The organism is Anabaena sp. FACHB-595, assembly GCF_048568275.1.
In the GTDB taxonomy this organism is placed as follows: Bacteria; Cyanobacteriota; Cyanobacteriia; order Cyanobacteriales; family Nostocaceae; genus Trichormus.
This window is the reverse complement of the sequence record NZ_CP183473.1, coordinates 115,343-230,685: the sequence shown is the minus strand read 5'-3', so window position 1 is coordinate 230,685 and position 115,343 is coordinate 115,343. Positions and strand designations below refer to the sequence as shown.

General features: G+C 41.7%; 101 protein-coding genes, 3 tRNA genes and 3 pseudogenes (2 of these 107 running past the window's edge). 63 read left to right on the top strand and 44 right to left on the bottom strand.

The window, feature by feature from the left end:
- Together crtE and folD are read right to left on the bottom strand one after the other, a co-directional pair.
- On the bottom strand, positions 1–902 hold the 5' portion of the coding sequence (gene crtE, locus ACN222_RS01070; protein ID WP_010994390.1) for a geranylgeranyl diphosphate synthase CrtE. 28 nt of this gene lie to the left of the window's left edge; 902 of the gene's 930 nt are visible here — the first part of the coding sequence; its start codon is at positions 900–902; its stop codon lies beyond the left edge, outside the window.
- 148 nt (positions 903–1,050) lie between these two features.
- Positions 1,051–1,950, bottom strand: a complete 900-nt coding sequence (gene folD, locus ACN222_RS01065) for a bifunctional methylenetetrahydrofolate dehydrogenase/methenyltetrahydrofolate cyclohydrolase FolD (protein WP_010994389.1) — start codon at positions 1,948–1,950, stop codon at positions 1,051–1,053.
- Positions 1,951–2,172: 222 nt separating this feature from the next.
- Here folD and ACN222_RS01060 point away from each other — a divergent pair, with 222 nt between their 5' ends.
- The 3 genes from ACN222_RS01060 to ACN222_RS01050 all read left to right on the top strand — a co-directional run bounded on the left by ACN222_RS01060 (position 2,173) and on the right by ACN222_RS01050 (position 4,222).
- Positions 2,173–2,553: a hypothetical protein gene (locus ACN222_RS01060; RefSeq protein ID WP_096637224.1), complete on the top strand. Its 381-nt coding sequence runs from the start codon at positions 2,173–2,175 to the stop codon at positions 2,551–2,553.
- 31 nt (positions 2,554–2,584) lie between these two features.
- On the top strand, positions 2,585–3,025 hold the full coding sequence (locus ACN222_RS01055) for an NUDIX hydrolase (protein WP_010994387.1): 441 nt from the start codon (positions 2,585–2,587) through the stop codon (positions 3,023–3,025).
- 75 nt (positions 3,026–3,100) lie between these two features.
- A complete protein-coding gene (locus ACN222_RS01050; protein WP_010994386.1) occupies positions 3,101–4,222 on the top strand; it encodes an AI-2E family transporter in 1,122 nt (373 codons plus the stop codon).
- A gap of 61 nt (positions 4,223–4,283) precedes the next feature.
- Here ACN222_RS01050 and ACN222_RS01045 read toward each other — a convergent pair whose 3' ends face one another.
- The gene (locus tag ACN222_RS01045; protein WP_010994385.1) at positions 4,284–4,835 is read right to left on the bottom strand and encodes a PEP-CTERM sorting domain-containing protein; all 552 of its coding nucleotides are present in this window, start codon (positions 4,833–4,835) and stop codon (positions 4,284–4,286) included.
- A gap of 349 nt (positions 4,836–5,184) precedes the next feature.
- On the opposite strand from ACN222_RS01045, the gene ACN222_RS01040 reads away from it, so the two are divergent.
- Entirely contained in the window at positions 5,185–6,783 is a 1,599-nt protein-coding gene (locus ACN222_RS01040) for an alkaline phosphatase D family protein (RefSeq protein WP_010994384.1), read from the top strand.
- A 9-nt stretch (positions 6,784–6,792) separates the two neighbouring features.
- Here ACN222_RS01040 and ACN222_RS01035 read toward each other — a convergent pair whose 3' ends face one another.
- Positions 6,793–6,957 (bottom strand): hypothetical protein, encoded by a 165-nt coding sequence (locus ACN222_RS01035; protein WP_158303707.1) that lies wholly within the window; start codon positions 6,955–6,957, stop codon positions 6,793–6,795.
- A 322-nt stretch (positions 6,958–7,279) separates the two neighbouring features.
- Between ACN222_RS01035 and ACN222_RS01030 the strand changes: the two genes are divergently transcribed.
- A complete protein-coding gene (locus tag ACN222_RS01030) occupies positions 7,280–7,462 on the top strand; it encodes a hypothetical protein (protein WP_010994383.1) in 183 nt (60 codons plus the stop codon).
- 33 nt (positions 7,463–7,495) lie between these two features.
- Here ACN222_RS01030 and recQ read toward each other — a convergent pair whose 3' ends face one another.
- Positions 7,496–9,652 (bottom strand): DNA helicase RecQ, encoded by a 2,157-nt coding sequence (gene recQ / locus ACN222_RS01025; RefSeq protein WP_010994382.1) that lies wholly within the window; start codon positions 9,650–9,652, stop codon positions 7,496–7,498.
- Between the two features lie 69 nt (positions 9,653–9,721).
- On the opposite strand from recQ, the gene ACN222_RS01020 reads away from it, so the two are divergent.
- Positions 9,722–9,904 (top strand): hypothetical protein, encoded by a 183-nt coding sequence (locus ACN222_RS01020; RefSeq protein WP_010994381.1) that lies wholly within the window; start codon positions 9,722–9,724, stop codon positions 9,902–9,904.
- Between the two features lie 121 nt (positions 9,905–10,025).
- Here the strand turns inward: ACN222_RS01020 and ACN222_RS01015 are convergent, their stop codons facing one another.
- The 3 genes from ACN222_RS01015 to ACN222_RS01005 all read right to left on the bottom strand — a co-directional run bounded on the left by ACN222_RS01015 (position 10,026) and on the right by ACN222_RS01005 (position 13,020).
- Positions 10,026–10,505 carry a PD-(D/E)XK nuclease superfamily protein gene (locus tag ACN222_RS01015; RefSeq protein WP_044520524.1) on the bottom strand — a complete coding sequence of 160 codons (480 nt, stop codon included), beginning with the start codon at positions 10,503–10,505 and terminating at the stop codon, positions 10,026–10,028.
- A 268-nt stretch (positions 10,506–10,773) separates the two neighbouring features.
- On the bottom strand, positions 10,774–11,988 hold the full coding sequence (locus ACN222_RS01010; RefSeq protein WP_010994379.1) for a HetZ-related protein: 1,215 nt from the start codon (positions 11,986–11,988) through the stop codon (positions 10,774–10,776).
- A gap of 372 nt (positions 11,989–12,360) precedes the next feature.
- Positions 12,361–13,020 (bottom strand): L-threonylcarbamoyladenylate synthase, encoded by a 660-nt coding sequence (locus tag ACN222_RS01005; RefSeq protein WP_010994378.1) that lies wholly within the window; start codon positions 13,018–13,020, stop codon positions 12,361–12,363.
- A gap of 261 nt (positions 13,021–13,281) precedes the next feature.
- On the opposite strand from ACN222_RS01005, the gene larC reads away from it, so the two are divergent.
- Positions 13,282–14,562 carry a nickel pincer cofactor biosynthesis protein LarC gene (gene larC, locus ACN222_RS01000; protein WP_010994377.1) on the top strand — a complete coding sequence of 427 codons (1,281 nt, stop codon included), beginning with the start codon at positions 13,282–13,284 and terminating at the stop codon, positions 14,560–14,562.
- Between the two features lie 149 nt (positions 14,563–14,711).
- Here larC and ACN222_RS00995 read toward each other — a convergent pair whose 3' ends face one another.
- Both ACN222_RS00995 and ACN222_RS00990 read right to left on the bottom strand, forming a co-directional pair.
- Entirely contained in the window at positions 14,712–15,245 is a 534-nt protein-coding gene (locus ACN222_RS00995; RefSeq protein ID WP_010994376.1) for a hypothetical protein, read from the bottom strand.
- A gap of 56 nt (positions 15,246–15,301) precedes the next feature.
- The gene (locus ACN222_RS00990; protein WP_010994375.1) at positions 15,302–15,868 is read right to left on the bottom strand and encodes a DUF6658 family protein; all 567 of its coding nucleotides are present in this window, start codon (positions 15,866–15,868) and stop codon (positions 15,302–15,304) included.
- Between the two features lie 506 nt (positions 15,869–16,374).
- Here ACN222_RS00990 and ACN222_RS00985 point away from each other — a divergent pair.
- Entirely contained in the window at positions 16,375–17,301 is a 927-nt protein-coding gene (locus ACN222_RS00985; RefSeq protein WP_044520521.1) for a lysylphosphatidylglycerol synthase transmembrane domain-containing protein, read from the top strand.
- A 155-nt stretch (positions 17,302–17,456) separates the two neighbouring features.
- On the opposite strand, the gene ACN222_RS00980 is transcribed toward ACN222_RS00985, so the two are convergent.
- Entirely contained in the window at positions 17,457–18,788 is a 1,332-nt protein-coding gene (locus ACN222_RS00980; protein ID WP_010994373.1) for a hypothetical protein, read from the bottom strand.
- Positions 18,789–19,079: 291 nt separating this feature from the next.
- On the opposite strand from ACN222_RS00980, the gene ACN222_RS00975 reads away from it, so the two are divergent.
- Positions 19,080–19,433 (top strand): Spx/MgsR family RNA polymerase-binding regulatory protein, encoded by a 354-nt coding sequence (locus tag ACN222_RS00975; protein WP_010994372.1) that lies wholly within the window; start codon positions 19,080–19,082, stop codon positions 19,431–19,433.
- 87 nt (positions 19,434–19,520) lie between these two features.
- Here the strand turns inward: ACN222_RS00975 and ACN222_RS00970 are convergent, their stop codons facing one another.
- Positions 19,521–20,102, bottom strand: a complete 582-nt coding sequence (locus tag ACN222_RS00970) for a hypothetical protein (RefSeq protein WP_010994371.1) — start codon at positions 20,100–20,102, stop codon at positions 19,521–19,523.
- 414 nt (positions 20,103–20,516) lie between these two features.
- Here ACN222_RS00970 and ACN222_RS00965 point away from each other — a divergent pair, with 414 nt between their 5' ends.
- A complete protein-coding gene (locus ACN222_RS00965) occupies positions 20,517–21,371 on the top strand; it encodes an alpha/beta fold hydrolase (protein WP_044520520.1) in 855 nt (284 codons plus the stop codon).
- 102 nt (positions 21,372–21,473) lie between these two features.
- Positions 21,474–23,135: a serine/threonine-protein kinase gene (locus ACN222_RS00960; RefSeq protein WP_010994369.1), complete on the top strand. Its 1,662-nt coding sequence runs from the start codon at positions 21,474–21,476 to the stop codon at positions 23,133–23,135.
- 126 nt (positions 23,136–23,261) lie between these two features.
- On the opposite strand, the gene ACN222_RS00955 is transcribed toward ACN222_RS00960, so the two are convergent.
- From ACN222_RS00955 to ACN222_RS00940, 4 genes are all read right to left on the bottom strand, one after another.
- Positions 23,262–24,050: an ABC transporter permease gene (locus ACN222_RS00955; protein WP_010994368.1), complete on the bottom strand. Its 789-nt coding sequence runs from the start codon at positions 24,048–24,050 to the stop codon at positions 23,262–23,264.
- A 15-nt stretch (positions 24,051–24,065) separates the two neighbouring features.
- Positions 24,066–25,046 carry an ABC transporter ATP-binding protein gene (locus tag ACN222_RS00950; RefSeq protein WP_044520518.1) on the bottom strand — a complete coding sequence of 327 codons (981 nt, stop codon included), beginning with the start codon at positions 25,044–25,046 and terminating at the stop codon, positions 24,066–24,068.
- A 222-nt stretch (positions 25,047–25,268) separates the two neighbouring features.
- Entirely contained in the window at positions 25,269–26,912 is a 1,644-nt protein-coding gene (locus ACN222_RS00945) for an ABC1 kinase family protein (protein ID WP_010994366.1), read from the bottom strand.
- A gap of 185 nt (positions 26,913–27,097) precedes the next feature.
- Positions 27,098–28,162, bottom strand: a complete 1,065-nt coding sequence (locus ACN222_RS00940) for a mannose-1-phosphate guanylyltransferase (RefSeq protein WP_044520517.1) — start codon at positions 28,160–28,162, stop codon at positions 27,098–27,100.
- 116 nt (positions 28,163–28,278) lie between these two features.
- Here ACN222_RS00940 and ACN222_RS00935 point away from each other — a divergent pair, with 116 nt between their 5' ends.
- The 4 genes and pseudogenes from ACN222_RS00935 (at position 28,279) to ACN222_RS00920 (ending at position 34,344) form a co-directional block, all read left to right on the top strand.
- Positions 28,279–29,790, top strand: coding sequence for an LCP family protein (locus ACN222_RS00935; RefSeq protein WP_010994364.1), 1,512 nt, complete (start codon positions 28,279–28,281; stop codon positions 29,788–29,790).
- 76 nt (positions 29,791–29,866) lie between these two features.
- Positions 29,867–30,373, top strand: a complete 507-nt coding sequence (locus ACN222_RS00930; protein ID WP_010994363.1) for a pentapeptide repeat-containing protein — start codon at positions 29,867–29,869, stop codon at positions 30,371–30,373.
- An 88-nt stretch (positions 30,374–30,461) separates the two neighbouring features.
- On the top strand, positions 30,462–32,066 hold the full coding sequence (murJ, locus tag ACN222_RS00925) for a murein biosynthesis integral membrane protein MurJ (protein ID WP_044520516.1): 1,605 nt from the start codon (positions 30,462–30,464) through the stop codon (positions 32,064–32,066).
- A 993-nt stretch (positions 32,067–33,059) separates the two neighbouring features.
- Positions 33,060–34,344, top strand: a pseudogene (locus tag ACN222_RS00920) (DHH family phosphoesterase).
- A 508-nt stretch (positions 34,345–34,852) separates the two neighbouring features.
- On the opposite strand, the gene ACN222_RS00915 reads toward ACN222_RS00920, so the two are convergent.
- On the bottom strand, positions 34,853–35,035 hold the full coding sequence (locus ACN222_RS00915; RefSeq protein ID WP_044520514.1) for a hypothetical protein: 183 nt from the start codon (positions 35,033–35,035) through the stop codon (positions 34,853–34,855).
- A 128-nt stretch (positions 35,036–35,163) separates the two neighbouring features.
- Between ACN222_RS00915 and ACN222_RS00910 the strand changes: the two genes are divergently transcribed.
- Complete coding sequence (locus ACN222_RS00910; protein ID WP_010994359.1) at positions 35,164–37,311, top strand: hybrid sensor histidine kinase/response regulator; 2,148 nt, start codon at positions 35,164–35,166, stop codon at positions 37,309–37,311.
- Here ACN222_RS00910 and ACN222_RS00905 read toward each other — a convergent pair.
- The 3 genes and pseudogenes from ACN222_RS00905 to ACN222_RS00895 all read right to left on the bottom strand — a co-directional run.
- Positions 37,291–38,721, bottom strand: coding sequence for an MlaD family protein (locus ACN222_RS00905; protein WP_010994358.1), 1,431 nt, complete (start codon positions 38,719–38,721; stop codon positions 37,291–37,293). The two genes, ACN222_RS00910 and ACN222_RS00905, sit on opposite strands and share 21 nt — an antisense overlap.
- Positions 38,722–38,794: 73 nt before the next feature.
- Positions 38,795–39,577, bottom strand: a complete 783-nt coding sequence (locus tag ACN222_RS00900) for an ABC transporter ATP-binding protein (RefSeq protein WP_010994357.1) — start codon at positions 39,575–39,577, stop codon at positions 38,795–38,797.
- 84 nt (positions 39,578–39,661) lie between these two features.
- Positions 39,662–39,901, bottom strand: a pseudogene (locus ACN222_RS00895) (Uma2 family endonuclease); the annotation flags it as partial.
- A gap of 468 nt (positions 39,902–40,369) precedes the next feature.
- Between ACN222_RS00895 and ACN222_RS00890 the strand changes: the two are divergent.
- The 3 genes from ACN222_RS00890 to ACN222_RS00880 all read left to right on the top strand — a co-directional run bounded on the left by ACN222_RS00890 (position 40,370) and on the right by ACN222_RS00880 (position 44,635).
- Positions 40,370–42,109, top strand: coding sequence for a diflavin flavoprotein (locus tag ACN222_RS00890; RefSeq protein ID WP_010994355.1), 1,740 nt, complete (start codon positions 40,370–40,372; stop codon positions 42,107–42,109).
- Positions 42,110–42,389: 280 nt separating this feature from the next.
- Entirely contained in the window at positions 42,390–44,102 is a 1,713-nt protein-coding gene (locus ACN222_RS00885) for a diflavin flavoprotein (protein ID WP_010994354.1), read from the top strand.
- 269 nt (positions 44,103–44,371) lie between these two features.
- Entirely contained in the window at positions 44,372–44,635 is a 264-nt protein-coding gene (locus tag ACN222_RS00880; RefSeq protein WP_010994353.1) for a hypothetical protein, read from the top strand.
- Between the two features lie 33 nt (positions 44,636–44,668).
- Here ACN222_RS00880 and ACN222_RS00875 read toward each other — a convergent pair whose 3' ends face one another.
- Positions 44,669–45,451, bottom strand: a complete 783-nt coding sequence (locus ACN222_RS00875) for a TrmH family RNA methyltransferase (protein ID WP_044520512.1) — start codon at positions 45,449–45,451, stop codon at positions 44,669–44,671.
- 54 nt (positions 45,452–45,505) lie between these two features.
- Positions 45,506–45,587, bottom strand: a tRNA-Leu gene (locus ACN222_RS00870).
- 455 nt (positions 45,588–46,042) lie between these two features.
- On the opposite strand from ACN222_RS00870, the gene murA reads away from it, so the two are divergent.
- The 7 genes from murA to ACN222_RS00835 all read left to right on the top strand — a co-directional run bounded on the left by murA (position 46,043) and on the right by ACN222_RS00835 (position 51,097).
- Positions 46,043–47,386, top strand: a complete 1,344-nt coding sequence (murA, locus tag ACN222_RS00865; RefSeq protein WP_010994351.1) for a UDP-N-acetylglucosamine 1-carboxyvinyltransferase — start codon at positions 46,043–46,045, stop codon at positions 47,384–47,386.
- Positions 47,387–47,569: 183 nt separating this feature from the next.
- Positions 47,570–48,445: a M48 family metallopeptidase gene (locus ACN222_RS00860; protein ID WP_010994350.1), complete on the top strand. Its 876-nt coding sequence runs from the start codon at positions 47,570–47,572 to the stop codon at positions 48,443–48,445.
- A gap of 251 nt (positions 48,446–48,696) precedes the next feature.
- A complete protein-coding gene (locus ACN222_RS00855; protein ID WP_010994349.1) occupies positions 48,697–49,104 on the top strand; it encodes a type II toxin-antitoxin system Phd/YefM family antitoxin in 408 nt (135 codons plus the stop codon).
- Positions 49,091–49,336: a Txe/YoeB family addiction module toxin gene (locus tag ACN222_RS00850; RefSeq protein WP_010994348.1), complete on the top strand. Its 246-nt coding sequence runs from the start codon at positions 49,091–49,093 to the stop codon at positions 49,334–49,336. Before ACN222_RS00855 ends, ACN222_RS00850 begins: the two co-directional genes overlap by 14 nt.
- Positions 49,337–49,563: 227 nt before the next feature.
- Positions 49,564–50,661: an alpha-hydroxy acid oxidase gene (locus ACN222_RS00845; protein ID WP_010994347.1), complete on the top strand. Its 1,098-nt coding sequence runs from the start codon at positions 49,564–49,566 to the stop codon at positions 50,659–50,661.
- A 76-nt stretch (positions 50,662–50,737) separates the two neighbouring features.
- Positions 50,738–50,821, top strand: a tRNA-Leu gene (locus tag ACN222_RS00840).
- 21 nt (positions 50,822–50,842) lie between these two features.
- A complete protein-coding gene (locus tag ACN222_RS00835; RefSeq protein WP_044522651.1) occupies positions 50,843–51,097 on the top strand; it encodes a hypothetical protein in 255 nt (84 codons plus the stop codon).
- Here the strand turns inward: ACN222_RS00835 and ACN222_RS00830 are convergent.
- Positions 51,057–52,985: an alpha-amylase family glycosyl hydrolase gene (locus tag ACN222_RS00830; RefSeq protein WP_010994346.1), complete on the bottom strand. Its 1,929-nt coding sequence runs from the start codon at positions 52,983–52,985 to the stop codon at positions 51,057–51,059. The genes ACN222_RS00835 and ACN222_RS00830 overlap by 41 nt on opposite strands.
- Positions 52,986–53,361: 376 nt before the next feature.
- On the opposite strand from ACN222_RS00830, the gene treZ reads away from it, so the two are divergent.
- The 3 genes from treZ (at position 53,362) to ACN222_RS00815 (ending at position 59,592) form a co-directional block, all read left to right on the top strand.
- The gene (treZ, locus tag ACN222_RS00825) at positions 53,362–55,182 is read left to right on the top strand and encodes a malto-oligosyltrehalose trehalohydrolase (RefSeq protein ID WP_096637222.1); all 1,821 of its coding nucleotides are present in this window, start codon (positions 53,362–53,364) and stop codon (positions 55,180–55,182) included.
- A gap of 77 nt (positions 55,183–55,259) precedes the next feature.
- Entirely contained in the window at positions 55,260–58,028 is a 2,769-nt protein-coding gene (gene treY, locus ACN222_RS00820; RefSeq protein ID WP_010994344.1) for a malto-oligosyltrehalose synthase, read from the top strand.
- A 76-nt stretch (positions 58,029–58,104) separates the two neighbouring features.
- The gene (locus tag ACN222_RS00815) at positions 58,105–59,592 is read left to right on the top strand and encodes a trehalase family glycosidase (RefSeq protein WP_010994343.1); all 1,488 of its coding nucleotides are present in this window, start codon (positions 58,105–58,107) and stop codon (positions 59,590–59,592) included.
- Here the strand turns inward: ACN222_RS00815 and ACN222_RS00810 are convergent.
- Positions 59,587–62,053 (bottom strand): annotated as a pseudogene (locus tag ACN222_RS00810) (ATP-dependent helicase). The gene ACN222_RS00815 and the pseudogene ACN222_RS00810 sit on opposite strands and share 6 nt — an antisense overlap.
- Positions 62,054–62,337: 284 nt before the next feature.
- Between ACN222_RS00810 and ACN222_RS00805 the strand changes: the two are divergent.
- Together ACN222_RS00805 and ACN222_RS00800 are read left to right on the top strand one after the other, a co-directional pair.
- Entirely contained in the window at positions 62,338–62,751 is a 414-nt protein-coding gene (locus ACN222_RS00805; RefSeq protein WP_010994341.1) for a phage holin family protein, read from the top strand.
- A 159-nt stretch (positions 62,752–62,910) separates the two neighbouring features.
- On the top strand, positions 62,911–63,087 hold the full coding sequence (locus tag ACN222_RS00800; protein WP_010994340.1) for a YqaE/Pmp3 family membrane protein: 177 nt from the start codon (positions 62,911–62,913) through the stop codon (positions 63,085–63,087).
- A gap of 264 nt (positions 63,088–63,351) precedes the next feature.
- Here ACN222_RS00800 and ACN222_RS00795 read toward each other — a convergent pair whose 3' ends face one another.
- On the bottom strand, positions 63,352–64,152 hold the full coding sequence (locus ACN222_RS00795; protein ID WP_010994339.1) for a hypothetical protein: 801 nt from the start codon (positions 64,150–64,152) through the stop codon (positions 63,352–63,354).
- 328 nt (positions 64,153–64,480) lie between these two features.
- Between ACN222_RS00795 and petJ the strand changes: the two genes are divergently transcribed.
- Together petJ and ACN222_RS00785 are read left to right on the top strand one after the other, a co-directional pair.
- A complete protein-coding gene (gene petJ, locus ACN222_RS00790) occupies positions 64,481–64,816 on the top strand; it encodes a cytochrome c6 PetJ (protein WP_010994338.1) in 336 nt (111 codons plus the stop codon).
- A 158-nt stretch (positions 64,817–64,974) separates the two neighbouring features.
- Positions 64,975–66,129, top strand: coding sequence for a glycosyltransferase (locus tag ACN222_RS00785; RefSeq protein ID WP_010994337.1), 1,155 nt, complete (start codon positions 64,975–64,977; stop codon positions 66,127–66,129).
- Here ACN222_RS00785 and ACN222_RS00780 read toward each other — a convergent pair.
- Positions 66,112–67,305, bottom strand: a complete 1,194-nt coding sequence (locus ACN222_RS00780; RefSeq protein WP_010994336.1) for a glycosyltransferase family 4 protein — start codon at positions 67,303–67,305, stop codon at positions 66,112–66,114. The genes ACN222_RS00785 and ACN222_RS00780 overlap by 18 nt on opposite strands.
- Positions 67,306–67,432: 127 nt before the next feature.
- Between ACN222_RS00780 and ACN222_RS00775 the strand changes: the two genes are divergently transcribed.
- The 5 genes from ACN222_RS00775 (at position 67,433) to ACN222_RS00755 (ending at position 72,098) form a co-directional block, all read left to right on the top strand.
- The gene (locus tag ACN222_RS00775) at positions 67,433–68,335 is read left to right on the top strand and encodes a hypothetical protein (RefSeq protein WP_044520504.1); all 903 of its coding nucleotides are present in this window, start codon (positions 67,433–67,435) and stop codon (positions 68,333–68,335) included.
- A 2-nt stretch (positions 68,336–68,337) separates the two neighbouring features.
- Positions 68,338–69,006, top strand: coding sequence for a hypothetical protein (locus ACN222_RS00770; protein WP_010994334.1), 669 nt, complete (start codon positions 68,338–68,340; stop codon positions 69,004–69,006).
- Positions 69,007–69,009: 3 nt separating this feature from the next.
- Positions 69,010–69,627 carry an FHA domain-containing protein gene (locus tag ACN222_RS00765; protein ID WP_044520502.1) on the top strand — a complete coding sequence of 206 codons (618 nt, stop codon included), beginning with the start codon at positions 69,010–69,012 and terminating at the stop codon, positions 69,625–69,627.
- A 67-nt stretch (positions 69,628–69,694) separates the two neighbouring features.
- Positions 69,695–70,708 (top strand): glycosyltransferase, encoded by a 1,014-nt coding sequence (locus ACN222_RS00760; RefSeq protein WP_084789065.1) that lies wholly within the window; start codon positions 69,695–69,697, stop codon positions 70,706–70,708.
- A 199-nt stretch (positions 70,709–70,907) separates the two neighbouring features.
- Positions 70,908–72,098: an FtsW/RodA/SpoVE family cell cycle protein gene (locus tag ACN222_RS00755; RefSeq protein WP_010994331.1), complete on the top strand. Its 1,191-nt coding sequence runs from the start codon at positions 70,908–70,910 to the stop codon at positions 72,096–72,098.
- Between the two features lie 400 nt (positions 72,099–72,498).
- Here the strand turns inward: ACN222_RS00755 and ACN222_RS00750 are convergent, their stop codons facing one another.
- Positions 72,499–74,112: a serine hydrolase domain-containing protein gene (locus ACN222_RS00750; protein WP_010994330.1), complete on the bottom strand. Its 1,614-nt coding sequence runs from the start codon at positions 74,110–74,112 to the stop codon at positions 72,499–72,501.
- A gap of 315 nt (positions 74,113–74,427) precedes the next feature.
- On the opposite strand from ACN222_RS00750, the gene bchI reads away from it, so the two are divergent.
- Positions 74,428–75,552, top strand: coding sequence for a magnesium chelatase ATPase subunit I (gene bchI / locus ACN222_RS00745; RefSeq protein WP_010994329.1), 1,125 nt, complete (start codon positions 74,428–74,430; stop codon positions 75,550–75,552).
- 94 nt (positions 75,553–75,646) lie between these two features.
- The gene (locus tag ACN222_RS00740; RefSeq protein WP_010994328.1) at positions 75,647–75,943 is read left to right on the top strand and encodes a hypothetical protein; all 297 of its coding nucleotides are present in this window, start codon (positions 75,647–75,649) and stop codon (positions 75,941–75,943) included.
- Between the two features lie 104 nt (positions 75,944–76,047).
- Here the strand turns inward: ACN222_RS00740 and ACN222_RS00735 are convergent, their stop codons facing one another.
- From ACN222_RS00735 to ACN222_RS00725, 3 genes are read right to left on the bottom strand one after another with little or no spacing between them, the layout of a single operon-like run.
- Positions 76,048–77,136 carry a DNA polymerase beta superfamily protein gene (locus ACN222_RS00735; RefSeq protein ID WP_010994327.1) on the bottom strand — a complete coding sequence of 363 codons (1,089 nt, stop codon included), beginning with the start codon at positions 77,134–77,136 and terminating at the stop codon, positions 76,048–76,050.
- Between the two features lie 53 nt (positions 77,137–77,189).
- A complete protein-coding gene (locus tag ACN222_RS00730; RefSeq protein ID WP_010994326.1) occupies positions 77,190–77,576 on the bottom strand; it encodes a type II toxin-antitoxin system VapC family toxin in 387 nt (128 codons plus the stop codon).
- A complete protein-coding gene (locus ACN222_RS00725; protein WP_010994325.1) occupies positions 77,573–77,818 on the bottom strand; it encodes a DUF2281 domain-containing protein in 246 nt (81 codons plus the stop codon). Before ACN222_RS00725 ends, ACN222_RS00730 begins: the two co-directional genes overlap by 4 nt.
- A gap of 434 nt (positions 77,819–78,252) precedes the next feature.
- On the opposite strand from ACN222_RS00725, the gene rplU reads away from it, so the two are divergent.
- Positions 78,253–78,645, top strand: a complete 393-nt coding sequence (rplU, locus tag ACN222_RS00720) for a 50S ribosomal protein L21 (protein WP_010994324.1) — start codon at positions 78,253–78,255, stop codon at positions 78,643–78,645.
- A gap of 27 nt (positions 78,646–78,672) precedes the next feature.
- Positions 78,673–78,951, top strand: coding sequence for a 50S ribosomal protein L27 (gene rpmA, locus ACN222_RS00715; RefSeq protein ID WP_010994323.1), 279 nt, complete (start codon positions 78,673–78,675; stop codon positions 78,949–78,951).
- A gap of 76 nt (positions 78,952–79,027) precedes the next feature.
- Here the strand turns inward: rpmA and ACN222_RS00710 are convergent, their stop codons facing one another.
- Positions 79,028–79,477 (bottom strand): hypothetical protein, encoded by a 450-nt coding sequence (locus tag ACN222_RS00710; RefSeq protein WP_010994322.1) that lies wholly within the window; start codon positions 79,475–79,477, stop codon positions 79,028–79,030.
- 433 nt (positions 79,478–79,910) lie between these two features.
- On the opposite strand from ACN222_RS00710, the gene cruF reads away from it, so the two are divergent.
- Together cruF and cruG are read left to right on the top strand one after the other, a co-directional pair.
- Positions 79,911–80,816, top strand: a complete 906-nt coding sequence (gene cruF, locus ACN222_RS00705) for a gamma-carotene 1'-hydroxylase CruF (RefSeq protein WP_010994321.1) — start codon at positions 79,911–79,913, stop codon at positions 80,814–80,816.
- 177 nt (positions 80,817–80,993) lie between these two features.
- Complete coding sequence (cruG, locus tag ACN222_RS00700; RefSeq protein WP_044520496.1) at positions 80,994–82,184, top strand: 2'-O-glycosyltransferase CruG; 1,191 nt, start codon at positions 80,994–80,996, stop codon at positions 82,182–82,184.
- 62 nt (positions 82,185–82,246) lie between these two features.
- Here the strand turns inward: cruG and rnhA are convergent, their stop codons facing one another.
- The 3 genes from rnhA to ACN222_RS00685 form a co-directional block, all read right to left on the bottom strand.
- Positions 82,247–83,155, bottom strand: a complete 909-nt coding sequence (rnhA, locus tag ACN222_RS00695) for a ribonuclease HI (protein ID WP_010994319.1) — start codon at positions 83,153–83,155, stop codon at positions 82,247–82,249.
- An 83-nt stretch (positions 83,156–83,238) separates the two neighbouring features.
- Positions 83,239–84,264: an ABC transporter permease gene (locus ACN222_RS00690; RefSeq protein WP_010994318.1), complete on the bottom strand. Its 1,026-nt coding sequence runs from the start codon at positions 84,262–84,264 to the stop codon at positions 83,239–83,241.
- Positions 84,265–84,399: 135 nt separating this feature from the next.
- Positions 84,400–86,019, bottom strand: coding sequence for an ABC transporter substrate-binding protein (locus tag ACN222_RS00685; protein WP_419756881.1), 1,620 nt, complete (start codon positions 86,017–86,019; stop codon positions 84,400–84,402).
- A gap of 640 nt (positions 86,020–86,659) precedes the next feature.
- Between ACN222_RS00685 and ACN222_RS00680 the strand changes: the two genes are divergently transcribed.
- The 7 genes from ACN222_RS00680 to ACN222_RS00650 all read left to right on the top strand — a co-directional run bounded on the left by ACN222_RS00680 (position 86,660) and on the right by ACN222_RS00650 (position 92,651).
- Entirely contained in the window at positions 86,660–86,983 is a 324-nt protein-coding gene (locus ACN222_RS00680; protein WP_010994316.1) for a hypothetical protein, read from the top strand.
- Positions 86,984–87,406: 423 nt separating this feature from the next.
- Positions 87,407–88,936 carry a photosystem II chlorophyll-binding protein CP47 gene (psbB, locus tag ACN222_RS00675; protein ID WP_010994315.1) on the top strand — a complete coding sequence of 510 codons (1,530 nt, stop codon included), beginning with the start codon at positions 87,407–87,409 and terminating at the stop codon, positions 88,934–88,936.
- A 97-nt stretch (positions 88,937–89,033) separates the two neighbouring features.
- Positions 89,034–89,141 (top strand): photosystem II reaction center protein T, encoded by a 108-nt coding sequence (locus ACN222_RS00670; protein ID WP_010994314.1) that lies wholly within the window; start codon positions 89,034–89,036, stop codon positions 89,139–89,141.
- Positions 89,142–89,467: 326 nt separating this feature from the next.
- A complete protein-coding gene (locus ACN222_RS00665; RefSeq protein WP_010994313.1) occupies positions 89,468–90,499 on the top strand; it encodes a 30S ribosomal protein S1 in 1,032 nt (343 codons plus the stop codon).
- Between the two features lie 101 nt (positions 90,500–90,600).
- Entirely contained in the window at positions 90,601–91,335 is a 735-nt protein-coding gene (locus ACN222_RS00660; protein WP_010994312.1) for an HAD family hydrolase, read from the top strand.
- An 80-nt stretch (positions 91,336–91,415) separates the two neighbouring features.
- Positions 91,416–91,997, top strand: a complete 582-nt coding sequence (locus tag ACN222_RS00655; protein WP_010994311.1) for a Uma2 family endonuclease — start codon at positions 91,416–91,418, stop codon at positions 91,995–91,997.
- Between the two features lie 66 nt (positions 91,998–92,063).
- Entirely contained in the window at positions 92,064–92,651 is a 588-nt protein-coding gene (locus ACN222_RS00650) for a Uma2 family endonuclease (protein ID WP_010994310.1), read from the top strand.
- Between the two features lie 78 nt (positions 92,652–92,729).
- Here ACN222_RS00650 and ACN222_RS00645 read toward each other — a convergent pair whose 3' ends face one another.
- Entirely contained in the window at positions 92,730–94,064 is a 1,335-nt protein-coding gene (locus tag ACN222_RS00645; RefSeq protein ID WP_010994309.1) for a PhoX family protein, read from the bottom strand.
- Positions 94,065–94,782: 718 nt separating this feature from the next.
- On the opposite strand from ACN222_RS00645, the gene ACN222_RS00640 reads away from it, so the two are divergent.
- Positions 94,783–95,403 carry a PEP-CTERM sorting domain-containing protein gene (locus ACN222_RS00640; RefSeq protein ID WP_010994308.1) on the top strand — a complete coding sequence of 207 codons (621 nt, stop codon included), beginning with the start codon at positions 94,783–94,785 and terminating at the stop codon, positions 95,401–95,403.
- A 288-nt stretch (positions 95,404–95,691) separates the two neighbouring features.
- On the opposite strand, the gene ACN222_RS00635 is transcribed toward ACN222_RS00640, so the two are convergent.
- Positions 95,692–96,753: a YheT family hydrolase gene (locus ACN222_RS00635; protein WP_010994307.1), complete on the bottom strand. Its 1,062-nt coding sequence runs from the start codon at positions 96,751–96,753 to the stop codon at positions 95,692–95,694.
- 156 nt (positions 96,754–96,909) lie between these two features.
- Here ACN222_RS00635 and ACN222_RS00630 point away from each other — a divergent pair, with 156 nt between their 5' ends.
- The gene (locus ACN222_RS00630; protein ID WP_010994306.1) at positions 96,910–97,653 is read left to right on the top strand and encodes a response regulator transcription factor; all 744 of its coding nucleotides are present in this window, start codon (positions 96,910–96,912) and stop codon (positions 97,651–97,653) included.
- 323 nt (positions 97,654–97,976) lie between these two features.
- Here the strand turns inward: ACN222_RS00630 and chlP are convergent, their stop codons facing one another.
- A complete protein-coding gene (gene chlP / locus ACN222_RS00625; RefSeq protein ID WP_010994305.1) occupies positions 97,977–99,197 on the bottom strand; it encodes a geranylgeranyl reductase in 1,221 nt (406 codons plus the stop codon).
- 266 nt (positions 99,198–99,463) lie between these two features.
- Here chlP and yidD point away from each other — a divergent pair, with 266 nt between their 5' ends.
- The 3 genes from yidD (at position 99,464) to ACN222_RS00610 (ending at position 101,647) form a co-directional block, all read left to right on the top strand.
- Positions 99,464–99,976, top strand: coding sequence for a membrane protein insertion efficiency factor YidD (gene yidD / locus ACN222_RS00620; protein ID WP_010994304.1), 513 nt, complete (start codon positions 99,464–99,466; stop codon positions 99,974–99,976).
- A gap of 104 nt (positions 99,977–100,080) precedes the next feature.
- Positions 100,081–101,097, top strand: coding sequence for a sulfate/molybdate ABC transporter ATP-binding protein (locus ACN222_RS00615; protein ID WP_010994303.1), 1,017 nt, complete (start codon positions 100,081–100,083; stop codon positions 101,095–101,097).
- A 259-nt stretch (positions 101,098–101,356) separates the two neighbouring features.
- A complete protein-coding gene (locus ACN222_RS00610) occupies positions 101,357–101,647 on the top strand; it encodes a helix-turn-helix domain-containing protein (RefSeq protein WP_010994302.1) in 291 nt (96 codons plus the stop codon).
- Positions 101,648–101,651: 4 nt separating this feature from the next.
- On the opposite strand, the gene ACN222_RS00605 is transcribed toward ACN222_RS00610, so the two are convergent.
- The gene (locus ACN222_RS00605) at positions 101,652–105,011 is read right to left on the bottom strand and encodes a leucine-rich repeat domain-containing protein (RefSeq protein ID WP_010994301.1); all 3,360 of its coding nucleotides are present in this window, start codon (positions 105,009–105,011) and stop codon (positions 101,652–101,654) included.
- Positions 105,012–105,074: 63 nt separating this feature from the next.
- Here ACN222_RS00605 and ACN222_RS00600 point away from each other — a divergent pair, with 63 nt between their 5' ends.
- From ACN222_RS00600 to ACN222_RS00570, 7 genes are all read left to right on the top strand, one after another.
- Positions 105,075–105,197, top strand: coding sequence for a hypothetical protein (locus tag ACN222_RS00600; RefSeq protein WP_269083586.1), 123 nt, complete (start codon positions 105,075–105,077; stop codon positions 105,195–105,197).
- A gap of 25 nt (positions 105,198–105,222) precedes the next feature.
- Positions 105,223–105,849, top strand: coding sequence for a Uma2 family endonuclease (locus tag ACN222_RS00595; protein ID WP_010994300.1), 627 nt, complete (start codon positions 105,223–105,225; stop codon positions 105,847–105,849).
- Positions 105,850–105,961: 112 nt separating this feature from the next.
- On the top strand, positions 105,962–106,945 hold the full coding sequence (locus ACN222_RS00590) for an alpha-ketoacid dehydrogenase subunit beta (RefSeq protein WP_010994299.1): 984 nt from the start codon (positions 105,962–105,964) through the stop codon (positions 106,943–106,945).
- A gap of 166 nt (positions 106,946–107,111) precedes the next feature.
- Positions 107,112–108,536 carry a protein translocase subunit SecD gene (secD, locus tag ACN222_RS00585; RefSeq protein WP_010994298.1) on the top strand — a complete coding sequence of 475 codons (1,425 nt, stop codon included), beginning with the start codon at positions 107,112–107,114 and terminating at the stop codon, positions 108,534–108,536.
- Positions 108,533–109,510, top strand: a complete 978-nt coding sequence (secF, locus tag ACN222_RS00580) for a protein translocase subunit SecF (protein WP_010994297.1) — start codon at positions 108,533–108,535, stop codon at positions 109,508–109,510. The genes secD and secF overlap by 4 nt, the downstream gene beginning before the upstream one ends.
- A 38-nt stretch (positions 109,511–109,548) precedes the next feature.
- A complete protein-coding gene (locus ACN222_RS00575) occupies positions 109,549–109,962 on the top strand; it encodes a hypothetical protein (RefSeq protein ID WP_010994296.1) in 414 nt (137 codons plus the stop codon).
- Between the two features lie 105 nt (positions 109,963–110,067).
- Positions 110,068–110,538, top strand: a complete 471-nt coding sequence (locus ACN222_RS00570) for a GNAT family N-acetyltransferase (protein WP_010994295.1) — start codon at positions 110,068–110,070, stop codon at positions 110,536–110,538.
- On the opposite strand, the gene ACN222_RS00565 is transcribed toward ACN222_RS00570, so the two are convergent.
- The 6 genes from ACN222_RS00565 to ACN222_RS00540 form a co-directional block, all read right to left on the bottom strand.
- A complete protein-coding gene (locus tag ACN222_RS00565) occupies positions 110,501–111,418 on the bottom strand; it encodes a sensor histidine kinase (protein WP_010994294.1) in 918 nt (305 codons plus the stop codon). The genes ACN222_RS00570 and ACN222_RS00565 overlap by 38 nt on opposite strands.
- 269 nt (positions 111,419–111,687) lie before the next feature.
- Positions 111,688–112,272: an L-threonylcarbamoyladenylate synthase gene (locus ACN222_RS00560; protein WP_010994293.1), complete on the bottom strand. Its 585-nt coding sequence runs from the start codon at positions 112,270–112,272 to the stop codon at positions 111,688–111,690.
- Between the two features lie 72 nt (positions 112,273–112,344).
- Complete coding sequence (gene prmC, locus ACN222_RS00555) at positions 112,345–113,259, bottom strand: peptide chain release factor N(5)-glutamine methyltransferase (RefSeq protein ID WP_010994292.1); 915 nt, start codon at positions 113,257–113,259, stop codon at positions 112,345–112,347.
- A 14-nt stretch (positions 113,260–113,273) separates the two neighbouring features.
- The gene (gene tic22, locus ACN222_RS00550) at positions 113,274–114,098 is read right to left on the bottom strand and encodes an outer membrane biogenesis proteinTic22 (RefSeq protein WP_010994291.1); all 825 of its coding nucleotides are present in this window, start codon (positions 114,096–114,098) and stop codon (positions 113,274–113,276) included.
- 650 nt (positions 114,099–114,748) lie between these two features.
- Positions 114,749–114,822: transfer RNA gene (locus tag ACN222_RS00545), tRNA-Pro, on the bottom strand.
- A gap of 78 nt (positions 114,823–114,900) precedes the next feature.
- Positions 114,901–115,343 carry the 3' portion of a GNAT family N-acetyltransferase gene (locus tag ACN222_RS00540; protein ID WP_010994290.1) on the bottom strand. The gene runs 109 nt beyond the window's last position, so 443 of the gene's 552 nt are visible here — the last part of the coding sequence; its start codon lies beyond the right edge, outside the window — the gene reads right to left on this strand; it ends in the stop codon at positions 114,901–114,903.

The window sequence follows — 115,343 nt, the reverse complement described above, 5'->3', positions numbered from 1 at the left end:
GCGATCGCTTTCAGGGGCTGTGCATCTTCTCCAAATGGTTCTAGTTCTGTACAAGCTGCCTCAATTAGCTGTTGGGCTTTGACGCGCGATTGTTCAATTCCCCACAGGCTAGGATAGGTAACTTTCTTCGCTAAAAGGTCTTTACCCGCAGTCTTGCCTAATTGCTCTTGAGTAGAAGTGATATCAAGAATATCATCAATGATTTGAAATGCTAGCCCAATATTTTGAGAATATCGTGAGAGTCTTTGTACATTTTCTGATGATGCCCCAGCTAAAATGCCGCCACAGACTACACAAGCTTCTAAAAGAGCTGCTGTTTTGTGATTATGAATAAAATTGAGTGTTTCTAAGGAAGTATCTGATTTTCCTTCTGAGTCTAAGTCAACCACTTGACCCCCAACCAAGCCAGCAGCTCCCAATGCTCGTCCTAAACGGGCTACTACCTGCAATACTCGGTCTCTAGGTACGCTTTCAGGAGTACGGATAGCTACGAACTCAAAAGCGTAGGCTAATAAGCCATCTCCCGCCAAAATCGCAATATCTTCACCATATACCTTGTGATTCGTCAGCATACCGCGACGATAATCGTCGTTATCCATTGCTGGCAAGTCGTCGTGAATCAAAGACATGGTGTGGATCATTTCTACAGCACAAGCTGTTGGCATAGCTATTTCGATTGTCCCACCCATCATTTCCGAGGTAGCCAGACAAAGAATCGGACGCAGGCGCTTACCTCCAGCTAATAGAGAGTAGCGCATTGATTCATAAATTTTTTCTGGATAAATAATAGGTATGGCTGCATCCAAAGCAGCTTCACAAAGTTTTTGCCGCTCTTTAAGATAAGCTACTAGATTAAATTTGGCTTCCTCTGACATCTTCCGGAGGTTATCAGCTGCTACCATTCTTGGATTTCCTTAAATTTTTTGTTTTTGGCTGTTTGTCATACACGTCACAATTTTAAGATGCTCTGGAGCTGAAAGATTAACTCATACTTCAGTAATCATCAAAGATGGATGATAAATGATGATTTATGTTACGATTTGTAATTTTTCATTTAACATCCAAGGCTCCGCTTTCTTTTGCTGTTTGTAAATAGCTGGTGACTGTATTTTGTAATAACAAAGCCACAGTCATAGGGCCAATACCACCGGGAACCGGGGTGATATATTCTGCCACACCAGCAATTGATGCAAAATTAATATCGCCTACTAAGCGACTTTTGCCATGAGCATCACTCACGCGATTTATCCCCACATCTACCACAACAGCGCCTGGTTTCACCATGTCAGCAGTAATTAATCCTGGCAACCCGGCAGCAGCAATGAGAATGTCGGCATTTTGAGTGATGGATTTTAGGTCTTGCGATCGCGAGTGGGCAATAGTCACGGTGGCATCAGCTTCTAGGAGCATCAAAGCCATTGGCTTCCCTACCAAAATACTCCGTCCCACCACCACAGCTTGCTTTCCTCGCAAAGAAATTTCATATTCTGCCAATAGGCGCATGACTCCAGCAGGGGTGCAACTGCGTAAACCCTTTTCCCCACGCACCAACCGCCCTAAATTAACTGGGTGGAGTCCATCAGCATCTTTATCCGGTTCTATTTGATGCAGCAGTTTCACCGCATCTAAATGTTCAGGTAAGGGCAATTGTACGAGAATGCCATCTACCTGTTCGTCTTGGTTGAGTGCAGCAATCACATCCTCTAATTCTGTTTGGGTGGTTTCTTGGGGAAAATGCTTGCCAAAAGAAGCAATACCCACTTTGGCGCAGGATTTTTCCTTGTTACGCACATAGGCTGCTGAGGCTGGGTTATCTCCAACCATCAATACTGCTAACCCAGGAGGACGACCAATTTTAGCTTGTGCGTCTATGATTTGAGCAGTCAGTTCTTTTTGAATTTTCTCAGCTAAAGTTTTACCATCAAGAATTTTGGCAGTTTTTGTTTCCATGAGAATTCCCAGACGATGCGCTTAGGTGCAAATTTTATTTGTCAGCAGTAATTATGATGGTTGGCGTTACCATCTGATGCCGTAGCGTCTTTTTTACCACTAGACTATATTGTTTATTTTCTCATATCAGGGAGTGGGAAGAGGTAGGGGTTTAGGGGTGTAAGGGTGTAGGGGAAAAATAATGACAACTGACAACTGACTAATGACTAATTAGTAAATTTTATGCGGCAAACGAAAAAAATTCACAGTCTGGGATTGATGTTTCCATTGCTAATAGGGGTATTTAGTTGCGCGTCGGTGAATGTATCGGAATGGAAGGACGGTAACATTAGCTTTGGTCGCAATATCACCCCAATTCGCAATATAAAATCAACACAAGATCAACAAGCGAAAGTTTACATCCAAGGTCAGGTGGAAAAACAGGTTCCCTTATTGCAACGATGGGTGTATAAAATTAATGATTCTACTGGCACAATCTGGGTATTGACTAAGCAGAATAATCTCAAACCTGGAGAGTCGGTAGTATTTAAAGGTAAAGTACAGTACAAAAGCATTCCCATAGCTGGCGAAGAGTTTGGGGAACTTTATCTGGTGGAAGAGTAATACTGGTAACAGAAACTTCCAAGATAATTTTATGAGTAAGCAACCTATACACGTAGCGATCGCCATCCTCTACCAAGATAATAAATTTCTTATGCAGTTACGGGATGATGTACCTAATATTCCCTACCCTGCTCACTGGGCGCTGTTTGGCGGTCATATTGAACCCGGTGAAACACCAGATATAGCAGTACAGCGAGAAGTTTTAGAAGAAATCGGCTACATTCTCCCACCTTTTTTTGAATTCGGTTGTTATGCTGACGATGCAGTAGTGCGTCATGTCTTCCATGCGCCGTTATTATTAGAATTTAATCAACTGGTGTTAAATGAAGGTTGGGATATGGGCTTATTGACACCAGAAGATATTCGTAAAGGTAAATTTTATTCGGCAAACGCAGGTGGAGAGAAACCGCTAGGAGCAATACCGCAGCAGATTTTATTAGAATTCATGGAAAAGGATCTAGTTATTAGTTAATTGTCAGTTGTCAGTTGTTATTAGTTCTTTCCCAATCCCCAATCCCCAGTCCCCCGTTCCCTGGAGTCTTCGCTCATGCAGTCAGTAAATAAATTTCCCCGATGGTTAACTATTGGTTTGGCGTTTCCTGTCGCCATTCTCAACGGTTGGCTGTTGCTTCAGGTTGTGCAGTATTTTCAACCTTTGGTGAATGTTTTTGCAGCTGCTGTTTTGCTGGCTTTTGTTTTGAACTACCCAATCCAATTTTTCCAAGAACGGGGTGTAAAACGCAACTTGGCTATTGGCAGTGTATTGCTGTTAGCTGTAGTGATTTTAGTCGGTTTAGGCGTGACTTTAGTCCCCCTCATCATAGAACAGATCAATGAACTGGTGAATATTCTGCCCTATTGGATTGATTCTGGGGGTCAACAGATTGACGCATTCCAAAAATGGGCAGCTACCCAACAGTTACCTGTAAATTTAAGTGGTTTAGTGACGCAGCTTTTAGAGAAGGTGTCCAGCCAATTACAGTCTGTGACGGGGAAAATCCTGAGTTTTGCTTTTGATACGATTGGTGTTGTGGTCAATGTGCTGCTGACGGTGGTATTGACTATCTATATGGTATTAAATGGCGATCGCCTTTGGGATGGTCTTTATCAATGGTTTCCTACCCATATTGGTTCTAAGGTGCGGCAAATATTGCGTGAGGACTTTCACAATTACTTTATTGGACAAGCTACCTTAGGGGCTATACTGGGGCTGACTATTACGTTGGCATTTGTAACGCTGCGAGTACCGTTGGCTTTACTTTTTGGTTTGGCAATTGGTTTATTTTCTCTTTTCCCCTTTGGTACAGGTATCGGTATCTCTATAGTTAGTCTATTGGTGGCGCTACAAAACTTTTGGTTAGGAGTGGAAGTTTTAGGTGTAGCTGTTGCCATTGACCAAGTAAATTCTAATTTTATTGCACCAAGAATTCTGGGTAATTTAACTGGTTTAAATCCTGTTTGGGTAGTTATTTCTTTGCTGCTAGGTGCTAAATTAGGCGGTGTCTTAGGTTTATTAATTGCCATTCCTACAGCTAGTTTCATTAAGGATATCGCTGACAGTTGGCGTTCGGGAGAATTAAACGCGATAAATGCCCTGGATGTAGAACCTAGAAAAGTAGAAATTGATGTTAACGTTTCTTCAATAGAATTATTCACAAAAAAAGAATGATATTTGGTAATAGGAAAAATAATCAAATATTGATTAGTATCCATTACCAAATATATATTAGTTACAGGTGAGATTTTTTCATGAGTTTTGACTTTCTTTTCCCTAAAACAACAAACCCAAAAGTCAACAGAGTCCCACCTAAAGTTGCAGGCTCAGGTATTTGTGAATAAGTTACAGTGCCAAAGCCAATTTCTGTGTTGCTGGAAGTGCCGGAAAGGATTGTAAAGTTATTATCAACGATTTCGTAAACTATTGGTTCAGCCGGATTAGTTTTATCATAAAATGAATAGCTTAACCCGATAGTTGGCTTTCCTGTTAAGTATTTAGTTGAGAGTACTACGGGAAAGAATGGGTAAGCGATCGCATCTTTTTCGGTGTAAATGGTAGAGTCACCATCAAATTGGAAAGAGAGTGACTGTACTAGAGCTTCAGGAATGCTGTCATTACTGAAAGTTGAATCATCAAAACTAAAAAAGCCCTTGCCTTTATTGGCGGGACTATCAATGGTAAAAGCGTAATTAACAATTGCCGCAGATGCAATTTGTGTGCCTATAGTAGCAATACCTATTGTCAGGCTAGCAGCCGTAAGGGCTAATTTTGGCAATAATTTCATATCTGGGTTCCTCCTGATAAATATATGTCAGCAATGCAGATTCCAAAGTTGATTAATCAGCTAAATTAGACTGCATTACTTTCTTGAATATTGTTTCGATGCTGATGCTTTACGATGAATCAAAGAAACAATTTACTAATTGATAGATATGTAGATATTTTTGAATTTTAAGGTTAAGTAAACTTTAATTTAAGGTGAAAAACAACACCTAATTATCTTTAATTAATATATAAAAGGAGTGAGGAAAATATATTAACCCAGAGATAACTCTGTCTTTACTTTTAGTCATAACTAGCTGTGGTAAACACTGATGCTATAAAACCTTTGCTTCAGCTTGCCATTAATTAATATGGAATCAAATCATCAATTAAAGCTAAATCGTCGCCAGTTTTTTCTCCGTTCGGCGATGACAGCAGGCGGTATTATCACCACAAATTTAGTAGCAAAATCACAAGTTTTTGCCCAAGCGCCTGGAATTATCACCTCTGATACAATGCGCCCTGCCATACCTTACGGCGTGGCTACTGGTGATATCACAAATAATAGTGTGGTCATTTGGAGTAAGAGCGATCGCCCAGCCAAAATGATCGTAGAATATTCCACTAGTGAAACCTTTAGTAATGTGCAACGCATTTTAGGGCCTAACGCCTTAGAAAATAGCGACTTTACAGCCAGAATTAATCTGAGAAACCTACCCCCAAATCAACAAATTTTTTATCGGGTGCTTTTCCAGGATTTAGATAATCAAAACACCCGCAGCGCCCCTGTGAATGGGACTTTCCGCACTCCCCCTACCTTCGGACGAGACATATTATTTGTTTGGGGTGGGGATACTGCTGGTCAAGGGTGGGGTATTAATCCCGATTTTGGTGGGATGAAAATTTATGAAACCATGCGCCAATTAAACCCCGATTTTTTCATTCATTCTGGCGATAATATTTACGCTGACGGCCCAATTCAATCACAAGTATCCTTGGGTGATGGGAATATATGGCGCAATATTACTACAGAAGAAAAATCCAAAGTAGCGGAAACCCTCAAAGAATTTCGTGGTAACTATATCTACAACTTACTAGATGAAAATGTACGACGGTTTAACGCTGAAGTCCCCATGTTGGCACAATGGGACGACCACGAAGTTACAAATAATTGGTATCCTGGCGAAATTCTCAACGATAGTCGCTATACAGTCAAGGATGTTAATCTGCTGGCCCAAAGGGGAAGACAAGCCTTTTTGGAATATATGCCTATCGAATATGCAACCAATAACACAGACCAAGCTAGGATTTATCGCTCCTTTAATTATGGCCCAGCACTAGACATTTTCATGCTGGATGAGCGCACCTACCGGGGTCGCAACACTCCCAACCGTCAGCCAACAGCCAGCAAAGATACGCAAATGTTAGGTGTTACACAAGTGCAATGGCTGAAAAGGCAACTGCTAACATCAAAATCTACATGGAAAGTGATTGCTAGTGATATGCCTTTGGGGCTGATAGTTCGAGATGGTAGCACTGATTTTGAGGCTTGGGCTAATGGAGATGGCCCTGCATTAGGTAGAGAATTAGAACTGGCAGACTTACTCCGATTTATCAAAAACAGAAATATCAAAAATGTTGTGTGGCTAACTGCTGATGTACATTATGCAGCCGCCCACTATTACGACCCGAACAAAGCCCAGTTTCAAGACTTCAAGCCTTTCTGGGAGTTTGTCGCCGGGCCTCTCAATGCGGGTACATTCGGCCCCAACCAATTAGAAAATACCTTTGGGCCACAATTGGTATTCCAAAGCCTTCCTCCAGGTACAAGAGCAAATCGACCTCCCAGTGAAGGCTTACAATTCTTTGGCGCAGTCAAAATTAATGCTTTATCGAAGGTGATGACTGTCTCACTACGTAACTTAGCAGGAGACATCGTTTACAGTGTAGATTTGCCACCAGAAGCATAAACATAGGACTCATACTTGATTTTTGAAATACACGTAGGGGAGCCACTGCGTTGGTGAAGCAGTACGGTCTTGGGGTTTCCCCAAGTGGAGTAACTGCTGAAAGGGTTTCCCGGCTTGGAGCAAGTGGCGTTGGGCATTGCCCACCGGCTCATGGTTTTGGTGAGCAATGCCCACCCTACAGATACTGAGAATTTTATGCGTAAGCGCAGGCTACGCCAACAGAAATCAAATCGGATTCCTATATAAGTTCGTAGTAAGTACTTTAGTCCTGATTTTTTCATTACTGAAGTGCTTACTAAAAACCCGAATCATAACTACTTCTCAAGAAGGATGTTTAGATTATGGATGTCGAAAAACTTTGCTTAATAAAAATATATATACATTAACCTTATAGACTTCAGAAGAAATTTCAATTGTTGCCTCTAATCAATCATCTCAATTATGTTTCACACTAGATAAAAGATAATAAAAAACTTTTGGAATAGGCAGCTATATTATGAGTCTGATTGACGGCATCCTCTTAACTTTAGTAAATGCTATTGTCTGTCTTGCACTGCCAAGGCTTTTATCTGTAATTTTGGCAAGCAAAAAACCTCAAAATAATTTACCCAAACAATCTCCTATAGAGTTAGAAGATTCTCATTCCAATATTTCCAGCTACGTAGATGTGACTCCTTAGTCAATATGGGGAGTAGTGGGAGAGGATAATAGCTTACTTTTTGTTTTGTCGCCGCCATTTTTCTCTGACTAAGCGAATTTCTTCAAAAGTATAGCTTTCACCTAACTGTTCTTTAATGGGTGTTAAAGCTATATCGCCAAGCACTTCTAGCACTTGCCAAATTTTCTGTTGATGTTCTAAAGGAACGAGTTGGTTTAAATCGACTGGCTGATTTTTCTCAATCAGTTTACCTAAATGGGTGGAAATTGTTGCTGGGCTGAGTTTGCGTTTGCGGGCTATTTCGGCAATACTCAAGCCTTGTTGATGTAATTGTAATGTCTGTATTTCGCTATCGGAAACTACACTGGCTGTAGGTGCAAGATTAACTGGTTTCTCTTGAGGATTTTTTTCTTGACGGTAGGCGCGAATTTCGGCAATGAATTTCTCACCATATTGGGCTAATTTGTGACTACCAACGCCAGAGAGTTTAGAGAATTCGAGTAAGTTTTGGGGTTGCACCTGTACCATTAATTTTAATGTGGAATCGTGGAAGACGACGTAAGGCGGTACAGACTGTTCATCAGCAAGTTGTTTACGTAGCGATCGCAATCTGTGTAATAATGCTTCTGCTTCTTCAAATTTGGGACTCTCCTGTATCAAACTCAGCTTTTGCGCCACAGGAACAGAAAGGAACACTTGGCGTTGTCGCTTCATCACTTCCCAACTGAGGGCGTTTAATTTTAAAACTGAGTAACCGTCGCTAGTTTGTTCCAGTAAACCTTGATGTAAAAGTGATCTTCCTAAAGTCCGCCACTCATCCACCGTTCTATCTTTGCCAATCCCATAGGTGGAAAGTTTATCGTGTTCATATTGAATAATTTTGTCTTTTTTTGCCCCTCGCAACACATCAATTATGTGTAGCATCCCAAACCTTTCTTTACAACGCGCTACGCAAGATAGGAACTTCATCGCTTCAATTGTCCAATCTTGCATCGGTTTGGGATAACGGCAATTATCACAGTTACCACAATTACCCGGAAACCTTTCACCAAAATAACCTAGTTGAATTGTCCGCCGACAGTCTGTCCCCTCAGCGTAATCTATCATCTGCCGCAGTTGTTGTTTGGCAATTAACTGTTCTTGAGGGTCTGTTTTTTGCTCAATACTCCATTCAATGGTTTTAATATCACCAAAACTAAAAAATATTGTACAGCGTGATGCTTCCCCATCTCTGCCAGCCCTACCTGATTCTTGATAGTAACTCTCTAAATTTCGCGGAATATCAAAATGTACAACCAACCGCACATCTGGCTTATTAATACCCATGCCAAAGGCGATTGTTGCCACCATTACCCGCACATCATCCCGAATAAACCGCGTTTGGTTTTTGCTACGCTCATCATCAGGTAATCCGGCATGATAAGACAAAGCCGAAATCTTATCTTTTTGCAGTTTAAATGTTAGTTCCTCAACCTTTTTTCGAGTTAAACAATAAATAATAGTTGAACCTTCATTATCTCGAATTAATTCTAATAATTCAGCGTAAGCTTGTTTACTTTTGGGGCGGACTTCATAATAAAGATTTTGGCGATTAAAACTGGCAAGGTGAATACTTGGTTGCTTTAATCCCAGTTGTTGGATGATATCAGCACGCACGCGGTCTGTGGCTGTGGCGGTAAGGGCAAGGACGGGAACATTGGGGTAACGCTTGCGTAGGGATTTTAACTGGCGATATTCTGGACGGAAATCATGCCCCCACTCAGACACACAATGGGCTTCATCAATTGCAAAGATAGATATCCCCACTTTTTCTTTGACCAAATCGAGAAATGGCAGAAATCTTTCACTGAGGAGACGTTCTGGGGCGACGTAAAGTAATCTTACCTTACCATTGAGAATTGCTTCCTCACGCGATCGCACCTGATACGCATTCAAACTACTATTGAGGAAGGTGGCAGAGATATTATTATTACGTAGTGCTTCCACTTGGTCTTGCATCAAAGCAATCAACGGTGATACCACCACAGTTAAACCCTGCTTCATTAGTGCAGGTAACTGAAAGCACAACGACTTTCCTCCACCCGTAGGCATCACTACCATTAAATCTCGATTTTGCAGCGCATCTTCAATTATTTGCCGTTGTCCGGGACGAAAGTTATCGTAACCGAAGTGATATTTTAGCGCCTGTTCGAGATTGGGATACTGAAGCATAGCGATCGCTTTTTTGATTGCGTTCTGCGTGGGTGTTTACTGAGGATAACAAGATTTTAACAATGGCGAATGAATCAATTCAAAATTAAAAATAGCCTACGGCAAAGCTACGCCAACAAAATTCGCGCATTAAAGACAGCCCAAGGGGGAGCCTGGCGAACCCGTAAGGGAGGTTTTAAATTAGTGGTGAGTACCCTGCGGGAAGGCTACGCCAACAATCTGACACTAACTGTCTTTAATTTTGAATTTTGAATTTTGAATTTTGAATTGGAGCGTAAAGCCTGCGGCATAGCTTCTCCTGTCGGAGAGGCTGCGCCAACGCTCAACGCATAGCGTCTCGTAGAGAAGCGACTTGACTTCGTGCATTTTTGTATTATGCAACGCCAACAGTTTTATTAGCCCAGGCAATAAATCTATCTAGGGTATGTACTGCTAGGAGATTATGGTTAAAATTTACTTGTTGCCGTAACCATTTAATCGCCCCTTCCCTCATACCTTCACCACCAATCACCACAATTGTCGGTGCTGGATAATATTGTTGAATATTCAAATTTAAATAAGGAAATTTTTCATCAACGGAGCCACCACTTTCTTGCCATTTACACTCAATAATTAATTCTGATGGATTGAGAGGCAAGCCCACAACATAGAAATCAACTTTTAGTGATGTTTGATATACTCCATTACCAATATAAACTTGTTTAGCGTAGCGTTTTTTTAATAAACTAGCGTTGAGTAAATATTCTTTTGTGACATGAGTGCCGATTTGAAAGTACTCATAGGCAGTTAGTATTGCTTCTACATTAGTTTCTAAAATCCTGCCTGACTGATTCGCTTTTGCACCCGGAGTCATGTTTATCACCCATCATTTTGCATCAACCATGCTCATTTCAGGATTTCATGGAACCAGTCGCAAATGATCGATTACTTAATATGAATTTTCAATTGATATTTGATGAAGTTAATTTTTAGTGCAATTGTACTAAATAAATCATAGGATGATGTGATCAAAAATTAAGACTAAGAGCTAAAGAGAGAAGAATTGTAATGTTAGTTATGCAGTAGGATTTGCAGAAAATCTTGGTAATAACTTGTCTAACCAACCGATAAAATCTAATGATTTAGCCTGCTTGGACTTCAGTATTACCGTTGCGGATAGCCCACGCGGTATCTAGCAATTCAGTCCAGCGTTTTTGTAATTGCTTGGGGGTACATTTGAGGGTTTTAGCGATCGCCTGATCACTATGTCTAGCCAACTTTAATTGCAGAAGTTGTTGTTGTGGTAACGAGAGTGTACCCATTAAAGTGTTCCATTGCTGGGCAGATAAACCCAATTTCTGTTCTAAACCTGCGCCTAACCATTGGTGGACTAATTGCCATTGGTGTTGTTTAGCAAACTTCTGCACATGATATTTAAAACGCTGTTGTAGATAATCGCGTTGACGGCTGGTCAGTCCGAGAATTTGGTCAATTTCTGGTGCTGAGAGGTCTTGCAGCTTGAGTGTGAGGTAATCGATGCAGTCGGATTGACCTTGGGATTCTAGGTATTTAATTAATTCAGCAATGATGCGATCGCGTTCTGATTCTTCTGAAGGGTCAAAATTAGTTTGGGCAATCATCTGGGAGCGGATTTGTTGCACCGCCGAGTTACGCTGGTAAGATTCAGCTTCCTCACTTCTAGCAGATTCCACCGCCATTTCAATATCTACTGTTGTCTCTTGGGGCTGACGACGAGCAAAACCTTGGGCGCGTAAAATAACTAATTGTTGATTATTGCCACCGGGTAAATTAATTCGGCGCTTGGCATACTGTTCGGTAAACGCCATATATTCTGCTAGTTGCAGTTGAGTGCGTGGCGTGTAATCTTCAGCCAGTTCATTTTCCCGACGAAAAGCTTTGATCGCTTCAATGTAAAATGCTTGGAGAAAATCTTCAATTAAACTGTAACGTCCATCAAACCCTAAATCTGAACCGGCGATCGTCACATGACGGTAAACCATAGCGCCTAGACTACTATGTAATTCTACCCGTCCTCGTTGAGAACCTAATTGATAGTAATGTAGGCATTTTTGCAAACGATGACGAGCCAGAGTTAATTGCCAAGAGTGAACTTCACCAGATGTTTGAATGCGAGAGCTTTTATCGCATATCCGGTTTACTTCCTTGGCCATACGTTGAACTACGGCTTGTACACACTTTGAGGATGCTTTGACTTGAGCCTGCATTTCTTGGGATAAAAACTGCATCAAAGCATCTGTAGCCGGTAATTCCTCAGTGACGATGTTGCCAACAAAAGCAGATGTAGAGATTGGTAGATTTGCAAGGTTTACTTTCATGTATTTTCCTGGGTTTGGTCTTGCACCTTAAGTAGAATGCACAAACAGTACCTGAAAACAGGCTTTACTGGAGAATCTTTGACCATTCATCCATCAAGACCTAATACAAGCACCGCTCATATATTAAGACTGTACGCAATTGAAAAAAGTTACAGAGAAGGTCGTGTGTCGCTTTTTTCACTCGCAACCAGATCGAGGTTAACACACCCATATTCGCTTTGCCTGCCAAATTGCTAAAAACCTTAATGTATCTAGAAATACTTCTATTTCATCAGATCCACTAGCAGAACTCTAAGTTATGACGCTCACGAAACTGGAGGCATTTTGCTGGGCTATTCCGCAACTGACAAGAAAGGCGGTGAAGTTCTTTGTTTATACCCACGCTGTTACCGCTTCCCAGCCTAATCCTTGTCTCGTAATCATTGGCTCATCTCCCGTCAAATCAACAATTGTAGACACATCGTAAGTTGGTTCCTGTCCAGTGTCTACAATCACATCAACTAATTTATCCACGCGGTCAAATAGCTCTACCATTGAGGTAATCGATTCTGAAATTATCCCGACTTTCCCGTTACCTGCCTCATCTGGCGGGATGTGTGCTGAAGTGGAAATAATCGGATTCCCCAAGGCTTCAAGTAAGGCTAAACATACAGTATGATTTGGTACGCGAATTCCAGTAGTTTTACGCTTGGGACTTTGGACTAATCTTGGTACTAACTTAGTTGCAGGTAACAAAAATGTGTAAGTTCCTGGTATTAGTCGCTTCATAATTCGATAAGCTGTATCACTGACAAAGGCATAAGTAGCTACATTAGACAGTGAAGGACATAGAAATGTCAGTGGTTTATCGTTTGCTAATTGCTTGATTTGCCGCACTCTTTCCACCGCAGACTTGACATTTAAATCACAACCGATCGCATAAACCGTATCAGTTGGATAAAGCATCACCGCGCCACTGGAAAGCGCTGACCTTATTTCCTCTATTCTGCGACTCTGGGGATTATCAGGATGGACAGCGATAATTTTTGCCATAAAAGTTTGGGTTACTGAATGTTGAAGATTGGGGACTAGGGACTTAGGGGAGGAATCTTTCAGTAAGTTTTCCGCCTGTTTCTGATCTATCGACATTTATGTAAAATTAAGCGTTGCACATATTTACATAAAGAAGCAATTGCTTAAACTGTAGATACATATTTTTACGGGCAAATCACGAGAGTTCGTACTTAACAATGCGTAATACTTAGTTATCAGTGTTAATTACGAATTAGAAATTAAAAATTACGAATTATCTTTATGAACAAAATTGCTTACCTTCAATGTCCGACAGGCATTTCTGGTGATATGTGCCTGGGAACCTTAGTTAGCCTGGGTGTTCCGGTTGCATATCTAACAGAAAAACTCAATAACTTGGGTATTGCTGAGGAATATAAGTTAAGGGCGGAAAAGGTGCAACGGAATGGTCAGGAGGCAACCAAGGTTCATGTAGATTTACTTGATCATCATCACCATGACCACGAACATCATCACCACGGACGACACTTGCCAGAAATTGAGCAAATGATTTTGCAAGCAGGTTTACCACCAAGGGCTGAGGCTTGGAGTTTGGCTGTATTTCGGCAATTAGCGGTAGCTGAAGGGTCTGTGCATGGGATTGCTCCGGAAAAGGTTCATTTTCATGAAGTAGGTGCGGTGGATGCGATTGTAGACATCGTTGGTACTTGCTTGGGTTTAGATTGGTTGGGTATTGCTAGTGATAACGCAGGATTCCCACTGCTTTATTGTTCAGCCTTTCCCACTGGTGGGGGAACTGTACGCGCGGCCCACGGACAAATGGCAGTACCAGTACCAGCAGTTTTGAAGTTATGGGAAATGCGGGGTTGTCCAGTTTATAGCAACGGTATTGACCGGGAATTGGTGACACCAACAGGAGCAGCGATCGCCACGACCCTAGTCAAAGAATTTGGAGCGCCGCCACCCATGACCATCAAACAGGTAGGATTGGGAGCAGGCACGATTAATCTACCTATACCTAATATACTACGGCTCTGGCTGGGCGAAAGTGCTAATTTACAGGCAAATATCACGGATTCTGCTGCTAATAGCCCAACCCTAGAGACAATCTCTGTACTGGAAACTCAAATTGATGATTTAAATCCACAAGCGATCGGTTATGTCTTTGAACAATTGTTCGCCGTTGGTGCGCTTGATGTCTTCACTCAACCGATAGGCATGAAAAAATCCCGTCCAGGGATTCTACTAACTGTGATTTGTCATCCAGAAACTCTAAATGATTGTGAAGCAGTGCTATTTTGCGAAACTACCACTTTGGGAATCCGCCGGACTACCCAGCAACGCGCCGTCTTACAACGGGAATTTAAACCAATACAAACGAAATATGGCACAGTGCGAATTAAAATAGCATGGCACGGACAATCACCGGAAAAAGTGATCACCAACGTCCAGCCAGAATATGAAGACTGTGCAGAATTAGCCCGCAAACACAAAATTCCCTGGCGGGAAATTCAGCAACTGGCGTTACAGGGTTGGTATGAATCAATTCAAAATTCAAAATAAAAACTCCATCCCTTTGTGGGTGGAGTTTTGTCAGTAGTCAGTGGTCAGTAGTTAGTGGCAAAGATATGTAAAAACCACTCCACTTGCTGGTTGAGGTATTAGACCAGATTCTCTCAACAACTGACAACTGACACGCAAAGCAAAATGAATTAATCGTTTCCAGTGGTTTGCTTTCCTTTTTTGACCAAATCCTCACCAGCATTCTGGGTATTATCTTTGATATTTTCTAGACCGCGCTGAGTCCCTTTAACAACGCCTTCCCGTACTTCTTCAGCAGAACTACCGATGTCCTCGCCCAAGTTCTTCACTCTTTCTCCAAAAGGTGTGCCTTGGCGATAATTGCGAGCATATTGCTCTGTGCTGTCAATGCCTTTTTCATCAACGTTTCTCTTAGCATTGTCTCGCAGAGCTTTAGCTTTAGTTTCGGCTGTTTTTTCCCCAAATTCGCCTCTGGGATCTACGTCGCTAAAGTTATTCATTCCGCCCTTGGGAGCGTTGAGCGGATATTCTTTTGTGGGGTCGTATCTTTCGATATAAGCTGATTCAGCCTTTTGCTGTGGTGGCTGTGTGGCAATTCCTTTAGAGGAACAAGATTGGGTAAACAATAGGAAAAATCCTAATACAAAAACTGTGGCAATTTTCAGAGGACGAATATTCTTCAGCCAATTAATGACTTTTTTCATAATGCGACTCCTTGTTTTTTGTGACTCAATTAAACTTTGAATGGCGGAAAAAATTCCTATCTACCAACAGCAGGATTTTTTTGTAATTCAGGTCTAGAACTGGCTTCATCTGCCTTATCTTGGATAAATTTAGAAGCCTCTTGTACTGATTCTTTAACAGTTTCCAGTCGCTCTTGAATGCGAGTTCCTACATTTGGCTCATTCTGAATCAAGCCACCTGGTTCAGGGTGCTGGAAGTCTTCTTCTCGAATGATTGGCAGTTCCGCCTCTTTTTTGACTCTACCTGCTGGTGTTTCAGCACCAGGGTAAAGTAGTTCTGATTCTCTATTAGCAGCAATCAGTAGTTGTGAACTAATTGGTAAATTAGCTTGATCACGTCTTTTTTTAGTTTCTGGGTTAGTGATATTAGGATCCGTGGAGAATCTAGAATTGACGTATTTATCTCCACCATTTTTATAAGGATTATTCGCACCACCAGCTTGTACAGCAGGGTTCTGAGGATTTGCCCCTTGAGGATTACCTTGGCTACAAGCAGTACTAATTATTAACAATATACCAGCCAAAAATACAGTTAAAATCTGGCGTAGTCGCAGCCTTTCCCATACATTCATTAAACTGTTCACTAGTTCCTCCTTTGATCAATCACGAAATTTATCGCTTAACATTTTTTGCAGCAAGCGAAAATTTTGTTGTTTTTCGAGTTGACTAATCATTTAACCAACAGTTATCAATGTTAGAGATTTAAAAACATATTTCCATCTAGCGTAAGTCACATTAATTTGAGCGATAATGTGTCATATTTATCTAACTACAGAGAGATAGGGCTTAACATATCGCAATATTATTGCTCCTATTGAAATTTCTGTAACTTGATTAGTCAATTAAATATTCTAGATATTTATTTCAATCTTAAGTAAGATATTAAATTCTAGTTTTTATTATGTTTAATCATTAGCTAATCCATAAAAATATACTTAATTAAACTAATCTAGAATAATAAATATCTGATATGAATACTCATAAAAAAACCATATTTTACTTTGGGAGGAAATTTGCCATAATAATGATGGCTTGTAGCTGATTTAGCATAAAATCTGAAATATTCAGATTTGGGTGTTTTCGCTGTCCAATGAAGATAAAATTGAAGCAAATTTTACGTTGGGTAATTTTAGGCGCAACGCTGATTTTTTTAGCCAAAGCCCTCAAGGATAACTGGTTAGAAGTGACAGCTATCCGCATTAATGAAGTTGGTTGGGCAATTTTAGCGATCGCCACAGGTATCACTTTACTAGCCCATACTTGGGGTGGTTGGATCTGGACTTGGATTTTGCAAGACTTAAATCAATCAGTACCAACTACTGAGTTGATACAGGTGTATCTCAAAACCAATATTGCCAAGTATTTACCAGGTAATGTTTGGCATCATTATCGGCGAATTATGGCGTTGAAAAACGCCAACGTTACCACTGGTGCAGCTACTCTAAGTGTGTTGTTGGAACCTTTACTCATGGCTGCTGCGGCTTTAATAATTGTAGTCATGTTTGGCAGCCGATTCGCAGTTAGTAGTAATAGCTTAATACTACGGATTTTACAGTTATTGAGTTTAATAATAATACTAGCTGGGGTACATCCCCGATTTTTGAATCCAGTTATCAGCTTGTTGTACAAATTGAAAGCCAAAAAATCAGATACCCAACCAACTGCGGCTTTTAGTATTGAACGCTATCCCTTACGACCATTATTAGGTGAGTTGGGATTTTTGGTGATACGCGGGATAGGATTTATCCTGACCCTGTTTGCTTTGATGCCCTTGAATATGAGTCAAATTCCCCTTTTATTGGGTGCTTTTAGTTTTGCTTGGTTGTTAGGGTTTGTCGTTCCGGGTGCGCCTGGGGGTTTGGGTGTATTTGAAGCAACAGCGATCGCCCTTTTGCAAAACCGCTTTCCCTCGGCGGCGGTGATTAGTGCGATCGCTTTATATCGTCTGATTAGTATTATTGCGGAAACTGCTGGTGCTGTTTTGGCTTCCCTGGATGAAAATCTTGCTAAGTCCTAAATTTTACCAATAGAAATTAGCAAATATAATTTATGGGACTTACCCATGAAAACGAAAAATCAAGGGTTTGGAGAAGGTGTCGGGGTATAAATGTTGAAAACCCTTACACCCCTATATCCAGCCTCAACAAACAATCCGAGTAGGTAAGTCCTAATTTAATCAGGTATATTTGCGTCTGCTTTCACTTGGGAAAATACACGATAAGTATCCAAATTTGTGTGCGAATTACCAGACGCTTCATCTTCTACCATCTTCAGCAAGTTATACTCTACGTTTTCTGCATAAATTGCGAAGGTAATATTATAAAACTCAATGAACTGAATTAGCCATTTACATTCCTCCTCTGATTTATCTTTATAAAAATTAATTAAATCTGCAATCCGGCTCTCTAAATGGCTACGGGTGCTTTTACAAATACAGATAATCTTCAGGAGAATAACTACTAAAGTTAAAGGATGTCCATGAGAAAGTAATAAAGTAAATAACTCCGAAGGCTCCTGGCGATTTTCTGTAGTCAGAAAATCAATTAATCGATTACAAACCCTTAACAATAAATCTTTACTTAAAGTTACCTCATCTTTCTCTACCTTCCATAGGGACAGTTTTTCTGTCAAAATTTGACTGATAATTTCTGCGATCGCTTGATTGCCCACAGAAAAAAACAAATATTTATGGATACTTTGTTTAAACTGCTTCAGCGTTTGATTTTCAGTTTGCTTGAGGAATATATGGGCAATGTTCTCATAGCTGAATTTTCCTTTTTTCACTACAATCATTTTGATGAGACGCAAAACCTCATCCCCAAAAATGCTAGGGTTATGATAGCGTGTTGGACTAGAAGCAGTAGACTGAGAACGAGCAATATACATTGCTAGCTCAAACTTATACTTGTCCTTCATTTGCCTGGAGAGTTTGCTTGCTGCCTCTTGTTGTTCCTGAGGTTTATCAGGATCTACTGATTGGGCAACTAAGAGATAATTAGCATAGCGATCGCTCCAGTGCGTTTGACTTTTACTAGTATTTGTATAATTAAACTTTTTGAGTTCTTGATAATCTTGACTATGAGCAAAGTTCTCCAGCCATAGCTGATATGTAATTAGTTCTGGGCAACTATATATTAGTAAGTTATTTACTGGTAATTCAGTAAATAAACTAATTAATTCATGAATATACTTATGTTTCCTTTTAGCCGCCCAATTATTAATTAAAATGTAGCAAGAGCGTTTGAGCGTGTAACGAAACTCTTCTTCATTATCAAACATAATCATCTTCTGGATAACTGGCACAGCAGAAAAATTACCAGACTCCAAACAATGAATGAATAACTGTTTAAATTCCTTTAAAGCCTCCTCTGGGGGATATATATTTACAAGTTGTATTAAGAAGTTATAAAGACTTTCTTGTAAAGCTTGTAAACTCGGCTCTAGAGAATTTGGCTTAACAGTATGTTGATTTCCTAAAATACTAGGCAAACTATTGGTGGTCATGGAATTTATCAAGACCAAATATTTTTTCAACTTTATTATTAATAGCTTACCCTTGATACCCCCTAGTATCAATCAAGCTATCTTAATTTTTTTACAGAGTTTTAGTAAATTTACGGTGTAGCTTATCAACTGTTCAATTTTCCTCGGTCAATACCTAGTGGTAATCACTGTTAATAAATAATACTTAAAATTGCTGTTGTATGAATTATCACATTCAAAGTAGAGGCTGTTAGAAGTTGCACCATCTATGTATATATTTAGATATCATGAAGTTGTCGAGAAACTTGTATTATGTCTATTCAAGTCTACGGAATACCAAATTGTGGCACTTGTAAGAAAACTTTTAACTGGCTTCAAGCCCATAAGGTTGACTATGAATTTATTAATACCAAAGAAAATCCACCAACGCGTGAGCATATCCAAAACTGGGTAAAATCTTTAAGTTCTACACCAATGCGTAATACTTCCGGTCAATCCTACCGCGCTTTGGGTGAAGAAAAAAAGAACTGGACTGATGAACAATGGATTGAAGAATTTGCTAAAGATGCCATGCTACTTAAACGTCCTCTGTTCGTTAAGGATGGGATAGCCGTAGCGGTAGGTTTTAGGGATGAGAAAATAATTCGGGAAAAATTAGGATTTTAATAAAGTAAGCCATTTATTTTTAATTTTTATTCTCATATCATCACTTCATATCATGTCAAATTAAATAACTGTTTTTATATATAATATCTATCGGCAGATTGTTGGTTGAAATTGTGGTCTATTTCGTAATAGTATCTGTGGGTTACTGTTAAATATAGTGAATACTATTCCCAAAGTTGACAACGAGACTATAGTAATTCCCGTTAGCCATCTTATTTGATTGCGTAAAGCCTTCACCTCAAGACTGTAATTATCTAATGGCAATGCCTGATGCTGTTGAATTGCCGAGACTTCAAGCGCTATTTGTTGAGGTGTATTTACCACATACTCAAAGGCTACTTGGGAGTGCAACCAATTAGCAATTAATTGAGGGCAGTTTTTCTTAAACCAATGCCAACCATAGACTCTAAATATAGGTTTAGACAGCCGAGCAATTAATTTAACTACTCGGTTAAAAGGTCGATAGCGAAACCTTTGATTAATCAAGTTGACTGAACCGATATCATAGAGGCAATCTAAAATCAGCTTAATCGTTGCTTCTTCACTTTCAGATAAGTTTTGCAGCAAAAGCTGAACGTCTTGCATTCTCTGCGCTTCAATATTTTTGTGATCTAATAATTCGGAGGAATCTAATGGATTATCTGAAAAATTTTGCTTAATTATTGCCATATCAGTAGAATACCAAATATTAGGGCTTCAATATAAGTACCTAGAGAGGGAAGTATAGAATAGCTAAAAAACAATTAATTTATTTTTGATTTATTGGTAATCCATCAAAAGATATAACTAAGAAAATCTTTTGGAATAAGTATTTGCTAATGGTATTAGGTAATACTGAAAGTTGCTCTTGTATTATGATTCCCCATAGACAGGCATAGATAACACTTCTTTTGAGAAATGAGGACACAGTGTAGGGGTGTAGGGTAGGACTTACGCACTAACCCTACGCCCTTGTTCAGCTAGCATCGCCACTGCTTGCATTTCTGGTATTGATTTTCGTAAAGTACCCGTAACAGCGCTTGTTTATCAGTTATTAAGCACTGTTTACTGCTGAATATTGTGAATTGTGAATTACTGAAGACGATGCCTGTACGCCAAACCTTATCAAAATCTGATATCCAACTGTCTTACTTGGAGTGGAATCAAGGTAAAGAACCCTTGCTGCTGTTACATGGTTTAGGCGACCATGCTTTAGTCTGGTCTAGCTTAGGGGATGATTTAGCGGCAAGATATCACATAGTAGCGCCAGATATGCGGGGTCATGGCGAAAGTAGCAAGCCAGATAAAGATTATAGCTTTGAGAGTGCGATCGCTGATTTAGAAGCTTTGATGAATCATCTAGGCTGGTCATCAGCTCATATTGTCAGCCATTCATGGACAGGTAAATTAGCAGTCATTTGGGCAAGACAAAACCCGCAACGTCTACGGAGTATGGTGCTAGTTGACCCCATTTTTATTTGGAAAATGCCCGACCTCTTCCGCCTTACCTTTCCTCTGCTTTACCGCTTTTTATCCTTTCTCAAAGCGATGGGGCCTTTCACCAGCTACGAACAAGCCGAACAAGAAGCGCAGCAATTAAACCAGTTCCAAGGTTGGAGTCCTTTACAACAGCAAGTCTTTCAAGGGGGACTCGAACAAAAACCCGATGGTAGTTGGGGGAGTAAATTTACAATAGCCGCCCGTGACGGCATTTTTGACGCAGTATTGAGCGTACCTGGTTTCACCATCCCCTTAGACACTCCCGCCCTGTTTGTCCAGTCAGAACAGGGACTTAACCGCCTCGAATGGCAAATCAAACCTTACAAAACTTACCTCAAAAATTTCCGTCTGTGCCAAATTCCCGGCAATCATTGGCCTTTTTTAACCGCATCACAAGCTTTTAATCAGACAATAGCAGCATTCTTAGCAGAATGTCAGGAAAATAAGTCTCATGATTGATAGATAGGAACAGAAGGATAAAATAAGCCGTGCTAGCAACGCCACAGTCATCGCCAAGGCTCATTTTACTCTTTTGACTATCGACTACTGACTTTCTTAATCATGAGCCTTTGTATCAATCCAGTTTGCCCCAACTCTAACCACCCCCATAATGACAAAAATCGCTTTTGTCAAAGTTGTGGTTCACAGTTGGAATTGCTAGGGCGTTATCGGGTAAAGAAATTATTAAGTGATACAACCGGCTTCGCCACAGTTTATGAAGCCTATGAAGAAAACACAGGTAAAATCCTCAAGATACTCAAACCCAATCTCTCCAGCGACCATAAAGCAGTAGAGTTATTTCGCCAAGAAGCAGTCGTCTTAGGACAGCTAAATCATTCGGGAATTCCTAAAGTTGATAGCTATTTTCAGCATCAAACCAGAAATGGTGGAATTCTGCACTGCATTGTCATGGAGAAAATTACGGGGACAAACTTGGAGGAGTGGTTACAACAGCAACAAAATCAGCCGATTTCCCAAGCACAAGCCATAACTTGGTTGATACAGTTGGCAGAAATTTTAGATTTAGTGCATGGTAAACTCTACCTGCACCTAGATATTAAGCCATCAAATATCCTGCTCCGACCTGATGGAAAATTAGTTTTAATTCATTTTGGTACAGCTAAGACTTATCCCAATGGAACCGCCACACCCACTTTATTATCTGGTTACAGCGCGCCAGAACAAATGAGTGGACAAGCTACACCACAATCAGATTTCTTCAGCTTGGGGCGCACCTTCGTCTTTTTATTAACAGGGAAACACCCGTTAGATATGTATGATGTCCATCAAAATTTATTGCAATGGCGTAACCATACCAAACAAATTTCACCATCTTTATTGAATTTCATCGATTGGTTAATAGCACCAGAATCAAAAAATCGTCCAACCAATACCCAGGGAATTTTGCAGCGTCTTAGAGATATTAAACAACAAGTTAATCGGGACGAAATTCCCTATAGCGAACAGCAAACTCAACTAAAATCTCATCTGCCTTTACAATCACCCACAAAAAGCTTTAATAAAGTACCTTTAATCGCATTTTGTGCAGCCCTCATAGTTTCAGTTGGATTACTGAGTTTAGTTGCCTTTATGATAGGTTATCCAAGATTTACTTTATTACCACCACCAGGCCAGTCACCACAGAGAAAAGGCAAGATTGCCTACTTCCCTTATGAAACAGGTAAAGATAGTCAAGGAAGAGTAGCAAAATTTAATATCGCTGTTTTATCAATAGAATATAAATGGCTTTCAGGTAGCAATTTTCAGATTACAAATAATGACAGAGTAATTAGTCTAGATGTTTTAAAATTGCGTTTAGAACAAGAAGGTATCCAGGAAATTATGGAAAATCCTGAAGAGATTATCTCTGTAGGTACTGCTTCCTGTGAAGGTAGTTTATCATTAGCACAACGTAAAGCTTTTGAACGCTCCCAACAGCTACAAAATTTAGTTAAAAGAATATTTCAAAATAGCCCAAGTGTTAAAAACTATCGATTATTAAACTTAGGAAAATTTCAAGGCAGTAGTTGTCAAAGTAATCGGGATTTAACTGCATACCAAAGAAGTGTAATTATTATAGGCTTAAAAAGACAATCTAAAGCCGTAGTTATAGATGAAGCTTTGCGAGATAGGTTAGAAAGCAAGCCTTTTGGAGATTTTCAATTAAATGATTATTCCTTAGGTTCTGTAGAGAAATTTAAGACAATACCTAGTAAATTATAATGTAGTTTAAGTTTAGGCGATCGCCTCTATTCATCTAATACTAATAAAGCAAATATTACCACCAATCTTTAATTAATCTCACTCATAAAATAGACAAAAAAAACACAGCAATTTTGGATAGTAAATTTACGCTCCCATTCCTGAATATTTTTTCAATCCTGCACGCCACAACAAACGATTTGCCACCCAAAATATGAATATCCAAGCTACTAGTGACAAAAATCCTCGTGCTATATCTACAGGTAGCCCTACCAACAAACTAGCGGGAAAATTGATTAAATAGGGAAAAGGTGTAAATAATACTATTGCTTTGACTGGTTCAGGAAACACATCTAAAGGTGCAATTAATCCTGATAAAAATAAATAAAATAAAAACCAAAAATTTTCTATAGCATTAGCCCTTTCCGTCCAAAAGGCAAACATGGCAAAGGTATATTGAATTACAAACCGCAGTACAAAAGCCAACGTTACAGCTACTGTAAATAACAATAATTGACTGACAGTTGGAAACCACAGCGCCTGAGGATACAGAAGAAAAAATAATCCTATCAGTAGTATTGCAAAAGGTATGCGAGCAACCCTTTCTGAAAGATGGGATGCAACGTGATGCCATACTGGATCTAATGGCTGTAATAATTTAGGCGATAATTTACCTTCTACTACTTCTTTTTCAAACTCCCAAATTACCCAGACAATAGATATTTGTCTCACCACAAACACAGTGAGAAAGTAACGGGCAAAATCCACAGGCGATAAACCAAAGGTTCCACCTTGCGCCGCCTTTATCCAAGCACCCATCAGAATAATTGGCAAAGAACCAGACAAGACCCATAGGATTAGTTCTGCCCGATACTCCACCATATAAGCGTAGTAAACTGTCAGCAGAGTCAGTGCTTTTCTAATAGTTTTTTTCATTCACTTTTGAATTATTTAAACAACTCCCGCCTGAAAAACTCGCCCTATCACTTCCTCAACAGGTGGCTCAGTTACCGTTAAATCTATTACTTCTAAATCTGTTAAAATCTTTGATACTGTGCGCGTCAGCACCTCTTGCTGCACTATAAAGCATACCGCGCGCCCTTCTAAAAGTTGCACATCACCATAAGATTTGAGTGTTTCTAAAGGTAGAGCTTGGGCTAACTCTACACGAACTTCTCGGTAAGGAGCAAAACTTTCTAGTAGTCCATCTAAGCTACCGTCATACATGAGCTTTCCTTGGTGAATCAACAGCACCCGTTCACATAAAGCTGTGATATCAGCCATGTAATGACTGGTTAACAACACTGTAGCTTGATAACGTTGATTGTACTCGCGTAAAAAATCACGTACCGCAACTTGAGCGTTGACATCTAAACCTAGCGTTGGTTCATCTAAAAACAATACATGAGGACGGTGTAACAGCGCTGCCAAAAGTTCGGCTTTCATGCGTTCACCCAAAGAAAGTTTCCGCACTGGTTGAGTCAGCTTACCTTCCAAGGACAGCATCTCTGTTAATTCCCCTACCCGACGCTGAAATTCCTTGTCTGAAATGTCATAAACAGCAGCGTTAATTCTCAAAGAATCCAGTGCTGGTAAGTCCCACAGAAGTTGTTGCTTTTGTCCCATTACCAGGGTGATTTTTTGTAAAAATGCTTCTTGGCGCAGAAAAGGAACATGGCCAGCTACTTTCACTACACCATGAGAAGGATGTATCAAGCCTGTCAACATCTTCAGTGTAGTAGTTTTACCAGCACCATTAGGCCCCAAAAACCCAACTACTTCACCGGGTGCAATTTCAAAAGAAACATCCTGAACAGCCTGTATTGAACGGTAGGTGCGACGGAAAAGGTGATTAACTGTACCCCCAATTCCTGGCTCTTTCACTGCTACTGGATAGGATTTACTGAGATTTTCGGCAATAATGATTGACATATACCTCTAAAAATCTAGGAGGCAGCAAACAATAATACTAAATGTTTTTCATACTAAATGAGATTATTTAGACACATTCTGCGCCCCTCTGTCTTGAAAAGTTCAGCCACTGCGTTGGACGGGTTCCCCGGCTTGTAGCAAGTGGCGTTCCTACGAAGGGAAACCCTCCTTCTCCTGACGGAGACGCTACACGAACAGAACTTTTCGCTGCGTTAAAAAAAATTATTTTAAACGACCCGATCGCAATATACTCACAATTAGCCACAATCCCAACAAACTCGCCACTGCAAACAAGACACTACTCAAAAATGACAACTCACTTGTCTGAGCATTATTAGATATAACTGCTGCACCCATAATCAGTGAACCCACTAGTATACTGAATGACAAGCGATTGGCAGCATCGTCCATTGTGCGGCGCACACCATCTAAACCATGTAGGGAAAGATTCCACCGCAGAGTTTCTGATGTTACCCGGTCTAATAATAGTTCGATTTGTCGGGGAGATTGTAGAGAGAGACTTTTTAAATCTAAGGCTGTTCTCAGGAGCGATCGCACTGGATTATCCCCCAATAACTGCCGCCGAAACAAATCTGTAATTAATGGTTGAATTTCATCAAATAAATTTACCTCTGGATTAAAGGTCTGTGCCACCCCTTCCAAATTCGCTATAGTCTTGGCATACAAACCCATATTGCTGGGTAAACGAATTTTGTTATTTCTAGCAATTTGCAAAATTTCATAAAAAATTTGACTAAAATTCATCTCAGTCAAACTAACGTTATAATACTTCCGCAACATCCGGTCATAATCGCTTTCTAAGCGAGACAAAATCACTGGTTGGGCGGAATCTGACAATTGCAATGTTAATTGAGCGCATCGCCCCGCATCTAAATCGACGATCGCCAACAACATTTCTGTTAATATCTGCTGAGTACGGGGATCAAGTCTGCCCACCATGCCACAATCTAACAGAGCAACACGACCATCACTGAGATAAAAGATATTCCCCGGATGGGGATCAGCATGGAAAAAGCCATCAACATATAACTGCTGAAAGAAAGCCCGAAATAACAGAGTCGTCACTGCTTTACGTTCGGCTACCGGGTCTTTACCGTTATTATTGTTCAAGCTTGCTGACAGTATTGGTACACCATCTAGCCATTCCATCACCATTAATTTTTCTGTAGTTAAAGACCAGTAAATCTCAGCTACTACTAGCTGTGTGGGATCAAACCAGCGACTACGAGATAAATTACGGCGCAATAGGTCTGTATGTCCTGCTTCCCGTGTAAAATCTAACTCTGCTTCTAAAGCTTTGGTAAATTCTTCTGCAATTGATTTAATTTCGTAGTTCTGCCCAAAATCGGTACGCGCCACCAAATCAGCAATTCCTTGAATTAAAGCAATATCTTGGGCAATAGTCAGATCGATCCCCGGTCGTTGCACCTTCAGCGCCACTTCCCGACCATCTATCAATGTAGCGCGGTGAGTCTGAGCAATTGATCCCGCCGCCACAGGTATAGGGTTAACTTTACTGAAAGTTTCTTCCAGAGGGCGTTTTAATTGTTTGCGGATGAGAATTTCAATATCTATCCAAGGAACAGGTGGTACTTCATCTTGAAGTGTAGAAAGTTCCTCAATGTAAGCCGCACTGAGTAAATCTGGACGGGTAGACATCAGCTGACCGAGTTTCACATAAACCGGCCCTAAGTCCACCAAAATATTCTTTAAAACCGCAGGTGTCGGTAGTTGGGGTTCATCAGCCTTACCACCTGTAAGTAGCCGCCGCATATAATCCCAGCCATTGCGGAGGACAACTTCAATAATTTCTCGTTGACGGGGGACAGTTTGGGTGAGGAACATTGTTGGGGAGTTGGGAGTGGGGAATGGGAATTGGCGCAGGGAGCAGGGAGCAAGGAGGAGAATATTTCAGTATGATTTCCCCTTCTCCTCCTCCCTACACCCCTCTGCCTCTTCATAGCTAGTTATAATAAAAACCCCGCAGTTCAACCTCTGCCAAGGGTTTTAACTTTTACAACTTAGTATAATTAGAGTAGGTCAGTAAATCGGGGATCGCTTTGTAAGGTTTTGAGGATTTGTTTGATTTCCTGGGTACGTTCCTTATTGACTATGAGAGTAACATTGCGATCGCGCACAATCACTACATCCTCTAAACCAATAGTAACAATTACATCCTCTGGATTAGTCGCATAAACAATCGCCCCCTGAGTATCTAGACCCACATGAGTAGCTAGTTCTACATTAGGATTATCAGGTTTTTTTAGTAAACGCTCGATCGCATTCCAATCTCCTAAATCATCCCACCCAAAATCTGCTGGTAAGACATATACTAGATTTGTCTTTTCCATGAGTGCGTAGTCTATACTCTGTTTAGGTAACTGGGGATAAACATCAACCCCATGTTTTACAAGTGGTTCAATGATTTCTGGCGCATAGGTATAGAGTTCCTTAAGAACAACTCCGGCTCGGAAAACAAACATACCGCTATTCCAGCTATATCGTCCCGTAGACAGAAAACTTTCGGCTTTTTCCCGGATAGGCTTTTCAGTAAAGCGATTGACATGATAAGCTGGCAACTCATTAAAGGTACCAATTTTTTCTCCTTGTTCAATGTAGCCGTAACCAGTTGATGGGAAAGTCGGTTTGATCCCCAAAGTGACAATTGCCTCTGTGCTTGTCGCTAATTGGCTAGCAGCATCTAAAGTGCGTTTAAACGCCTCCGGATCAGCTATCCAGTGATCGGAGGGAAAAAAGCCTATAATCGCGTCATCACCATAACGCTTTTGAATTTCCAAACTGGCCCAAGCAACGGCCGCAGCCGTGTCTCTACCCTGCGGCTCAGTCAACAAATTTTGCGATGGTAATTCGGGTAGTTGTTGTTGCACCCCTTGTCCTAACTGACTAGAGGTGATTACCCATAGGTCATTCCACTCGCCTGCGAACTTAACCAGTCGCTCGGCGGTTGATTGCAATAGACTTCTGGAGCTACCATCAAGACTTAAAAATTGTTTGGGTCGATCTTGGCGGCTAAGAGGCCAAAAACGTTCGCCTTTACCACCAGCCAGGATTACTGGGAACAATGGGCTACTCATGTTGTCATACACACAAACGGTAGAACATTTCAAGTGTACAGTGCGGTCTTACACTGGCAAGATTGGTAGCTTGCTTTAACATAAATTTTAGGGAGTGGTTGAGTGGGGAGATAATTGTGATTAAACAGGTTCAATGGTCAGATAATCAGGTCGCGCCTCAACAAATACCGGATCTCAATTTAGAGGTGGGGTCTTCACAAATACAACTGGTAGAAAACCAGGGAATATCTCAACCAGTATCAGCACAAGAAATAGAGGTAGAAACTGAACAAGATTCAGCCACTGTTTCCCGTAACGTGGTTGATTCTGTTGGTGCAATACCCAATGAACTGTACGAGCGCTTAGGCTTGACCATGCCTCGTTGGCTATTGTGGATTTTGACAGTGGTTTTAGGAGTAATCCTATCTGGGCTGTTAGTATCCACCTTGGCACTGTGGACTCCTTTGTGGAGCAATTTGGATCGCACTGACGAAGAATTGGGCGTTTCTGGGCAGAATGAGCAGAAAATGCCATTGCCTGGGGAATTATGGAGCAAAATATCCCAATATCAGCTATCCAAGCCCATGAACATTCTCATCATGGGAATTGAGCCAGTCAAAGGCGCTGTTGATGGCTCACCAGAAAGTTTCTCTGGCAATAGCGACACCATGATGATGGTGAGACTCAACCCAGAAAGTAAAACTACACGGGTGCTGTCCATTCCCAGGGATACCATGATTGCGATCCCCGAAAAGGGACTCACCAAGGTATCAGAGGCTAATGCTCAAGGCGGGCCGGTGTTGGCAGCCAGAGTAGTCAGCCGGACTTTAAATAATGCCAGAATTGACCGCTATATCCGTATTTCTACTAGTGGTTTACGGCAATTAGTCGATCAGTTGGGTGGCGTTGAGGTTTTTGTACCCATCGCAATGGAATATCAAGACCCCAGCCGTCGCTCTAGGGTGAGTTTAGTTAGTGGCTGGCAAACTCTCAACGGTGAACAGGCAGAAGTATTTGCTCGTTACCGGGAGGAAAAATTAGGGGATTTATCTAGAGTTCAGAGACAACAAGCACTAGTAGCAGCAATCCTACAAAGGCTGAATAGTCCGACTGTATTACCCAGATTGCCCCAATTAACCCGCCTAATGCGGAAATATTTTGATACAAATTTGAAGACAGAAGAAATGATGGCTTTGGTGAATTTTGCCGTGAATTTAGAGCGGGATAATTTCCAAATGACCATGTTGCCTGGTACATTCAGCAAATTTAGTAAAGACCCAAATAGCTATTGGCTGAATATGACCGGACAGCAAAATCTATTAAACAATTATGTTGGGGTAGATGTGCCAGGTCTTAAACAAGATTCTCGGCCTGTTTCTCAGCTCAAAATTGCTATTCAAAATGCTTCCAATCAACCCCAGCTAACGGAAAAAGTTATTGCTTACTTGAAACAGAAAGGCTTTAAAAATATTTACACTGTACCGGATTGGCCTGATACTCAGCGCCAAACCCAAATTATTATCCAAAAAGGCAACCGCCAAGCTGGTTTTGACTTACGCAAAATCTTAGGACTCGGTTTGCTAGAAACTAAATCAACAGGGGATTTAGAATCTGACCTAACAATTCGCATTGGGAAAGATTGGAAATAGTTAGTAGTCAGTGGTCAGTAGTCAGTTGTTTTGCCACTGACTACTAACTAATGACAACTCACAAGTAATTAAATTTATGAATAAGATTTTAGTCAAATTGTTTAGTTTAATTATTATTGTTATGCTGGCGTGGTTTTGGGTAATTATGAATCCCCAGACTGCATTTGCTCAAATAAATACAATTAACTACAACAATGCAAATCTGGAAAACCGTGACTTTGCCAATGCTGATTTAGTGGGGGTCAATTTTGTCGCGGCGGAAATGCGAGGGACGAACTTTCAAGGCGCAAATTTAACTAACGCTATTCTCACCAAAGGTGTTTTATTAAAAGCTAATTTATCAGAGGCCAATTTAACAGGTGCTTTAGTAGATAGAGCGACTTTAGACAATGCCAACTTAAAAAATGCCATTTTCACAGAAGCAACTTTAACCCGTAGTCGCTTCTATGATGCTGACATTACTGGTGCTGATTTTACAGATGCTCTAATCGATCGCTATCAAGTTTCTTTGCTGTGTGAAAGAGCAAACGGGGTAAATCGAGTTACGGGTATTGCCACCCGTGATAGTCTGGGCTGTAAATAACTAGTTATGAAAATTTACCTGACGGAGTGTGATATTTCGGGTTAATCTTTTCAGGTATGCACTCTGTAAGAGTTGTCGGGTACTATTCGTGACTAATCAAGAACAAAAACCTTCTCGTTCTTTCGCTGGGATTGCTGGCATTGTTGCCGCAGCCACTTTAATTAGTAAAGTATTTGGTTTAGTAAGGCAACAGGCGATCGCAGCTGCTTTTGGTGTAGGTGCGGCGGCAACTGCCTACAGCTATGCCTACATTATCCCTGGTTTTTTATTGGTATTACTGGGGGGCGTAAACGGGCCATTACATAGTGCAGTTGTCAGTGTTTTAGCTAGGCGCAAGCGAGAAGAAGCAGCCCCCCTGGTGGAAACAGTAACTACCCTAGTGGGGGGAGTGCTGTTGTTAGTAACGGTAGCCCAGATTTTCTTGGCAGATGAGATTGTGGATATTGTCGGTCATGGTTTGGCAGCTAACACTAGAGCGATCGCCATTCAACAAATCCAGATTATGGCCCCGATGGCTTTATTCTCAGGTTTAATTGGTATCGGTTTCGGTACTCTCAACGCTGCTAATCAATATTGGCTACTCTCCATTAGCCCCCTATTATCCAGTGTGGCAGTTGTATTTGGTATCGGTATAATGACTTTGCAATTAGGCAAAGACATTATCAAGCCAGAATACGCTTTTCTTGGCGGTATGGTGTTGGCTTGGGGAACCTTGGGCGGGGCAATTCTCCAATGGTTAGTACAGCTAATTGTGCAGTGGCGACTAGGGCTAGGAACGTTACGGCTGCGGTTTGATTTTAAATCCCCTGGAGTCCAGGAAGTCATTAGAGTCATGACTCCGGCAACAATTTCTTCAGGGATGATGCCCATTAATGTGGCTACTGACCTCTATTTTGCTAGCCCAATTCCCGGTGCGGCGGCTGGTTTTAACTACGCCAATCTTTTAGTACAAACACCATTAGGGATTATTTCTAATATTATATTGTTGCCTTTATTACCCATCTTCGCCAAACTAGCGGAACCTGAAAACTGGCCAGACCTCAAATTACGCATTCGTCAGGGATTATTACTGACTGCTGTGACAATGCTTCCTTTAGGAGCGTTGCTGATATCTTTATCTGTGCCAATTGTGCAGGTAGTTTATGAACGCGGCGCATTTAAACAAGAAGCTACACAGTTAGTTTCATCCCTACTGGTTGCTTACGGTATTGGGATGTTTGCTTATTTGGGGCGGGATGTTTTGGTGAGGGTATTTTACGCCTTGGGAGATGGACAGACACCTTTTCGCATCAGTATTTTTAACATCCTGCTCAACGCTGTATTAGATTGGTTTTTAGTTAAACCTTTCGGCGCTCCTGGTTTGGTGTTAGCTACAGTGGGTGTCAATTGCAGCTCCATGTTGATGCTGTTATTTTTACTTGATCGCCGTCTCAATGGTTTACCTTGGCGGGAGTGGGGCTTGCCAATCCTTGGTCTGGCTGGGGGTAGTGTCATCGCTGGGATTGCTAGTTTTGCCACCCTAGCTGCTTCTCAGCAACTGTTGGGGAAAGCAGGTCTATTAATTCAAATTTTGCAATTGTGTATATCTGGCTTTGTGGGGATTGCAGTGTTTGCTGCGATCGCCTCACTCATGAAAATACCAGAAGTTAACAGTTTTGTGGTGCGGATGCGTCAACGCTTCTTGAAAAAATAGACTTTCCCCGGCTTGATTTTGAGCGATCGGCAGTTTGGCTAGCTTAATTTTCTGCAAATTGCTATTGTCATTAAATTCAATGTCATCCACGCCAGAGTACTTAATTATCAACACCCCCGGCTACCCACCGGGGATTTTTCTTAATTAGCGCAAGTTGCTAGTTATCAGCACTTGGATAAGTTATTACACTTTCAAATTACATAGTCACTTGAAAAAATAAATAATTCTAAAATTGTTTATTGATAAACAGACCATCAAAGCACAAATATCTGCCAAGTAAAGGATACACTGGAATATTGTATCAAAACCAAACATTTATAAAGCTAAACTAGAGAAACTTCAGGATATCCACCCATAAAGGAATAGAAATTTTGTCAGTAGTTAAAGACTTTCGCGCAGCGTGTCCCCGGAGACAAAAATGTTTCAAAATCACGGACTAACCAAACGCCTGAACCTCGCCGAAACTCAAACAGCTAGCAACTGACAAAAGACACTGGCAATTCAGTAAAAAATATGCTCAGTGAAAGTGATAAACAAGACACAAATTTTACAAAATCATAACATCCATTTTAAATTGGAATTTGCAAAAGCTGTGATAGCAAATAGCTTTGCTTCAAGAAAGATTGAGCAAGATTGAATCATGCCTTCCCAAGAACCTCGCATCTTTGTTGACATCCTTACTTATATTTAGGACTTACGCATGAAAACGAAAAATCAAGGGTTTGGAGAAGGGTGTAGGGGTACAGGGCTATACCCTTACCCCCTTACACCCAGTCTTAACAGACAACCTGGATGCGTAAGTCCTAATATTGGCATTATGGTGAAATTGATCAGATTGCTGACTCACCAACTTGACAAAAAATATACCGAGATATGTATCCCCATATTGCTAAATTTTTGCGAAGATCAGAATGTGGGGTCAAATCAGTCAATTGCTGATGGCAATATCTCTGAACAAATAAATGGAGCCTCACATTTACAAAAACTTTGTTTATGCAATTGAATTCTTCATTTAAGCCGTCTGAGAGTTTTTCGTTGACTAAAGAGCCAAATTCAGAAGAACCTGAAGTAGACAAAGAAGCAGAAGTGACAATAACTAGACCATCTTTGCCAGCATCGACAGGTGAAGGAGTAGGTATTTATATAGGGCAACGAAACAATTCTCTTGCCTTTCAAAAGTCAGAAGAATTGCAAAAGACTCTATTATCACACCGACATGAGCGTCAGTTGATAATACTGCAAGACTTCCCAGACCCCGATGCCCTTTCTTGCGCGTGGACTTACCAATTAATTGCCCAGCAATATGATATCAAGTGTGAAATTATTTATGCCGGGACTTTAAGCCACCAAGAAAATATTGCCCTAGTGAAACTTACGGGTTTACCAGCCCAGCGTTGGACACCACAAACTATCAAGGGCAAAGACTTATCCTGTTATCAAGGTTTTATTTTAATTGATAACCAAGGGACAACCAGTCAGTTACTCACATCTGTTCAGCAGGCAGGTATCCCTCTAGTTGCAGTGATTGATCACCACAGCTTACAGACAGAACTGAAAGCTGATTTTGTGGACGTTCGTCCTTACGTACGAGCTACGGCAACAATTTTTACCCAGTATCTCCAGGCTGGTCTGTTAGGTTTAGATAGCAGCATTAGTCAGCACGTTAAATGTGCGACTGCCTTGATGCACGGCTTGCGATCGGATACAAATCGACTCATGCAAGCCCAAGAAGAAGACTTTATGGCAGCTGCCTATCTCAGTCGATTTTATGATGTTCAACTGCTAAATGCCATCCTTCAGGCTAACCGTTCCAAACGGGTGATGGATGTGATCGAGCGAGTCGCTCAAAAATCGTATTGTCCAAAATAACTTTTCCATTGCTGGTGTGGGTTATTTGCGGTACGACGACCGCGATGCTATTCCCCAAGCTGCTGATTTTCTGGTAACAGAAGAAAACGTCCACACTGCCGTAGTTTACGGCATTGTTCACGATGAAGATGATGAGCTAGAAGTAGTCATTGGTTCGTTGAGAACGACTAAACTGACCCTAGACCCCGATGAATTTATCAAAGAAGCCTTTGGTCAGGATAGTACAGGTAGATTTTTCGGTGGTGGGAGGACAGGGGCTGGCGGCTTTGAAATTCCTATGGGTTTCTTGTCTGGGGGTAACGAAAACTCTGCCTACGCCAGAATGAAATGGGAAGTATTCGATGCTCAAATTAAGCAAAAGCTACTGAGATTAGTTAATCCTAAAGATAACCCAATTCAATCAGAATGAGCCTAGCATTTAAGGAATAGGAAACGATGGTAATTGATAATTGGTAATAAAAATTACCTAATTAGCGATTACCGTTCCGATTTATCTGGGGATGCTACGGGTTTGTATAGTGTCTAGGAGAGAAAGAAAAAGCTCAGTATCAATTAATACTATTCAGCTCAGGCTAAAACGAACGTGAGTTCCATTCCCCGAAAGATGTATTTTCAATTCAATAATAGTAGTAAAACCCTATACCCGTAAATTCTTGCACCCTCTCTCAACAGATAACCTTTGTGCGTAAGTTCTGAAATATTTATGCCATTCTTAGAGCGATCGCCAATTAATTAAAATTAAGAACTGCTATTGTTATGACATTACCCTGCAAAATTGGCTAGAGTTAGAATCTAGTTCAGGATTGAGGTGTGCTAAAAGTTTACTGTTATCAAAATACATTGGTCTATATTTAAAGCCATAGCTTGCCTATAACCATATACGTTACCAAGAAAATTACTTTGAGTATATATAGGACTCATACTTTATTTTTGAAATATGCGTAGGGGAGCCACTGCGTTGGTGAAGCAGTACGGTCTTGGGGTTTCCCCAAGTGGAGTAACTGCTGAAAGGGTTTCCCGGCTTGGAGCAAGTGGCGTTGGGCAATGCCCACCGGCTCATGGTTTTGGTAGGCAATGCCCACTCTACAGATACTGAGCATTTTATGCGTAAGCGCAGGCTACGCCAACAGAAATCAAATCGGATTCCTATATTAAAAAAATTACATTTGAAACCAGATTTTTTAACTATTGAGTAAATTAGAAAAACCAGGTATCTATTTCAAGTAATATGTCAGAATTGTGGACTTATTTTTTTAATTCAACACCATTCATTCCACATGGTCATTGCTATTTATGGCAAACGGATTTAGTGTGGCTACACATAATATCTGATGGACTCATTGCACTAGCTTACTATTCTATTCCGGCTACTCTTTTTTACTTTGTTCGGAAACGGCAGGATTTACCTTTTTATTGGATTTTTCTGTTGTTTAGTGGATTTATAGTGGCTTGTGGTACAACCCACATCATGGAAGTTTGGACACTTTGGTATCCTACTTATTGGGTTTCAGGTTTTTTAAAAGCTATTACAGCAATAATATCTGTATTTACAGCATTAACACTAATACCTTTAGTCCCCAAAGCTCTACTACTACCTAGTTCTGCTCAACTAGAAAGAGCAAACAAAGACCTGCAAAATGAGATAGGTGAAAGATTAAAGGTAGAAGCAGAACTGAGAAAATATCAAAATCATTTAGAAGAACTAGTTACTATACGCACCAATGAAATCACTAATGCCAATGAAAAATTACAACAACAAATTAATGAACGTCAGCACATCGTAGAAATTCTCAGAGAAAGTGAAGAACGTTACCGTTATTTAGCTGAAGCAATTCCCCAACTTGTATGGACAGCTGACGCGAATGGTGAATGCGATTATTTTAATCAAAATTGGTGTGATTATACTGGGTTAAACTTAGAGGAATCTTTGGGTTCTGGATGGTTGGCAGCGTTGCATTTAGAAGATTTAGAACGTAGTTATGAAACATGGTCAAAAGCTGTAGAAACTGGTGCATTGTACGAGAATGAATATCGCTTTAAACGTGCTGCTGATGGTTCCTATCGCTGGCTATTAGGGCGAGGCTTACCACTTAAAGACCACCAAGGACGGGTGGTCAAGTGGTTTGGAACTTGTACAGATATTCATGAGCAAAAACAAATTCTGGAAGAACGGGCGCGTCTGTTGGAATTGGAGCAAACTGCCAGAGCCGAAGCAGAAACAGCCAATAGAATTAAAGATGAATTTTTAGCTGTCCTCTCCCATGAGTTACGCACCCCCTTGAACGCGATTCTTGGCTGGTCTAAATTGTTGCAAGAGCGCAAACTCGACCCGACCAGGACATTCCAAGCCCTAGCAACTATTGAACGTAATGCCACATTACAAGTGCAACTCATTGAAGATTTGTTAGACATCTCCAGAATATTGCAAGGCAAACTAGTAATTAATATTACAAAAGTCAATCTAGTAACTGTTATATTAGCTGCTCTAGAAACCATGCGTCTAGCAGCAGAAAGTAAGTTAATTCAGGTATTAACTAACTTTCCACCCAATATAGGGCAAGTGATGGGTGATTCCGCTCGCTTGCAGCAAGTAGTATGGAATCTTCTTTCTAATGCTGTTAAATTCACTCCCAATGGCGGCAAGATAGAAGTTACCTTGGACAAGATGGAAGGCTATGCTCAAATCGTAGTCAGTGATACAGGTAAAGGAATCCAACCAGAATTTTTACCTTATGTGTTTGATTACTTCCGTCAAGCAGATAGTAGTTCTACCAGAAGATTTGGTGGTCTAGGGTTAGGGCTGGCAATTGTCCGTAAAATTGTGGAAATCCACGGTGGTACGGTGACAGCACAAAGTCTTGGTGAAGAACAGGGAGCTAGTTTTACTGTCCGATTACCAATCCTCCCAGAAGAAGATGGGAGTGTGACATACCAACAGCATCGTTCGGCATCATTAGTAACTAATTCGTTACCTCTTGAGGGTATCAAAGTTTTAGTCGTTGATGATGATGCTGATTCACGGGATTTTCTGGCTTTTATTTTAGAACAAGAGGGAGCCGATGTCAGTTTAGCTACTTCAGCGTTAGAAGTATTACAACTGTTGCCAGAAATTAAACCAGATGTTTTGGTGAGTGATATCAGTATGCCAGATATGGACGGCTATACATTAATCAGGCAAATGAGAACTTGGACAGCAGAACAGGGGGGAGCAATTCCGGCGATCGCCTTAACAGCCTTTGCGCGACAATATGATCGAGAACAAGCCCTCCAAGCCGGATTTCAGCTACACCTACCCAAACCCCTCAACGCTGAAGAATTTATCGCCGCCGTTGTTGAATTGGTCAAAAGTCAACACTCAATAGTCAGTTTTCATTAGTTCTTCTCTCTGCTCCCTGCTCCCCTGCTTCTTATCCTCCCCACTCCCCTGTTCTGCATAGTCCCGTAGCTGCTGCAATAATTTTTCCTGAGATGATACTTGCGGCTGATTATTCGCAATTGTCACAGCATTAGATGATGGGTGAGTAGCAAGAGAGGGAATTGTAATATTAGGTTTGTCGGCGGCGGCTTTCATCGACTCTAGGGTAGTAGCTAACTTTGCTTGCTGTTCTATTTGGTCTGTAGAGGACACCAAACCACTCAAGCCGTTCACCAATTGCCTGAGATTTTGCCGAAAATTCGGATCACCGGTCAATTCATCTAAATCAGATGTAATTTTTTGGGTATTTTCAAAAGTTAACCTGGCTGAATCTAAAGTCTGTTGCAGCAACACTGCATTTTTCGGATCATTTAAACTTTCAGTTGCATTTCGCAAATTAGCCGAGGCTTGAGCAGCATTTGCAGATAGAGCTTCTAAGTTTTTAATTAACTCTCCTTGAGTTAAGCGATTCAGACTTGGTGATAAATTTGTCACAGTCAAGCGTAGTTGATTGCTAGTTTCTGTAATATTATTCAAAGCGCTGACCAAGCTGGAGCGATTGGTATTTAACAAACTATTCAAATCACTCAATAAACGACTCGCTTGAGTTGCCGTCGTGCCAAATTTATCTGCTGTGATACCGAACTGATTGACGGTTTTAGTGGTAGAAACAGTTAGTTCATTAGTGGCTCGTTGTACAGTATTGGCGGTAGAAGCAAAAGTACCTAACTGTCCTTGAAAACTTTTTGTCAAACCACGAAAATCTTGGGTGAGTGCGGCTACACTGGTGGCGGCTTGGGCTGAGGTTTCCAGGAGTCTATTCACCCTTTGATAAAATTCGGGGTTAGTGTATGTATTAGCAAAGTCAGTACTGCTACGAATCAGCGCATCAACACTTATACCTATTTGCCCCTTTAACCGAGAATTATTACAAATGATAAGGCTGTTATCACAATTCTTGTCTAGAGGTTTAGGGAGAGTTTGCCCAGTGGGTAGTGATGACTTGGGTGTGATATCGATAATACTTTCACTAATCAATCCAGTCTGATTAGCTTCTATCACCACATCGCGGGGAATAATCAGGTTAGATTGAGCAAATTCAATTTCCACTTCTACAGCATTTGGCCCTGGTTGAATTTGAGAAATCCTGCCCACCTTCACGCCACGATAGCGAACTGTTGCACCTCTTTGCATACCCCCTGCATTGGCAAATTCCACCACGGCTTTGTAAGAACTACCAGCAGCCGTATACCTATTCAACCACAACAGAATAACTCCAAACGCCCCTAGTCCCAGCAGAAATAATAACCCTACTGAACCTTCCCTCAAAGTACGTTGCGATGTAAAACGATTGGTGATCAAGTCTCGCATATTTTACCTCTACCCAAAAACTAGCCCTAAGCCACTCAGCACTAACTACCTACGACTAACTACTCAGCATTAACTAACCAACTACCTGAATTGGCCCTTGTACACTTCCACTGACAAACTGATTGATTAATGGATCGTCGGTACTGTCTATATCACTAACTGTGCCTTCCCACGGCACTTGACCCTGATAAAGAAACACCAGTCTATCAGATGTCCGCCGAATCGTACTATCTTGGTGAGTGACGATCGCATAGGTACTACAAACTCCATGGGTACATTGCAAATCACGGATTAAATCTTCTATGACTGTGGAAGCGATGGGGTCTAGTCCAGCTGTGGGTTCATCATAAAGTAAAACCTCTGGCCCTTCTGCGGGATTATCGGGGTTAGACATAATGGCGCGGGCAAAACTTACCCGTTTTCGCATCCCCCCAGAAAGTTCTGATGGGTACAGATGACCGATTCCCCGCAAACCAACCATTTCTAGTTTTTCTGCGACTAATTCTCGGATACGCGATCGCTCTAGCTGGGAATGTTGATAAAGTAAAAATCCCACATTCTCTTCTACAGTCAAAGAATCAAATAATGCTGCTTGCTGAAATACCATACCAATACCCACTGGGTCTTGACCATCCTCAATCAACCCTTCCCTTTTGACTCCTTGCACATAAATTTCCCCAGCATCAGGAGTAATTAAGCCTGCTATTATCCGTAAGATTGTGGATTTACCAGTTCCTGAAGGGCCGATAATCCCTAAAGCTTCACCTCGATAAATCGTCAAATCTACATTATCTAAAACCTGATTGTTACCAAAAGACTTAGAAACGCCTTTCAGTTGAATTAGTGGTTGTGTCATTAGTCATTAGTCATTAGTCATTGGTCATTAGTCCATCGCTTATTAGGTTTATGCAATGCCATGAAAGGCATTCCCACCTTAGCATCGCTCAACACCCAAACTCAAAAAACCATCGGGGACTATGGCTGGTTCATCTGGGTCATAATAAATACCCATATCCACACCAAAAAACCAGTCCATACGCTCAGACCAAGCCATTACTAAGGTAGCCTTGAGTAAACCGGGAATTAAATCTTGTAATTCATTATCCACTGGCGTATCGTCAGAGTCAGGAAGCCCCTCGGATGAGGGTAAGCAAGTATGGCGGTTGTACTGAAATACCATTGCTAAATGCCCAATTTAAATTGGTAATAGTACACAGCTAACTATTATATATTTTTGATACTTCCAGTAGATGATAGCTTGTAATGAGAATATAGGTATTTCAATTTCACAATAACAGTTGAACTTAGTATCATCTTCCCACCTTTTATAAATTTTGGGTTTTCATACTTATGAAGTGAGGAAATCTATGCTTTTTGTTACGGTAATCTTGCCAAGATGAATAAGTTATGTATGATATGTGAGGGATTTTAAATTATGCCAAGAAATATCAATATTTGAAACGTGATACTCTTGTTCTGCTTTAATTATTAGCGTATTTATTGAGTTATAAAATACGCTAATAAATGGCATTATTTGCTACAGGTTGAATTTGCAGAAATATCGTTTTTATTACAACTTTAAAATTCAGTTGAGCGCACAATGGGGGCAGAGAAATAATTACTGTTTATTTGCGCTCGGAGACGAATCATGGTATCGATGTCTACGACCGGCAACGCCCACACAGAAAATGTTCAGCATCGGCTGACTGTAGAAACTGTAGAAATTGCCCCTAACACTACGGCGATTCGCTGTCTAGACTGGGATCGCGATCGCTTCGATATCGAATTCGGACTGCAAAACGGTACGACTTATAATTCATATCTAATTAGAGGCGAACAAACAGTTTTAGTTGATACTTCTCACCAGAAGTTTCGCCAACTGTATTTAGAAACACTAAAAGGTTTAATCAACCCCAAGGCTATTGATTACATTATTGTCAGTCATACAGAACCAGACCATAGCGGTTTGGTGGAAGATGTGCTGCAATTAGCGCCAAGAGCAACTGTTTTGGCTTCTAAGATTGCTTTGCAATTTTTGGAAGGTTTAGTACATGATCCTTTTTCTAAGCGGATTGTCAAAAGTGGCGATCGCATCGATATTGGTAAAGGTCACGAAATTGAGTTTGTCAGTGCGCCTAACTTACATTGGCCTGATACAATTTTTAGCTACGATCGCAAAACCGAAGTTATCTATACTTGTGATGCTTTTGGGATGCACTTCTGCGACAACCGAACTTTTGATGAAGACTTAGAAGCGATTGAAGCTGATTTCAGATTTTACTACGACTGTCTCATGGGGCCAAATGCGCGATCGCTATTGAACGCGATGAAGCGCATGGGTGATTTGGGCAAAATTAAGATAATCGCTAATGGTCACGGGCCTCTGTTATACCATCATTTGGATGTGTTGACTGAGTGTTACCAGAGCTGGAGCCAAAGACAAGCCAAATCGGAAACCACAGTTGGTTTGTTCTACGTCGCCGACTATGGCTATAGCAACTTACTAGTTCAAGCCATCGGCGAGGGTATCCAAAAAACTGGTGTTGCTGTAGAAATGATCGACCTCAGCACAGCAGAAATTCAAGAAATTCAAGAATTGGCAGGTAGGGCAGCTGGTTTAATTATTGGTATGCCTCCCACAACATCAGTAGCAGCTCAAGCTGGTATTAGTTCCCTGTTATCTGTAGTTAAAGATAAGCAAGCAGTCGGCTTGTTTGAATGCTTCGGTGGTGATGACGAACCCGTTGATACCATCCGCCGCAAATTTATCGACTTGGGTGTGAAAGAAGCTTTTCCCGCGATTCGGATTAAAGACGTTCCTGGCGCATCCGCATACCAATTGTGTACAGAAGCGGGTACAGACTTGGGACAATTGCTGACAAGGGAACGCAACATCAAGCAAATCAAGTCCCTCGATGTCAACATGGAAAAGGCATTGGGACGGATTAGCAACGGTCTGTATATTGTCACGACCAAAAAAGGTGATGTTAGCAGCGCCATGTTAGCTTCCTGGGTATCCCAAGCCAGCTTGCAACCATTGGGCTTTACGATTGCCGTCGCAAAAGACCGGGCTATTGATAGTTTAATGCAGGTAGGCGATCGCTTCGTCCTCAATGTCTTGGAAGAAGGCAATTACCAAGAACTGAAAAAACAATTCCTCAAGCGCCTCCACCCCGGTGCAGACCGCTTTGCTGGGGTGAGAACCCAAACCGCCAAAAACGGCTCCCCCATCCTCACGGACGCTCTAGCATACATGGAATGCGAAATTCAAAGCAGCCTAGAATGCAGCGACCACTATATTTTATACTGCACCGTTGAAGACGGTCGCGTTTCTAAACCTGATGGACTGACCGCAGTTCGTCACCGCAAAGTAGGCAACTATTACTAAGAAAGGGGTATAGGGGTGTAGGGGAGCCAGTTGCGTGGGCGGGTCTCCCGACTCGAAGCACACTGGCGTGTGTAGGGGTATAGAAGAGAGTTTCTATACCTAATCCCCAGTCCCCAATCCAAGGCAAAAGTAAAAAGCCAAAATCTTTTACCTTTTTACTTTTTACTTTTTACTTTTTTGTCCCCAACTCCCAATATCTATGAACTTAATCCAATCAATTAAAGACTGGGCAAAATCTACCCGGTTTTTGCAATTTTTTGACAAACCTAAAACAAAATCTATGAGCGATTCCAAGCCCCGTGACGTACAGGTTCTGCCGATTGCTACAAACACGAAAGTTCTGAGAGCGCGTAGTTGGTCACGTTTGCGGTTTGAAATTGAATATGCCTTAGAAAGAGGTACTACCTCTAACTCTTATGTAATTGAAGGTGATAAAACGGCAATTATTGACCCGCCTGTTGAAAGCTTCATGAAAATTTACCTGGAAGCCTTACAACAGACGGTCAATTTGAAAAAATTGGATTACGTCATACTAGGTCATTTCAGCCCTAACCGCATACCGACTTTTAAGGCGCTACTAGAATTGGCTCCGCAGATTACCTTTGTCTGCTCCCTCCCGGCGGCGGGTGATTTACGTGCAGCGTTCCCTGATGACAACTTAAATATTTTACCAATGCGGGGTAAGGAAACCCTGGATTTAGGTAAGGGTCATGTGTTGAAGTTCTTGCCAATTCCTAGCCCTCGGTGGCCGGCTGGACTTTGTACCTACGATGTGCAAACCCAGATTCTCTACACAGATAAGATTTTCGGCGCTCATATCTGTGGCGATGATGTGTTTGATGATAACTGGGAATCTTTCAAAGAAGACCAACGTTATTACTTCAACTGTTTGATGGCTCCCCATGCTATCCATGTGGAAGCAGCATTAGAGAAAATCTCTGATTTACAGGTGCGACTGTATGCTGTCGGTCACGGGCCTCTGGTACGTACCAGTTTAATCGCCCTCACCCAAGCCTATGCAGATTGGAGTAAAGCCCAAAAAGACAGAGAGATTTCTGTTGCCTTACTCTATGCTTCAGCTTACGGTAATACTGCAACTATAGCGCGGGCGATCGCTCTCGGATTAACTAAAGGTGGTGTAGCCGTCAAATCCATCAACTGCGAATTTGCCACCCCGGAAGAAATTCAAACCAACTTAGAACAAGTCGATGGTTTCCTCATCGGTTCCCCTACCATCGGTGGTCATGCACCAACCCCTATTAACACCGCTTTGGGTATTGTCCTCAAGGTTGGTGATAACAACAAACTAGCTGGGGTGTTTGGTTCCTACGGCTGGAGTGGTGAAGCCTTAGACATGATTGAAGGTAAACTACGGGATGCTGGATATCGCTTTGGTTTAGACACCCTGAAGGTGAAATTTAAACCAGACGATGTTACCCTCAAGTTCTGTGAAGAAGTTGGTACAGACTTCGCCCAAACCTTAAAGAAAGCCAAGAAAGTCCGTGTACCCCAACAAGCTGCTACCCCTGTAGAACAAGCTGTTGGTCGCATTGTCGGCTCAGTTTGTGTCATTACCGCCAAACAAGGCGATGTGTCTACAGGAATGCTTGGTTCTTGGGTATCTCAAGCCACCTTCAACCCACCAGGTTTAACTGTCGCCATTGCTAAAGAACGGGCGATTGAATCCCTCATGTATCCCGGTGGTAAGTTTGCCTTAAATATCTTATCCGAAGGCAATCATCTGGAATACATGAAGCATTTCCGCAAAAACTTTGCGCCAGGGGAAGACCGCTTCGCCAACTTCACCACGACAGAAGCAGACAACGGTTGCACAGTCCTCGCTGACGCTTTAGCTTATGTGGAATGCTCGGTTGACCAACGCCTAGAATGTGGCGATCATTGGGTAGTATATGCAACTGTTGACAACGGCAAGTTACTCAAGCCCGATGATGTAACTGCTATTAATCACCGGAAAACTGGCAATCATTATTAACAGTGTAAGGGTGTAGGGGTGTAAGGGTTTTCAATACTAAAGCTCTATACCCATATCTTCCTACCTCACAGATGTAGGTTTTTATTGAACCTCACACCCCCATACCCCTATACCCCCACACCCCTCTCTCAACTAAAGCTACCCGTTTAGTAAATGAGTGTGTAAACTTTATAGAGCAAATAGCTGTAAATATGCCTTAAATGGGCAAAATTATATTTTGTAGAAGCTGCTATTAGATTACAAATTCAAGAAAATTTTTTAGCAAAACTATGGAGCAAAGCCAGCCAGAAAAGCGCCGCCACCTTGAAGAAGAGTTTCAAGCATTTGAAGAAGAGTTTCAAGCATCCCTGGAAGAGTTGGAGAATCTTTTACAGGAAAGCTCAACTGAGGATGAAGAAATAACTGCTACACCTACTGATAATATTGGTGAATTGGCAGCTTTGGACGATGAAACTCATATTGATTTGGCAGCCTTGGAAGATGCGGTTGCTGATATTGAAAATTATTTAGAAGAAATCACAAAGTCCAAATAGTCGCCACCCAACACAGCAACATTAATGTATTACCTATTGCAAGTTTAACTGTCGCTGTACTTCGTACAACATTAAGGCGGATGTAATTGCTACATTCAAAGATTCTACACCAGGACTTAGGGGAATTTTTACTTCCTGGTCTGCCATCGCCGCTAAATCAGGCGACAAGCCAGCGCCTTCATTGCCTAATAAAATTAAGCTGGGTTTGCGCCAGTCTATTTCCCAATAAGTTAACTTAGCGGTGGGTAAGGTGGCTACTACCTGCATTCCTGCTTGCTGGCAAAGCTGCACGGTTGCTTTTAAATCTTCACTAACTGCGGTGGCTAGACGAAACCACTGTCCAGCCGAAGCCCTTAGAACCTTGGGGTTATCTAAATCTACACTATCTTGACTCAGCAATAACCCCGATGCACCAGCCGCCGCCGCCGTGCGAATGATTGTCCCTAAATTACCAGGGTCTTGGATGGTTTCCAAAGCTAGGACTACGCCGGTAAATGGTACTTGGCTTTGCTGTTCGCTGCGCTTCGCCGTTGCCACTACCCCATCTGGTTGTACAGTAGTAGCGATCGCCTGTAATACTTCTTCACTGACTATCTCATAGCGATCGCATCGACTACAAGCATCATCCCACAAAGCTGTATGGTTTGCCTCCCATTCTGGAGTACAACACACCACCTCTAGGGGATAATCCATTGCACAAGCTTCTTCTAACAAGTGCGTCCCTTCCAACAAGAACAGCCCTTGTTTATGCCGTTCTTTGGTAGAGTGCAGCTTGCGGATTTGTTTAACTAATGAATTTTGTAAACTTGTTAACATCGCTAATGCTGAGGTCTGAATATTTAACAACGTCAGCACTCAGCACTGAATTGATGCGGAACCCGGGACTTGAACCCGGAAGCCTTGCGGCACTAGAACCTGAATCTAGCGCGTCTGCCAATTCCGCCAGTTCCGCTTGCGGTGTGCATATCGACAATTTCTTATTATTGCTTAATTATTTAAGCCTGTCAACTTTGCCAGGAAAGATTTTGCAGGCAATCTGTTGAGTCATGATGAATTAATCATCAAAAATTGGGAATTATTCATTATGAATGAATTACTGATGATTCAATTTGCAGTAGTAAGGAAATATGACAAGATTTTATTGAGTATTTATTTTTACATAAAAACAATACTCTGTATTCAGTCATCAATAAATTTAGTTAAAACCTATAAACCTTACTATTACTAACTTTCAGCCATCAGGATAGACCCGAAAAATGATTTATCAGTACAAGCGATAACTACAAAAATGTAGACAAATCAAATCTTTACTGTAGAATCAAAACCAACTTCTAACCTAGAAAATTACGTGTTTATTTTGGAGGTAGGCTTATTAATCCTTCTAGCAGCTTACCAGATGCCAAACTGGTGACAGAAGCAGACTCCTCAGTCTTGCAAATTTGGGGTGGGCATCCCTTACAGGGTCATGTCAAAATTAGCGGGGCAAAAAATTCAGCATTGGTAATCATGGCTGGAGCCTTGCTTTGTTCTGGAGATTGCCGAATTCGTAACGTTCCCTTATTGGCGGACGTGGAGCGAATGGGTGAAGTAATATCGGCATTAGGTGTACGCTTGACACGACAAGCAGACATCATAGACATCAATGCCAGCGAAATTAAGACATCAAAAGCTCCCTATGAGCTAGTTACCCAGTTACGAGCGAGCTTCTTTGCCATTGGAGCCATCTTGGCAAGGCTAGGCGTAGCACAAATGCCATTACCCGGTGGTTGTGCCATTGGAGCCAGACCCGTTGATTTGCACGTCCGAGGACTGCAAGCAATGGGTGCAGAAGTGCAGATTGAACATGGCATTTGTAACGCCTATGTTCCTGGTAGCGGTGGTAGGTTGAAAGGAGCCAAAATTTACCTCGACACTCCCAGCGTGGGAGCGACAGAAACTTTAATGATGGCTGCTACCCTCGCCGATGGCGAAACCATCTTAGAAAACGCTGCGCGAGAACCGGAAGTAGTCGATTTGGCTAATTTCTGTAAGGCAATGGGAGCAAATATTCAGGGTGCTGGCACTAGTACAATTACTATCGTTGGTGTTCCTAAATTACACTCTGTTGACTACAGTATTATTCCTGATCGCATCGAGGCTGGAACCTTCCTCGTTGCTGGAGCTATCACCCGTTCCGAAATTACCCTTTCCTCAGTAGTACCAGAGCATTTAATCCCGTTAATTGCCAAGTTGCGGGATATTGGCGTAACCATCATAGAGGAAAGTCCAGATTGCTTACGCATTCTTCCTGCCGAAATCCTCAAGGCTACAGATATTGATACCTTGCCCCATCCTGGGTTTCCCACGGATATGCAGGCACCATTTATGGCCTTGTTAACTTTGGCAGAAGGCGACAGCATTATTAACGAATCAGTATTTGAAAATCGCTTGCGCCATGCCTCAGAGCTAAATCGCTTAGGGGCAGATATTCGGGTGAAAGGCAACACTGCTTTTGTACGAGGAGTGCCACTTTTATCCGGTGCGCCAGTCATCGGTACCGACTTACGCGCATCAGCCGCGTTAGTCATAGCCGGATTAGCAGCCGAGGGTAAAACAACCATTCAGGGCTTACATCATCTTGATCGGGGCTACGATCAAATTGATGTAAAGTTGCAACAATTGGGAGCTAAAATCCTCCGAGTACGGGAGGAGCCAGCAAATGCCGAAGTAGCCGTTAATAACAATGTGTCGCCAGCATCGATTTCTACTTAGGTAGTGGTGTAAGGGGTTTAAGGGTGTAGGGGTGTAGGGGTGTAGGGGTTTAGGGGTTTAGCGGGTAGTTTTTCTCCTCTGCTCCTCTGCTCCCCTGCTTTTTCACTCCCCAATCCCCAATCTCTAATCGCTATACTAACTGTGGGAGGCTGTTGATACTTTGTTTTACCAACTGGCTATATCATGTCCTTGTTTAAATCTCCGCTCATCGGTTTAAAAGCTGACTCGTTTCGTCATCCACTAGACCTGGAAGCTACTACATCTCTCAAGCAAATACCAGGCTTAGATATGTTGGTACGAAATTTACTAGGGCCAATGGCGGAACAAGTTTTTTATGTGGAAAATATTGCTTCGAGTGTTTTAGTAGGGGAAAAACAACTGCCTGATTTACACAAGCTGTTGTTAGAAGCCTGCAAAATTTTGGATATTGAGCCTCCCCAGTTGTATGTCAGACAGCATCCGGCTCCTAACGCCTACACCTTTGCTATGCGGGGTAAGCAACCTTTTGTGGTGCTGCACACTTCCTTAATTGATATTCTGACCCCAGAGGAAATTCAGGCGGTTATTGCCCATGAATTAGGACATCTCAAGTGTGACCACAGTGTTTATCTGACACCTGTAAATTTATTAGTATTAGCCGCCTCAGCAGTCCCCAATATTGGGGCTTTTATGGCTCAAGCTATCCAGGCACAACTTTTAGAATGGGTACGCTGTGCTGAGTTTACCTGCGATCGCGCCGCATTACTAGCTACCCAAGACCCAAAAGTAGTGATGTCAGTTTTAATGAAGCTCGCTGGAGGTTCCCCCACCCTAGCACCGCAGCTTAATCTGGATGCTTTTATTGACCAGGCTCGTGCTTACGACGATATTAGTAAAAACGAAATGGGGGAAATGGTTAAAGCTGCCCGTACTGCTCAATTAACCCACCCTGTACCAGTCCTTAGAGCCAGAGAAATTGACAGTTGGGCAAGTAGCCAAGAATACCAGTCTTTATTGCAAAATCATGGTCAGAAATACACCAGTGAAGTAGCACCAAAAGGTGGATGGCGCAATTGGTAAGAAGGATTTGGGGATTGGTTAGCCAGCGCGGTATTATCGCGCCTGGCGAACCCTGAAGGAGTTATTAGGTATGATTTATTTTGAATTTTGTAGCTTTAGCTTCCCGTTCGCGGTAGCGTTGCGTAGCAAAGGGTATTTTGAATTGATTTATACCTGTTCCCTTTGCTGGATTTTTCTGTGAACAGAAGATTTTTGTTATGTTACTATTAAAATAGTGACCTGTACAGAAAGTACGTACAGATTGAGCAAAAATGTACTGGATTAAATTTGAAAGTACACAAAGGGAGCTTTTAATACTTATGCTTTCTAACACTTACACTTACACACAAGCACGAGATCGTTTGTCTGAATTATGCGACAAGGTTACTTCAGAACGTGATTTTGTAGTTATTACACGTCGGAATGCTGAAAATGTCGCTTTAATACCTGTTGACGAGCTTTCGAGTCTTTTAGAAACTGCTCATCTTTTACGTTCCCCACGTAACGCTGAACGTTTGCTAAGGGCTTTAGATAGAGCTAAATCAGGTGTTGTGGAATCTCAAAGTTTGGATGATATTCGTAAGGAGTTAGGATTTGACCAAAAAGAAGAGTCACAAAAACCAATCAAACGAAGAAGTTCCAGTAACTCCAAAGCAAAGAAAAACAGTGTTTCAACCTGAATTTTTAGAAGACTTAGAATTTTGGGTAGAAACTAATCAACGAGTTGCCTTAAAGGCTTTGGATCTTGTCAAAGAGACTTGCCGAGATCCTTTTAAGGGAAAAGGCAAGCCTGAACCTTTAAAATATTTAGATCCTGATACTTGGTCTCGTCGATTAACGCAAGAACATAGAATTGTATACCTTGTTAAAGACGATGAAATAAATTTTTTACAAGCCCGCTATCATTATTAATTTTTCAAAAATATAAATAATTCTTCTGTATCTAAAAACTCTAAAAAACTATATTGATAAAACAATAAAAGCTCCTTTAAAATAGCCAAGAGGAGCTTTTATTTTGTTTCGTAGTGGCGACCAGTACCAAACAGAGGGGGCGATCGCTCTTTTAAAAAATCCTCGATGAATAATCGCGTCTCTCCAAAGCGATCTATCATAACTGTGGTTAACTCACAACTACCACCATGACAGCTATATCCAGTCCCATCAACCTATTTGAATATGAACAGTTAGCCAAAACTCATCTATCTCAAATGGCTTTTGACTACTACATTAGTGGGGCTGGAGATGAAATCACATTACAAGAGAATCGCGCAGTCTTTGAACGTATTAAATTGCGTCCACGAATGCTAGTGGATGTTAGCCAAATCAACCTCACTACTTCTGTTTTGGGACAACCTCTGCAATTACCTCTATTAATTGCACCAATGGCGTTTCAATGTTTGGCTCATACGGAAGGCGAACTAGCCACAGCAATGGCGGCTGCATCGGCTGGGACGGGTATGGTTTTGAGTACGTTGTCCACCAAAAGTTTAGAAGAAGTGGCAGAGGTTGGTAGTAAATTTTCTCCTTCTCTACAATGGTTCCAACTTTACATCCACAAAGACCGGGGTTTGACTCGCGCTTTGGTCGAAAGGGCTTATGCAGCAGGTTACAAAGCGTTATGCTTGACTGTGGATGCTCCCGTACTCGGACAACGGGAACGAGATAGACGTAATGAGTTTGTGTTACCTCCAGGGTTGCATTTGGCTAATCTCACAACAATTTCCGGGTTAAATATTCCTCATGCACCAGGAGAATCTGGGTTGTTTACCTATTTTGCTCAACAACTCAACCCGGCTTTAACATGGGATGACTTGGAATGGTTGCAGTCTTTATCTCCCCTACCGTTGGTACTCAAAGGAATTTTGCGCGGTGATGATGCGGCGCGGGCGGTGGAATATGGAGCTAAAGCAATTGTAGTGTCGAATCATGGGGGCAGGCAACTTGATGGAGCGATCGCCTCACTAGATGCCCTCCCTGAAATAGTCGCAGCCGTCAACGGTAAAGCAGAAGTCTTACTAGATGGCGGAATCCGTCGGGGTACAGATATTATCAAAGCCTTAGCAATAGGCGCTCAAGCTGTTCTCATAGGTAGACCAGTTTTATGGGGACTCGCAGTAGGAGGACAAGCAGGCGTATCTCATGTTATCTCTCTACTACAAAAGGAGTTAAATGTGGCAATGGCGCTGATAGGCTGTTCTCAGTTACAAGATATTGATACTAGTTTTCTGCATTTGTAAGTAGGTAGAGGAGAATTTTAATTTATTCCTTGCATTAAACTTAATTGCTGTACTATAATTGTGAAGTTGCCTCCAAGGGCGGGTGGCGAAATTGGTAGACGCACCACACTCAAAATGTGGCGACCTTGCGGTCATAGGAGTTCGATTCTCCTCCTGCCCACTGTTAACTAGAAAAAAGAAGATGCGATTAAAAAGATGGGAATCTCCCCGCAAAGAAGGGAGAAATGATAAAGGCAGAGGCGGCTCTGCAAGAAAGCGACAACTCAAGAAACAAAGACAAATGTTGCGGCAAAAGCTCAAAGAAGCTAACAAGCCAGACAAGAAAAAGAATAATCAAAGCGGGGAAGATCAACAAATCTTCCCTATTTTTTTATCTACTTCACCCTTCTTTCAAGTTAAGATTCTCTCCCAGAAGCCCAAGTATCACGCCATTTAACTGTGCCTTCCTTCGCCACTACCCAACGACGATTTAAGATATTTTCTCGCAGAGGCGATCGCCCTTCACGCCACATGGCATATTTATAACTGATGAGTTTACCTGCGCTTTCATCAAATGGTATTTCGGCAAACCAAGTATTAGAGTTGATGTATTCCAGGGGATAGGCTTTACTAATATCCCAGTTACCCAATTCTGGACAGTCGCCGACAACTACGATAGTTTCACCGGGTTGAGTATGTACACCATTAAGTTGAACGCGGACTATTGTTTGCGCTTTTACCCGTTCACCTACATGACTTAAAACCATGACTCCCCGTTCTTCGAGTTGCAGATTGTAAATCTTACCGTCTTTTACCTCAAATTTATTCCGAGTCACGGCGCAAGTATGTTCACCATCTGGTAAGTCTGTTTGGACTTCTGGTAAGATGAGTTCTGCACCCCGGTTGAGGGCGACGAAGCAAACAGAAGAACGATAACGGCGGACATAACAGTAAACATCAGATGTGAGGTATTTTTGCCACTGGCTACCCATAGAGATGGCTGGATTTAACCGCCGGATACCAGACAACAATCGGAGGTATCTATACACCTCAGTATCAGTATCCCAATTTCCCATCATGGGGCGGTTATAGGGGTCATTACCGCCGTTAGTATCATCATGCAGATATTGTTCTGTACCGTAATAGATACATGGAATACCCCGTGATGTCATAATCAGGGCGATCGCTACTTTCAACATCGCCGGATCAGGATTGAGGGATTGAAAGCGGGGCATATCATGGTTATCAACAAAGGTGATTAACTCTGTAGCTCCGTTGTAGCGATAATCTTGGTCAAATACTTCTTGGATGAGGTGGAATCCCCCTTCTGCGCCTTGGGCTAGTGCGCCGCGAATTGCTACGCACAGACCAAAATCAAGTAAAGTCATGCCGGAATTATTGGCAAATTCCACCGAAAGATCGTCACTGGGATGATTGTAAATCCACTCACCAAAAATAAACACATCTGGTTTGTGATTATACATATCACCAGTAAATTCTTGCCAAAACCAAATCGGCATATGTTTGACTGTATCTACCCGCAGTGCATCCACACCCCGGTCTAGCCATTGCTTAATTGCCAACTTGATGTATTGACGATATTCAGTATTGTTTTCGTTAAAAGTTGCCAGTCCTGAAAGTTCACAGTTTTGGACTTGCCAATCATCTTCCCAATCTTCAACTTCACCATAGTGATGATACCAATGATTCACATCATTATTAAAGTCGGCGATTTTTACCCCATCATCATATAATTCGCCTTTGCTACCACTAGTATCAGGACTGCTATGGTTGCAGACGATATCAAGTATGAGCTTCATTTTCCGCTTGTGTAATTCTGTAACTAAGCGGTCAAAAGTAGTATTTCTGGTTTCTTGAGTATTGTTTAAAGAAGGATTTTCATCCTTACCAATGTAGCGGGGATTCAGCCGTTTAAAATCTTTTGTCCAATAGCCGTGCATGGCGGCGTTACCAACAAATAATTCTTCGACTTGTTCAAATAAAGGAGTTAACCAAAGTGCGGTTACTCCCATATCTTTTAGATAGTCTAATTTATCAATAACTCCTTGTAAGTCGCCTCCCCAATACTTACCCCAATCTTCTCCATTTGGGTCATAAAGTTCTGGATTATAGCCTTCGCTATTTTCAGGGTCGCCATCATAAAAGCGATCAACTACTAGAAAGTAAATAGTTTCTTGGCGAAATTCAATATCCCTAGTGTAGAGAAATTCTAAATCTATTTCTGTCTCTGGCGTAGGTGATTCGATTAATGCTTGTACCTCTGCATTAGCATTTTCGATTTTGTATTGTTCTTCGGAAAATTGTGATGGTGGTGTTTGTACCATAAAAAAATGCAATTTTTAATGCGATATAAAGTATGTATAAACAGAGATACAAGTTTTTGTATTTCCGCATTTCTGTAAACCATAGGTATTATCTATCTAATTTTTTTTTCTGTACATCTATCTGCGGGTAAGTTGTGATTAAGCTTTGCTAGAAGCTGTTTTGAAGCAATGTTGTCCACTTATTAGAAAAATCAAGAATATGAAATTCACAAATAATACTACTTTTAGCTAACAAGAAATATACCTTTTGATTCTAGTAAATTGGCTCAGTGACAAATCATGATTCTATCTGGTGCATGACTGAAAAGTGTGTAATCGATGACATTTGTTTTTGGTGACATTTTTCACAACACGTTATTTAAGAGGAGGATACTGCATGAAAATTGGCGCTCACTACTTGGGTAATGGAGAGTGTGAATTTACAGTTTGGTCTCCAACATTAAACAGCGTTGCAGTGCAAATCTTAAAGCCAGAGGAAAAGTTAATTCCGCTTAAAGCTCAAGGGGAGGGATATTGGCAGATAAAAGTAAATGATGTGTATCCAGGTACGCTGTATCGATATCAATTAAATGACCAAGAAGCCTTTGCTGATCCTGCTTCTCAATATCAACCAGAAGGAGTTCACGGGGCTTCTCAAGTTGTTGATCATAAATTTGAGTGGACAGATAAAACTTGGTCTGGAATTTCCTTAGAATCGATGATTTTCTATGAACTTCATGTAGGGACTTTTACGCCTGAAGGAACCTTTACCACTATCATTCCCCGGTTACCAGAACTAAGGGAGTTGGGTATCAATGCCATTGAACTTATGCCGATCGCTCAATTTCCGGGTGATGATCATATTGAGCCTGACTTAGCATACCGTAACTGGGGTTATGACGGTGTTTATCCGTTTGCTGTCCAAAATTCTTATGGTAGCCCCGCAGATTTAAAGAATTTTGTCAATGCTTGTCACGAAAATGGTATTGCTGTAGTGCTGGATGTGGTTTATAACCACTTTGGCCCAGAAGGTAATTATATGGGTCAGTTCGCGCCCTATTTTACTAGAACATATAAGACACCTTGGGGCAATGCGATGAATTTTGACGATGCCTATAGTCAAGGTGTGCGGAATTATTTTATTCAAAATGCGCTGTATTGGTTAGGAGAGTTCCACATAGATGGGTTGCGGTTGGATGCGATTCAAGCAATCTATGATTTGGGTGCAAAGCATTTCTTGTGGGAATTGGCGGAGGTTGTACATAACTTCTCCCAAGGAGGAACATGGAAACGCCATTTAATTGCTGAAAGTGACTTGAATAATCCCCAAATTATTCGTCCGGTAGAATCGGGTGGCTATGGACTTGATGCACAGTGGAGTGATGACTTTCACCACGCATTACACGCATTGTTAACAGGCGATCGCCAAGGTTATTATCAAGACTTCGGTAAGTGTGCCGATTTAGCTAAAGCCTACGCAGATACTTTTGTCTATGATTGGCGGTATGCGCCACACCGTAAACGTTTTCATGGTATATCATGCCGCGATCGCCCATTATCTCAGTTTTCGGTATGTATCCAAAATCATGACCAAATAGGTAATCAAATGCAGGGGGAACGCTTATCTGAGCGAATTTCCTTTGCAGGGTTGAAGTTAGCGGCTGGTGCTGTGTTGCTATCGCCTTATTTACCGTTGTTATTTATGGGTGAAGAATATGGCGAAACTGCACCTTTTATATATTTTGTCAGTCATTCTGACCTCGATTTGATTCAAGCGGTACGTGCTGGACGCAAGGAAGAGTTTGAAGCGTTCCATTATGCGGAAGACCCACCAGACCCCGAATCGGCGGAAACTTTCCTACGTTGTAAACTCAACTGGGAATTACGTCATCAAGGTCAGCACAAGGTTTTATGGGATTGGTATCGTCAGTTAATTCATTTACGCAAAACTCATCCCGCATTGCTGAATTATGACCGCGACAATATCGAAGCAACTAGTGATGAGGATAAGCAAATAGTTGTGGTACGGCGTTGGTGTGAGTCAAGGGAAGTGATATTGGCGATGAATTTTAATACGTCTCCGGTGTCGCTGGTTTTAACAATTGAAAAGAGTGCGCGGAAGTTATTAGACTCTGCTGATTCTGAAGGGTTTGAGACGTTGTCTGTGGGGGAGGAGGTTGTTTTACAGCCTACAAGTTTGGTTTTGTATGAGGTCTAGGAGGTTTTTTAACGCGGAGGGATGCGCGGAGGGGCGCGGAGTGTTTGTTGGGTTTATTAAATTAAGAGTTAAAATTTATGCGAATTCCTAAAGCTACTTATCGTATTCAGTTTACACCGGAGTTTGGGTTTGATGATGCTAGAGCGATCGCATCTTACCTAGCAGATTTAGGTATTTCTGATTTTTATGCTTCGCCGATTTTTAAGGCTAGAACTGGTAGTACACATGGTTATGATGTGGTGGATGGGTCACAACTCAATCCCCAATTAGGAACTACTGAGGCTTTTGAGGCGTTGGTGGCTGAATTACAGTCTCTAGGTCTGGGCTGGTTGCAAGATATTGTTCCTAACCACATGGCTTATAGTAGCGAAAATCCATATTTAATGGATGTGCTGGAACATGGGCCGGATTCTAGTTATACCGACTACTTTGATGTGTGTTGGAACTCTCCATTTGCTAATAGTCAGGAGCGCATCTTAGCTCCTTTATTAGGCGATTTTTATGGTGAATCTTTAGAAAAGGGAGATATTGAACTGCAATATGAGCAAAATGGTTTAACTGTTAACTATTACAGCTTAAAGTTGCCATTGCGCTTAGAATCTTATACTAAATTTATTAGTCACAATTTGGGTAAACTCACACGTACACTGGGACGGAATCACCCTGATTTTATTAAACTTTTAGGCATTCTCTACATTCTGAAAAATGTTCCCTCGGAAGTTGTAGGAAAACAGCGACAAGACCAAATTGCTTTTATCAAGGGTTTGATTTGGGAACTCTACACCAGTAATGATGATATCCACGCATTCATTGAGGAGAATATTCAAACATTTAATGGTGAAGCAGGTAATTTTGAAAGTTTTAATTTGTTAGATGACTTACTCAATGACCAATTCTATCGCCTCGCTTTTTGGAAGGTCGGGGCAGAGGAAATGAACTATCGCCGCTTCTTTACTGTTAACGAATTGATTTCTGTGAAAGTAGAAGAAATGCGCGTGTTTAACAATACCCATAGTTTAATTCACCAACTAATAGAACAGGGCATATTTACTGGTTTAAGAATTGACCACATTGACGGACTTTATCAACCTACGCAGTATTTAGAACGTCTACGAGAAAAGATGGGGGATGTTTATATCACCGTTGAGAAAATTTTGGAATTAACTGAAGATTTACCAGAAAATTGGGATATTCAAGGTACATCTGGATATGATTTTTTGAATTACGTTAATGGGGTATTTTGTCAGTCTGCGAATGAATCATTGTTTGATAATATTTACCATAAATTTATTGGGAAACCTGTAGATTATCCATCCCTCGTTAATGAGAAAAAACACCTGATTTTAGAAAAAAATTTAGCGGGTGATGTGGATAACTTGGCAAGCTTGCTGAAGAATATTGCCAGCAAATACCGCTATGGTAACGATTTTACATTGAATGGGTTGAAAAGAGCGATCGCCACAGTTCTGACCCTATTCCCCATTTACCGCACTTATATCACCCCCGATGGGATTGGAGATAGTGATAAAGTCTGCATTCAAGGAGTCATCGAGGCTGCGAAAAAACAAGTACCTCTCCTACATCACGAGATGAACTTTATAGAAAAAGTAATGCTGCTGGAGTTCGATGATTCTCTTAACCAAACAGAACGGGAACAATGGATATATTTTGTCTTGCGGATGCAGCAATACAGTGGCCCCCTTATGGCTAAAGGTGTAGAAGATACCACCTTATATGTTTACAACCGTCTGCTTTCCTTGAATGAAGTAGGCGGAAATCCCAGCCATTTCGGTATTACTGTCGATAAATTCCATCACTTTAACCAACAACACCAAGCTAACTGGCCTCACACCATGAACGCCACAGCTACCCATGACACAAAGCGCGGCGAAGACATGAGAGCAAGGTTAAATGTGTTATCTGAAATTCCCCAGGAGTGGGAAGAACAGATAAATCTATGGAGCCAACTTAATCAAACACATCGTAGCAATAACCAACCCGATCGCAACGACGAATATTTTCTCTATCAAACTCTGGTAGGTGCGTTTCCCTTTGCAGAACACGAACAAGCGTCCTTTGTCCAGAGGGTACAAGACTACATGATTAAAGCCATTCGGGAAGCGAAAGTACATACTGCATGGTTACGTCCCGATAATGAGTACGAAGAAGCTTGTAGCTCTTTTATTGAGAAAGTACTTGACCCCAAGGTATCACGGCAATTTTTAGAAACATTCCACCCCTTTCAAGAGAAAATTGCCGAATATGGCATATTTAATTCTCTTTCCCAAACTCTTCTGAAAATTGCTGCTCCTGGTGTACCCGACTTTTACCAAGGAACAGAACTTTGGGACTTAAGCTTAGTTGACCCTGACAACCGCCGTCCCGTTGATTTTGAATCACGCGCTGCATACTTAAGCACCATTCAGGAGCAAAGCAAAACCGATATTCTCGGCTTAATTTCCGAACTAATCCATCACAAAACCGACGGTAGAATCAAACTATTTTTAACACTCCAAGCCCTCAAAGCCAGAACAAAATACCTTGCATTATTCCAAGACGGCGAATATCTCCCGTTAGAAATTCACGGAACCCACGCCAACCATATCATCGCATTTGCCAGACAAAAAGGTGAGCAAACCGCGATCGCCATCGCCCCCCGCTTCCTCACCACCCTCACCCCCCCAGGACAAACACCACTAGGCGAAATCTGGCAAGATACTCACCTAAAACTCCCCGCCAAAACTTGGTACAACCCCCTCACCCACCAAACCCTACAAACCGAAGACACCCTACCCATCGCCCAAGCCCTCACCCACTTCCCCGTAGCCCTGTTAATCGCCGAATAACTCTTTTTCCTCTCTTCTTTGCGCCTCTGCGCCTACTCTTCGAGAACGACTTCGTCGAATGCGTGAGAAAAAACCCATGACCAAAAACACCGTCAGAACCTACATCAAACAAACCTGGAAAACCCTCACTCGCTCCCACCAACATTTACTAGAATCCGCCCAAGACACCAAACTAGAACACCAACCCAACACCCCTTGGATTATCTACATCTCCCCCCAAGAAGACTGTAATACAGTCCAGTCCGTATTAGAGCGATCACTCTCGGCAAAAGAGATGCAGCAAATAGAAATTCGCACCTTACCCAGCGAAGTTGAAGCCATCCAAGAACACGGATTGTTATATCTCCCTGGTGCTTACGTCGTTCCTGGTGGTCGTTTTAATGAAATGTATGGTTGGGATAGCTATTTTATTTTGCTTGGACTGTTGCAAGATGAAGAATGGGAACTAGCCCAAAGTCAAGTTGATCAGCTACTTTACCAAGTCCAGCATTACGGTACAATCCTCAACGCCAACCGTACCTATATGCTGACGCGATCGCAACCCCCCGTTCTGAGTATGATGGTCTTGGCGTTATTCCAACACACCCAAGACCAAGCATGGCTCAAATCAACCCTGCCATTGCTAGAACAGTTTTACTATTATTGGGTCGTACCGCCGCATCTAAATTCAGCCACAGGCTTATCTAGATACTACGCCTTAGGCGAAGGGGCTGCACCAGAAGTATTATTTTCCGAGCTAGATGAAACTGGACGCAGCCACTACGAACGTGTCAAGGAATATTACAAGACATTTGAGATTGATGATTATGATGTGAGTTTGTTTTATGACTCAGAAAGAGACGAACTCACAGACTTATTTTACAAAGGCGATCGCTCCATGCGCGAGTCTGGTTTTGATATCACCAACCGCTTTGGCCCCTTTAGCGTTGATATCGTCCATTATGCACCTGTCTGTCTGAACAGCCTGCTTTATCAAATGGAGCAAGACTTGGCGCAAATTCACAAGATTTTAGATAATCCCGAACTTGCAGAACAATGGAGCGATCGCGCCACTTTGCGCCGTGAGCGTATCAATCAATACCTGTGGGATGAAGAAAAAGGAATTTATTTAGACTATCACTTCTACAGTGGCAAACGCCGTCATTATGAATTTGCCACTACCTTCTATCCCCTGTGGACAGGATTATCCTCCCCAGAACAAGCCCAACGCATTGTAGAAAATCTTTCCTTATTTACAGCCCCAGGGGGAATCTTCACCAGCACCCATGTAACAGGGAACCAATGGGACGCGCCTTTTGGCTGGGCCCCACTCACCTTAATTGCAGTCCAAGGACTTTATCGTTACGGATATCGCAAGGAGGGGGATGATATTGCTCATAAATTCCTAACTATGGCGATTCAAGAATTTACGAAATATGGCTTTTTTGTAGAAAAATACGATGTAGAACGTTGTTCGGCTCAAGTTTCCGATGAAATCTGCTTTGGCTATAGTTCTAACGAGATAGGTTTTGGTTGGACGAACGGAGTCATTTTAGAACTATTAGCTAACCTTGACGATTCATGAGGGCTGAGTGTGAATTACAAATTCAGGAAACTGGCGCTTTAATGCGGAAAAAAACTGGACAAGGGGCTTGTTCTTGTAAATTCTCTGGTTTACTCCAAGTAAACGGTGCTTTCTGAGCCGCAGACATCCACAATAATTGCTTTGCTCTCGTCATCGCCACATAGAGTAAACGATATTCTTCTGCCGTTTTCAGGTGTTTTGCTTGCTCCCAAGCTGACGTTACTTCCGGTATTCCAGTTTCACCATGAAGTGCAGCCCGAATCTGGGCGCGGGCAACTTCTGATAAAGTAAAGTCACCCAAAAACTGGCTTTGGGGTGGAACCCAAAATCTCCCAGGAATTAAGTTTTCATGGAGGAAGGGGATAAAAACATAATTCCAATCCAGCCCCTTGGCTTTGTGCATGGTGATAATCGTTAATTGACCATTGCGGGTGTAACGGGCTTCCGAATCATCGGTTTCCACAGGTTCAAAACGTTCGGAATTGACGATTTCACTTAAGGCTGAAAGCATAGCCCCCATTGAGTTGTTACCCGCTATTTGCTTGTTTACCCGTTCCGAAAGTTTATCAGCAGTCGCCAGTTCCGCTTGGTCATAATTTAACGTCAGGGCGAGGAAAGAAATAATCTGATATAAAGGCAATTCCAAACGTGCGCGCAGTAAACTACGGCAAAGATGAGAGGCTTTTTGGACTAGTTCTGACTGGGGTGCAGCTAAGGGGCCAGGATACAAAAATTCTTCTGGTAGACTAGCCAAGGCGTTGAGGTCTTGAGTCGGAATTAATTGGCGCTTTACCAATACTTCTAAAGCAGCTTTGAGATAATCGGGGGAATGGGGGCGATCGCAAAATTGCAATAACGCTAAAATTTCTTGAGGAACATGAGAACGGCGATCGCTTTCTCCCACGTCAAATAGTGTAATATTATGCTCTTTACACTTAGGTGCTAGCGCCTCTACCAACCAACGTCCTTGGCGATTCTCCCGCACTAACACCGCCGCACTCTTGCCCATATCTTCGGTTAATAGCTCAATCACCCTTTGAGATAGCAATTCTACAGTGTGATAAATATCACGGGGTCTATGTAATTCTAATCCTCTGCCTACTGGTGCTGGGTTGACATCAGTTTGATGGACAGGATGTATTTTTTGCAGACTAAAGGGCGCAGAAAGATGAAGATGGGAAGACTTTTTATTTTTATCGTAAGAATCATTTACCCATTCCAGCGCGAAGTTAGCGGCAGCAATAATCATGGTGGTACTACGACCAGCTTGATCCATTGTCGCTAGTTTATGAGAGCGATCGCACTCTTGGCAAAATTCCCGAAAATAAATTGGATCAGCCGGGGTAAAAGTAGAGTTAATTGCTTGGTTGGGGTCGCCGACACGGATTAAGTTGATAGGAGACTGGGGATTGGGGACTGGGGATTGGGGACTGGGGATTGGGGACTGGGGATTGGGCGAAAATCTTGCAGTCAGTTCTCCCCCTGCCCCCTGCTCCCTGCCCCCTGCCCCCTGCTTCCCCTGCCCCCTGCCCCCTGTCTCTCCACCACTCGCCAAAATCTCTAATAACTGCGTTTGCAAGGGGCTAGAGTCTTGGGCTTCGTCTTCAAAGACGGCGAAAACTTGGTTTTGCTCAATGCGTCGGGCGCTGTCGTTTTCCAGGACGCATAGGGCGGCTAAAATCATGTCGTCGTAGTCGATGAAGTCGCGCGATCGCATCAGGTTTTGATACTGTTCGTATAAACCCGCCGCTATAGTTAAAATCTCATAAGCGTCTGTAGTTTCTTGACTCCATTGCTGTAGTTGCTCTGGTGATATACCAGAACTTTTGGCTTCATGAATCACGGTAGTTGCCAAATCCGGTAAAATTTCCGTCCGCAATACTGATTGGCGACGTAACCTTTCTGTTTCTTCACCATCAAATTGCTGTCCTTCCAATAACCGCAAATAAAGCCGGGGATGATTATTAATCCATTGTTCAACTGCGGTACGAATAAAGCGATGGCTTTGGTTAGGGGTGATGAGGGTGACATTTTCTAACTCTAACCCTGATAAATCAGGATGGCGGCTGGCAATATTCAACGCCAAACCGTGCAGAGTGTAAACAGCAAAACCAGTTTGTGGTAATGATAATTGCTTTAGATAGTGACGAATTTTTGCTTTAATATTGGCAGCCGCAGAGCGAGTAAAAGTAACCACCACCAACTGACGACGGGAAGATGTGCGCGACTCCGCCGCCTGCTGATACTGACGAGCAATAGCGATCGCCGCCGCCGCCGCCATCCCCGTAGATTTACCAGCACCCGGTACAGCCGATACCGCCAAAGGCCCCGACTGCCAGTCAGCCATTTGTTGTTGTCCTGGGCGCAGAGTACTGCGAATTAGGGCAATTTTTTCTTGTAAAAGAGTAACAAAGGACGCTGGGGATGATGACACAGTAGCGATAACATTCGTGTCTGACATATCTAGTTTTCTTACTATTGTTGATCAAGTAGACTGTGCTGTGTGAATAGTGTATGTCAATATCAATCTGATGCAGGGAAATCAGAATAATCTCATTTTGAATCTGAGTAATTTTACAGTAAGCGACGATTTCCTGATTTTTGAATGATTTTATCTGATTTTTCTGAAAATACTCCAGATGGTAGAAGGGCAATCTATCTTGCTAGAGATGATTTTATTTATTTAAATATTCAAGATGGTAATAGCAAAAACAAATAATCTATTACTGAATTTTAGGTAAAAAAATGTTGGGAATGTTTTTAACAGCTCTAGCTACAGCACTCAGCCTATTAATTGTTGATTTAGTAGTTCCTGGTGTCAATATTGCTAACTTTCCTGCCGCCATCATAGCTGCTGTAGTGATTGGATTAGTTAACGGCTCAGTCAGACCAGTCCTATCTACTCTATCATTACCGCTTAACTTCTTAACCTTTGGCGCATTTTCTCTAATTGTCAATGGATTGTGTTTTTCATTAGCAGCAGCTTTGGTTCCTGGGTTCAGCGTCCACGGCATTCTTGCCTTTATTTTGGGGCCAGTAGTTCTTTCTTTCGCTAGTACTTTCATCAACAACTATTTTGCCGAGAAGAATCTGGCTTTAACAGGTGATGCAAAGACACCAGGTGAATTACCATCACAAGGTGAATTATCTTCTCGATAAAACTTGTAAGTAGAAGGGTGGCAATTACATCTTCTCATAACACAAGCTTGAGTACGTATTGTAAATCATCAAATTAAGTTAATTCTGGAGATGGAGTTAGTAATTTGATTGATTTCGGACAATGTAAGTAACTAACATTTGAAAAGTAGCAACAAACCCATGAAATTACTTCGTCTTCTTCTCGGTCTACTATTACCTCCTGTAGGGGTTTTCTTGACAGTCGGTGTCGGCCCAACTTTGGTAATTAATATTTTGCTGACACTCTTAGGTTGGCTACCCGGTAGTATTCATGCTGTTTGGGTGATTGCTAAACACGAAGAACAGTTTAATTATTAATTGAAGTTAGATGTCACCTTTTTTGATGAGATAGGTCGGGAAATTCCCGCCTATTTTTATATATAGGCGTAGCCAGTCACAGAACTTTGTAAGAGAGGTGTCTTAAACCCTTGATTTTACGATAAATTAGGACATCAAGCTAAGATGAAATCCTGACAATAAAAGGCTCTCAAGTCTGTTAGCAGTCAAGCATTATACTTATTTTCCAAAATTTAAATAGCCCAGACTTATCTGATAAGCCTGGGCTATTTTTCACCTATTCGATTACTTGCGTGTGACTTCTTTCTCTTGCTCTGGATGTTCCTTATCTTTGAACAAATCAGCAGTTGCTAGTAATAGTTCTCTTAAAGTTTGTTTGACTTGACGCTCTTTTCTCGCTAGGGATGTACCAGCTTCCCCTAGTTTACTATCTATTTGCGATCGCTTCTCCTCTACCTGAGTAGCCAGAACTTCAGCCTGGGGACGAGCCTGCTCATACCATATCTTGGCTTCATCCAGATAATTTTTGACTTCTTCTGAACGTCCGCCGTAACGAGCCGCTAAATTAGCCCTAACTATTGATAGTTGTGCTTGTAATTGCGCGTAACGCTTTTGTAAGAGGGAAACTTCTTCACTATTTTTGATAACATCAATGGCAGAATCAATTACAGTTTTTGTGCTAGCAGTTTCTTGCTTACCATTTTCCGCTATTTCTGCTAAGATACCATCAACTTCTTGCTGAATTTTTTCTTCTTCACCATCAATTTGAGCTTGCAGTCTTTGCAACTCTGACTGACTTCTAACTATCGCCTCATGTCTTTTAGTATTAACACCTTCAATAGCTCCTTCAATAGAAGCTGTAACTTCTTCCTTGATTTCTGTACCTTTGTCTTGGAGATTTTCAATTACGGTAGAAACTGCATCTTTAACTAGAGAACGAATTTCACTAGAACCCTCTTTCAATTCAGAGGCAACTTGAGAAACTGCGGCTTTGACAATTTCTCTGATTCTCTCACTTTTTAGCTGCCCAGTTGATTTTGCTTGCTGTAAGTCTGCTTGAATTTGTTGTTTGATATTATTAGTCATTTTCAACTCTTGTGATTTAGATAATTTGGATAAAATTTTTGTAGATAGTCTTCCTTCTACATTATGGTTTAGTCATCATATTTGTGGTACTTCCTAGAGACATAAAATTAGAATATCCATACTAAAGTAGGTCATGTATAACTTGTTGTCCATCTATGGGATGATGAGTATGTGACTATAGGAATCCGATTTGATTATTGTTGGCGTAGCCTGCGCTTGCCCATAAAAATATAAGTATCTGTAGGGTAGGCAATGTCCACCAAAACTACACATATTTCAGAAATTAAGTATTTTTTAGTAAGAAACACATCATTATAGGAGCAGCTACGTGCAGAAATTTCTCAAATTAGTATTAGTAACCTTTTTATTCTTGATAAGTACTTTGACTCCGCCTGCAAATGCAGAAAATACAATCAATGGCGAACAAATCTTTAGTGTTCACTGTGCAGGTTGTCATATCAATGGTAGTAATATTATCCGGCGTGGTAAGAACTTGCAAAAGAAGACGCTAAAAAAATATGGGATGGATTCCCTAGAAGCCATTGAAGCGATCGTCACTAATGGTAAAAATAATATGTCAGCCTACAAAGACCGTCTCAGTGAACAAGAAATTCAAGATGTGGCGGCTTACGTTCTAGAACAAGCAGAAAAAGGCTGGCGTTAAAACTTTTAAATTCCCAAAAATGTCCCTATCAGCAGACAGCAGGTTGCAATTTCCCTCTGATTTAAATATTTGCCTGATATTAAACGGAATGTGGCAACACGTTACATATTAGATCAATTAATCGACGATTGCGGTGATGAATATCGCAGATAGTAATCATGACACGTCTTTTATTAATTACAGAAAGATTTGCCCCAGACTTAGGCGGTTTAGCGACTAGTGCCACACGTCTAGTAAAAACACTGTCTCAATTAGGTGTAGAAGTTGATGTTGTCAGTTGGAGTCGTTACTTGCAGCCAGGGGAAGTCTCACCACCCACATCTTTAAATGGACAACCCCGCGTCTACCGCATCGGCTTATATCGCCATTGGGATATGACAATGCCCCACACCCTCAATTTTTTAGAGTGGCTGCATCAAACTCGCGCCTACGATGCAGTTTGGGGACATTACTTGTTTCCTAGTGGCTTTTTAGCGACTTGGTTTGCTGCTTTGCAAGGAATAGCCAGTACAGTTAGCGCCCGTGGTAACGATATTGACCGGGAAATGTTTCCCCCTGGGGATTTTGCCCGGCTGCAATGGACGTTGCAACACGCCAAAGTTATCACCGCAGTGAGTGCGGATATGGCACGGAAAATTCACCTATTGAGTGGACGAAATGATGTTTTGGTGTTGAAAAATGCTGTAGATACAGATATTTTTGCACCATTGGCAGAAACTAATCTGCGGGCTACTTTAGGAATTGCACCTGACGAAGTGGTTTTAGGATTTTGTGGAGAATTGCGGGAAAAGAAAGGACAGCAATTCCTCCTTAATGCCCTAACAATAGTCCGCCAACAACGCCCAGCTTGTCTATTAATTATTGGTGAAGTGAGGACTTCTCAAGAATCTGTGTTGCAATTATATGCAAGTCAGCAGCCAGAAGATGCCCAAAGGATAATAGTGACTGGACATTTATCAGACTCGCAAACAGTCGCCGCCTATCTACAGTTATGTGATGTTTACCTCCAGCCTTCTCTGTGGGAAGGTATGCCCAATGCCCTTTTAGAAGCGATGGCTTGCGGTTGCTGTTGTATCGCCAGTGATGCGGGTGGTATTCCAGAGGTGATTTTACATGGTGAAAATGGCTTTTTGCTACCTCGTTCTCATCTGCACAAATTAGGTGAGGCGGTTTTGGAGTGTTTACAAATGCCAGCAGGAGAGAAAAATTGCATTCAACAAGCAGCACGCGATCGCATCCTCACCAAGTATTCTATCTCTCAAGAACAACAGCAACTACAAGTTGTGATTGATTGTTTAGTCAACAGTAATTAATTCCTGATAAGCCGCAATTAAATCCTTACCCGCGCCTTGCCAAGTGTAATGCGCCTCTATGCGTTGACGGCCATTGATAGCTAGTTGAGATGCTAAATCTTGATCATTTCGTAACTGTACCACAGCATCCTTAATTGCCTTGGCTGAACCTGGCTTGACTGATAAAAAATGCACTCCATTTTCTCCCAACTCTTGCACGACTGGTATATCACTAGTAATTACAGGCGTTCCCGTCGCCATACCTTCCAAAATCTTTAGGGGACAACAACCTTGGACGAGATTGCGATCGTTTGCCGTTAAAGGCGCTAAAATTACATCTGAACTATGAATATGTGCAACCAACTCTTTTTGGGGCATGGGTTCTAAAATGTTGAGTTTGTCTGCCACACCCAACTTATAAGCTAGTTGTTTTAAAGTTTTTATTTGATAATTTCTCCCTTGTCCTATCACTGTTAAACAAGCAGGAAAATCTCGATTCACTAAACCTAACGCTTCAATCGCTAAATTCACACCTTGCCACGATGAAAATGTACCAAAATATAGCATCTGGTAAGGTAAATGAACTAGATCGGTATTGAACTGCTGAGTCTTACTATAAGTAAATATATCTAAATCTACGCCATTAGGAATAACTTTAATTTTATTCTCTGATATTTCCCTTTCCTGTAAATATTTAGCAGTCACATAACTAGGGGTTACAACCAAATCTGCTGCATTTAAACAAATTTGCTCTTGGGAATGTAGCTTATACAGTAGCTCCTCATCATCAGCCACAGCCGGATAGCGATATTTTAACTCTATGGAAGGTAAACCATTCACTTCAAAAATTAACCTGTCACAATATTGCTTTTTATTACAAGCAATTATCAAACCTTCATAAATTGAGCGAATATGTATGACATCAAATCGCTGATTTTTTAACCAACCTTGTAAAGCTCGACGGAAGTACAGAACTCGCTGAATGAAATCATTACCTAAAGCAGGTAACATTACATGATTAATATTTGGATGAATTTGCTCTGAATATATCAATTCTGCCGTTGGGGAAACTGTTAATAAATGTATTTCTTCATAAGCATCTGCTAAAGCCGAAGAAAAAGCCTCAATATGAACTGATGCTCCCTTTGGCGCAGGTACAATATCGAAAGTAATATAAGCGATACTCAATTTATTCATACAAGTTTATAAATTCGTTGACAGGTTATTTTCTGTTTGATATACTTGCGGCGAAGCTGGGATGATTTGACTTTTTTATTCACTTAAATTAATAAATTTTAAATAATAATTACGATTTTTAGACAATATGGCTATTGAGTTAAACAATTTGCGAAAAGATTTGCTATACACCGCACAATTTCCGTTAGCAAACATATTAGATGATTTACAACAAATTGCAGAAATTGATCAGCTTTCAGAAATGAAGCAAAAAGAATATGGTAAAAAAGCTTTATTCTATTTCCTGGGAATATTAACCTCTTGTACCTTACTTTTTATTTTATTGATTTCAAGTAACAATCATCTTATATTCAGCTTATCCATGATAGGGCTATTCCTAGTCACACTTGCGCTGATAGTTGCCTGTATTTATACTTTAGTGAAACGGAGCCAATATAAAAAAACAAATATTAGTAACCATCGATATAATTTAACAAAGCAGATTTTACAGATGCTGGGTAGGGATATGGATAAAGCATCTGTCTTTGATTTAAAACTATCTTTTCAACCTATGGAAATTGATAACAACAAAATAGGTACTAATCCCCACCCATATAAGTCAGGATGGAAAGTAGATAGTTATCGCAATGAATGGTTACGGCTACAAGGTCAATTTTTAGATAAAACTCGTTTTAATCTAAGTTTAACTGAACTATCTAAAAAAGAATATGGCTGGAAACGGGGCAGCAGTGGAAAGCAAAAATATAAAACAAAAACTAAAGGAATGGGTTTAGATATAGACTTGAAGTTATCTTATCCTCAAAGTCGCTACGGAGCAATTAAAGTTTTACAAAACGAGATCAATAGTGCAGTTAAACTACCACAGTCATCTACACTAAGATTAGCGAAAGTCACAGATAAATCTATTAATATTAGTGCCAGAATTGCACCTCAATTTGTGGAAGTTCAAAATACTTTATATGAAACAATTGCAGCCATGTTTCTAAGTTGTTATCAAGTGCTGAATTTAGCTAAATTACTTTCTAAATAGTCATGAAAAAACGATTTCTAAAATTTTTAGTTTCAGGCTTACTACTGACATTAATTGTTAGTTGTAATAGTAATCAATCACCTAACTCTGTAGTCACTCCCAATAATCCAGCCGTAACGCCTGTAGCTGCTAATGTTGAAAGTACCGATAAAATTAAATTTAAAACAGAAGGTGGTTCAGACTTATTTGCACTGAAGCAGCAAGCGGATGGAGCAAAGTTAGTTGATGGTAAAAATCAAGAAATAGCCAGAATAAAAGTAGATAAAGCTAATAAGTTAAAACTGAAAAATTCTCAAGATAAAGTTTTAGGCTATGTAGTTACATCTCAAGGTAATTGGCAGCTAGAGAATCCAGACGGCAAACAAATTTTATATGTTCTCAGTCTACAAGGTAATGGAAATTATCAATTAACAGATGGTAAGAAAAAAGAAATTTACCAGATTAAGACAAATGCCAAAGGTTTAGAAATTGCTAGCGCAGATACAAAAATAGTGTATCAAGTGAGAATTAAAGAAGGAAAAATATCCTTAAGAAATCCCCCAGGTAAAACTGTTTTCTCCACAAAATCAAATATCTCTCCCATTGCATTTGCTTGCTTTGGATTTGACGTACTTACCCGCGAACAACAAGCGGCTTTAGCTTATGCAGTTAATTCCACAGGAGGACAGTAAACCTTGCAAATTCAACTAAGTTGGATAGTTCCCAACACAGGGGAACACAGCGAACCAACATTAGAAACCCCAGTGGCAATTGGGCGAAAATTTGCAGCAATGCCATCAGAAAATAATGGTCAAAGAGTTTCCAGAATTACCATTGAAGATGACCTGATAGCAGATTACCACGCCTTAATTGATTGGCAAAATCAAGATCTGATAATTATTGACCAAAATACAGATAATGGCATCCAAATCAACGGCACAGAACTAACTAATGGTAGTCTAAATAATGGCGATCGCATCAAAATCGGTAGTTGTGAAATCACCGTAAAATTTACCCCAGTCACAACCCCTGGGGAGTGCGATCGCATGATAGGATTTCTCTTTAAGCGCCGTTGTGGACGCACAGACACCACAGGCTGTCCCCACTGTCACCCAACCTACGAACAAGACTACGCCTACTATTCCGGCTATGGTAACTACCATTCTGGTTCTTGGGGTAGTAGCTATTACTATAACCGCGATCGCTACGAATACGACTCGGAAACAGGCAATATAGACTTTACCGAAGCCGACGCAATGAGTTTAGAAAACGAATATGATACCGATTATGAAACCAATATGGGCGCAAGTTAAAAACCTTTAAAACCCTTACACCCCGATCCCCAGTCTCAACAGACAACCTGAGTGCGTAAGTCCTAAATTGACAACTAACCAACAATTGACTAAAACTTGGCTAATTTACGCTTTGGGTGGCGGTTGGGGACATTTGACTCGTGCTTTGTCTTTGGGAAGAATTGCTGCAAAGCAAAGAAACGTCAAAATTATTACAAACAGTCCCTATGCACAACAAATCAATCATGAAGGCTGCATACTACATTGGATTCCCGATAGTGTAGGTTTTGCTACAACTTGTCTACAAATACGGGAAATTATCTTCAATACTCACCTTGACTGCTTAATTATCGACACATTTCCCAGAGGTTTGGGTGGAGAAATAGCCGACATCTTACCCCAATTGCACGCCACACCCCGGATTCTCATCCATCGAGATATCAATCCTCATTATGTAGCTACCAAAAACTTGCGATCGTTTGTTTTAGAAAATTTTCATGGGCTAATAATACCAGGCGATGGCACAGATTTAGCCTTTTCTGATTTACCAGGAGTAATGCACACAGCACCTTGGTTAATTCGTAACCCAGAAGAATTACCAGATAAGATGATAGTGCGATCGCATATCCTCAAAACAAATTCATCAGATAAAACTATCCTAGTTTGTGCCGCCGGACAAGCATCAGAACTATCTTTATTTGGTGAAATTACACTGCATTTTCATCAAAAATTTCCCCAATGTGCAGTCAGGATTTTAGCTCCTCATTGCCCCCATAATTGCCCAGAAAGCTTGTGGATATCCCATCATCCTGGGATAGAGTGTCTAGCGGCGGCTGATATAGTCATCGGCAGTGCAGGATATAACACGGTTTACGAATGTGCTGCCGTAGGTGTACCGTTGGTAGCGTTAGCCTTACCGCGATTGTACGATCGCCAACAAAAAAGAGCTAGCAGAGGTTACTGGGTGCAGAATATTGAAGATGCCATGATTACAGTGAGATTGATCCTAGAGCAATTAGAACTAACAAAGCCATCCCCTGCACCAACATATACCAATGGTGCAATTGCTGCCATGGGTCACATCATCAATTATGAGTTATAAGTTATGAGTGTTATACCTAAATGCTAACACCTAATCTCATATCTGTTTGGACACCAATAATATCTAGGGAAGTTGGTCATAGCTAAATGTTACAAATCAATTACCTATTAGCCATTACCCATTACCAACAAAACCAACCGTATTATTAAGTAACTATCCAAACTTGATATAATCCCTCACCTTTTACCTGTAATGAATCGTGAAGCTACGCAGCCTAATTCCATTTTTTGATGATTCCGTCTCCACCTGGGCATTAGAAGCGCGGTTGCTGCGCTGGTTAACATTTCTTTGGTTATTTGTTGGCTTAACCATACTCTTTTCAGCATCATACGTAGTGGCTGATGTCCGTCAAGGTGATGGGTTGTATTACTTTAAGCGGCAAATCCTCTGGGTTTTAGCCTCACTTGTTGGATTTAATGTCATTGTCAATCGACCCTTACAGAAAATTCTGGGTATCTCCCATTGGCTACTAGGATTATTCTTACTATTAATCTTTGTTACCCTTGTCCCCGGATTGGGTAAAAAAGCTTTTGATGCAGCCCGTTGGATAGCTATCGGCCCCATTCCCATTCAACCCTCAGAACTAATTAAACCCTTTTTAGTACTGCAAAGTGCCAGATTATTTGGACAGTGGGAAAGATTGAGTTGGCGAGTAAGACTCACCTGGCTAGGTATTTTCGGGTTAGTGATTTTAGGCATCCTTGCCCAGCCTAACTTGAGTACAGCAGCACTCTGCGGTATGACTATCTGGCTAATTGCCCTAGCTGCTGGCCTACCCTATAAATATTTAGCAGGAACAGCAGTTGGTGGATTCTTGTTAGCCTTACTCAGTATTAGCATCAAAGAGTATCAGCGCAGACGGGTAATGTCATTTCTCAACCCTTGGGCAGACGCGACAGGCGACGGCTATCAGTTAGTACAAAGTCTCTTAGCCATAGGTTCTGGTAAAACCTGGGGTGCTGGATTTGGGATGTCACAACAAAAGTTATTCTATTTACCAATTCAGGATACCGATTTTATTTTTGCCGTATTCGCAGAAGAATTTGGCTTTGTTGGTAGCATAGTTCTGTTAGTACTTTTAGCTCTATTTACTACTCTGGGTCTAGTAGTTGCACTGAAAACAAAAAATCCCGTTCATCGCTTGGTAGCAATGGGCATCACCATTATCATGGTCGGACAATCATTGTTACATATTGGTGTAGCCACAGGAGCCTTACCAACGACAGGCTTACCCTTACCCATGTTTAGTTATGGTGGTAACTCCATGATTGCTAGCTTAATCGGTGCAGGTTTACTAATTCGCGTCGCCAGAGAAAGTAGTGAAGCCGAGGTAGTACCAATACGAAGACCACAAATGGAGAACAAGCGTCAACGTCGGCGGATGTTTTAATAGTGAACAGTGACCTTATGCGGTGATCGCCTTTTGTAAGATAATCAAGAAAGCGATCGCACTAACAATTAGTTTGAGAAAGAATTTCTTGTAGAATGTGAGAAATTTCTGCTTCTGAATTCAATATGTCGTGCCAGCACTTGAGCAATAGCCTCTAGCACAAGGTTAGAAAATAACTTAGCTAAATATTGGCGTAAACCTTGCCAAATATACAACTTAAGTAATGCCTCACAGGACATATCTCGACTGTCAGCTATTTTTTTCAGAGATTCTAAAGTATCTTTTCATGTCTTTTATAAGGCATCAGGAAGTGTTTCTAGATAGTCTCTTTTTAGTTGTAATGACATAATGAAAAGACTCTATACGGTCGGTGTGCAACGAGATCGTTGGGCGCATCTTTTTATTTCAAAAATTGAATGTTTCTGACACTTCCATATCCTGCGCTCATATTGAATCCAGCAACTTGATGAAAGTCATCACGGACAAACTGCAAAGTGATGTCCGTACCTTCCAGTAAATCTTTATGAATTGGCTTGAGGGTTTCTCGAAGAGAATTTCTTCGATTTAGCAGCAACTCTCCACCTTCTATACTGATTCTGTAGGTGATATCTAACTCTTGGCAATAATACTCTCCTGTAAAATCCATCAACTGTTCAGAATCAGGAGGAGCAAAGTCCAGCCGTTGGAAAACGTCCCGTGGTTTGCCATCCACACAAACGTAAAGATGAGAGGGTTCATCTAAACCTGACTCTTCAAATTCAACATCGGGATTAGAAGGAATATCCATTATGACAAAATGACTTGAACTCACAGGAGCAAGTGTAAAGCTCATTCCGGCAAATTCCACGATTAATTTTCTATCCTTTACCAATAACTCCCAAACGGTTCCTGTTTTTAGGTTTTGATAAAAGCCAGTCTTGCTCTCTAAATTAACCGATGGAATTTCTATTATTTGGGTTTGGTGGCTTACAGATTCTATGCTTTGCTCCGTAAAGTCATCAACTAAGTAGATATCTGCGACTTTTCTGGCAAGCTCTGGTGGTTCAGCGCTGCCCAAATTTGACAAGCAAATTACAGAGAATCTCTGTTTGGGGAATCGAAGCATCTGTGATCTGTAACCCATCCATCCGCCACTGTGACTGATGGTTTCTAATCCTCGGTAATGCCCTCTGACTAAACCAAAGGCATAATCTATCACTTCGCCGCTATTCAATATTCCAGGTGTAATGATTTCTTCGATCAGGTCTTGCCCATATCCTCCTAATTTGTTTTGGTAAAAATTCTTATCCCAGATACATAGATCCTCAACCGTAGTGTAGATACCACCGTCACCCACTACATCAAGAATAGACATATCAATCCGAAAGCTACCTTCGTCCTTCAGAGAGTAGCCAATCGCTCTATTGCTGACAATCCTTGTGAAATCATCGTGAAAGTGAGTTGTCTTCATCCCAAGGGGACTGAAAATATGCTTATCAGCAAAAACCGCAAGAGATTCTCCGGAGACACGTTTGACAATTTCTGCCAAAAGAAAATATCCTGAGTTGCTGTACAAATGCTCCTCTCCTGGCTTGAAGTTCAATTCTTTTTGACGAGCTATTAAACCAATGATTTCGTTATCAGGATACTCATTCTCACATCGCATTCCTGCCAATCCCATCAGGGTTAAGTAATCACGAATGCCGCTTGTGTGGTGAATCAGATGCCGCACAGTAATGGGATACTCATATCTTGGTATCTCTGAAATGTAGATTTGGATCTCGTCATCTAAAGAAAGTTTCCCCTTTCTTGCAAGTAAAGCAATGCACATCGCTGTAAACTGCTTGGACGTTGAGGCAATATCAAAGACCGAATTTGGAAAAATCTTTATGTTGTGTTCTAAGTCAGCGATACCATAGCCGCGCTTATAGACAGTCTCACCATCTTTGGTGATGGCTAAAGCAAAACCAGGAGAGCCTGGTTTATCCCATTCGGAAAATAATTCATCGACTTTATTTGGTGATGGGAGTGTCATTATTGAAAGCTTAAAAGATGACTTATTTACTTATTATTGTACGAAGCGCCCAACGACCCGCTTCACCCGATGCTAGTGCGATCGCCTGATCTTGTAGTGGCGTGTCTAGACTAAAATGTTGCATTAAAATTCACTTGTGGTGTAGGACAGACAGCACCGGACGGGCTAGAAACCCATCCCAAAAGAGCAAGATGGCGAATTGCGTTGGCCTTAGCCTACCGTTTGCGATATTGAGAATTGATTTAATCTTCCCCGAACCCCCAACTGTGGCACAATAAAGAACTGTAATAAGAAAAGTATTGTTAAGGTAATTTAGTGACTCCAACAGCTCAAACCACGGCAAGTGCGCGTCGCGTGGTATTCCCATTTACGGCAATTGTGGGCCAGGAAGAGATGAAACTGGCGCTGCTGTTGAACGTGATTGATCCCAAAATCGGTGGTGTAATGATTATGGGCGATCGCGGCACAGGTAAATCCACAACTATCCGGGCCCTGGCTGATCTATTGCCAGAAATCCCTGTAGTTGCCAATGACCCCTTCAACAGTGACCCCAGCGACCCCGACTTGATGAGCGATGAAGTCCGGCAAAAATCAGGCACAGGGGCAGAAATTCCCATAGAATTTAAAAAAGTCCAAATGGTAGACCTGCCTTTAGGTGCTACAGAAGACCGAGTGTGCGGCACTATCGACATCGAAAAAGCTTTATCTGAAGGTGTCAAAGCCTTTGAACCTGGACTTTTAGCTAAAGCCAACAGAGGTATTCTCTACGTCGATGAAGTCAACCTCCTAGATGACCACCTAGTAGACGTACTCCTCGACTCAGCCGCAAGTGGCTGGAACACTGTAGAACGTGAAGGTATTTCCATCCGCCACCCAGCCCGTTTTGTACTCGTCGGTTCAGGAAACCCAGAAGAAGGCGAACTCCGACCCCAATTGCTTGACCGCTTCGGAATGCACGCCGAAATCCACACCGTTAAAGAACCAGCTTTGCGGGTGCAAATTGTGGAACAAAGGTCGGAATTTGACCAAAACCCACCAACATTCCTAGAAAAGTACAACCCTGAACAAACAGCACTACAAAAGAAAATTGTCGAAGCCCAAAAGCTCTTGCCAGAAGTAAAACTAGATTATGACCTGCGGGTAAAAATCTCAGAAGTTTGTTCAGAACTAGATGTAGACGGTTTACGCGGTGACATCGTCACCAACCGCGCCGCCAAAGCCCTCACAGCTTATGAGGGACGCACAGAAGTTACAGTTGACGATATCCGCCGTGTAATTACATTATGTCTGCGTCACCGCCTGCGGAAAGACCCCCTAGAGTCAATTGATTCTGGCTACAAAGTAGAGAAAGTGTTTGCCCGTATCTTTGGGGTAGAACTACTAGAAGATGACTCCTCACAAAAAAACGGTGCAGGTCAAATTAAGACAGGTGTCCGGTAATCACTATCAGTGAACAGTAATAATTAACAACTGTTCACTGATAAATTGAAATTCAGTACTCAGCATTCACTTGGTACTTGGCAAATCAGCACTGATGAGACATTGGAATTTTTGGTTAAACAGCTTTATTTTAGCTAGCCAATACAACCCACCCCGATTTGTAGAGTTAGTCATGCTGATGCTAGCGATCGCCATGTTAGCCATTGCTGTGATTCTACCAGACAAACCTTATTTAGTATTGGGCTTAAGCTTCGTAGTTGGTGCATCCATTTCTATCTTAGTACGAGAAGCGATCGCCCCCTCACCCGAAAACAAAGTCACCCAACTCACAGCCCTACTCCTACTCTTCATCAGCCTCTATGGTTTTGCTGACTTACTCAAAACTCTTTAACGGTAATAGGTAATAGGTAATAGGTAATAGGTAATAGTAAAAAATCATCAGTATATAACCAACTCCCAATCATCAATTTCCAATTCCCAATCACCAATTCCCAATTACCAACCCTGCATTTCCACTAACTCCATACACAAATTATTAATTGCTTCTAAATCCGGCCTATGGGGTATAGTTGAATGTTCATAAGCAGCATCCATCTGAGCAACCAAATCATCAGCCATCTCCATCACCTGCTGATAAGAATACTCACCCTGGAGGATAGCTTTTAAATCCTCAACATCACCCGCAACTCTCCTATCTACAGTTATTTCTCCAGTCTTTAATATTTCCAACCCACTGCGTAACAAGCGAATGCAGTGCATCCCATGCTTGAGATCAAAACCAGACTTCCTTTCCATCTCTGCCCTAGCCGGGTTACGATTTTCTTGCCAACTTAAATAAGCTTTCCATTCCCTCAAAGCTATTTGGTAATTTTGGCTTTTTTGTAACAACCGAATAAAATCTTTACGGCTATTAGTTAAATTTTGCGTATATTCTAAAGTTTCATCAGGTAAAGTATATTGTTTTAGCACTCCTTTAAAATCAATATCAGCAGTTAACAACTTATATAATTGTTCTGCTTCTTCTAGAAATTCAATCCTACCCCTAATCAAAGTATAAAGATACTCCAAAAAAGCATTCAAATCATCCTTAATTAAGGGTGCTTCATCTTCTATGCCAAAATCAGATGGTAGTGGTTTCTTCTCTGGTGGATTTAACAACCACTTACGATGGGTCTCCATCTTTTTAATTTGAGCAAAAGCATACCCAGAGTAAGTATGTTTAACCTTTTTACTTAAAAATAATTTCCGATGATTGATTAAATATTGTCCGACATCCGTTAACACAGGATATTCATTTAACCATAACAACTCCAAAACATTGGGATTAGCTCCCGATAACAATTGGAGTATTTTCCTTAATTCATATATAACCGTGTCTTTATTCCCATCCAGCAAAGGAAATATTCCCGGCTCATCCCAACCTGCATCCTTTTGTTCTATGTGGTCAAATCCCAAATAATACCTTTTAGGTGCAATAAACACCCCCCGAAAATCCAAATCAGAATCAGGGCGATTTAATCCATACCCGTGGCTACCAGCCAAACCAATTAAAATAGTTCTTTTCTCAACGTCTACTCTTTTCATATCTATAAATTAAAATATAGGCTCTTTATACCCAATTATTTGAGCCAGTTTTCCTACCATATCTTTTCCACTGGATAGGCATCAAAAACTGTATCTGTACTTAACAAAGGAATTTTTTCAGATATTGCTTGAGCGATGACAATTCTATCAAAAGGGTCGCGGTGATGGTTTGGTAAACTGTCCAAAGCATAGATATGAGATAATTCAATAGGTAAAATTTGTAGATTATTCACTCGCTGTTGAGTTTCTATCAAATTTGGCAGCGATGAGCTTAAATTTAACTTGCCAATTTGATATTTAATTTGTAACTCCCAAACGCTAGCAACACTAACTATCCAAGAGTTGTTATTATCTAGCAGTAAGTTTTTAACTCTTTCAGATAGTTTTTCTGGATTTCCTGTTGACCAAATAAGTACATGGGTATCCAAGAGTAACTTCATATTTCTCCTTCACCCAACCAAAATTCATCCGGTAAAGGCTCATTAAAATCATCACTCATCCATATTTCTCCTTGATTTAAACCTAATACCCGTTTTTGAGGCGTTTGTTCAGATTCTGGGGTTTGAGTGTATTTCTGTGCTAAAAATTCGACAAAATCTAGTACCTGCTGTAACTTTTCTGGTGGTAGGGTTTCTAGCTTGGCAATTAAATCTGAAGTAGTATCTACAACTTGGGAAGTCATCTCATCTTCTCCTAATTGAGTGTCTTACTTTAATGTTACTGTTATGGGCTGTACTATGGGCTTACGCCAATTCGTGATTAAGAAAATCACTTGCATCAAGCATTTACATAACTTCCCACTCCCTGATAAAAAAGGGAAAATCTGAGCCAGGAGATCCTTTGCTCAGACTTGTTGGTGCTGTTCTGTGTCATTGTTTACTACATCAAACACTTTTGAGATTTCGCAAATTTCGCCGAAATTAATTGATAAGTTCTTTATTTGAAAATTTTCCAGCTATACCCTCAAAAACTATAGATAAAAGATTGACCTAATATTGGCTAATAGCATACAATTTTAGATTGTCTGTCTAATTACCTGCTCGGATCAGGTAGACATACTACAAAAGCTGGTAAATCAAAACCAGCTACCTGTACGGCAACCTCAAGGACAATTTCATGGCTTACGCGATTATTGAGACTGGTGGCAAGCAAGTGCGAGTTGAGCCAGGTCGTTTTTACGATATTGAACTCCTCTCTGTTGAACCAGATGAAAAAGTTACAATAGACTCTGTATTACTAGTGCAGAATGACGGTGAAGTCACCATTGGACAACCGTTAGTAGCTGGGGCAACAGTACAAGGAACGGTGTTGCGGCATCTTAGAGGTCGCAAAGTCCTGGTTTATAAAATGAAGCCGAAAAAGAAGACCCGCAAAAAACGGGGTCATCGCCAGGAAATCACCAGACTTTTAATAGATTCCATCACTCTTAACGGCACAGTTTTAACAGCACCTACTGCAACTGAGGAAACTGCCGACGCTACCCCAGATACAGAAACTGCTGCTGAATAATAGTAAAGAAGCAATAAAAAGGAAATTATGGCTCACAAGAAAGGAACAGGTAGTACACGCAACGGTCGTGATTCTAACGCCCAGCGTCTGGGTGTAAAGCGCTTTGGCGGACAAGCCGTTATTGCAGGTAACATTCTCGTGCGTCAACGTGGAACCAAGTTTCACGCTGGTAACAATGTTGGCATCGGTAAAGATGATACTTTGTTTGCCTTGGTTGATGGTGTAGTTACCTTTGAACGCAAAGGCAAATCCCGCAAGAAAGTTAGCGTTTACCCAGCCGCCGCAGCAGAAGCAGTAGCTAGCTAAACGATCAAGGTGAGCGATCATGCTCACCTTGTTTGTAGTCAATACTTTAGTTCTTAAATTTGGTATGGAGCGCCTACTACAAACCTAACATTATCTTTTGGGTTAACAGCATATTTGTAAATGCTCCTAATCCTACCCCAGCAATTGAAACAATCAATGTAGCTATAAAAGCTTGCCATTCTGTAAACCCATCTGATTGGAAGTCGATTCTTGCTAAGAGAGCGGCAGAAATGACAAGTAATGTATCAAGAAACACTCGAAACCAAGCTATCATTATAAAAAATAAGAATGCTCCGGCTACAGCAACGAAAAAACTCCTAATACTGGAAGCAAGTAAAACACTAGAGTAATTAGCTATCTTCGGATAAGGGGCAGTGATGCTTCCTACCAAGAAAAATATCGCCAGCAGAAGAATAACCCAGACAGCCCAAGGGGCTTTCATCTCGGACAAGACCCAACCCAAAGTGCTGTAGCTCAACAGTAGTAGCATTATGGCTGTCCAAGGGAGTTTATTCAAAATTGACATGGGTGGGTATAGCTATTTAGCAGAGCAATCTATATTTGTAATACTTAAGTTTGTTTAATAATCAAATCGGATTACTATACATTTGTAATACTTACTTAGGTGAGGTTCATCCAATATTCAAGAATCTGTTTCCTGTCAAGGCAATTTTTGTTATGGTTGTCTGGTTTAAAAATACGACAAGAAGCACACTGTACTTAGAAACCAGCAAAAAACCTAATTTGCTTGGATGGATTTTGGCTGCGATCGCTTAGACTATTAGTTTATCATCCTATTTTTTCTATATGCAATCAATAGGTTGTCAGTCTCTGACAAAAGTTTAAACAACTTTTGCAGAGAATTACGGTAAAAACTAGTTAAATATTTTAGTAAACATTTGTAAACTATTAGCAGCCGAGTAGCGAAGTAAGTATCACATCGTGTTCAAGGAATGACCATGAAACAAATTGTTATTGCAGAGCGGATATGCCTTATTGGTCATATCGTCTCGATGTTTTTTGGACTAGTAGGGATACTACTAGTTGTACCCAATGCCGAGGTACTGTTCCATCTATCTGAGTTTGGACAGACAGCCATGCAGTGGAGTATGGCTGGTGGTGGTGTAGTTTACATGATTTTGGGTGCAGCGGCCGTATTTTTATATGCCCTACGCACATTAGGGTTAGGTCGTACTTTGGGTTTTATGCTACCTGCTGTACTAATATCCTTAACCAGTGAACTGTTAGGAACCAGCACAGGCTTTCCTTTTGGTCACTACAGTTATTTAAGTGGCTTGGGCTATAAAATTGCTGGTCTAGTACCGTTCACAATTCCCTTGTCATGGTTTTATGTAGGATGTTCCTCATACCTGTTGGGGCGTGCTGGTTTAGAGGTAGATAAAAAACCCACCTTGTTACGCCATATCGGTGCTATTAGCTTGGGTTCATTACTACTCACCTCATGGGATTTTGTGCTTGACCCTGCTATGAGCCAAACTTCCTTACCTTTCTGGTATTGGCAACAACCAGGCCCCTTCTTTGGAATGCCCTATCAGAACTTTGCTGGTTGGTTGGGTACAGGTGCAGTATTCATGACAGTGGCTGCTGTGTTGTGGAGAAATAATCCGATCAAATTTGAGCGATCGCAGCTTAATGTACCTTTAATAGTTTATTTAGGTAACTTTGGTTTTGCTACCGTCATGAGCTTGGCAGCAGGCTTCTCTATCCCTGTATTGTTAGGCATAGTGCTAGGTGTAGCCCCAGCGTTAGCTTTATGGTGGAAAGGCTCATCTGCATCAGACCAACTCAGCGTAGAAGCATCTACGAAAGAAGTCTCCATAGCCAGCATTAAGGTTGTGAATTAGGGATTGGGGACTGGGGACTGGGGACTGGGGACTGGGAATTGGGAATTGGGGACTGGAGAAAGCCCCGCTACCCCTCACAGTACTCATTACTCAGCACTCAGCACTCCTTAATACCTAATTCAAAATTAAAAACAATTTTGTTTATAGTAACGATTCCAGTTGCAAAGTATTTTTATCGTGGATAACGCTTTGACAGTAGCAAGTGCCTTGGCGCTTCTGTTACTACTCATCCAAGTGCCAGCAACAGCAATTCTGCTGTCTCGTCTATTTAAGGGGCCAAGACGGTTACCCCCAATTCAACCTCAACAACCAACACCAGAACTTTTGGGCAATGTGAGCGTTGTTGTTCCCACACTGAATGAAGCTCTGCGGATCAGTCCTCTGTTAGCTGGTTTGAGTCGCCAAAGTTACGAAGTTCGGGAAGTAATTGTTGTAGACAGTAAGTCCCAAGATGGAACTCCCGATTTAGTAAAAGTTGCACAGCAGCAAGACCCCCGCTTTCGCCTCATCAATGATGATCCTTTGCCCTCTAATTGGGTAGGAAGACCTTGGGCATTGCATAACGGCTTTTTGTATAGTTCGGAAGATAGTCAATGGTTCTTAGGCATGGATGCTGATACTCAGCCCCATCCTGGTTTAGTTGCTAGTTTAGTGAAAATAGCCCAGGCCCAGGAATACGACTTAGTATCCCTATCACCCCAGTTTATTCTTCAGTATCCGGGTGAGTGCTTGTTGCAACCCGCCTTGTTGATGACTCTTCTTTACAGATTTGACCCCGCAGGCGTTACTACAGACCAACCAGAAAGGGTAATGGCTAACGGACAATGCTTTTTATGCCGTCGCTCTGTATTAGCTGCTGTGGGTGGCTACAGTAGCGCCAGTAGCTCTTTTTGTGACGATGTTACGTTGGCACGTCATATTGCCGCCCAAGGGTTTAAGGTGGGCTTTTTAGACGGGGCTAAGGTATTGAAAGTGAGAATGTATGAAGGGGCGTTAGAAACTTGGAAGGAATGGGGACGCAGCCTTGATTTAAAAGATGCCTCTCCCCGCGCTCAAATTTGGGGAGATTTATGGTTACTATCGGCAGTACAAGGTTTACCTTTATTGATTGTAACTGGTTACTTGCTGATTAATTCCTGGCAACTAATGTTGCCTGTCAAGTTGTTATTGGGACTGAATGTATTTCTACTGGTGATTCGCTTTGCTATGCTATTGGCGATCGCTCCTTCCTACGACCGTCAAAATGCTAAAGCTGGCTGGCTGTTTTGGTTATCACCCTTGGCCGATGCTTTAGCAGTTCTGCGAATCTTCTTATCTGCTTTTCGCACTCCCAGGGAATGGAGAGGTAGAACTTATAGCAAGGAATAGTGAGTGCTGAGGAGAGAGCAATAATTCCTGCCTCTATTTTCCCAAGACCCTACCCCAATTATTTATTCATCTTCACCCCCCAAGCGATCGCCTCGTTCTAATTCCCAGAGAATTTGATTACCCTCACGGCGTACCCGTGAAACAATCCAGTTGCGCCAGCGCCACTGATCTCCCCTACTAGTAACAGCACTGGCGTGGACATCCATTAAGTCTGCCAACTCAGAACTAGTGATTAAATAACCTTTCGCCGCAATTTCGTCTGCAATATGCAGAGTTTCTACTAAGTTGCGGAGTTGTTCCACCCGCTTTTCCGGCGGGTTTTCCTCGATTGTAGCCGCAACGTGTGCGGTAGATGGTTCCATAGTGTTGATATTTGACGCAGAAGTACTGATTTCTTGTGTCGTTTTGTGAACTATTGTAGAGGTTGTAACATGATCAGGTACTTTAACTACATTTATTTTACTGATGTCAGGTAAAGATTTATGAGCATGACGGGGAGATAACTGTTGTAGAGAGGGCATTCTACCAGTTGCAAAACAGCGAGCAATCACATCACAACGCTCGTTACCGATGTTGCCAGAATGACCTCGAACATGATGCCAATTTACCTTACGGCTATTTAATTCATCTAAAGTTTCTAGAAGGTCTTGATTCTGAACTGGATTCCCATCAGATTTTTTCCAACCCTTTTTTTTCCAACCTTTTACCCACTTGGTGACGCAGTTAATTAGATACTCACTATCGGTATAGAGGGTAATGGGTTCAGCTTGTCCGGAGTCGTGGAGAAATTTGAGAGCGGCGATCGCCGCCTGCATTTCCATCTTATTATTGGTGGTATGCTTGGCAGCATCGCCCATTTCGTGAACTGAACCATCACTAAAATAGACAACTACACCCCAGCCGCCAGGGCCAGGATTGCCAGTGCAAGCACCATCAGTGTATATACTTTCGATTATCGGTTGGGTAGACATAGTAAAAACATCAAAGCACAGAGCGAAGAGCTATTAGCCACGCATTTTATTTAGCAATATCTAGGCTATTACTACTAATTTCCTTAATAACGAATACGTGGGTCAACGTAAGCATTGAGAATATCAATTAAAATGCTTGCCGAGACGACGATCGCCCCAAAAAATACCAGCACACCTTGGACTGTGGGATAATCGCGATCGGAGATTGCCTGATATAGCCGATTTGCCAACCCAGGCCAGGAAAATGTCACTTCCGTTAAAATTGCTCCACCTAGCAGGGAAGCAAAGGTTAATCCTAGAACAGTAATTACCGGAATCAGCGCATTTTTTAAGGCGTGCGACACCAAAATTTTATTTTCCGCAATTCCTCTAGCTCTGGCTGCTTCCACATAATCAGCTTTGAGAGTTTGCTTTAAATTGACTCTGACAATACGCTCAAAAATGCCACTCAGCAAAATTCCTAAGGTGAGACAAGGGAGTGCTAAATGATGCAAAGATGTAAAAAACTGTGTCAAGTTACCACTGAGCAAACTATCAACTGTATATAAACCTGTGAATGTAGGCGGGGGTGGAAGATTGGGCGGAAAACGATTGGAATTGGGAAACCAACCCAACTGCACGGAAAAAATTAACTGTAGCAGCATTCCCGCCCAAAACATGGGGAGTGCATAAGTAATAATCCCAAATAACCGTCCGCCAATATCAAATGAAGTTCCCGGACGAGAAGCGGAAAGCGTCCCTACCAAAATTCCCACAATCAAAGCTACCGCCATACTAAACACAGCTAACTCGACTGTGGCCGGAAAATATTGTCCAATGATATTCCAGACGTGTTGTCCCCGACTTGTCAAAGATGTCCCTAAATCAAAATGCAGTAAATCACCCAAGTAATTTAGGTACTGTATAAATAAAGGTCGGTTTAAACCCAGTTGTTCTCGATATTGTTCTTTCACGCTTTCTGAAGCACGCCCACCAAGAATCGCATCTACTGGGTCACCCGGTGTAGCTCTGAGTAATAAAAATACAATCGTAATAATAGTTAGCAGTTGCAGGGGCGCAAACAGTAACCGAGAAACAATGTAGTATTGTAAGGCTTTGGAGCGAGACATAAATGTTTAGTCATTGGTCATTGGTCATCGGTCATTGGTCATCGGTCATTGGTCAAAAATCAATAGTCATTAGAGATTAGTCAGTTATTTAGATGACAGACTAATTACTAATGACTATGGACTGTTGACTATGTATTATTGACCTTTGACTATCGACTTATAAACGAGATTTTTCGATGGGTCAAGTTGTACACCACTCACACCTTTTTGAGCAAATACATAATCTTTGCTTTGCCACAAAGGAATATAGGGAATATCAGTTGATAATTGAGTTTGAATTTCTGCAAATATTTTCTGACGGGTTGCGGGGTCTTGCTCTTGACGTTGCTGGTCGATTAATTTGTTGACAGCTTCGTTATAGTAAAAAGAACCTTGAGTTTGGCTACCGCCCTCTTCACACCCTTTAGCAACTGACCCTTTCTGACAAGCTAAGAATGGCTGCACATAATTATCTGGGTCTAAAAAGTCGGGGTACCAATCAACTAAAGCTGCTGGATATATACCCTTTGAGATGTCTTTATAAAAGGTAGCACCTTCGACGGTACTGACTTCAAACTGAAGTATACCACCAAGATTTTGCTCGGCGATCGCTTTTAAGGTCTGGGCTGCCAAGCTGCGGACTGCGGAACTAGCCGGATACCAAATCTGCACTTTTGCGGGATTTTCAGCAGAAAATCCCGCCGCAGTTAGCAATTGTTTAGCTTTCTCAAAGTTTGCATCACCATACTTTTCTTTAAAGATTGGTTGGGACACATCAAAAGTGGTAGGAATTAAGCTATAAAGTGGTTCAGCTTGGCCAAATAAAGCTCTTTGATTTAAAAGTTGACGGTCAATAATTGTCGCTACGGCTTGTCTTACTTCTAGTTTATCTAGAGGCTCTTGATTGCGATTCAAAGCCATAAAAGTAACGACACTACCTTGAGATGTTATCCCTTGCCAATCTCCTTTTTTAGCACCAGCTTCTAAGCTTTTAATTTGGTCTGGTTGCAAAGACTGATAAGCTACATCTACCGCGCCAGTACGGAAAGCATTAAATAGATTTACCGGACTAGTTTGAATCTGCACATTAACGCCTTGATTCTTGGGTTTTTCTCCCCAATATTTATCAAATACATCAAAGCGTAGTGAATCCGTACCATACTGCGCCAATTTGTAAGGGCCAGTCCCTACAAAAGTATCTGGTTTAAACTTTCCTGCACCTAGTTCATAAGCTGTAGGTGAAACTGCACAAACTCCAGAAAATGCTAACAGCGAGGGAAAAGCTGCAAAGGGTTTTTTTAGTTGAATTGTTAGCTCATAATCGCCTGTAGCTTTCACCGAAGCTATGGTATCAGCTAGTAAGAACGATGGTTTGCCTTTATTTTCAATAAAGCGCTGGATGCTAAATTCCATTGCTTTAGCATTGAAAGCAGTACCATCGTGAAAAAGCACTCCCTGACGTAGGGGTATGGTGTAAGTTAAACCATCTTGGCTAACTTTTGGTAGTGCTGTAGCCAACTGTGGCTGAATTACTGTACTACCTGGTTCATAAGTATAGAGGCGATCGCTCATATTAAACACTAAACCCAAAGAGGCCAATTCATACGCATCAGCCGGATCTAGGGTTCGTGGTTTGAGTGTCGTCCCCACCGTAATTCGACCATCCCCTGAGGGACTATTATTTGCACTTGATGTTGGTGTAGTTGTTTGTTGGCGAGGAGTGCAACTGATAACCAAAACTAAACAGAGAGAGAATAAAGAGACGAATTTTGTCATCCGCCCCCACTGTCTCCCAGACAAAGCAAACCAGTTCATAGCGTCCCAATTTTTTGCAATTAGCGGTCAGTAATTATACTATATAAATTATCTTTTATACGTTATTTCTCAAAATTCAACTACGCGATCGCTTTGTAGAAATTTAGAACCCTTACACCCCTATACCCTTACACCCAGTTTCAACAGACAATCTAGGTGCGTAAGTCCTAATATATATTATTTAATTTTATTAAAATTTAATTGAGCTAATTCATATTCAGTAACCACGAAACAATTTTTATCCATTCAAGTTTTTTATTATTGAGTAAAATTGTTATAGCTTCATAGTCTATCAGGAAAGGTAGTTTGTAAAACAATTTTAGTGATTACGGTATATTGAATCAACAAGTTACCTACTGTCACTTAATTGCCAGACACGCCAATAATTACTACCAAATTCTACTTAAAGATAAATTATCGGTTGGGCATTGTGTAAGATTGCAGTTTCTCTTCCAGAGTAAGGTTTATCTAAATATCAGTGTTATCAGTAATTAGTCAAATCATTTTGACTAATAGAATTCTATGTTTATACATCATCAACTTGAGATGATTGCAAAATTGTCAACAGCAGATTAAAAGTTGCAAAAGTGAGAATAAAACAGTGAAATATTTCTTTCTTTCCGAAGGATGGACTATTGGCAGAGTTTGGGGATCTGATGGATTGTGGCAGATCACTGCATGGCGCAGATCACCAGAAATACAGCGATTAAATATTTGTTTGGTAGAAAACAACGAATTAATGTGGCTTTATCGCATTGAAGAAGCCGTAATCACCGTAGAAGTAAAACCAACTACATCTGCCTTAGTTAACCAAACCATTGGGCAAGTAGTTCTCAAACGCCTAATGACCGCCGAACAAGTAATTGAACGCCTGGGTACAGCTGAGGCAAAGTGCCAGTTACAAAATATTCAATCAGTCGTGTAGTAGATGCCAAGAGGGACTGAGGACCTAAATTATTACCCAAGACTCAGGACTCTTCTCTCTTTGTAAAGATTTATAAACATACGTAGGATAACTTGTAACGGCGATCTGTGGGAAGATAAAGCCTAGTAGGGAGGCGATAGCATCAATGGACACGCTTGCAAACGGTTCCATCAATAGTTACACTTTTTAAAACATTCTCATTTTTACTTGGCGATCGCCACCCTCTAGGGACACAATCCCAAAACGGTTGAGTGTCGCCAAATAATCCACTCTCCGAACTTAATAAAATTCGGGTGTGGTAAAGGATCAGACTCTGGCAATAAAAAAAATTTCAGAGAAGTCCGAGGTGAGGCTTCCAACCTTGGAACCTTAACTAAAGAAAATTGTTTTGTAAACATAACTCATCGAGGAGGAGCGTAGTCGATGGGACTACCCTGGTACCGAGTACATACAGTAGTTCTGAATGACCCAGGGCGACTGATTTCTGTACACTTGATGCACACAGCCCTGGTGGCAGGTTGGGCTGGTTCGATGGCACTATACGAACTAGCTATTTATGACCCCAGCGATCCGGTTCTCAACCCGATGTGGCGGCAAGGGATGTTCGTGCTACCCTTCATGGCACGGTTAGGTGTTACCCAATCTTGGGGCGGTTGGAGCGTTACTGGCGGTACAGCAACTGACCCTGGTTTCTGGTCATTTGAAGGGGTTGCCGCAGCTCACATTGTGCTTTCTGGTTTATTGTTCCTAGCTGCCGTTTGGCACTGGGTTTACTGGGATTTGGAACTCTTTAGAGATCCTCGAACCGGTGAACCTGCTTTAGATTTGCCAAAAATGTTTGGCATTCACCTGTTCTTATCCGGTTTACTCTGTTTCGGCTTTGGTGCTTTCCATCTCACAGGCTTATTCGGCCCTGGAATGTGGATTTCTGACCCCTATGGAGTCACCGGCAGCGTCCAGCCAGTAGCACCCGAATGGGGTCCAGATGGATTTAACCCATTTAACCCTGGTGGCGTAGTAGCTCACCATATTGCAGCTGGTATTGTCGGTATCATTGCAGGTTTATTCCACCTCACTGTTAGACCCCCCGAAAGGCTCTACAAAGCTCTACGGATGGGTAACATTGAAACCGTACTTTCCAGCAGTATTGCGGCAGTATTCTTCGCAGCTTTCGTAGTTGCAGGAACCATGTGGTACGGCAACGCTACTACACCCATCGAACTGTTTGGGCCCACACGTTATCAATGGGATCAAGGCTATTTCCATCAAGAAATTGAGCGCCGTGTGCAATCAAGCGTAGCTCAAGGTGCAAGCCTTTCCGAAGCTTGGTCACAGATTCCTGAAAAACTAGCTTTCTATGATTACGTCGGTAACAGCCCCGCCAAAGGTGGTTTGTTCCGTACAGGGCCAATGGTTAAGGGTGATGGTATTGCCCAATCTTGGCAAGGTCACGGCGTATTCAAAGATGCTGAAGGCCGGGAATTGACAGTACGTCGTCTCCCCAACTTCTTTGAAACCTTCCCAGTAATCTTGACAGATGCTGATGGTGTTGTCCGCGCTGACATCCCTTTCCGTCGAGCAGAATCCAAGTATAGCTTTGAACAATCAGGCGTAACAGTTAGCTTCTACGGTGGCGATTTGGACGGTAAAACCTTTACTGATCCCGCCGATGTGAAGAAATATGCCCGTAAAGCTCAAGGTGGAGAAATATTTGAATTCGACCGCGAAACCTTAAACTCTGACGGTGTATTCCGTACATCCCCCAGAGGTTGGTTTACCTTTGGTCACGCCGTATTTGCTCTGTTATTCTTCTTCGGTCACCTCTGGCACGGCGCTCGGACAATATACCGAGACGTATTCGCCGGTGTGGAAGCGGATCTAGAAGAACAAGTAGAGTGGGGTCTATTCCAGAAAGTGGGTGACAAATCAACCCGCGTTCGGAAGGAAGCTTAATTTTAGGGACTGGGGACTGGGGACTGGGAAATATACCGAGTACCGAGTACCTAGTACCCAGTACCCAATACCCAATACCTAAGCAGGAGTTTTTAATATGGAAAGCGTTGCTTACATTCTAATTTTGACCCTAGCAATAGGCGTTCTCTTTTTTGCGATCGCATTCCGCGAACCACCCCGCATTGAGAAAAAAGAAGAGAAATAAGGCAGCTAATGCTCATTCTCTCAGTCAAATAAAGCAAATATCCGTTGTTTTTCTCAAGAAAAACAACGGATATTTGCGATTAATACACTCCTGTCTCCAAACCATAGAAAATAGGAAAAATTCATTTCCACGGTTAATTACTTAACAAATATTCCATATTTATTTGTGATATAATCTTTTTTCTGGAAGTTAATATGTGTGAACACTAGCTTTTCTGCGCTAGGATTAGACAGAGATATAGGTGTACACTACCAACTCAGGCAGTTGCATACACATGGCTATTATGGCATAACCATTACGGAGACTAGAACCAGGAACACAACAGCATGGTCAATCAGAATTTAACCGCTACAGAAATTGGATTTACTCACGAAGATTTCGCTGCCCTACTTGACAAATACGACTATCACTTCAGCCCAGGAGATGTCGTACCAGGTACAGTTTTTAGTATAGAACCGCGCGGCGCTCTGATTGACATAGGTGCTAAAACAGCAGCTTATATACCTATACAAGAAATGTCTATAAACCGGGTCGATGCCCCGGAAGAAGTTTTACAATCAAACGAAACAAGAGAATTTTTCATCCTGACCGATGAAAACGAAGATGGACAGTTAACTCTTTCCATCCGCAGAATTGAATATATGCGTGCTTGGGAGCGTGTACGCCAACTGCAAGCAGAAGATGCCACAGTGCGCTCTGGTGTATTTGCCACTAACCGTGGGGGGGCGTTGGTCAGAATTGAAGGACTACGGGGCTTTATTCCCGGTTCTCACATCAGCACCCGCAAACCAAAAGAAGAATTAGTAGGCGAAGAACTGCCTTTAAAATTCCTAGAAGTAGACGAAGAACGTAACCGCTTAGTTCTCTCTCATCGTCGTGCGTTAGTTGAGCGCAAGATGAATCGCCTAGAAGTGGGCGAAGTGGTAATCGGTACAGTGCGCGGTATCAAACCCTACGGTGCATTCATCGATATCGGCGGTGTTAGCGGCTTGTTGCACATCTCGGAAATTTCTCACGAGCATATCGATACACCTCACAGTGTATTCAACGTCAATGATGAAGTGAAAGTGATGATCATTGACTTGGATGCCGAAAGAGGTAGAATATCTCTCTCTACTAAGCAGTTGGAACCAGAACCCGGTGACATGATTAAAAACCGTGATTTGGTTTACGATAAAGCCGAAGAAATGGCAGCTAAGTATAGAGAACAACTGCTGGCTAAACAACAAGGTATTACCTTACCCGCAGAAGGTGCAGAAGATTTGATTGAGGAAGAAATTCCCCCTGCAACCGAAGATGCTGTAGCTGAAGAAGAAATTGTAGCAGTTGAGGAAATCCCAGCAGCTATTGAAGAATAATACAGTTGTAGTTTAAGTTAACTGTCATTAACAACATCAAGACATTTTTGAAAGAGGGTTTTCCCTCTTTTTTATTTTGACTTTTTATAGGGTTTAATTTTGTGGCTACCATTAAATGTAAAGATATCGTATTTACTAATATTCAAGGGATTTTATTTGATAAAAACGGTACTTTAGAAAATTCAGAAGCCTATTTGCGATCGCTTGGACAAAAAGCAGCGAGAATTGTAGATGCCCAAGTACCCGGAATTGGTGAACCTTTACTCATGGCTTTTGGTATTAACGGTGATACACTCGACCCAGCCGGTTTAATTTCGGTAGCCAGTCGCCGCGAAACAGAAATAGCCACAGCCGCCTATATCGCTGAGACTGGGAAAGGATGGTTTGAATCTTTAAAAATAGCGCGTCAAGCCTTAGATGATGCGGAGAAATACATTGGTGTAACTCCAGCACCTCTTTTCACAGGTGCATTGGAAATATTGCAATCTCTTTCAAATGCTGGACTTAAACTTGGCATTGTTTCAGCAGCAACCACATTGGAAGTGAAAAACTTTGTTGCACAACATGATTTAGGTAATTATATCCAAGCCCAAGTAGGCGTAGATGACGGCCCTACTAAACCAGATCCCATATTATTTTTACAAGCTTGCCAAACTTTAGGAGTAGAACCAGAAGCTACATTAATGGTAGGTGATGCTGTAGGTGATATGCAAATGGCTCGTAACGCTCAAGCAGCAGGTTGTATTGGCATTACTTGGGTGAATAAACCAAATAATGTCCAAGGTGCAAATGTAGTAATTAATCAGCTAGATGAAATTCAAATTTTAGAAAGCTAGAGGTTAGAAACTAGAGACTAGAAAATACAAATTCCGAATTAAGCTAAACTTGCATTGAGACTCATCATGGAGAAACCCTGATGCTACAAGTGAACCATCGCTTTCAGAGCTTTGAAGAGTACCTATCTTATGATGATGGCACAGATCAACTCTATGAGTTGTTTAATGGAGAATTAATCGAAATGCCTCCAGAATCGGAAATCAATGTTCAGATTGCCACATTTTTATTAATTAAGTTTGCATCCTTATTAGGCTATCAAAGAGTGCGAGGACATGGTTTAGAACTGGAAGTGAGAGGAGAACCCAGAAACCGTTATCCTGACCTAACCATTATTCGAGAAGAGCATATTCAGCAGTTAGCCAAGCGCAATACTATTCGTCTATCAATGCTACCTCCACTATTAGTAATTGAAGTGGTTAGCCCTGGAGACTTGCAAAGAGATAGAGATTTTATTGCCAAGCGATCGCAGTATCAAGATTGTGGTATTCCTGAATATTGGATTATTGACCCCGAAACTAAAACTTTATTAGTCTTAGAACTTACTGATAAGACATATACCGAGCTAGGTAACTTCTCTGATGATGATTTAGTTGCATCTCCACAATTTAACCAACTAAATCTGAAAGTATCGCAAATATTTGAATCAGTAAATCCAGCTTAAACAATCAGCTTCAAGTTTATTTTTTTATATCAAGCTAAATATTCTAGTATTTATAGGCAACTAGCCATGCAAAACACAGAAACGACATTACAACTTCGTTTGTGGACAGTTGAAGAATACCACCGGATGGCTGAATCTAGTATTTTTGGCGCAGATGAACGGGTGGAACTTCTAGAAGGAAAGATTATTTGCATGATTGCTAAAGGAACAGCTTATCGGTCGGCAACGACTCGGACAGATAGATTACTGCAAAATAGTCTAAAGAATTTAGCGCTAATATGTGTTCAAGACCCTGTAAAGTTAAACGATCACTCTGAACCAGAACCCGATATTGCTGTTGTAAAAATAGATCCTTTAGACTACGCAGACCACCATCCTACACCATCTGAAGTTTACCTAATTATTGAAGTAGCCGATAGCAGTCTGAAACTAGATTGTATAACTAAATCTCAAGCTTATTCCCAAGCAGGAATTAAAGATTACTGGGTGTTAGATGTAATTAGTCGCCAGTTGCACGTTTTTCGGCAACCGACTCCACAAGACTATAAAAGCAAAGTAGTTTTGGCAGAAGATGCAACGATCGCACCCTTAGAGTTTCCCGATTTGCAGATTGCGGTTTTAGATATGTTACCACCAGTCATTGGGGATAAATAGAAAGCGATCGCTGATACTCAAGTTAACACAGAGGCGATCGCTTTTCTCAACTAGGTTTTTGAGATTAGTAGGTCGTCACTAAATCCGTCTTTCCCAAGGACCCCAGATAGCTAGAGTCAGACCAGCACTTTGGACGTTAACAAACAGAGTGCGACCATCAGGAGAAAAACAAGCTCCAGCAAACTCACTACCACCACCATTTAAGATGTTACGTGCAATATTATAGAGTTTTCCATCAGGAGTCACACCTCTTATAAAATTGGGCGCAGCTCCGTCTTCACAAAGAATGAGATCGCCAAAAGGTGCTACACAAATGTTATCAGGCGCACGAAGATCACTGGCTCCAGGAGACTGGACAAACAACTCAAGGGTATTAGTAGCAGGAATGTAACGGAAGACTTGACCAAGCCCATTAGGATTACCACTAGGGTTAACAGAGCCGCCATTTGTACAACAGAAATAAATTTCACCGTTACCGTACCAAATACCTTCCCCACGAGCAAATCTAGCTGCACCTAAGTTACGACCCTGTTCACGGACATTATCTGTTTGTGGGTTAGGCTCAGGGATATCTACCCAATTTACAGCCCATTTTTGTCCTACGCTGAAACCACCAGCAGTGTTAACACTACCAGCAATGTTAGAAATATTACCTATTCTGAGAGCTTGGAGTCTACCACCTGCTGCTAAATTACCAGGTTGGTTGGGGAGAAAACGATAGAAAAGGCTATCTCCTCTATCTTCTGTTTGGTAAACAATACCAGTTGCAGGGTCTACAGCCACAGCCTCATGGTTAAATCGTCCCATAGCCACTAGAGGCACTGGTTCTACAGGAGCCGTAGCACTAGCGGGAACCTCAAAGTTATAACCGTGTAACTTTGTAGATCCATCAGAGCTACCAGGTACGCTGACATTTTCTTCACAAGTAATCCATGAACCCCAAGGAGTTGGACCACCTGCACAGTTACGAATGGTTCCACCGAGAGAGGCAAACTGTTTGATTAACTGACGATTTGCCCCTACAACCATAGTCGTAGTTCCGCCTCTACTCACAGGATCATAACGATTTGGTACTTGTACTTGTGTACCAGAAGTATTGCCCAGTTCATGGTTACAAATCAAGATAGTTGTGCCTCTAGGACCTTTGAAGGCTGCCATCCCGTCTTGACTACCAGGTACTGGAGATCCATCAGCCATGATGTTACCAACACGAGATATAACTCGATACTGGAATCCAGCTGGTACTGCTAAAATCCCATCAAGACTGTCAATAAGTGGACCATATCCTGTAGTGGTAGGTGTCACTTGACCGAAAGCAGCTCTAGCAAGCAGACCTTGCAAGGGAGATATAGCTAGAGTTCCGGCTGCACTCGCACCAGCCATTGCAAAAAACTTGCGTCTAGATAATGTCATGAGAAATTTTTGGTTAATCAAAATGCCTAGTAAAAATTACTTGTGCTTGATTAAGTTCTGGTAATGATTCATTTAAAATAAAACTTGTTAATAGAATTTACACAGTTTATTTTTTTATACAAAATCGAGATAAATAATATATCTTAATCAAAAAATGACAGATTTTATATATAGCAAAACTTAGACGAATAAGCTTGCAAAGAGACGTATCCGTTCATTATTTTGCTTAATCACCATTAGCGAAATGGTGAAGTTAAGATAAGAATAAGCTCACTCATTACACCAACAATCAAAAGAATTAAGTGATACATAAGTAAGATGCAATATTAGGTTAAGACTAGTTAAAGATTACTTTAATCAAAAGAAAATTCAATGATTTCTGGACGAATATATTTTTTTTGTATTTTATTGAGAAAATAAAACCTAAACTATTAAAACTAAATTCAATCTAATGATAAAATTCCCCCTAGTGGTTTTAGACATTATGAATGTCTAACAACGCCAATTTTGTTATTAATTCCCAGGGGCTAGTGAATCTAGCTATTATCAACCAAGCCTATTAGTATGGGCAAATTAAAGCTTTTTATGTGCTTATTGAGCAACATAAAAACATTTGACATGGCTTGACTCTCGCTAAAATTATCTACGCTTTTGTAACGGATAATTGCAAGTTAGCGATCGTTGCAACAACATCAGAACTCATTTCTAATCTTAAAAAATGAAAAGCATACGTAACCAAATCCAAGCTACTTTAGCCGTTGCTGCTGTTACTTCAATTGCTACTTTAGCCAATATCTCCAGCGCTGATGCTGCTTCCTACAGGCTTGATTGGACAGGAAGTCAAGGTTATTCAGCGCAAGGACGTTTCAACTACGACAATATTTTTCAAGGAAGCGTTATTACCCGCGATCAACTAAGGCGTTTCGATATTTCCTTCTTCGACCCCCAAGGAACTTTGTTGCAAAGTTTCAAGTACAGTTTTCCTAATCCTAACAGTACTTTTAATTTCAACTTTGATACAGTTACAGGCACTGTCCTACAAACTGGCAGCTTTGATACACCCAACGGCTTTGATTTGGGCATTGACTTTAATACAACCTCAGCAGGGTTGTCCTTCTATACTTATCAAGGGGCTGATTTGTCTGCTCTAGGATTACCTACAACTATATTTTTGAAAGATGATCTCTCTCCAGAAGTCTGCGACACATTTCCTAACTGTCGATTAGATAATGGTGGTCAATTGACAGCAAGTGTTATCCCCGAACCTGGGGTAATTTTCGGTCTGTTGGCAGTTGGTTCCTTGGCTAGAGTCCTGAAGAAAAAGCCAGCATCCGTCTAGACAGTGAACCTGAATAGTTGAAGCCAGCCTGATTAGAACTTTAAGTAACCTCTATTCTATCCGTAATTAATTCACTAATTGAGAAAATGAGGGACGGTTATCAAGGTTTTCTCTAGCGTGTAGTTAATGTCACCTGAATTATTCACAAAGCCTATAAAAGCAGGCTTTGTGAATAAAATAAAATATACATAGCCGTTTGCAAATAAGTGAGGTAGAGAAGACAAAAGATGAACTCAACTGCCTCAAAACCATTAACCTCGTACTTTATTCAAAATAAAACTGCTGTAATCAAAATTTTCTGATGTATTCCAACCACTGCAACACGCGATTCCACGCCCACCAAGGATCAGCATCTTGGGCTTGTATCTGACCTTTTTTGCTATTTAGATAGCCCATGTGACCACCATAACGAGTCATCAGCAAATCTATTTTGGGATTGCTCTCACAGGTAGCTTGTAATTCGGGAACAAGTTCTGGATGAAATAGCGGGTCATCCGCAGCGTAAATAATTAGACTAGGTTTTGATATCTCTGGTAACAGTTGTAAAGGACTGCTTGCCGCATAATAAGTTTCTACGGATGGGAAACCAAGGCGCTTAATTACCAGTTCATTGTCAAAATCCCAAATGGTGTTAGCTCGTTTAATGGCTTCTGAGTCTAGGGTGCCTGGATGGTAGTCATGTATTCGCCATGCTAAGTTCTTGAGGTTTTTTGCAATACTCTGCTCTAAGTATTTACCTACAGGATGGCGAACTAAGTAACTGAGCGATCGCGTTGCATCTAAATTTGGGCAAATTACTGCACCACCTCCAATGTCACTATATTTTAGCCCAAAATACTCAGTGTCATTAGTTAAGTCTGCCGCAGCTTTCAGCCCCCACAACGCCAGTTGTCCCCCTAAGGAAAACCCTGTAAACCAAAATTTACTGGGACATCCCATAGCGGCCGCACCAGCCGCAATTCTAACAAAATCTTCACCTTCAAATAAACCATCAGAAGTTAGTGTTGGTGATAATTCGGCTGTTTTGCCGTGGGCGCGCCAATCAAATAAAACTACAGCAAATCCTTGAGCGTATGCTTTACGTCCCAGCAATCTCAAAAACCATTCATTTTCTAGATCGCCTGTAATGCCATAAGTCCCTACAATCGTACTGTGGGCATTTTCAGGTATGGCAATCAAACAAAAAATAGGTACATTTTGCCCACCCATTAATACTGTTTTATGATACTGAGGTTCTGGATGGAGAGTTGTATTTTGCCAATAACGTTTTCCCCACAAAGTAGTGTAAACAGTTGTAACAACACCATTTCTCAGAAACACAGGCGGATTGTAGGGAGGGAAACATATCATACTGCGAATTTAATGTAATTTTAGTTTTGTTTTCTTCATACTAGTAGTTTTAAGGTTTATGTTAGATTTAAAATCTTTTTTATAATCAAGACAGAAATCTTTGTATCTACCAAAGGTTCTTATTTATCCTTAATAAGTAGTAATAATTTTTTAAGAATGCCAAGGATTCTTGTAATAGACGATGACCCAGCGATTTCAGAACTTGTTGCTGTCAACCTAGAGATGGCTGGCTACGATGTAAGCCAAGCTGAAGATGGCATAAAAGGTCAAGCACTAGCTCTCCAGCTACAACCAGACTTGATTATGCTTGATCTGATGTTGCCTAGAGTTGATGGTTTCACGGTTTGCCAGCGCTTACGCCGAGACGAACGGACGGCAGAAATTCCTGTTTTGATGTTGACTGCTCTCAGCCAAACTCAAGACAAGGTAGAAGGCTTTAACGCCGGAGCAGATGATTATCTGACCAAACCATTTGAAGTGGAAGAGATGCTGGCACGGGTGCGGGCATTATTACGCCGTACCGACCGCATTCCCCAAGCAGCCAAACATAGCGAAATTTTGAACTATGGGCCTCTGACCTTAGTTCCCGAAAGATTTGAGGCTATATGGTTCGGTCAAACTGTGAAACTGACTCACTTGGAATTTGAACTCCTCCACTGTTTGCTACAACGTCACGGACAAACAGTTTCCCCAAGCGAAATCCTCCGAGAAGTTTGGGGTTACGATCCAGATGATGACATTGAAACGATTCGAGTGCATATCCGGCACTTGAGAACTAAGCTAGAACCAGACCCCCGCCACCCCCGCTATATCAAAACAGTATATGGTGCGGGATATTGTCTGGAACTACCCAGCGTCCCACAATCCGGCGAGGGCGCTACCACATCAGTTGTTGAGTGAAATCTTGTTCAAGTCATTGCGCTGAGTCTTTGATTTCATTAATCCGTAACATCTGTGTCACACTGAGGGAAATGCAGTTCGCAAGGTAGGGTAGTATCACGGGATATATGCTCTTCGAGAAGTCGCGCATACGCGTCTAAATTCCCCAAGCTACGTATCCTACAGAATGACACTCACATCGCTACGAATCAACACAAAACTTGACTAGGTAATCAAAATGGCACTCCCCATTGGTATTCAGGGAGTGCCATTTGACAATTAATTCGGAATTTTGAATTTGTAATTAAGTCTTAATTACAAATTACTTGATGGTCATCTCAAATTTAGGGTGCTAAAGCGTTACCACGGATGAGACTACCAATTGTCTTGGCAGTAATTTTTAACTGGGTGATGGGGTTAGCAGGGACGACTGTCTTATACAGATAGCTGTCGAAAGTCAGTTTTTGTACATCCAAGTCTCCACACATCTCTACAAATGCCTCACGGGTGGCATCGGAGCGGTAAAATACTGTTTGTAAGATGTCCAACACTTTGTAAGTGAGTCCGTATTTTTTATCCCAGCGTTTGAGATAAATCTTGAGTTCGTTTTCTGTGGGAATACGACTACCATTTTGAGAAACTTCTACAATGGTTTCTGCACACATCCGCCCAGATTTAGCAGCAAAGTAAATCCCTTCACCAGAAGACTTGGTAACGTAGCCAGCAGCGTCTCCAACCAAGGCTATGCGACCAACAACACGTCGAGGACGTGGATGTTCGGGGATTGGGTGGGCTTCTACTTTGATGATTTTACCACCTGCTAATTTTTCGCTAGCACGGGTGCGGATACCAGCCTGTAACTGTTTGATGCTGGCTTTGTGTACCTGCATTGTGCCAGTACCGACGGCTACGTGGTCATATTTGGGGAATACCCAGGCATAAAAGTCTGTGGAAACGTCATTGCCTACATACATTTCGGCAAGGTCGTTGTAATATGCCATTTTATCTTCGGGTAAGCGGATACGCTCTTGGAAAGCGATCGCATAATTATAATCCCCTGCATCCATTTCTTTGGCAATGCGGGAATTAGCCCCATCTGCACCAATAATCAAATCTACTTTTAAAGTTTTTGTGACACCTTGTGCGCCGCCTTCATTATGGTCAACATAATGAATGGTGTATGGGTCGCTGTTATTTCCAGGTATATCAACTTTATGAACGGTGGCATTAATTAAATTTGCCCCTAATTTTGCCGCGCGATTGCGTAAGAAGCCATCTAGGACTTCACGCCGGCACATTCCTATATATTCGTCTTCTTTTATCAGATTGATATCAACTTCACGATTGGAAGGTGAAATCATTTTCATCTTCCGCACTTGACGATCAATAATTTCTGGTGGTAAGTCAAACTCGCTTACCATACATAAGGGAATCGCCCCCCCACAGGGTTTGGCGTTATCCAATTTGCGCTCAAACAGGTAGGTCTCAATCCCAGCTTTGGCTAGTGTTTCAGCAGCAGAGGAACCAGCTGGGCCTGACCCAACAACAGCAACCCGTAGTGTCAAAGGTCTTCTCCCAATCTTCACATTTACCGAGAGCATCCTACCACGGTCTTTTGGGTGATTTCTCGCTCTGCCTCCAGGTTTTGACAGAAATGCAATATTCCTTAATGTTTCGATACAAATTTGGCACTAGAGATAGAGCTTAGTGAATGGGTAACATACTGTTAGTCAATGGTCAGTTGTCATTGAGGCAACAGTCAACAGTCATCAGTCATCAGTTCTATTCTCCATCCTATTCCCAGGCTTGTTTCATTCCCTAATCTCTAACTATGCAAACTTCTCTATTGGACTCCTTTGGTAGGAAAATTGGTATTGTAGCGATCGCTGGATATCAAAAGCACATTTCCCCCCATAAAGGTTTTGCTTGCGCTCATCGACTATTGTATGGGGGTGAATCTTGCTCTGGTTACATCAAGCGCGTGATTGCTGAGGAGGGATTAATCGCAGCTTGGGATAAATCCCAGGCTAGGTTTCAAGCTTGTAAACAAGCCAATTTAGTTTTACGAGCATCGAAGATGCAACGAAAGTTGTCACAAATGGAGGATTCAGAACCGACAGAGGAAGCGGATGGAAAAATTGAAGATGATAAGCCCTTAAAACGCTCTCAGCCAAGGTCATCAAGTTGCTGGGGTTCAGGATATTCAAGCGGCGATGATTGTTCTAATTGTTCAGAGATTGTTGATTGTAGTTTCCTCGCCTGTAGCAGCACTGATGATTGCCATTTACCAGATTGCAGTGGTGTTGAGTGTGATTTCTTGGATTGTGGCAGTTGCGGTAATTAAATCTTTTTTTAATCAGTAAATTTAACTGCATTTATGTATGATATATCTATAACACGGTAAACCTAGCAATTAGCCGTAGATAAATTGGCAGAGGTGTAGCGGCAGTGGGCATAGTAGTTGAAAACGTATCCAAACAATTCGGCAGTTTCCGAGCGGTTGATCAGGTGAACTTAGAAATCCAAAGCGGGAAACTGGTAGCCCTATTGGGGCCGTCGGGATCTGGTAAGTCTACTCTGCTCCGCTTAATTGCTGGTCTCGAAAAGCCAGACGATGGCAGAATTATTCTGACGGGAAAAGACGCTACAAACCAAAGTGTACAAGAACGTAACATCGGGTTTGTATTTCAACACTATGCTTTATTTAAGCATCTGACAGTCCGGCAAAACATCGCCTTTGGGTTAGAGATTCGCAAAGCACCAGCGAATAAAGTCAAAGGACGGGTAGAACAGTTATTAGAACTAGTGCAATTGAGTGGGCTAGGCGATCGCTATCCTTCACAGCTTTCGGGTGGTCAAAGACAAAGGGTAGCCTTAGCTAGAGCCTTAGCAGTAGAACCTAGTGTATTACTTTTAGATGAACCTTTTGGAGCGCTTGATGCCAAAGTCCGTAAAGACTTACGCGCATGGTTACGCCGCCTCCATGATGAAGTTCATGTTACCACAGTTTTTGTCACCCACGACCAAGAAGAAGCAATGGAAGTTTCTGATGAGGTCGTGGTGATGAATCAAGGCCGTGTAGAACAGGTAGGAACACCCGCAGAAATTTACGATAACCCCGCCACATCCTTTGTGATGAGCTTCATTGGGCCAGTGAATGTTTTGCCAAGTAGTTCCAGAATTTTCCAAAGTAGCCAGTTAGAGATAGAACATCCAAACGTATTTTTACGCCCACAAGATGTAGTGATCGAGAAATCTGCTAACGGTACAACCGCACCTGCTACAGTCACTCGATTGATCCATTTGGGCTGGGAAATCAAAGTTGAATTAACCTTAGACGATGGGCAAGTTGTCAACGCTCATTTAACACGCGATCGCTACGATGAGCTACAGTTGGAACCAAAGCAAAAGGTATATGTAAAACCCAAGGATGCGAAATCTTTTCCTTTGTATTACTCGATTTAAGGGGGTAGGGGTATAGGGGTTTAGGGGTTTAGGGAAAAGACTAATATAAACAATTCTTCCCTTACACCCCCACACTCTTATACCCTCACACCCCCACCATTTTATTGAAATCACGAAAAACTACGTCGTTTGTTAGAGTGTCAAGCGATCGCTTATGCCTTATAAAAGAAAATAGTTAATAAATTTTTGATTGAAATGATTGATATGTAATGTCAATCAATTTAGAAAAAGACTTATTTTTTCAAGGGGAGCATGAGATATGGATATGCAAGTCCTGAGAGAGCGTGCGGGTCTTAGCCGTGCAGAAGTTGCCTTCAGGCTTGCAATCAGTGAAACCAGTGTCCGCAATTGGGAAGCTGGACGCACTGAACCAACAATGACACCAAAAAAATATGTTGATGCTCTACGTATATTCAAATGCACGCCGGAAGAACTAGCATCTGCCAGTGAGAAGTCTATTAATCAGCGTCATAAACGCAAGCCAGGAAGACCCAGACGTTTCCCAGATAATCCCGTAGTTCAGGTGGCTGATTCGCCAGTTTGCAGTTAGATTCTCAAGGACTAGGCTGAATTAGCTCTATGCCTAATTTGCTGCCGAGTTCCATAACATTGTTTGTAAAATCTACCACACTTGCGATCGGGGCAGCAGCTACACTAGCAGCAGTTAGTAAAGCTGCTAGACGCTTTTTAAGTTTGGGTGTATTGCGTTCTTTTTCTGGCTTTTGAATTTCTACTTCTACATCATCAATATCAATAATAATATCGTCGCGGATTTCTGGGGGGAACTGGGCTACAGTTTGGCGTAGGTTGTTGATTAATTGCATTATTTCTGCTATGTTTGCGCCGCTTGTTTGGTTGAAGTTAGAGGCTTGCTGACTGGCGTTGTCTTTGACTTCGTTGGCGAAATTGGCGATGTTTGCGCCTTGAAGGTTGTTTGTGAATTGAGGATTTTCTGACACAGCTTTTGCCTCAGCTTTAGTAATAATTGGTCTACTGACGGCTAGTTTAGCAATATCTAAGATATCTTCATAAGCAGTCCTATCATCTAAATCATGATCTCCTTTTTGTAATTTTCGACGTGATTCTAGTGATTCATAACCATCCAAAAGTTGACGGATATTGATGTTTATTTTGAGTTTACCGATTGGATATTCAAGAATACCCATTGTCTCAAGTCCCAGAAGTTCTTGGTAGTCGAGGGGCGGGTGGTTAGGATAGCCAGGGACGGGAACCCATTCGGTGATTTCGAGGTTGGCAAGACTCTTGTGGATTTTTTGGAAGACATCGCGGAGAATGGCGAGAAATGAACGGCGGGTTTCTTTGCGTCCGCTAATGGCGATGAAGATTTTTTTGTCTTCGGGGTCGGCTTTGATGCGAGCGATGTTGTAAATTTCATTATGTTGTTGATATTGCAGCATTACGCCACTGCGCCAATAGATTTGGTTATGGATTCTTTCGTGGGTGTTGACGATGAAGCGGGAAATTATGCTTTCGGGAAGAACTTTGTAATGGTATTGAAATTCTAGGGTTTCGCCTTCTAGTTCTGTTGCGTCTGGTTGGTCTTTGGGGAGAAGTCCCGCAATCAGGAATTGTGGTGGGTAACAAGCTAATTCAAAGCCAAGCTCAAATTCTTTCATCAGTTCAATCAGATAGCCGTGACGCTTGGTAGGGTAACGCTCTGGATTGAGGACACGAGTGAGATCGGCGGGGGTGAAAATGCCTTTGCTTTTAGTTTTGAGGTTTTCATCGCTCAGAAGGGCGTAAATCCCTTCTGTCACCCAATTGGGTTTGAGGACGTTGGTATCTCTGAGGATGGGATGCTCACGGAAGTTGAGAACTAAGCCAAGTCGATGCAGCAAGTCGATGAGTTGTTCTTGGTTGTGTTCTTCGGGAATTTTATTTTCGTAGCAGATGCCGATATAGCTACTGTAGGTAATGAAGTCTTGGGACATGGATTCGAGTTGTTGTTTAACCTCAAACCATGACAGGGGTAGAAGGTCGTAGACTTCTTTGAGGTTGCCGACTTGCTGCAAAATCGCGGTGCGAAGTTCATCAATGCCGATATTGTCTTGGCAAGAGGTTTCGATAATCGCTTGGATGTTAGGATATTTTTCTCGTAATGCTTTGCGGTTGATGTCTAGGGGTTGTTCGTCTTTTTTGTTGCCAACGATAATCACGGGGGACTGTCCGCCGAAGCTTTCGATTAGTTTCAGCCAATATTCGATGCGGTTTTCTTCTTCGCTGGTGCGACAATTACAAACAAGAAGATAGAGGCTGCGCTTAGTCAGGAAAAACTGATGGGTGGCATGATAAATTTCCTGTCCGCCAAAGTCCCAAACATTAAGGCGGATGTCTTTGCTATTGACCTGCACGTTCCAAGTTTCTACCTTGAGTCCGTCAGTTTGGGGTTGATTTCTATCATATTTATTGTGGATTAGTCGCTCGATGAGGGATGTTTTACCGACGCTACCTTGTCCGACGAGCAAAAGTTTGGCTTCGTTGAGTGGACGTACTTCACCGCTACGAAGTAATCGCAAGTAATTGAAAATTTCTTCAACTGAACCAACTTGATAAACAGATCCCAAAATTTCTGGTGAAATAGGAAGCGGATTTCCCCGTAAATCTAGTAGTTCCAATTTTGGCAAACTTTCGATCGCCTCTGGTATCTGGGTTATTTGGTTGACACGCAGGTGAAGGGTAGTCAGATTGGTTAATGGTGCCAGCGCTTCTGGAATCTGCGTTATTTGGTTGGAACTGAGGAAAAGCTGGGTGAGATTGGTTAATTGTGCCAGCACCTCTGGTATCTCGGTTATTTGGTTGGAACTGAGGGCGAGCTGCGTCAGATTGGTTAATTTAGCGATTGTCTCTGGTATCTCTTTTATTTGGTTGCCACTGAGAATAAGATGCGTCAGATTGGTTAATTTAGTGATTGCCTCTGGTATCTCTTTTATTTGGTTGCCATCGAGTCCAAGCTGCGTCAGATTGGTTAATTTAGCGATTGCCTCTGGTATCTCTTTTATTTGGTTGCCATCGAGTCCAAGCTGCGTCAGATTGGTTAATTTAGCGATTGTCTCTGGTATCTCTTTTATTTGGTTGCCACTGAGAATAAGATGCGTCAGATTGGTTAATTTAGCGATTGTCTCTGGTATCTCTTTTATTTGGTTGTCACTGAGAATAAGCTGAGTGAGATTGGTTAATTTAGCAAGCGCCTCTGGTATCTCGGTTCTTTGGTTGTAACTGAGGTTAAGCCGAGTGAGATTGGTTAATTTAGCAAGCGCCTCTGGTATCTCGGTTCTTTGGTTGCCACGGAGGTTAAGCTGAGTGAGATTGGTTAATTTAGCAAGCGCCTCTGGTATCTCGGTTATTTGGTTGTAACTGAGGTTAAGCTGAGTGAGATTGGTTAATTTAGCAAGCGCCTCTGGTATCTCGGTTATTTGGTTGTAACTGAGGTTAAGCTGAGTGAGATTGGTTAATTTAGCAAGCGCCTCTGGTATCTCGGTTATTTGGTTGTCACTGAGAATAAGCTGAGTGAGATTGGTTAATTTAGCAAGCGCCTCTGGTATCTCGGTTAGCTGTACTCGAATTAAGATTAGTTCCTCTAAATGTAGTATTTGCATTACCACATCAGGAATACCCTCTAAAGGATTGCCACTAATATCCAACTTCCGCAAATTAGGCAAACTCAATAGTTCAATTGGAAGGGTTTTTAAATTGTTGCCTAAAGCCTTTTGGAAAATGCGGTATCCTACTTTTTCATAACCTCCAACCTGCTTTCCCAAAATCAAAGACTCAAGCTGCTGCAATTTACCAATTTCCCCTGGTAACTCAGTCAACTCTTGCCCCGACAAGTCCAACTCTCGCCAACCCTCAGTAGCCGCTTGCTCTATTAGTACCAACAACTCATCTTGGGTCATGATTCTAAGGAAAAGGGTAAGAGAAGAAGATTGATGGTGATTATCTTAACTTATTAGTAAAAAATGTTAGACATCGTTTTTTTACTAGCGATGATGTGTTTATTGCGGATTTGGGCAAAAAATGCAGATGCCCGACTTATGGAAAAAGTCGGGCATCTTCTCATGAATAATTTAGGATTGCTATAGCCCCTCATTTCCAGACGATCGCACCATGACTCAAACTTTACGTAAAGTAATCACATTTGATGAGTTTGCGGCTTGGTATCCAGATAACCCAAGACAACGCTATGAACTACATGGCGGAGTAATTATTGAAATGCCACCACCCACGGGTGACCATGAAGAGATAGTGGGATTTTTGGTTGGAGAAATAGTTAAAGCATATACGCAATTAAATCTACCTTATTTCATACCCAAGACAGCGTTTGTCAAGCCAGTCGAAGGTGAATCAGCTTATTCTCCAGACATACTGATATTCAATCACCCCAATTTAGTCAATGAACCACGCTGGAAAAAAGAATCCACAGTAAGTCAAGCAGCCTCAATTCCGTTGGTAATTGAAGTGGTAAGTAGTAACTGGCGTGATGATTATCACAAGAAATATGCTGACTATGAAATGATGGGAATCCCTGAATATTGGATTGTAGATTATGCTGCTTTAGGTGGGAGGGAGTTTATTGGCAAGCCGAAACAACCTACTATATTAGTCTGCTGTTTAGATGATGGTGAATATCAGATTCATAAATTTCGGGGAAATGACCGTATTCAGTCTGCAACATTCCCAGAGTTGAATTTGACTGTAGAGCAGATTTTTCAAGCCGGAAATCCATCTACCTAAGTATAAACTCACGGAACTTATAAATGAACTTTCAACTAGTGCGATCGCTCACCATATTAGCTACGATGGCACGATAAGATTCTAAAATAATAGTCGTAATAAAAAAGTCTAAATGGCAGAAACATTATTCTTCAACGCTCTGCGGGAAGCCATTGATGAAGAAATGGCTCGTGATTCCAGTGTCTTCGTTCTAGGTGAAGACGTAGGACACTATGGCGGCTCTTACAAAGTCACCAAGGATTTATATAAAAAATACGGTGAACTCAGAATTTTAGATACTCCCATCGCCGAAAACAGTTTTACTGGTATGGCTGTAGGTGCTGCTATGACAGGCTTACGTCCGATAATTGAAGGCATGAATATGGGTTTTCTCCTCCTCGCCTTTAACCAAATCTCCAACAACGCGGGGATGCTACGCTATACCTCCGGCGGTAACTTTAAAATTCCTTTGGTTATTCGTGGCCCTGGTGGTGTAGGTAGACAGTTGGGTGCAGAACACTCCCAACGCCTGGAAACTTACTTCCAAGCAGTTCCAGGCTTGAAAATCGTCACCTGTTCTACACCTTACAACGCCAAAGGATTGCTGAAATCAGCCATCCGCGATGATAACCCTGTTCTATTCTTTGAACACGTCCTGCTTTATAACTTGAAAGAGGACTTACCGGAAAAAGAATACTACCTACCTTTAGATAAGGCAGAAATCGTCCGTTCTGGTAAAGATGTAACAATCTTGACTTATTCACGGATGCGTCATCACGTCACCCAAGCGGTAAAAACTTTAGAAAAACAAGGTTACGACCCAGAAGTAATTGATTTAATATCCCTCAAACCACTTGATTTAGAAACAATTGGTGCATCAATCCGCAAAACCCACAAAGTGATTATTGTGGAAGAAGCGATGCGAACCGGCGGTATTGCAGCAGAATTAATCGCTTCCATTAACGATCGCTTTTTTGATGAATTAGATGCACCAGTCCTCAGGCTGTCATCTCAAGATATTCCTACACCATACAACGGTACTCTGGAGCGCCTAACAATTGTTCAACCAGAGCAAATTGTCGAAGCTGTGCAGAAAATGATTGCGTTGCGCGTATAGAGAATGGGGACTGGGGAATAGGGACTAGGGACTGGGAAGAAAAAACTGCTACCTCATATCCAATACCCAATACCCGATCCCCAATCACCAGTACCCAATCCCTAAAAGCAACTCATAACTGATTCAAAGAGCGTTATTATAGCGTTTGTCAGTTGCGAGATATGGTATGCAGAGACAGCGATCGCTATTAGCGTTGATTGTAGTTTTATTAATCGCCGCCATTACGGTGATATTCACAATTCCCATACCCTTGGGACTAGATTTGCGGGGAGGCTCACAAATCACAATTCTGGTGAAACCAACAGCCGAAATTAAGCAAATCACCGAACGTGAACTGAATGGGGTCAAAAGTGTCGTCGAAGGCCGAGTTAATGGTCTTGGTGTTTCTGAACCCGTAATTCAAACTGTGGGAACAGATAAGATCCTTGTACAGTTACCAGGGGTGAATGACCCAGAACAAGCGGAACGGGTGCTGGGAGGTACAGCACAACTAGAATTCCGTAAACAAAAACAAGGTACTGAAACCCAACTACTAGCATTTCAAGCATCAAGATTAGAACTGCAAGCAAAACAAGCAGAATTAAAAAAAAGTAACGATAAAGCCGCAGTTAATAAAAATTTAGAAGATTTACAAAAAAATAATCAAGCGATCGCTGAGTTATTTGAAAGCACCAATCCACCCCTTGATGGTAAACACTTGGAAGATGCCTATGGTGAACCAACTCAAGGTAGTAGCAATTGGAATGTTGCCATCCGCTTTGACCAAAAAGGCGGCGAACTATTTGCTGAACTGACAAAAAATCTTGCCGGGACTGGACGCAGCATTGGGATCTTTTTAGATAACGAACTGATAAGCGCGCCCAATGTAGGGATAGAGTTTGCCTCTACTGGCATTACTGGTGGTTCGGCTGTGATTACAGGTCGATTTACAGCACAACAAGCCAATGATTTAGGTGTGCAGTTACGTGGTGGTGCTTTACCTGTACCAGTAGAAATTGCTGAAATTCGCACTGTTGGCGCAACCTTAGGTAAAGACAGCATCAACAGCAGTATCTATGCTGGACTTGGTGGTTTGACTTTAGTACTCATATTTATGGTTGTGTACTACAGGCTACCGGGATTAATTGCGGATATTTCCCTAATTATCTACGCTATCTTGACCTGGGCTAGTTTCGCTTTGTTAGGTATAACCTTAACCCTACCAGGAATCGCAGGTTTCATTCTCAGTATCGGTATGGCGGTAGATGCCAACGTGCTGATTTTTGAGCGCACACGGGAAGAACTACAAGCAGGTAAATCCTTATATCGTTCTGTAGAATCTGGCTTTTACCGCGCCTTCTCCAGCATCTTAGATGGCAACGTTACTACAGTGATTGCCTGTGCTGCCCTATTCTGGTTGGGGGCTGGTTTAGTCAAAGGTTTTGCCTTAACCTTGGCATTGGGTGTAGCCGTGAGTATGTTTAGCGCCGTTACCTGTAGTCGCACCTTGATGTTTTTGGCAATCAGTATTCCCAGCTTGCGTAAACCAGAACTGTTCTGTCCCAACCTACCAGGAACAAGTGCATCGAATAAGACTGAGGTGGCTCAATGAAACTAAGTATAAATAAATCGCGATCGCTTTGGTGGATTATTTCCAGTGTCTTCATCCTGATTGGTCTGATCTCAATGGTCATCTCTTGGCAAAACCCCGATATTCGCGCTCCCTTACGCCCTAGTTTGGACTTTATCGGTGGTACAAGATTACAGTTTGAACGCGACTGCACCAAACCTGGAAACTGCGACCAACCAATTGATATTAACGTTGTGCGGGAAGTAGCCAAAGCCCAAGGTCTAGGTGACAGCAGTATTCAAATTATCACCGATAGAGAAACAGGAGCAGAAAACGGCATCTCAATCCGTACCAAAACCTTAGAGCGTGAGCAACGGACTAATTTACAAAATGCCTTAAGCGAAAAAATTGGGTCTTTTGACGAACAGAAAAATCAGTTTGATACAGTCGGGCCTACCTTAGGCAGAGAATTGTTTACCTCAGGGATGATCGCTCTGATTGTATCCTTCGTAGGCATCATCATTTACTTAAACTTCCGCTTCCAATTAGACTATGCCTTATTTGCCATCATTGCTCTATTTCATGATGTCTTAATCACAGCAGGCATATTCTCAATTTTCGGTTTAGTTTTCGGTACTGAAGTCGATAGCTTATTTATCGTAGCTCTACTGACAATTACAGGTTTCTCTGTCAACGATACAGTAGTGATATACGATCGCATCCGAGAAACCCTAAAACTAGACCCCAATCGCCCCATCGCTGATATTGTCGATGATGCAGTGAACCAAACCCTGGGAAGGTCAATTAATACAACCTTGACTACCATGTTGCCATTGTTCGCAATCTATTTATTTGGTGGCGAAACCCTGAAAAACTTTGCTCTAGCTTTAATTTTTGGCTTCTTAGCAGGAGCTTATTCCAGTATCTTCATCGCCAGCACCCTACTGACACTGTGGCGTGAGCGTAACAGTTCATCTACAGTAGTACCAAACACAGAGGTAGCTGATACACAGTAGCCATTACCCATTACCCATTACCCAATCCCCCGTAGCCTATGGATGAACCAGAACAACCCCCAAGCTCTAGCAATCATACAGAAGATAATGAGTCATCTTTAGTTGAACAAGTGCAGAGACTACACCAGTTAACCGTGTATGGTAGGTGGTGTTTTGTTGGCTGTTTATGGCTAACAGTTGCACCTGTTTCTCTATGGAATTTACGGGCAGAAATTGCTTTGTGGCAACAATATTTTACTTGGGTAGCAGTGCGTTATGGACTCTTTTACCATCCACTGTCTACCTTGGGTTTAGGTTTGTGTATAGGGATGACGGCTGCTATTTTAGTTTGGCAGAGTCGGAATATTTTGCTGGGTCTACCACAAGAGGAAAAGCAGCGCCTCGAAAAGCAAGTGTTTCATATCCGTCAGCAGGGGCCAACACACCCTCTATGGAAGTGGATTTTCCATTAAAAACTCAACTGGAAAATAGTTGCATATACATACACATTTACGATAATTTCTTGCAAAATAGGACTAAAAGACAGTAAAAATACTGCCCTATCGGAGCAACTATACATGAGCTATCCTCAGATCCAGTTTCGTAATCGCCAGTCTGAAGTAGACCTTTATCAACTCCAACAGCTATTTAATATTTCTGCTTTTTGGGCGAAAGGACGCAGTATTGAGGATTTAGGTATAGCTATTGCCAATAGTGAGCCGGTAATTTCTGTTTGGGACGCAGAGCATCTAATTGGTTTTGCTAGAGCAACCTCCGATGGCATATATCGCGCCACGATTTGGGATGTTGTCATCCATCCAGACTACCAAGGTAATGGCTTAGGAAGCAAATTAGTCGAAACTGTCTTAGCCCATCCCCGCATGAGGTGGGTGGAGCGAGTATATTTAATGACTACCAATCGACAGGAGTTTTACGAAAAAATCGGCTTCCAAGCTAATAACAGCACCACTATGGTGCTACACAATCAACCCCGAATTTGCTCTTTAACTACTACAGAAGTTCAGCTTCAGGAATCGTTAGGGGGATAGACAATTCGAGTCTAGTTAATTGCTCTGCTGCATGGGATTCAGGAGAGGGTAGGATTTCTAACTTTCCTCCCATCACTGTTAGCAGTTTTTGATTAAGTAATAGCTTCATACTGGGAGAAAGACCAGCTTTCCGTTTATCGGTCGGCAAAGATTCATCAGTCATTCGGAGTAAATCAATCGATTCACTTTTAACTACAGTATGAGTAGGTAAATCTAACCAAATAGAAACATATTCGCTTTCAGGTGTAAGCTTCGCAGAAATAAAGATACTTCCTTCCTGCATTTGACTAATGGCAGTGTCTACTAAGTTTAACAATACCTGTCTTAGCCATCTTGCATCTGCCAAAACATAAATCTCTGGGTCGGGAGGCGAAATCTGCAACTTTAAATTACGATCCACCGCCAGCATATAAGTTAATTTATATACTTCTTGTAAAATTTCGGCTAAAGATTTTGGCTGAATATCTAATTTATTGTTACCGTGTTCTGTCTTGGCTACATTGAGGATTTCGTCCATGAGATGCAGCAACTTTAAAGCTCTCTCATGAGCTTGGGTAATAAATTCCCGCTCTTCTGCTGGATCTTCACAAAGATCAGACAAAATTAACTGATGTAGACCAATGAGACCATTGAGAGGCGATCGCAATTCATGGGTAGTCCGTGCTAAGAAACCCCCTTTAAACTGGCTCATCTCTTGGGCCATTTCATAGGCTAGCTGTGTGTTTTGGAGCTGTTGCTGGAGTTGTGATGTGTACTCTTGCTCCCCTAGTGTGACTGTGGACTGGCTAGCAGTGGCATTTGTAGACCGCGCAAATAAACCACGAACACCAAGCCCCAATAATAATCCGGCTCCTAGATATATCCAGTTGCTCCAATTCATATTTAGACAGTTATTAACTTGTTAAATTGACCACAAAGTATAAAAATCAGTTTCCTTATTTTTTAGTTCATCAGTTCTGCTTGATCCAACAAGTTCTTCACTAATTCACTGCCTAAAAATCAGGAGACCAACATTATAACTGTCTAAAAAATGGAAGTGGGGATTGCGGGCTGGGGAGAGAGGTAGAGAGCAGGGAGAAAAAGGGAAATAGTTCTTTTCTCAGTTTTTCGTTTTGCCCCATATTCCCCTACTTTCCTCCTTTTTATGCCCTAAAACTCTAAACTTACTGCTCCTTGCCGCAAGATTTGCCAATTTTCACCTGTCCATTTGGCAACAGTAGAAGGTAAGCCAATTCCCTCCGCTTCCACTGCTGTTGATTCCAGTGTCAACACTGTGGGAAACTGAGCATCAATCTCTGCCATTGTTAGTAAAGCTGGCTGTCCTGAGAAATTAGCACTAGTCGTGGCAAGAGGCCCAGTTTGTGACAAAATCTTTTGAGCGATCGCACTCTTAGGCACACGAATACCAATAGTTGTGGGATCAATCGGATTCATCACTTCGGGAACGCGCTTACTCGCTGGTACTACTAATGTCAATGCTCCAGGCCAATATTGACTGACAACTTGTTCCCAAATTTGCTTATCTTGCTCACGACCTTCTACATAAGGCCACAAATCTTCTGCACTCGCACCCATCAAAATTAGAGGTTTGTCCTGACTGCGCTGTTTAGCCGCAAAAATCAATTCTGCTTGCTCTGGTAGAGTCGCCAGCGCCGGCACTGTATCTGTAGGGAAACTAACTAAACCGCCAGCACCCACACCAGCTATTAATGTTTCTAAGGAAACCCTAGTCATAAATAACTTGTAATTATCAATTACAAATTAACACTTAAGCAATTCTTACTCAAGAATACTACTTAAAACTCATCACTGAATCTGTGCTAAAGCGAAACGCTCAATACCAGCTAAATCAGAGTGAATTTGAATATTACTATAACTGCCCTGTTGCAGCAGAAGAGCTTGTACCGCGTCCGCTTGACCCGCCATCATTTCAATTAACCATATACCCCCAGGTCGTAAATAACTGGGGGCAACTTCTATTAGATGGCGGATGGCATCTAAGCCATCCGCACCGCCATCTAAGGCTAAATGTGGTTCATGGTTTACTACTTCTGGTTGTAGCGTAGGCACAATGTCGCTGGGAATATAAGGAGGGTTAGATACCATGCCATTAAATTGACCTTTCAGCAAACTTAAAGGCTCCCACCAGCGACCCTGATAAAATCGCATCCTATCAAATAAACCTGCGTTCCAGGCGTTTTGCTGGGCGATCGCCAAAGCTTCCACACTGCAATCTACAGCATGAATTGTGGCTTCAGGGAAAGCATCAGCTAACCCCAAGGCGATCGCCCCACTACCCGTTCCCAAGTCTACCCAATGTCCTTGTTGTAAGTGCATAGCCGATTCGCTGTTAGCAACAGCAGCTACAGCTAAATCAATCAAGCACTCAGTTTCCGGTCTAGGAATCAAAACAGCGCTCGACACCGTAAGTTTGAACTTGCGCCAAGGTGTAACTCCGGCGATGTACTGTACGGGTAAGCGATCGCCTAATCGCCTCTGCCAAAGTTGGTCTAACTTGTCCAGAGATAAACCCATCGGCACTTCAGACCAGTCTTTAAACGACTCTAAACGCAGTGCCAAGCGGTCTAAATCAGCTATCTCTTGCAACAGCCAATCCACTTCTGCTATGGGAATATTATGAGCGATCGCGGCTTGATTTGCTTTGATGCGCCACTGCCAAAGTTGTAAACCAGAAACTACATTTGCCTGTCGATTTGTCATGCCTAAGGTGAATTCTATTTTGCCCCAGGTCGGGAGTTATTATTGTTACGATTAGGGGCAGCAGGAGTGTTAGGTGGTTTGGGTAGAGTCCTAATATATTCTCTAGATTCTGGAGATGGTACTAAAACAACTTGATTGAGCCAAGTATCATTCTTATCTTGTAATGTCTGTAGTACACCGTCTATATCTAGAACTTGAATATCCGCCTTGGGATGTTTTGGCTTGACTTGCCCCAATAAGCCTTGTGCATCCTGTTTGCTCAAAAATAGTGGTACAACTTGTTCGTTGCCAGTACCTACTTTAATTGGTACATAACCCTGATCTGGCGCAAATCTAACAGCAAACATCGGCACACTCTTAAACTGATTTACCTGTTGACCGCTTTGGCGCAATAAATCCATTGCCCCTTTAATTTCCTGATCTACAGGTTTAAAAGCAAATAACAGACGATTAGGGTCTTTTTTTGTTTGTTGCAACTGCTGGTAAATCACCCCTAGTGGCACTGCTGTCACCTGTAGGCTTTTGACGATTTCCTGCATCTTGGGGTCTTTATTTTTGGCGTTCCGCAGTTCGTTAATAAAAGCCTGCGCTTCCTGCCGACTCATATAAGCCCCAGTGATTGAACCACCGGCCTTTTGGCCGTTTGGCGCGTTGGGTAAAGGACGGCTTAATGGTAAACCTTTTTCATTTGTAACTAAATAGATAGGTACGCTATCCAACTTTTCTTTGATTTGTTGTTCTGATAAGGCTATTGCTGGAAGGCTACCTAAAGATAATGTTCCGAGTAAAGTACTTCCAACTAAACCTAGTGTTGCGCCCCAGCGAACCAATGCTTTCATAAGTATTCCTCGTCTTAATGTGTTCCAGTTGAGTTAGACAAATTGTTGGATTTACACGCCACCAACCCGTCTTAGTTATATATCAATCTCTTGGAAATGAGAAAAGTTGTGGTAGTTGTCAAATGCTCCTAATCTACTCTTAAAGCGCTAGATTTTCCAACTCTCAAGGATAGTTGTCCTATTGTTGCTGTCTGTTGACCGTAGTCTTAGTTATACTTTTCTCAGTTTTGCTTAACTATTTACTACACATTCATGTAGATGCCTGTTAAATATAGCCGTCACCGGGCAGAAAACTTTCCCGCTTTTGTAAATACGGTCAATGTCATTTTATTGCCCTTATCCCAATATGAGGACGCTTTTAACCGCTAATCGTTCCTCCTATTGCTAGTTAATTTGCTGCTTGATTTTATACAGATGTATTTAGTTTCCGGAATTTAATTTTACGAAAAAATCTTTGTAATTCATTCTTAATAGGCAATAGTTATAAAATAATTAATTTAATCTTTCCAGTGTAAATACAGGCATTAATAGTATTTTAAAAATATTAATTGAGAAATGGCATAGTAAATTCTAATTGTTCTGATTCTATCCATAAGAAAAACCCATCCCTCTGAAAACAGGGGATGGGTTTTTCTTATCAGTAATATTAATCGGGATGACAGGATTTGAACCTGCGGCATCCTGCTCCCAAAGCAGGCGCGCTACCAAGCTGCGCTACATCCCGATTTCACTTTATTCACACAAGCTTTAGCTATCATAGCTGATTTTTTAGATATTGGCTATGTTTCTTTAGCGGAAAAATTTAATGAGGATACCAAAACATACCTTTGATGCCTTCCGGATCTGGCATAAAACCCATAGTCCTGTAGAAGTCTACAACATGAGGATCAGCAAAAAGGGTCACATTACTAATTTCTTCACTCCTGAGTTTTTTAAGTACATACTTCATCAAAGCTTTACCCAGTCCTTTACCTTGAAAATCTGGGTGAACTACCACATCCCAAATAGTGGCATTAAAAGCGTGGTCTGAGGTAGCACGGGCAAAACCAATCAGCCGCCTTTGGTTTCCTCGCACTTGCCACATTGTGGCTACGAGAAAACTATGCTCAATGGCTTTCTTTACTTTTCTTAAGGGACGACGTGACCAACCTACAGCATCACAAAGTTCTTCGAGTTCATACAGATCAATATCTCGCTCGGTGCTAAAAACGATACGTTCCGCATTTCTTGTAGCTGCCGAAGCGT

What these genes read in the sequence shown, in the direction of transcription:
- folD (WP_010994389.1), bottom strand. Translation starts at nt 1,950, where the DNA reads ATGGAAACAAAAACTGCCAAAATTCTTGATGGTAAAACTTTAGCTGAG.
- ACN222_RS01060 (WP_096637224.1), top strand. Translation starts at nt 2,173, where the DNA reads ATGCGGCAAACGAAAAAAATTCACAGTCTGGGATTGATGTTTCCATTG.
- ACN222_RS01055 (WP_010994387.1), top strand. Translation starts at nt 2,585, where the DNA reads ATGAGTAAGCAACCTATACACGTAGCGATCGCCATCCTCTACCAAGAT.
- ACN222_RS01050 (WP_010994386.1), top strand. Translation starts at nt 3,101, where the DNA reads ATGCAGTCAGTAAATAAATTTCCCCGATGGTTAACTATTGGTTTGGCG.
- ACN222_RS01045 (WP_010994385.1), bottom strand. Translation starts at nt 4,835, where the DNA reads ATGAAATTATTGCCAAAATTAGCCCTTACGGCTGCTAGCCTGACAATA.
- ACN222_RS01040 (WP_010994384.1), top strand. Translation starts at nt 5,185, where the DNA reads ATGGAATCAAATCATCAATTAAAGCTAAATCGTCGCCAGTTTTTTCTC.
- ACN222_RS01030 (WP_010994383.1), top strand. Translation starts at nt 7,280, where the DNA reads ATGAGTCTGATTGACGGCATCCTCTTAACTTTAGTAAATGCTATTGTC.
- recQ (WP_010994382.1), bottom strand. Translation starts at nt 9,652, where the DNA reads ATGCTTCAGTATCCCAATCTCGAACAGGCGCTAAAATATCACTTCGGT.
- ACN222_RS01020 (WP_010994381.1), top strand. Translation starts at nt 9,722, where the DNA reads ATGAATCAATTCAAAATTAAAAATAGCCTACGGCAAAGCTACGCCAAC.
- ACN222_RS01015 (WP_044520524.1), bottom strand. Translation starts at nt 10,505, where the DNA reads ATGACTCCGGGTGCAAAAGCGAATCAGTCAGGCAGGATTTTAGAAACT.
- ACN222_RS01010 (WP_010994379.1), bottom strand. Translation starts at nt 11,988, where the DNA reads ATGAAAGTAAACCTTGCAAATCTACCAATCTCTACATCTGCTTTTGTT.
- ACN222_RS01005 (WP_010994378.1), bottom strand. Translation starts at nt 13,020, where the DNA reads ATGGCAAAAATTATCGCTGTCCATCCTGATAATCCCCAGAGTCGCAGA.
- larC (WP_010994377.1), top strand. Translation starts at nt 13,282, where the DNA reads ATGAACAAAATTGCTTACCTTCAATGTCCGACAGGCATTTCTGGTGAT.
- ACN222_RS00995 (WP_010994376.1), bottom strand. Translation starts at nt 15,245, where the DNA reads ATGAAAAAAGTCATTAATTGGCTGAAGAATATTCGTCCTCTGAAAATT.
- ACN222_RS00985 (WP_044520521.1), top strand. Translation starts at nt 16,375, where the DNA reads ATGAAGATAAAATTGAAGCAAATTTTACGTTGGGTAATTTTAGGCGCA.
- ACN222_RS00980 (WP_010994373.1), bottom strand. Translation starts at nt 18,788, where the DNA reads ATGACCACCAATAGTTTGCCTAGTATTTTAGGAAATCAACATACTGTT.
- ACN222_RS00975 (WP_010994372.1), top strand. Translation starts at nt 19,080, where the DNA reads ATGTCTATTCAAGTCTACGGAATACCAAATTGTGGCACTTGTAAGAAA.
- ACN222_RS00970 (WP_010994371.1), bottom strand. Translation starts at nt 20,102, where the DNA reads ATGGCAATAATTAAGCAAAATTTTTCAGATAATCCATTAGATTCCTCC.
- ACN222_RS00965 (WP_044520520.1), top strand. Translation starts at nt 20,517, where the DNA reads ATGCCTGTACGCCAAACCTTATCAAAATCTGATATCCAACTGTCTTAC.
- ACN222_RS00960 (WP_010994369.1), top strand. Translation starts at nt 21,474, where the DNA reads ATGAGCCTTTGTATCAATCCAGTTTGCCCCAACTCTAACCACCCCCAT.
- ACN222_RS00955 (WP_010994368.1), bottom strand. Translation starts at nt 24,050, where the DNA reads ATGAAAAAAACTATTAGAAAAGCACTGACTCTGCTGACAGTTTACTAC.
- ACN222_RS00950 (WP_044520518.1), bottom strand. Translation starts at nt 25,046, where the DNA reads ATGTCAATCATTATTGCCGAAAATCTCAGTAAATCCTATCCAGTAGCA.
- ACN222_RS00945 (WP_010994366.1), bottom strand. Translation starts at nt 26,912, where the DNA reads ATGTTCCTCACCCAAACTGTCCCCCGTCAACGAGAAATTATTGAAGTT.
- ACN222_RS00940 (WP_044520517.1), bottom strand. Translation starts at nt 28,162, where the DNA reads ATGAGTAGCCCATTGTTCCCAGTAATCCTGGCTGGTGGTAAAGGCGAA.
- ACN222_RS00930 (WP_010994363.1), top strand. Translation starts at nt 29,867, where the DNA reads ATGAATAAGATTTTAGTCAAATTGTTTAGTTTAATTATTATTGTTATG.
- ACN222_RS00915 (WP_044520514.1), bottom strand. Translation starts at nt 35,035, where the DNA reads ATGCTCAGTATCTGTAGAGTGGGCATTGCCTACCAAAACCATGAGCCG.
- ACN222_RS00910 (WP_010994359.1), top strand. Translation starts at nt 35,164, where the DNA reads ATGTCAGAATTGTGGACTTATTTTTTTAATTCAACACCATTCATTCCA.
- ACN222_RS00905 (WP_010994358.1), bottom strand. Translation starts at nt 38,721, where the DNA reads ATGCGAGACTTGATCACCAATCGTTTTACATCGCAACGTACTTTGAGG.
- ACN222_RS00900 (WP_010994357.1), bottom strand. Translation starts at nt 39,577, where the DNA reads ATGACACAACCACTAATTCAACTGAAAGGCGTTTCTAAGTCTTTTGGT.
- ACN222_RS00890 (WP_010994355.1), top strand. Translation starts at nt 40,370, where the DNA reads ATGGTATCGATGTCTACGACCGGCAACGCCCACACAGAAAATGTTCAG.
- ACN222_RS00885 (WP_010994354.1), top strand. Translation starts at nt 42,390, where the DNA reads ATGAGCGATTCCAAGCCCCGTGACGTACAGGTTCTGCCGATTGCTACA.
- ACN222_RS00880 (WP_010994353.1), top strand. Translation starts at nt 44,372, where the DNA reads ATGGAGCAAAGCCAGCCAGAAAAGCGCCGCCACCTTGAAGAAGAGTTT.
- ACN222_RS00875 (WP_044520512.1), bottom strand. Translation starts at nt 45,451, where the DNA reads ATGTTAACAAGTTTACAAAATTCATTAGTTAAACAAATCCGCAAGCTG.
- ACN222_RS00860 (WP_010994350.1), top strand. Translation starts at nt 47,570, where the DNA reads ATGTCCTTGTTTAAATCTCCGCTCATCGGTTTAAAAGCTGACTCGTTT.
- ACN222_RS00855 (WP_010994349.1), top strand. Translation starts at nt 48,697, where the DNA reads ATGTACTGGATTAAATTTGAAAGTACACAAAGGGAGCTTTTAATACTT.
- ACN222_RS00845 (WP_010994347.1), top strand. Translation starts at nt 49,564, where the DNA reads ATGACAGCTATATCCAGTCCCATCAACCTATTTGAATATGAACAGTTA.
- ACN222_RS00835 (WP_044522651.1), top strand. Translation starts at nt 50,843, where the DNA reads ATGCGATTAAAAAGATGGGAATCTCCCCGCAAAGAAGGGAGAAATGAT.
- ACN222_RS00830 (WP_010994346.1), bottom strand. Translation starts at nt 52,985, where the DNA reads ATGGTACAAACACCACCATCACAATTTTCCGAAGAACAATACAAAATC.
- treZ (WP_096637222.1), top strand. Translation starts at nt 53,362, where the DNA reads ATGAAAATTGGCGCTCACTACTTGGGTAATGGAGAGTGTGAATTTACA.
- treY (WP_010994344.1), top strand. Translation starts at nt 55,260, where the DNA reads ATGCGAATTCCTAAAGCTACTTATCGTATTCAGTTTACACCGGAGTTT.
- ACN222_RS00815 (WP_010994343.1), top strand. Translation starts at nt 58,105, where the DNA reads ATGACCAAAAACACCGTCAGAACCTACATCAAACAAACCTGGAAAACC.
- ACN222_RS00805 (WP_010994341.1), top strand. Translation starts at nt 62,338, where the DNA reads ATGTTGGGAATGTTTTTAACAGCTCTAGCTACAGCACTCAGCCTATTA.
- ACN222_RS00800 (WP_010994340.1), top strand. Translation starts at nt 62,911, where the DNA reads ATGAAATTACTTCGTCTTCTTCTCGGTCTACTATTACCTCCTGTAGGG.
- ACN222_RS00795 (WP_010994339.1), bottom strand. Translation starts at nt 64,152, where the DNA reads ATGACTAATAATATCAAACAACAAATTCAAGCAGACTTACAGCAAGCA.
- ACN222_RS00785 (WP_010994337.1), top strand. Translation starts at nt 64,975, where the DNA reads ATGACACGTCTTTTATTAATTACAGAAAGATTTGCCCCAGACTTAGGC.
- ACN222_RS00780 (WP_010994336.1), bottom strand. Translation starts at nt 67,305, where the DNA reads ATGAATAAATTGAGTATCGCTTATATTACTTTCGATATTGTACCTGCG.
- ACN222_RS00775 (WP_044520504.1), top strand. Translation starts at nt 67,433, where the DNA reads ATGGCTATTGAGTTAAACAATTTGCGAAAAGATTTGCTATACACCGCA.
- ACN222_RS00770 (WP_010994334.1), top strand. Translation starts at nt 68,338, where the DNA reads ATGAAAAAACGATTTCTAAAATTTTTAGTTTCAGGCTTACTACTGACA.
- ACN222_RS00750 (WP_010994330.1), bottom strand. Translation starts at nt 74,112, where the DNA reads ATGACACTCCCATCACCAAATAAAGTCGATGAATTATTTTCCGAATGG.
- ACN222_RS00740 (WP_010994328.1), top strand. Translation starts at nt 75,647, where the DNA reads ATGAGACATTGGAATTTTTGGTTAAACAGCTTTATTTTAGCTAGCCAA.
- ACN222_RS00735 (WP_010994327.1), bottom strand. Translation starts at nt 77,136, where the DNA reads ATGAAAAGAGTAGACGTTGAGAAAAGAACTATTTTAATTGGTTTGGCT.
- ACN222_RS00730 (WP_010994326.1), bottom strand. Translation starts at nt 77,576, where the DNA reads ATGAAGTTACTCTTGGATACCCATGTACTTATTTGGTCAACAGGAAAT.
- ACN222_RS00725 (WP_010994325.1), bottom strand. Translation starts at nt 77,818, where the DNA reads ATGACTTCCCAAGTTGTAGATACTACTTCAGATTTAATTGCCAAGCTA.
- rplU (WP_010994324.1), top strand. Translation starts at nt 78,253, where the DNA reads ATGGCTTACGCGATTATTGAGACTGGTGGCAAGCAAGTGCGAGTTGAG.
- rpmA (WP_010994323.1), top strand. Translation starts at nt 78,673, where the DNA reads ATGGCTCACAAGAAAGGAACAGGTAGTACACGCAACGGTCGTGATTCT.
- ACN222_RS00710 (WP_010994322.1), bottom strand. Translation starts at nt 79,477, where the DNA reads ATGTCAATTTTGAATAAACTCCCTTGGACAGCCATAATGCTACTACTG.
- cruF (WP_010994321.1), top strand. Translation starts at nt 79,911, where the DNA reads ATGAAACAAATTGTTATTGCAGAGCGGATATGCCTTATTGGTCATATC.
- rnhA (WP_010994319.1), bottom strand. Translation starts at nt 83,155, where the DNA reads ATGTCTACCCAACCGATAATCGAAAGTATATACACTGATGGTGCTTGC.
- ACN222_RS00690 (WP_010994318.1), bottom strand. Translation starts at nt 84,264, where the DNA reads ATGTCTCGCTCCAAAGCCTTACAATACTACATTGTTTCTCGGTTACTG.
- ACN222_RS00685 (WP_419756881.1), bottom strand. Translation starts at nt 86,019, where the DNA reads ATGACAAAATTCGTCTCTTTATTCTCTCTCTGTTTAGTTTTGGTTATC.
- psbB (WP_010994315.1), top strand. Translation starts at nt 87,407, where the DNA reads ATGGGACTACCCTGGTACCGAGTACATACAGTAGTTCTGAATGACCCA.
- ACN222_RS00670 (WP_010994314.1), top strand. Translation starts at nt 89,034, where the DNA reads ATGGAAAGCGTTGCTTACATTCTAATTTTGACCCTAGCAATAGGCGTT.
- ACN222_RS00665 (WP_010994313.1), top strand. Translation starts at nt 89,468, where the DNA reads ATGGTCAATCAGAATTTAACCGCTACAGAAATTGGATTTACTCACGAA.
- ACN222_RS00655 (WP_010994311.1), top strand. Translation starts at nt 91,416, where the DNA reads ATGCTACAAGTGAACCATCGCTTTCAGAGCTTTGAAGAGTACCTATCT.
- ACN222_RS00650 (WP_010994310.1), top strand. Translation starts at nt 92,064, where the DNA reads ATGCAAAACACAGAAACGACATTACAACTTCGTTTGTGGACAGTTGAA.
- ACN222_RS00645 (WP_010994309.1), bottom strand. Translation starts at nt 94,064, where the DNA reads ATGACATTATCTAGACGCAAGTTTTTTGCAATGGCTGGTGCGAGTGCA.
- ACN222_RS00640 (WP_010994308.1), top strand. Translation starts at nt 94,783, where the DNA reads ATGAAAAGCATACGTAACCAAATCCAAGCTACTTTAGCCGTTGCTGCT.
- ACN222_RS00635 (WP_010994307.1), bottom strand. Translation starts at nt 96,753, where the DNA reads ATGATATGTTTCCCTCCCTACAATCCGCCTGTGTTTCTGAGAAATGGT.
- ACN222_RS00630 (WP_010994306.1), top strand. Translation starts at nt 96,910, where the DNA reads ATGCCAAGGATTCTTGTAATAGACGATGACCCAGCGATTTCAGAACTT.
- yidD (WP_010994304.1), top strand. Translation starts at nt 99,464, where the DNA reads ATGCAAACTTCTCTATTGGACTCCTTTGGTAGGAAAATTGGTATTGTA.
- ACN222_RS00610 (WP_010994302.1), top strand. Translation starts at nt 101,357, where the DNA reads ATGGATATGCAAGTCCTGAGAGAGCGTGCGGGTCTTAGCCGTGCAGAA.
- ACN222_RS00605 (WP_010994301.1), bottom strand. Translation starts at nt 105,011, where the DNA reads ATGACCCAAGATGAGTTGTTGGTACTAATAGAGCAAGCGGCTACTGAG.
- ACN222_RS00600 (WP_269083586.1), top strand. Translation starts at nt 105,075, where the DNA reads ATGTTAGACATCGTTTTTTTACTAGCGATGATGTGTTTATTGCGGATT.
- ACN222_RS00595 (WP_010994300.1), top strand. Translation starts at nt 105,223, where the DNA reads ATGACTCAAACTTTACGTAAAGTAATCACATTTGATGAGTTTGCGGCT.
- ACN222_RS00590 (WP_010994299.1), top strand. Translation starts at nt 105,962, where the DNA reads ATGGCAGAAACATTATTCTTCAACGCTCTGCGGGAAGCCATTGATGAA.
- secD (WP_010994298.1), top strand. Translation starts at nt 107,112, where the DNA reads ATGCAGAGACAGCGATCGCTATTAGCGTTGATTGTAGTTTTATTAATC.
- secF (WP_010994297.1), top strand. Translation starts at nt 108,533, where the DNA reads ATGAAACTAAGTATAAATAAATCGCGATCGCTTTGGTGGATTATTTCC.
- ACN222_RS00575 (WP_010994296.1), top strand. Translation starts at nt 109,549, where the DNA reads ATGGATGAACCAGAACAACCCCCAAGCTCTAGCAATCATACAGAAGAT.
- ACN222_RS00570 (WP_010994295.1), top strand. Translation starts at nt 110,068, where the DNA reads ATGAGCTATCCTCAGATCCAGTTTCGTAATCGCCAGTCTGAAGTAGAC.
- ACN222_RS00565 (WP_010994294.1), bottom strand. Translation starts at nt 111,418, where the DNA reads ATGAATTGGAGCAACTGGATATATCTAGGAGCCGGATTATTATTGGGG.
- ACN222_RS00560 (WP_010994293.1), bottom strand. Translation starts at nt 112,272, where the DNA reads ATGACTAGGGTTTCCTTAGAAACATTAATAGCTGGTGTGGGTGCTGGC.
- prmC (WP_010994292.1), bottom strand. Translation starts at nt 113,259, where the DNA reads ATGACAAATCGACAGGCAAATGTAGTTTCTGGTTTACAACTTTGGCAG.
- tic22 (WP_010994291.1), bottom strand. Translation starts at nt 114,098, where the DNA reads ATGAAAGCATTGGTTCGCTGGGGCGCAACACTAGGTTTAGTTGGAAGT.